Source organism: Rickettsia endosymbiont of Urophora cardui (assembly GCF_964030725.1).
GTDB lineage: Bacteria > Pseudomonadota > Alphaproteobacteria > Rickettsiales > Rickettsiaceae > Rickettsia.
In genome coordinates this window covers 287,624-402,966 of record NZ_CAXIPY010000006.1, presented here as the reverse complement: position 1 = coordinate 402,966, position 115,343 = coordinate 287,624, and the positions used below count along the sequence as shown (strand labels likewise).

The window sequence follows — 115,343 nt, the reverse complement described above, 5'->3', positions numbered from 1 at the left end:
AAACATACGCTAGAACCTATAAACGCGATATAGTAAAGCTATGGAAATATAAAGAACATAGTAAAGCCAAGAAGCGTTGGAAAATAATGAAGCATTTAAAAATATTACTGGGTCGTTTGATTAGAGTATGTGAGCGTGAGATCAAAAATAAGCAATTAAACTTGTCTCTCAAAAATCAAGAAGTATTGCAAAAAATAAAACAAATACATAACCAATCTGTTTTAAAAAGAGAAGCTAAAAAGCAATATAAAGAAGATAACAAAGTATTATATAGTTTTCATGCCCCTGAAGTAGAGTGTATAGGAAAGGGAAAACGCAACAAGCCATATGAGTTTGGCAATAAAGTAGCGGTAGTAGTAAGTGGTCGTAGAAATTTTGTTTTATCCGCAAAATCGTTTCATAATAATCCTTATGATGGTCATACATTGCATCAGAGCTTTGAAGCAGTAGAGAGTGTCACTGGAATCAAGATAAAGAAATCATTTGTTGATCTTGGGTATAGTGGTAGCAATGTAAAGGAGAAGAGTAAGGTATATACCCCAAAAACGCGGAAGAAGTTGTTACAAGAGGACAAGTCTATGATCAAGAGACGCAGTGCCATAGAACCAATAATAGGTCACTTAAAGCAATATGGTCGGATGGGTAGAAACTTCTTGAAAGGTATGATAGGAGATATTATCAATCCAATAATCTCTGCTATTGGTTTGAATTTACGATGCATTGCAAATCATTTACAAATCGTGTCTAACTCCACATAAATCAAAAATATCATCATGCAAAAACTAGATGAACGATAAAAAATCGTTAACAATAGCTCCATATCAAAATTAGACCAACACAGAAATGTATCAGTAAAAATTAACATAACTTATTAATTTTTATTGAAAATCTTAGCAATTTGTTGTCAAAACTCTATCCCATTACAAATGATCAGGATTTGAAGTGTTTTTGGCGGATAGACTAGATACCTCGTAGCTCTGCTGCGAGGAGCATCATTGGCTCACGAAATTTACACAATTGATGAAACAGAGCCGAAAAAACTACTCTATAGCTTTTTCGATATTAACTATTATCGCAGGGGATTTATTAATTTCTTGTTTGAGAGTTTTTCGTATCGTAGATTTTATTTTTTCTTCTATCTGTTCTTTAGATAAAGTTTTTTTAGCTTGGCTCTGCTGTGTTTTAATAAGCCCTGCGATGTCATTTTTAATTATATTAATCAATTGCATATCTTCATTTGCATCAAGTAAACCTGGCATAGATAATATCGGCTTTGCGGCAAGCAAGCCTTTTTGATCAATTACAATCGAGGCTATTACTGTACCAGACTCACGCATACGTCTTCTAGCTTTAAAAATAGGTGATTCTACAGGGAGTAAATAGTTACCATCGACAGCTAAATAACCACTTTCAACTTTTGCAATCACTTTCGCATTGTTAGGTTCAAGTAGCACCACGCTACCATTCTCAACTTCCACTGCTTGTTTTATGCCGTTTTTCTTAGCAAGTTTAACATGCTCATGAATATGTACTGGCTCACCATGTACAGGTATACAAATATTTGGTCTAATTAAAGAATACATTTTTTGTAGCTCATCAACAGAAGGGTGACCTGATACATGCACGAAATGGTCTCGTTCGGTAATTACTTCTACACCGCTTTTTACGAATATATTAAATAGCCTGAATATTTTCTTTTCATTACCAGGTATAATTTTTGAAGAAAAGATCATGGTGTCTTTAGGAGCAAGCTTTATTGACTGGTGAGAGTTAGAGGCTAGTTTTGCAGTAGCAGCTAACGGCTCACCTTGACAGCCGGTAGCAATTATTAATAGCTCTTCTCTTCTGAATCTACTAACATCACGTTCACTAATTAAAGGTGCAATATCTTTAAAATAACCGCTTTCTTCGGCTGCAAGCTTAATGCGGTGCAAGCTTCTGCCAGTTAGGGCTACTTTTCTACCTGCAAGTTGAGCAGCATGAATTATGGTATCAAGACGAGCTAGATTAGAAGCAAAAGTTGAAACTACTACCATTTGCGGGCAGCCAGCTATAATATCTATTAAGCTTTTTCTAACATATCCCTCAGAACCGGAGCTTCCTTTATTAAAGACGTTGGTAGAATCGCAAACTAACGCAAGTACTCCCTCGTCCCCATAAGATTTTAAAAGCTCTTCATCGGCTTTTTTGCCTAGCACTGGATCGTTATCAAATTTCCAGTCGCCAGTATGTAAGATATTACCGGCTTCCGTGCGGATCATAATTGCTTGCATCTCAGGTGCTGAGTGGGTTAATGGTACCATTTCCAGCGAAAAAGGAGCTAAATCTATTTTACCTCCTGGTGTTACTTCATGAATTTTAATATTTTTAGCAAAATCATATTCGCTTAAACGAATTTTTAAAAAATGTGCTGTGAAAGTAGTAGTATAAATAGGACATTTAAGACTATTCCATAAATATTGTACTCCGCCCAAATGATCTTCATGAGCATGAGTTATGATCATTCCGACTATATCTTTTTTATATTTTTCAATGAAACTGCTATCTGCAATCATCATATCAACGCCCGGTAAATAATCATCAGCAAAACCGCTACCACAATCAATAATTAGCCATTTACCTTTATAATGATACAGATTAAAATTCATACCTATTTCGTTAGAACCACCAAGAGGTATAAATAGTAAATCATTTTTATGATTTTTGATATTGAATGACGACATATTAATTTCTATAATTATTATATTTATTATTGCATACCGCGAATACTTCAAAAGTTGGTAAGTCAATAAGCGGTGAGTCTGCGGAACGTAGAGAAACTACGTGAGCAAAGACGAATCCCGAAATTTGGCTTGCCAAATCTTGAAGTATTAAAGGTATATATCTTATAACTTATTATTGCTTAAGCGTCTATCTTTAAAAAAGAAATTCACAATGAATATGAATAAAATAGCATTAGTTTATAATGAAAATTCTAAATCTTCAAGTAGTATAGAGGAAATAAAAAAACTTTATACTTATTGTGACGTAGAAGATGCGGACGTAATCATGGTAGCCGGCGGGGACGGGGAGTTATTGCATAATATACATCGTTATATGCATTTAAACATACCTTTTTATGGTGTTAATTTAGGCAGTCTCGGCTTTCTGATGAATCCTTTGGATATTAAAAATATACTACAAAATATTCAAGAAAGTACTGCTTCTACTCTTAATCCTCTTTTAATGCAGGCTGAAGACGTAGATGGTCAAATACATAAAGCTCTTGCGATTAATGAAGTATCGATATTCCGCAAAACTAATCAAGCAGCTAAATTGAGAATTGAAGTAAACGGCGTAGAGCGAATGAGTGCACTAGTAGCAGATGGAGCTTTAGTTGCAACACCAGCAGGTAGCAGTGCCTATAATTTATCTGCCGGTGGTCATATTCTCCCTCTAGAGTCGAATATGCTATGCCTAACCCCTATATGTTCATTTAGACCACGTAGATGGCATGGGGCATTATTGCCGTCTTCAGCTTCCATTAAATTTGAAATACTTAATACAAATAAAAGACCAGTAAATGCCACTGCTGATTTTCAAGAATTTAGTAATATAAAATCAGTTACTATTAAATCAACTAACGATAAATCTATCAAACTGCTCTTTAATAAGAATCATACTTTAGAAGATCGTATTATTAAAGAACAGTTTGGTGGGTTGTAGAAGTCAAGATTTGATCTTACAGACACTATAAATTTCGCACCTGATTGTCAGTTAAATTTTGACTGTCAGATACACATTCAAGATACAAGATTTCATTATTCTTTTCAACAGCTAATTTCTTACTATCCTGAAAAGTTTGCATAGGAGTTTTACCATAACAATATTTACCAGAATGAGGTCTTTCATTATTGAAATGCTCTAACCAAATATCAAGATCTAATTGTAAATCATCAAGCTCTGTATAAATCTTTTTTCGCATAGCCGTATCAAAGAATTCTTGTTTCATGGTTTTATTGTCCCAATTTTGGGAGAAAAACCCCGCACTTGCAGTGCGTCGTTTTAACCGCATAGCGAAAATCTAGGGAGCTTGCTCCCTAGATGGATAGCGTTATAATATAAGCGTTGGCATATTATAATTTAGTAGAATGGAATTGAGGCGTAATAGTCATCATGTTTTTAGAATAATGTATCACTTTGTGTGGATACCAAAATCAACTAAACGCAATGGATAAAATTGAAAAAGAAACAAAGCAGTTTAACCTGTTTTGAAACTCGGTCGCTTGCGGCCGAGTTCTTCATAGGAGATTAATCTCTCAGGGTTTAATCTCTCAGGGTTTAATTCCCCGAAGCTCTGCTTCGTGATATCATAAGAAACAACTAAAACTTTTTTAGATACCTCGTAGCTCTGCTGCGAGGAGCATCATTAAAAATTTTTTGTCAAAACTTCAGTTTTCAGGATAGTAAGAAATTAGCTGTTGAAAAGAATAATGAAATCTTGTATCTTGAATATATATCTGACAGTCAAAATTTAACTGACAATCAGGTGCGAAATTTATAGTGTCTGTAAGATCAAATCTTGACTTCTACATTTGCGAAATATGTGGATATAAGAAATATGTCAACATTATCGAGGTAATAAAACCGAGTATTCTTGTCGAAAAACCTATTATCCCTTGGTATAATCCAAAAAACGAAAAAAGTGTGATAATAGAAAAAATAGTAATATCAAAAAATGTGATCATTATTGTTAACTTCTATTGAATAATTGAATTTAAATCTTATATACTTAATAAATATATAATACTAGTTTTATTATGAATGATAAGATCTTTTATAACCTATCCGGTAAAACACTAGTTTCAACACCGTATGTAATTACAAAAGGTATCTACCATAAATCCTTGATTTATATGTTATCACATACAGAAGAAGGTGCAATAGGATTAATGTTTAATCGTTTAGTAAATCATATAGATTTAAAGTCATTTTTTAAAATAAAAAATGATGAAATAGTAAATCCTGTTATGGTACCTATATATCTTGGCGGACCTGTAGAGCATGAAAAGGGATTCTTTTTGCATTCCACAGATTATAATAAAAACTTATTATTAGATTTTCATAATGATTTAGTAGTAAGCTCTAATTTAGAAATTTCAGCAGATATAGCTTTTGGTAAAGGACCTAAAAACAGCTTATTAATTGTAGGATATACTGGGTGGAAAGCAGGGCAGCTTGAAAAAGAGCTAGAAGAAAATCTATGGCTAGTTATGGATTGTGATAAAGAATTTATTTTTGCTGATAATCCTGCAAATAAATGGCATAATGCATTAAAGCATTTAGGTATTGATGAGGCACATTTCTCTTCCCAAGTAGGAAGTGCTTAAGTCAGCGTTATTGCATGGATAACGAATCGTTATTGCGAGCGATTGAAAAATACTTTTCGATCCATATAAAAAAAGTTAAAGAATCACAGATCATAAGTATAACAACGCATTTTAGAATAAATATAAACAAAAAATGATTTCGATATTTAGCAAATTAAAGCAAGGTTTATCTAAGACCTCAGGTAAAATATCAGCAGGTATTGATAAGATATTTTATAAGAAAAAACTGGATGCAGAAACATTAGAGGAATTGGAAGAGCTATTAATTTCGACTGACATGGGAAGTTTGGTAGCAGCTAAAATTATCGAAGATTTTAAATCGCTCAAATTCGATAAAGAAGTTGAAACTACCGAAATAAAAGAAACTTTAGCAAATCTTATTGAACAGCAATTATTAGAATCAGAAATTCCTTTCACTTTAAATGAAAATAAACTAAACGTGGTTTTAGTATGCGGTGTTAATGGTGCAGGTAAAACAACCACTATCGGTAAGCTTGCTGCAATGTATGGAATGCAGGGTAAAAAAGTAGCAGTTGCCGCATGTGATACGTTCAGAGCCGCCGCCGTAAATCAGTTAGATAGCTGGGTAACAAGAGCAAAAGCTTTGCTTATTACCGGCGAAGAGGCAGCAGATCCTGCAAGCGTTGCTTACAGAGCAGTAGAAGAGTCAATTAAGCAAAATATCGATATACTTTTTATCGACACGGCAGGCAGACTTCACAATAAAAAGAACTTAATGGATGAGCTTACTAAGATTGTGAAAGTTATCAAGAAAGTAGACGAGGACCTCCCTACTCATAGCGTTTTAGTGATAGATGCTATTACTGGACAAAATACCTATAACCAAGTGGAGCATTTTAACGAGGCTACTAATTTAACCGGTCTTATTGTAACCAAGCTTGACGGCAGTGCTAAAGCTGGTGTGATTGTCGGGGTGGTGCAGAGATTTAATTTACCGATATATTTTATTGGTATAGGTGAACAGCTAGAAGATTTGACAATATTTAATCGACACGATTTTGCAAAAAGCTTAATGGGGTTATGATTTTACTGCTGTCATTGCGGGGAGCGTAGCGACTGTAGAAGTCAAGATTTCATCTTACAGACACTATACATTTCGCACCTGATTGTCAGTTAAATTTTGACTGTCAGATACATATTCAAGATACAAGATTTCATTATTCTTTTCAACAGAATTTCTTACTATCCTGAAAAGTTTGCATAGGAGTTTTACCATAACAATATTTACCAGAATGAGGTCTTTCATTATTGAAATGCTCTAACCAAATATCAAGATCTAATTGTAAATCATCAAGATCTGTATAAATCTTTTTTCGCATAGCCGTATCAAAGAATTCTGGTTTCATGGTTTTATTCTGAAGTTTTGACAAAAATTCTAATTTTTCTGACTAAAGTAAAAATTTATATTTAAAGTTAAATATTTAGTGCTTTTATCAGCTTAAAAGCGATATTTCTACAATTTAAAGTAAATTATTTGATATATAATATAAATTATAGATTGATACACTCGCCACTTTTTTTAATCTCTCAGGGTTTAATTCCCCGAAGCTCTGCTTCGTGATATCATAAGAAACAACTAAAACTTTTTTAGATACCTCGTAGCTCTGCTGCGAGGAGCATCATTGAATCAGTATTTAATTTCTTGGTGCATATTCTAGCTTGTGTTACTTCTTATGCTATCACTAAATCTCGTATAAAACTTGATGCTTTAGCTCCAGAACAACTTCTCTTATCCTAAATTGGCGTTTATAGGAGTATAACTATGCAAGTAATAAAAGCTTTAGAACAGGTTTTAGCAGATAGCTACGCCTTATATTTCAAAACACAAAATTGTCATTGGAATGTTGAAGGGGCTGAATTTAGAAGCCTACATTTATTATTTGAAGGACAATATGAAGATTTAGCTGAAAGTCTAGATGAGCTAGCTGAACGAATAAGAACTTTAGATGCTAAAGTTCCGGCATTATCAAATTTGATAAAACTAGCATCTATAAGTGAGCCGAACCCTAATGCTTCTGCAAATGAAATGCTAAAAAGCCTTGTAAAAGATCAAGATATTATAATAGATACTTTATATAAAGGTTTAAAAATCGCACAAGCAGAAGGTGATGAGGGAACCGCCGATATGATTATTGGACGGATTAAAGTACACGAGAAAAATAGGTGGTTCTTAAAAAGTAGTATAGCCTAATGTCATCCCTATTTCCGTCATTGCGAGCCACTGAAAGTGGCGTGGCAATCTCAGAAATATAGTACTGTTTTATGAGATTGCCACGTCAAGGCTTTGCCTCTCCTCGCAATGACGTTAATGCCTGTGACACCAAGTAACCAAAATAACCCAACCAATAAAATAAAAATAAAATGGAACAGTATGATATAGCCGTGATAGGTGGTGGACCTGGCGGATATGTTGCTGCAATTAGAGCAGCACAATTAAAGAAAAAAGTTGTATTAATAGAGAAAGAACATTTAGGCGGAGTGTGTCTTAATTGGGGATGTATTCCGACGAAATCTTTGCTTAAATCTGCTGAAGTGTTTGAGTATATAAAACACGCTAAAGATTATGGCGTTGATGCTGGTTCTGCTAAAATCGATATTAAGAAGATAGTTGAGCGTTCTAGAGAAATTTCAAATAAGCTAGCTGGCGGCGTTAAGATGCTACTTAAGAAAAATAAAGTTACTGTTATAGATGGAGTAGCAAAGCTTGAAGCAAATAAGGTAATAAATATTAATGATAACCTTAAAATAAAAGCAGATAATATTATTATCGCTACCGGAGCAAGAGCTAGAGTTTTAAAAGGATTTGAGCCAGATGGTAAACAAATTTGGACTTCAAAGGAAGCTATGATACCGCAGCATGTGCCGAAATCTATGATTATAGTAGGTTCAGGTGCAATTGGTATAGAATTCGCCTCATTTTATAATGCTATTGGGGTGGATGTTACAGTAATTGAAGCTCATAGCAAAATATTACCGGTGGAAGATATAGAGATTTCAAACCTTGCCCATAAAATTTTTGAGAAGAAAGGCATAAAAATTATTGCAAATGCTAAGCTAATTAAGCAAACAAAATCAAAAGATGGTTTAGAAATCGAACTAGAGCTAGCTGGTAAAACACAAAAATTACAAGCTGAAATTCTGCTTATGGCAGTAGGTATTGTAGCAAATACTGAAAATTTAGGGTTAGAGAAAACAAAAGTTAAAGTAGAAAACGGCTATATAGTTACTAACGGCTTGATGCAAACAGCAGAATCAGGGATTTACGCAATAGGTGACGTAGCAGGTGCACCTTGTTTAGCACATAAAGCAAGCCATGAGGGCATTATTGCAGCGGAAAACATTGCAGGCTTAAAGCCTCATGCTATCAATAAGCACAATATCCCTGGCTGCACTTATTCTTTACCGCAAATAGCAAGTGTTGGTTTGACGGAAGAAGCTGCAAAAGCCTTAGGTCATGAACTAAAAATCGGTAGGTTTCCTTTTATGGCGAATGGTAAAGCTCTAGTTGGCGGTGACGCTGAAGGATTGGTCAAAACTATATTTGATGCTAAAACCGGTGAGTTACTTGGGGCACATATGATAGGTTCGGAAGTTACCGAATTAATACAAGGATATGTAGTTTCAAAGAATTTAGAGGGAACAGAGCTAGATTTAATTAATACCATATTCCCGCATCCGACTTTATCGGAAATGATGCACGAGTCGGTCCTAGCTGCTTACGATAGGGCAATACATATTTAATCTCTCAGGGTTGGAAAGTTCTATAACTAAACAACCCTCAGCTATAAGCTGAGGGGTTATAAAGTGGAATCGATTAGAAATCGATCATCATTTACTGGCTCACCTTCTTGTTCATCAATATACTGCTGTATCATTTCGTCAGTAATATTACCTGAACTCACTGCCATATATCCTCTAGCCCAAAAATGATTACCCCAAAATTGTTTCCTTAAATGAGCAAATTCTTGCAATAATATTCTTGAGCTACTCCCTTTTAGATATTGTACAAGCTTACTTAAAGCCACTTGAGGACGGTATGAAATAAATATATGAACATGATCACAAGATACTTTACCTGAAATTATATATGCTTCATGTTCCATGCAAATTTGCCTTAATAAATCCCTGACTCTCTCAGCTACTTTTCCTACCAATGCTCTTTTTCTATACTTTGGTATCCATATAATATGTACTTTTAAATCATACTGGCTATGACTATTTTTTCTATAACTTCTCATATCTTTTTATAAATTCGTTGCTAAAGCAACTTCATTATATCTTCCCTTCGCCTGAAGGCGAGGGATTTTTTATCCCCGTAGGGGGACATTAATTAAGCCAGATATAATCAATTTTTAATCTCTCAGGGTTTAATTCCCCGAAGCTCTGCTTCGTGATATACTACTTGAATGGAAGAAAGCAGTTATATACATAAGATGACTAACGAATATTAGAATTACCCTCAACGAACATTAAAATTACCTATAAAAAAGAAGTAACTATGGACAGTAAAATCGAATAAAAATTTATTTTTAAATATTTAAATATTATTCGAGAATTACTGATGACATGTACAAATAACCAAGTAGGTATTTTAATGCAAAAGATCAAAAAATATAATCAGATAATTTCTGCTGCAAAAGCAGGTATGAGTGTAAAAACGGCACGTAAGTATTTACGTATTAATAAGTATCCAAGCGAATTACGCACAATACGTAAATATAGGACACGTAAGGATCCATTTGTGAAGCACTGGGATGAAATAGAATCAATGCTAGAATCAGCACCGGAGTTGCAAGCAACTACCATATTAGCATATTTGACAGAAAAGTATCATGGGAATTATACAGGAGTTTCGCACTTAGCAAAAAGTATGTTAATCTAGAGAAAAATAGTTTTAGATAAAAATGACAAGAACAAAATGTAGCAAGGACTTATATAAATCATTTTTACAAGCAAGTAGTGTCAGATATACTAGCAAGGCATTATCTGAAGTGAGTCCAGTAGATCTATCTCACGATAGTGCAAGTCGATGGTTAAAGAGTAAGGATTTTCGTCCTAGCGAAATCTATAAGGAAGTGTCAAAATATATAGATTGGGAAGCACCGTGTTTATTAGTGGGGGATGACACCTTATTATCAAAGCAATACAGCAATACAGTCAGAAGATTGAGCTTGTACGTTATCAAGTCCGTCCGCCAAAACTCTACAAGCCTTATAGATAATATGGTTTTAAGACAAGAAGTAATACAACAATCCGTAAGAAAATGATAAAATATGGTCATAAACCTTATGGATTTCAGTCAATGCCAATAGACAACATTATCAAATCGCAAGAACAAGGGAAACTGTTTGGTTATAAATTAAAAGAAGAATTAAACCCAAATAATAAGCTATATAAATTAAGAGAATTAATAAATTGGTCTAGGCTCGAAGAGCGGTTATCAAAAAATGTTTGTATTAAGAAATTTGGTAGAAATAGAAAATGTCATAGAGTGATGCTTGGCATAACGATGCTACAAGCAATGTATAATTTTTCAGATTCATTATCAGAGGAAGAGCTAAAAGAGAATATGTATTGGCAGTATTTCTGCGGGTGGGAATATATAGAAAAAGACATAGCTATCTCGGAAACTAGTATACGACGGTTTCGTAGTGTATTAGGTGAAGCTGGATATAATGAGATATTATCGGAGTTGATCAGGGTTGGGATAAAAACTAACACAATTAAAAAAAAAGATTTGGAATTAATCATCGCTGATACGACTGTACAAATTAAGAATATCAAACACCCACACGATGTTTATTTAATGGATAAAGCTAGGCTTAGCATAGTAAAGCTTTGCAACAGTTTGGGTATACATTTGAATGAAACATACGCTAGAACCTATAAACGCGATATAGTAAAGCTATGGAAATATAAAGAACATAGTAAAGCCAAGAAGCGTTGGAAAATAATGAAGCATTTAAAAATATTACTGGGTCGTTTGATTAGAGTATGTGAGCGTGAGATCAAAAATAAGCAATTAAACTTGTCTCTCAAAAATCAAGAAGTATTGCAAAAAATAAAACAAATACATAACCAATCTGTTTTAAAAAGAGAAGCTAAAAAGCAATATAAAGAAGATAACAAAGTATTATATAGTTTTCATGCCCCTGAAGTAGAGTGTATAGGAAAGGGAAAACGCAACAAGCCATATGAGTTTGGCAATAAAGTAGCGGTAGTAGTAAGTGGTCGTAGAAATTTTGTTTTATCCGCAAAATCGTTTCATAATAATCCTTATGATGGTCATACATTGCATCAGAGCTTTGAAGCAGTAGAGAGTGTCACTGGAATCAAGATAAAGAAATCATTTGTTGATCTTGGGTATAGTGGTAGCAATGTAAAGGAGAAGAGTAAGGTATATACCCCAAAAACGCGGAAGAAGTTGTTACAAGAGGACAAGTCTATGATCAAGAGACGCAGTGCCATAGAACCAATAATAGGTCACTTAAAGCAATATGGTCGGATGGGTAGAAACTTCTTGAAAGGTATGATAGGAGATATTATCAATCCAATAATCTCTGCTATTGGTTTGAATTTACGATGCATTGCAAATCATTTACAAATCGTGTCTAACTCCACATAAATCAAAAATATCATCATGCAAAAACTAGATGAACGATAAAAAATCGTTAACAATAGCTCCATATCAAAATTAGACCAACACAGAAATGTATCAGTAAAAATTAACATAACTTATTAATTTTTATTGAAAATCTTAGCAATTTGTTGTCAAAACTCTATCCCATTACAAATGATCAGGATTTGAAGTGTTTTTGGCGGATAGACTATTTAGTCCGTCCGCCAAAACTCTACAAGCCTTATAGATAATATGGTTTTAAGACAAGAAGTAATACAACAATCCGTAAGAAAATGATAAAATATGGTCATAAACCTTATGGATTTCAGTCAATGCCAATAGACAACATTATCAAATCGCAAGAACAAGGGAAACTGTTTGGTTATAAATTAAAAGAAGAATTAAACCCAAATAATAAGCTATATAAATTAAGAGAATTAATAAATTGGTCTAGGCTCGAAGAGTGGTTATCAAAAAATGTTTGTATTAAGAAATTTGGTAGAAATAGAAAATGTCATAGAGTGATGCTTGGCATAACGATGCTACAAGCAATGTATAATTTTTCAGATTCATTATCAGAGGAAGAGCTAAAAGAGAATATGTATTGGCAGTATTTCTGCGGGTGGGAATATATAGAAAAAGACATAGCTATCTCGGAAACTAGTATACGACGGTTTCGTAGTGTATTAGGTGAAGCTGGATATAATGAGATATTATCGGAGTTGATCAGGGTTGGGATAAAAACTAACACAATTAAAAAAAAAGATTTGGAATTAATCATCGCTGATACGACTGTACAAATTAAGAATATCAAACACCCACACGATGTTTATTTAATGGATAAAGCTAGGCTTAGCATAGTAAAGCTTTGCAACAGTTTGGGTATACATTTGAATGAAACATACGCTAGAACCTATAAACGCGATATAGTAAAGCTATGGAAATATAAAGAACATAGTAAAGCCAAGAAGCGTTGGAAAATAATGAAGCATTTAAAAATATTACTGGGTCGTTTGATTAGAGTATGTGAGCGTGAGATCAAAAATAAGCAATTAAACTTGTCTCTCAAAAATCAAGAAGTATTGCAAAAAATAAAACAAATACATAACCAATCTGTTTTAAAAAGAGAAGCTAAAAAGCAATATAAAGAAGATAACAAAGTATTATATAGTTTTCATGCCCCTGAAGTAGAGTGTATAGGAAAGGGAAAACGCAACAAGCCATATGAGTTTGGCAATAAAGTAGCGGTAGTAGTAAGTGGTCGTAGAAATTTTGTTTTATCCGCAAAATCGTTTCATAATAATCCTTATGATGGTCATACATTGCATCAGAGCTTTGAAGCAGTAGAGAGTGTCACTGGAATCAAGATAAAGAAATCATTTGTTGATCTTGGGTATAGTGGTAGCAATGTAAAGGAGAAGAGTAAGGTATATACCCCAAAAACGCGGAAGAAGTTGTTACAAGAGGACAAGTCTATGATCAAGAGACGCAGTGCCATAGAACCAATAATAGGTCACTTAAAGCAATATGGTCGGATGGGTAGAAACTTCTTGAAAGGTATGATAGGAGATATTATCAATCCAATAATCTCTGCTATTGGTTTGAATTTACGATGCATTGCAAATCATTTACAAATCGTGTCTAACTCCACATAAATCAAAAATATCATCATGCAAAAACTAGATGAACGATAAAAAATCGTTAACAATAGCTCCATATCAAAATTAGACCAACACAGAAATGTATCAGTAAAAATTAACATAACTTATTAATTTTTATTGAAAATCTTAGCAATTTGTTGTCAAAACTCTATCCCATTACAAATGATCAGGATTTGAAGTGTTTTTGGCGGATAGACTATCAATATTCTGGAGCTGTACATGATGTTATACCTGGTATAGGAATGGTAAACTTACTACATTACAATACTAAAATTGCTCAATCTACTCCCGTAGATTATAGAATATAGCTAACACGGGAAGGTTTTTACCATTGCTGCCGTTATTGCATCACGAAAATCTTTAAAGTTTTTAATAATTTTTCTCAAGTAATTTTTAAAATTAGCCCAACAGTGTTCAATAGAATTTAAATCTGGAGAATAGACCGGTAGATAAATAAGAGTACAACCCGCTTTTTCTATTAATTCCTTTACCAACGGTGACTTATGAATACTCGCATTATCCATTATTACACATTGTCCAGGTTTTAGTGATGGGCATAATAGCTCACCTACCCACTGATTAAATAATTGCTTATCAATATAACCGGAATGCTCTAACGGAGCAATTAATGCTTTGGTGCCCTTATTATAACCAGCCACTATATTTACTCGCTCAGTAGCAAAACCTGCTTGCTCTGAGTAAGCTCTTGTTCCTCTTTTTGACCATCCGTACAACATGGTTATATTATTACTTACCCCCATTTCGTCACAATACACAAGTTTATCAGATGCTATTTAATCAATATATTCCACAAATTGTTTTCTAGCTTCTTCATCCCTGCCTTTGTATTTTGGCTCTTTTTTTATATGTAATTTTCATTCTATGAAGCGTGTCATAAAATGTGCTCATTGGCAGCTCGGGCGCTACTGCATCTCTTATATCTATAGCTCGGCTATCAGGATTATTTGCTAAAAATTCAATTATATTCTCCTTATTAGTAAACCTAGCATCACGTCCACTTTGCAGATGTTGTCTTGAGCTGTAGTCTCCATTTTCTTTATAACGTCTAATCCAATTTGATATCGTATGACGCTCTATACCTAATAAGTCTGATATTGCTTTTATTCTATATTTAGAGGTTTTGTGAAGACTGATTACCTTATCTCTTAAATCCTGACTGTATGCTTTCATCTCTACCGTAGTTAAAATCATTATCTTACATTATTCTAAGGAATAATTCTAGTCGCGTTAGCTATAGAAGTGCGCTTAGCATGACAAATAGATAGTGTTGTTGAATCAATAAAATATATTCCTGTATCTTCACCTCGTAGTAATTGCAACATTATTGACAATGGCAATATTAACCTTGGCCATAATTGTACTATTCTACTATAACATGGTAAATTAAAGTAACCCTTATATTTATGCGGTAAGTAGTATAAATAATAGTTTTTAAAGTCCTTGCAAGGCGATAGATAAAAATATATGACTATTGTCATCAATTCTGCAAGACTTAATTTTCCTATTCTATGCCTTTGCTGATTTGTTGATAATAGACGGTGTTCTATCCATTCTTCATATATTTTACAAAAATTATCTACTAAATAATATACAGTTATGATACATCTTTTCATGTTGAGTTACTGATCTTTTATTAAAAAAATCTATCATAACTCAACATTAATCTCCTTTAAACCCTTTATCTATAAGCTTTCTATCTATCCCTTATCCTAAATTAGCGTTGACAGGCTCTTCCCGATGCGTCTTGCATATGAGCGATTTAGCTGAATTAAAGATATTTCTATTACTCTATTATGAGATTGCAAATCTTGATGGATATTATCAATAACATAACCATGATCTAAAAAGATTTGGCTAACTTGATCTGCTTGTTTATATCCTATTTCTAATATAATTTTACCATTTTGCTTTAGAAATTTTTTAGCATTCTCTGCTATGATTTTATAGCTCAGCAAGCCGTCTTCTTCGGCAAATAAAGCAATAGATGGCTCATAATTTATTGTCTCAATTGCCATTTCAGGCTTTTCGTTTATAGATATATATGGTGGGTTGCTAACTATAAGATCAAATTTTTGTTTTCCAATATTCTCAAACCAATCGCTATGAATAATTTGCAAACGATCCGTTACATCATGCTTTATGGCATTACTTTTTGTAACCTCTAGTGCATCAAAGCTTATATCAGTTGCGGTTATTTGACTATTCGGTAGTTCGAGTAATAGACTGATAGAGATGCAACCGCTACCCGTGCCGAGTTCAAGTATTTTTGTATGTGCGTCATTGCGAGAAGACGCTATAGGTGTCTGTGAAGCAACCTCAGGAATTTTGCCTGAGATTGCCACGCTCCTTTTAGTCGCTCGCAATGACAATTTGAATAAACCTAATACAACATCTATCAAAATTTCCGTATCGTTTCTTGGAATTAATACATGCTTATTAACGATAAACTCACGCGAGTAAAACTCTTTAACACCTATAATATAAGCTATCGATTCGTGCTTTAGTCTTCTTTCTAATACTTTTTCAACAGCTTCTATTTCTAGCTGGTTTAGTTGCTTTTCAGGATTAGCAAGCAGATATTCATGAGGTTTATTTATAGCATGCTGCAATAAAATGCGTGCTTCTAATTTTGGATTATTAATCCCAATTTGTTGTAATTTATAAGCTGCTTCGTTAAGAAATCCTTGTACAGAATATTGCATAGAAATTATAATATTATTATGTTTTTATGGGTGGATCATCTACCGGTGTCATTCCGTGGCTTGGGAACTAGATCCAGTAATTAAAAATACAGTTATGAAAAGCTCGATTTATCTCGCTTTATACTGGATTCCCGCTTTTGCGGGAATGACATCTGATAAAGTAAACCCCTCCATGTCCTTTGGTATTTCACAAGAAAATTCCATCACTTCATTACTGGTTGGATGGGTAAAGCTTAAATACCAAGAATGCAGGGCTTGGCATTTAAAATCTAATAATTTTGCCTTTAGTTCAGGCGAAGCATGGTTAATTTTTCGGTCGTTATTACCATATGTTTGATCGCCAACCACCGAGTGCTTTAAATGGCTTAGCTGCACTCTAATCTGATGAGTTCTACCGGTAGCAAGCTTGCACTCTACCATACTAATGCTGCCACCATAAAATATCTCTAGAGTTTTGTAGTAAGTCACGGCTTCTTTCCCACCATATTTCAATATCGTCATTTTTTGCCGATCGCTTCGACTGCGACCTATATTATTCTTAATCGTTCCCTCTAGTGGATTAATTACGCCCCAAACTAAAGCTTGATATTTCCGTATGACCTGCCTTTGCTCAATCTGATTGGCAAGCAACATATGTGCCTTATTATTTTTAGCAACCACCATTAAGCCCGTCGTGTCCTTATCTAAACGATGCACTATGCCAGGTCTTTCTGATGAACCGATATCGGATAGGTTTTTTGTATGGTGGAGTAGGGCATTAACAAGCGTATCATCATGATGTCCTGCCCCTGGGTGGACAGTCATACCGGCAGCTTTGTTGATAACTATTAAATCTTCATCTTCATAAACTATATCAAGTTTTATATCAGCTGCCTCGATTGTTAGCTCTTCTGGTTCTTTGAAAGAAAATAATATAATATCATTCTCCTTGACCAAAATATCAGAATCGAGAATAATCACATTATTAATTTGTACACAAGAACTTTTAATTGCCTTTTGAATCTGATTGCGTGAAACATTTTCAAGAAGTTGAGATAAAGCTTTATCAAGCCTTAAGCCGCTTAGTTCAGTAGGTACAGAGTATTCTAACATATTTTATTTATTTAATGAATAATACATTTAAATGGCTAAATGCAATCGGGGTTGAATATTATTGCTCAGAGCATCCGCCAAAATTAAAAATAAGCGATAATACCAAATTGGCTGAAAAGCCACAAGCAAAACCTACGCCTCAAAAAGAAAACGGGTTTAATATGAACGATAAAACACATGATAATATAAGCCTTGCAAGATCACTTGCCGATAAAGCCAATAATATAGCAGAACTAAAAGAATCTCTACTAAATTTTAATGGCTGTGACCTTAAGAAGCTTGCTACTAACACTGTATTTGGTGACGGTAATCCGGCAGCTAAAATTATGTTAATAGGTGAAGCTCCTGGCAGTAATGAGGATTTAAAAGGTATACCCTTTTGCGGTGAAAGTGGTAATTTACTTGATAATATGCTGCGTGCAATTGGGATTTCACGAAAAGATAATGCTTATATTACCAATACAGTGTTTTGGCGTCCACCTGCCAATAGGCAGCCAACTTTAGAGGAAGTAGATATTTGTAGACCTTTTGTTGAGAAACATATTGCTTTAGTTAACCCAAAACTCATTATTTTAGTTGGTAGCACTGCTGCAACTAGTCTACTTGGGAAAAATGCCGGTATTACTAAAATTAGAAAAGAATATTATTTTTACACCAATAAATATCTAGCCGCTCCTATCCAGACTACGGCAATGTTCCACCCTGCCTATTTACTCCGCCAACCTAGCCAAAAACGCACCTCTTGGTATGATTTGCTGAAGATCAAAGATTATCTTGAAAGTAAGAATTTGGTAACTGGTTAATTTTAGTTGCTTTATACTAATTGGTGTGTATATTCAACTTTTGATTACAGATATGTTATCTAGTTGCTTTACCACGGGAGGCATTGCCCGCGTGGATGCCAAGTCGTCATTGCGAGGAGCGAAGCGACGTGGCAATCTCAGGAAATAATGATGAGATTGCTTCGTCAAAACTTACAGTTTTTCCTCGCAATGACGAGAAAATGATCCACGCAGGCAATACCACCACGGGGTGACAATAATAACAATAATAGTTAATAGTAATCTAGAATAGACAATATCGGCTTTGGGATAATCATTATTTGATAGTGAGTAAAGATCACTAACTATAAATGTAACATTTCTGAGTCCTGCATTCTTAATTCTTTGCTGGGCTATTTGGATTTGTTGCTCGCTAATATCAACTGCATATACTTGCCCGTTATCACCTACTCTAGATGCCATGATCTCAGTCATTGTACCATTTCCACAACCAATATCCCAGATAATGGTGCTTTCTTTTAGACCAGCTTTTTCAAGTTGCTCTACAGAATGCCGCTTTAACATCTGGTGCTGAAAATCTAAATGTTTAGCTCCTGCTTTTCCTACACCTAATATGTAAGAATTCTTGTGTTTTAAATTATTATCATGAGTCATAGTTCGATACGTTCGTACAAGTAGCAAAAAATGAAGAGTGGCGCGCCCTAAAGGATTCGAACCTCTGACCTACGGATTAGAAATCCGTTGCTCTATCCAGCTGAGCTAAGGGCGCTGAAATGGGTGGATATGGTTTATGTGTTTCAGTACAGTGTTTTTATAGCTCTGAAACCGTTATTATTAGTGTCATCCTGCGGTGGCATGCCCGCGTGGATGCAAAATCGTCATTGCGAGGAGCGAAGCGACGTGGCAATCTCAGAAAATAATGATGAGATTGCTTCGTCAAAACCTACAGTTTTTCCTCGCAATGACAAGAAAATTACGAAGTAATTGTACGTACGCAATCCAGTAAAAAATACTAACTTATAACATTTCTTATTATTTTTCCTGGATTGCCACGCTCATTTCATTCGCTCGCAATGACGACTTTCGATCCACACAAAGAGGCCTTAAGCAGAAATGACATCGGAGTCATGTAACAACGCCGGAAATCCTCAACGCTGCAATCTAATATTTTTACAATTTCTCACCTATAAAGGTGGTGCCGGATATCGGATTTGAACTGATGACCTACCGCTTACAAGGCGGTTGCTCTACCACTGAGCTAATCCGGCTTATTCCTTATTTATTACTTGAACTGAAAACGTCATTGCGAGGAGCAAAGCGACGAAGCAATCTCAGGAATTTTACACTATTTCATGAGATTGCCACGCTCCTTAATAGTCGCTCGCAATGACGATTTGGTATTTACGCAACGAAAAAGCAGAAATCTAGTCACTTAAAAGTCTAAGTCACTAGATTTACTAAAATAAAATACGCAGAACTAATTAAAAGCTTAGGTTATCTCGCTTTTTTCTGAATCCCGTGGTCAAGCCACAGGATGACATTACGCTTCTTTAGCTTCTTTTTTACTTGGTTTAGCTTTACGGTTTTTTAGCTTAACTTCCATCTCTTTTTTAACTTTCTCAGGAAGAGCTATACCGGCTTGCTCGATAAATTTTGCAACTCTATCTGTTGGTTTAGCACCAGATTTAAGCCAATATTCTACACGATCCGCCTTTAGAACTACACGCTCACTACTATCTTTAGCAAGCATCGGATTATAAGTTCCAACTTTTTCTAAAAAATCACCATCCCGTGGTGCGGTTGCGTTAGCTACTACTACACGGTAAAAAGGACACTTTTTAGCACCGCCTCTAGCTAAACGAATTTTTACTGCCATATATTACTTCGATTATTTTATTTTTTCTTCTTTAAAAAGAACATGTTTTCTTACTTTTGGATCGTATTTACGAAAAGAAAGCTTTTCGGTTTGCGTTTTTGGATTACGCTTTTTTACTAAAAAAAAGCCTGTACCTGCGGTACTTACTAACCTTACCAAAATGTTTTTATTTTTCTTTGCCATTAGCTTATCGCCTAATCAAGATATTATAATATTCTAAGTAGAGCAGAATAAAACTAAATTAAGAAATAGTCAAGAAAAAACTCGGTTAACGCGTTTTTTTATTAGACTCCTTGCATAACGCAGTTAATAAAGAGGAATTTGCAGGAAACACGCAGTACAGCACCGCAGCGTACAAAAAAGTACGTGAGGATGCGAGCAGCGGGTTGACGCACAAATTACCTTTAGAAACAAGTTATGCCCACTTTACCTCCGGTGGTAGCGACATCAATATTGCCTCAACGTTGCCGTCAGTCATTAAGCCGAACTTTGTACCTCTATCATATAGCAAATTAAATTCTACGTACCTACCTCGTCTTATAAGCTGGTATTCTTTTTGTTCATCCGTCCAAGGTAAAAATAGCTTATTTCTAACGATTTCAGGGTATACTGATAATAACGCTTTGCCTACATCTTGCGTAAAAGAAAAATCTTGCTCAAAATTACCGCTATTTAGATAATCGTAAAATATTCCGCCGACTCCTCTCGGTTCTTTTCTATGCTTCAAATAAAAATATTCGTCACATTGATTTTTAAATTTAGGATAATAGCCAGAATCATATTTGTCGCATGCTTCTTTGAAAGCTGCATGAAATTTTGCTGTCTCGTCTTCTTCTGGATAAAAAGGTGTTAAATCACCACCGCCGCCAAACCAATTTTTTGAGGTTTCAATATAACGGGTATTGAAATGCATTGTAGGAATTAACGGAGATTTAAGGTGAGCAACTAATGAAATACCAGTAGCAAAAAACTTGCCGTCTAACTCCGCTCCTGGGATTTCGGCACGAAACGCCTTTGAGAATGCACCAAATACAGTGGATATATTAACGCCGACTTTTTCAAACACTTCCCCTTTCATGACGGACATAACACCACCACCACCACCATCACGTTCCCAGCTCGAGCGGACAAACTTACCCGGCTTTAAACCTTTTGCCTTTGCGTATTCTTCTTCGATTTTCTCAAATTCCGTGCATAATAAATCACGTAAATTAGTAAACCAGCTACTTGTTACTTCTCTATTTTTTTTGTTCATAACTATTTAACAACTGTTTGATTACTCTTCTCATCATATACATAATAATTAAAAATATAGCGGCAATAATCATGATATAGAAAGCTGGAGCATAAAATAATTTAGTATGCTCAACAAGCCAACGTGAAATAATCGGGGACGTACCGCCAAATATTGCTATCGCAAAGTTATAGCTGAAAGCAACGCCGGTAAATTTTTGTTCTGCAGTAAATAGAGAAATAACGAATATATATGCCGTACCTGCTATACTTCCTGCAAGCATGCCAAGAACAGTAAGTACTAGAATTTGCTGCCAAGTTTCTTCTGCCGACATAAGTAACATAGTCGGTAAGATCAATAGCAAAATTGCAGTACCAACTAACATACTCATCTTAAACTTTCCGATAATATCGGCAGCACCGCCAGCAAGCGGCATCGCAACCATTGCAATAAACAAGCTATAAGCTGAATAGGATAAAGCAATAGCATTATCAAAATGCATAACATTGTAATAAAACACATTTATATATGTTTTTACTAAATACATAATACTGCTAGCTATGGCACCTATACATATGGTCAAAAACATAGATTTCCAAGCTGTTTTTATTATGTTGGAAAAAGGAGCTTTAAGAACTTTTTTCTTTTTCTCAAGCATTTCAAAAATCGGCGTTTCTGAAACACGCAGTCGCAAGTAAAATCCGGCAAGTCCTATAAAACCGCCGAGAAGAAAAGCAAACCGCCACGCAAAATCAACATGGGAAAAATAACGCTCTATTATAATACCGATAAAAATTGCTACTAATGTGCCCACAATATTGGAACCATGTACTAAACCTGCTGTAAAACCAGGTCTTAAATTTTGACGATGTTCTAAAATGAAAATAGCAGCTCCTGTTCCCTCACCGCTAATACAAAGTCCCTGAATAAGCCGCATTATGATTAGAGTAACGGGTGCATAAACCCCAATATCTGCATATGAGGGGATCAGACCCATGATAAAGGTCGGGATAGTCATACCCAGCATAGATATTATCAAGGCAATACGCCTACCATATCTATCACCGATATAACCAAATAATATGCCTCCAATAGGTCTCGTTAAAAAACCAACGGCAAATACTGCAAGGCTTAAAAGAATCTGGATAAATTCTGACTCCCCAGGAAAGAAAATTCGCCCTATAATCGGCGAGAAAACTGAATATACAGTAAAGTCATAATATTCAAGTATATTCCCTGAAATGGCAGATAGAAAAATGAATTTAGATTTATTCATCGAACTCTAAATAACTTAATTACTAATTAGTTATTATAAACAAGTTCTATCATTTATAAAGTATAAATTTTTATCTAATAAAATTTGCCCTTTTTGCACGTCGTGCATCTGTAGCTAAATCTCCAGTAGCCTTTTCATTATCTTGCTTTCTTTTTAACTGAAGTTTTGACAAAAATTCTAATTTTTCTGACTAAAGTAAAAATTTATATTTAAAGTTAAATATTTAGTGCTTTTATCAGCTTAAAAGCGATATTTCTACAATTTAAAGTAAATTATTTGATATATAATACAAATTATAGATTGATACACTCGCCACTTTTTTTAATCTCTCAGGGTTTAATTCCCCGAAGCTCTGCTTCGTGATATACTACTTGAATGGAAGAAAGCAGTTATATACATAAGAGTCATAATGTCACAGTACTAATATATCATTTAGTAATGCCGGCAAAGTATAGAAGAGTAATATTCAATCAAGAACTAGATGATTATTTGTGTAAAATTTGTGAGCACATAGAAGATCGTTATGAAATTAGATTTTTAGAAATAGGAGTAGATAAACTGAAGTTTTGACAAAAAATTTTTATTAAAAAAAGTGGCGAGTGTATCAATCTATAATTTGTATTATATATCAAATAATTTACTTTAAATTGTAGAAATATCGCTTTTAAGCTGATAAAAGCACTAAATATTTAACTTTAAATATAAATTTTTACTTTAGTCAGAAAAATTAGAATTTTTGTCAAAACTTCAGGATAAAGATCACGTACATTTTTTATTACAGTCAATACCAATGTATAGCCCAACAAAAATAACTCAAATCATAAAAAGTATTACTTCTAAGAAAATGTTTGAGAAATATCCAAATCTTAAAGAAAAATTATGGGGAAGTGAGTTTTGGATTAAAGGATATTTTATGAGCACAGTAGGTAAACATGGTGATGAGCAGAAATTACCAGGAGTTTCGCACTTAGCAAAATTGTGTATTAGTTAGAAGCCATTTAATGTTGTTCTGAATTGATGTTTTTATAACTTCCCAAGTTTGTTGATATAAAGTAATGTTTTCATTTATCCTCCTTTTGTTCATATCAAGCCAGGCCAATACAGCAAGGCAAATATGATTTCTTTGAGCTCGACCCGTGCGTGCCTGACAGCATTCAATACCACAAGTTTGTTTCAATTCTCGATGATAAACTTCTATAGACCAACGCGCCTTAACAATTTTCTCTATTTGCTCACGTGTAGGATTCTCTAAATTAGTTGTTATGTAATCAATGCGACCATTTTTTGCCACAAACTTAAATACCGTAACCCAACCGTATCCACGTAGGTGAATTTTTAGCCCTTCATCGGGAATCTCTAAAGTTTCCAAGCTAACATTACGATTAACTTTTCTATTTTTTCTTAGGTTGGTAACCCATATCCAACCTAAATTACGTATATGTTTTAAATTATCCAAACCACTATACCAAGCATCCATAACTATAGCATCAGGCTTGATACCTCTTTCTTTAGCTAAAGTAAGCATATCACAAAAATGCTCGTTCTTTGTTTTACCATCAGTTTCTTTATCATATATTCTATAATCTACAGGAGTAGATTGATCAATTTGAGTATTGTAATGCAGTAAGTTTACCATTCCTATACCAGGTATAACATCATGTACAGCCCCAGAATATTGATAATTTACAAGCTCGATCCTCTTACTGTATTGCTTTGACAATAAGGTGTCATCTCCCACTAATAAACAAGGATCTTCCAGATCAATATATTTTGACACTTTGCTATAGATTTCGCTAGGGCGAAAATCCTTACTCTTTAACCATCGACTTGCACTATCGTGCGATAGATCTAATGGACTTACTTCAGATAATGCTTTGCTAGTATATCTTACACTACTTGCTTGTAAGAATGATTTATATAAATCTTTGCTACATTTTGATCTTGTCATTTTTATCTAAAACTATTTTTCTCTAGATTAGCATATTATTTGCTAAGTGCGAAACTCCTGATTACGTAATTATGTACAGAATCAAGGTTCAGGCAAACCTTCTTATAAAGTCCCTCCGCCAAAACTCTAAAAAATATCACTTGTGTCACTAATTTCCAAAAATAGTGCGATTTTAGAGCAAATTACTCTAATTTTGAGGGCTGATTTTAAATTTTTGTATTAAAAACCACACTATTTCCCAAAATGCATTCATTTTTTTATTGTCATTTTTTTGTATTTCCATAAGCTTTTGATATAAAACCTTTCATTTTCTTATGGATTTTACTATGCATTTTTGCCTTAAAACCCTATTGCCTATAAGGCTTTTAGAGTTTTGGCGGACGGACTATAAAGCATTTCAACAAAAACAGTTAAAGCTTTTTGGATAGATACCTCGTAGCTCTGCTGCGAGGAGCATCATTCAGTTTACTTATTAAGTATTTTTCTATATCTTCTCGAGTCTTAAAACGTTGCTTATCTCTTATATTTAATGATTCATCACGAGCACAGTAAAAATTCTCTATAGCTCTGTATACACTTGACCAACTACGCTGAAAATATTTATTAGTTGTTAATTCAACAACAGATCTTGCTTTAACGCTATCATTAGTTACTAGTGATAGTATTAATTCTAAAACCACATCTTGATTATAGGGAAAAATTTTTTATTTCTTGCAACATTTCTTGTATAATCATACACACTAAAACCCCTTTTGTATTTGAGCGTATTTATATCATCACTTATAAGTTTGGCTATCTTTTTGTCAAAACTTCAGTATAAACATAAAATTATTAAAATAATAGTAAAAATGCCGGAACTTCCTGAAGTAGAAACTTTAAAAAACTCCCTAGAAAGTAAATTAATAGGGCTTGTTATAAAGAAAGTGGATTTTAAAAGAGATAATCTACGTTATAAATTATCTGCTGATTTAGCTGACCAAATCGTAAATACGAATATAATAAATGTTAGGCGTCGTGCTAAATATTTAATAATCGACTTTAATAATCATCATTCTTTAATAGTTCATTTAGGTATGAGCGGCAGGTTTACTTTGCAACCGAATAATTATGAAGTCAAAAAACATGACCATGTAGTTTTTAACTTAAGTAATAATGAAAAGCTGATTTTTAACGATACTCGAAGATTCGGGATGATTTACAGCTTTCGTACCGAGCTTTTGGAGAAAGATTTTTTTGCTAATCTAGCGTTAGAACCTCTATCTGATTTATTTGAGCTTCAATATTTAAAAAGTAAGCTGATGAATAAAAAAGTGCCGATAAAAAATTTACTCATGGATAATAGAATTGTCGTTGGAGTCGGCAATATTTATGCTTCTGAAAGTCTTCATTTAGCTAAAATTCATCCTGATAAATTCGGAAAAGATTTAAACGATGATGAGATAAAGAATTTAATTACAGCAGTTAAGAATGTTCTATCTAAAGCTATAATTGCTGGCGGCACTACCCTTAAAGATTTTGTTAATGGCGATAATAAACCAGGTTATTTTACACAGCAACTTATGGTTTATGCAAGAGACGGGCAAGAGTGCCTAAGCTGCTCTAGTAGCATTATTAAGACTAAACACTCAGGAAGAAGCACTTTTTATTGTAAAATCTGTCAAAAAGCTTGACTTATTTTTTAAAGCCATCTATAAAGCCTGTCATTATTTACTCAATCAATAGTTGAAATCATATGAAAGTAAAGCCGGTTATTATGGCAGGTGGCAGGGCTTTGTTGCATAAATAAGATTTGTAGAGCAAGAGTGGTGATAATCTGGTAAGATGTCCTGAATTAAAAATAATCCAGATTATATGAGATCTCGGAAGAAAGCCCCTTTTAGTAAATCACGCAAGTATTCTAAATATAAAATAACGAATTGGTCAGAATATAATAATTTTTTACGCAATAGGGGTCGCATAGATTTTATGATTGCCAGTGATTTGGCGATTGGCTGGTATGCTGATTACAGAGAGGAAATGAAACGAGGAAGACCTAGACGCTATAGTGATCACGCTATATTACAGTGTTTGAAGATCAGATGCTTATTCGGTCTTAAGTTACGCCAAACCCAAGGCTTTATAAACTGGCTCTTTGAAATATCGGGTTTATCTATTAGATGTCCAGACTATACAACATTAAGTAAGCGTATGAAGTCATTAGATCTTAGGTATTTACATGGAAATCAAGATAAAGAATTTAGTTGTATTTCAATGGATAGTACAGGGATACAAGCCTACACAGGGAACGAATGGCTAGAAAATAAGCATGGTAAGCAATATAAGCGTCGCATATGGAAAAAGCTACATATCGTTATAGAAGATCAAGGTATGATACTTGCCGATAGTACCACAGAGCATACTATAGATGATAGATCACAGATTGGACTACTAATAGCTAATGTCAGAGCCAAGGATTTTCTGGGAGATCGAGGGTATGACGGTGAATCTACATATCAATTGTTGAGAAAGAAGAAGATAAAACCAGTTATTAGACCCCCAAACTCTTCAGTAAAAGTTCAATCGCTTAGGGATAAAACTGAGAGAGATGCAGCTGTTATATATCAACAAAACAAAGGATACCAAGCATGGAGGGTAAAGAATAATTATGGTAGAAGGGAGCGTGTAGAGAACACGTTCTTTCGATTTAAAACTTCTTTTGGTAGTAAGTTTCTATCAAGACATGATCAAAATATGACAAAAGAAATGTCTATTAAATGCCACTTATTAAACAAAATGTTTGAAATTGGTAAACCTATCTCTGTGCCTGTTGGCTAGGCTAGCATTGCGGGGTTAGGGGCAGTATATTCAAAAGCTTATTTATGCAACAAAGCCCTCTTGCTTCGTATCTGAGGCAATAACTCATTGAGCATATTGGTTTTACCAGTACCAGTAGTACCAGTAATTAGTATATGCTGTCTTTCACTATCCTTAACAATAGGAAGTCCTGCAAACTTAATGTTAGATGCTGCTTTTTCTTTTGCAAGGATTTTGGTAAGCTCAGAAGCTTCAACATAATCCATGCCTCTTAATTTCTGATTACCTATTGGAGTCTTTTGCAATGATTGTGTAAATTTTTGTTGAGCCTATATTAGAAGTAACTAAACAACCCTCAGCTATAAGCTGAGGGGTTATAAAGTGGAATCGATTAGAAATCGATCATCATTTACTGGCTCACCTTCTTGTTCATCAATATACTGCTGTATCATTTCGTCAGTAATATTACCTGAACTCACCGCCATATATCCTCTAGCCCAAAAATGATTACCCCAAAATTGTTTCCTTAAATGAGCAAATTCTTGCAATAATACAGGAGTTTCGCACTTAGCAAAAAGTATGTTAATCTAGAGAAAAATAGTTTTAGATAAAAATGACAAGAACAAAATGTAGCAAGGACTTATATAAATCATTTTTACAAGCAAGTAGTGTCAGATATACTAGCAAGGCATTATCTGAAGTGAGTCCAGTAGATCTATCTCACGATAGTGCAAGTCGATGGTTAAAGAGTAAGGATTTTCGTCCTAGCGAAATCTATAAGGAAGTGTCAAAATATATAGATTGGGAAGCACCGTGTTTATTAGTGGGGGATGACACCTTATTATCAAAGCAATACAGTCAGAAGATTGAGCTTGTACGTTATCAATATTCTGGAGCTGTACATGATGTTATACCTGGTATAGGAATGGTAAACTTACTACATTACAATACTAAAATTGCTCAATCTACTCCCGTAGATTATAGAATATATGATAAAGACACTGATGGTAAAACAAAGAATGAGCATTTTTGTGATATGCTTACTTTAGCTAAAGAAAGAGGTCTCAATCCTGATGCCATAGTCATGGATGCTTGGTATAGCGGGTTGAAGAATTTAAAACATATACGTAATTTAGGCTGGCTATGGGTTACCACCCTAAGGAAAAATAGAAAAGTTAATCATAATGTTAGCTTGGAAAGTTTAGAGATACCCGATGAGGGGCTAAAAATTCACCTACGTGGATACGGTTGGGTTACGGTATTTAAGTTTGTGGCAAAGAATGGTCGCATTGATTACATAACAACGAACTTGGACAATCCCACACGTGAGCAAATAGAGAAAATTGTTAAGGCACGTTGGTCTATAGAGGTTTATCATCGAGAATTAAAACAAACTTGTGGTATTGAACGCTGTCAGGCACGCACGGGCCGAGCTCAAAGAAATCATATTTGCCTTGCAGTATTTGCCTGGCTTGATATGAATAAAAGGAGGATAAATGAAAACATTACTTTATATCAACAAACTTGGGAAGTTATAAAAACATCAATTCAAAACAATATCAGATGGCTTTTAACTGATTCGCAACTTTGCTAAGTGCGAAACTCCTGTAATATTCTTGAGCTACTCCCTTTTAGATATTGTACAAGCTTACTTAAAGCCACTTGAGGACGGTATGAAATAAATATATGAACATGATCACAAGATACTTTACCTGAAATTATATATGCTTCATGTTCCATGCAAATTTGCCTTAATAAATCCCTGACTCTCTCAGTTACTTTTCCTACCAATGCTCTTTTTCTATACTTTGGTATCCATATAATATGTACTTTTAAATCATACTGGCTATGACTATTTTTTCTATAACTTCTCATATCTTTTTATCAATTCGTTGCTAAAGCAACTTCATTATATCTTCCCTTCGCCTGAAGGCGAGGGATTTTTTATCCCCGTAGGGGGACATTAAAAATATAGGTAACAGAAATGCAAATAGAGAAGAATAAAAAAATAAATGAAGCAATAGATTTGCTGATAGAAGGCGGAGTAGATTTAAAAACAGTACTAAGTCAGAATGGATTAATTAAGGAATTAACCAAGGGTATTTTAGAGCGAGCACTGCATGCTGAGATGTCAGAACATTTAGGTTATAGCAAGTATGATAGAGCTGAAACTGAGAATGCGAGGAATGGTAGTTTTAGTAAGAATCTGATTAGTGAGAATGGTACTATAGAGATAAATGTTCCAAGAGACAGACAAGGTAAATTTGAACCTATAATAGTCTCAAAGAAACAAACAAGAATAGATGGCTTAGACCAAAAGATAATATCCTTATATGCGAAGGGTATGAGTGTGTCTGATATTAAAACACAATTGCAAGAATTATATGGAGCTGAGATCAGTGAGAGCCTAATCAGCAGGATTACAGATGAAGTAATAGATGAGGTCAAGATTTGGCAGAGTAGACCTCTTGAGTCAGTATACCCTATAGTATATTTTGACTGTTTAGTAGTGAAAGTAAGACAAGATAAACTTATTATTAATAAATCAGTATATGTAGCTTTAGGAATAGATTTATCTGGCAGAAAGGATATTTTAGGCTTATGGATAAGTGAGAATGAAGGAGCTAAATTTTGGCTTGGTAATTTTACTGAAATGAAGAATCGAGGAGTAAAAGATATCTTAATTGCTTGTAGTGATAATCTAACTGGTATGTCTGATGCTATTGCATCAGTATATCCGAAAACTGAACATCAAATTTGTATTGTCCATCAGATCAGGAATAGCCTCAAATATGTATCATATAAAGATAGAAAGCAATTAGCAGCGGATTTGAAACTAATCTATACTTCTGCTACTGAAAAAGAAGCAGAATTAGCTCTTGAGTCATTTGATCAAAAATGGAGTAAGCAATATCCGCATATAGCTAAATCTTGGTATAATAATTGGGATAATTTGATAATTTTCTTGCAATATCCAAAGGAGATTCGTAAGATTATTTACACTACAAATGCGATAGAATCGCTGAATAGCCAATTGAGAAAAGTTACTAAGAATAAACGCATCTTTCCAAATGATGACGCAGTATTTAAAGTTTTATATCTGACAATTGATTATATTACCAAAAAATGGTCTATGCCTATCCCCAATTGGAATGAAGCTATGGCTCATTTTATGATCAAATTTGATGGTAGAATTTAATGGTTCACGAAATTTACACAATTGATGAGACAGAGCCACCTATTGTTTTGATGCCTCTATACCAAAAAAAGATGGTAATACCAGACATGGTTAAACCAAAAACACCAAGTACTTCAAATGCCGCAGAACGTGCTAGCCAAGAGCCGAATCTTGTAATCTGAGTGCCATGCTTTGTGACATACCAAAACTTATGAACAAAATCCTCTGCAGATCGGGATATCCATTCCTGCCCTTTCACATCATAGAATGTTATACCGATCTGTGATATATCATAGAAATACTGCCCTATAGCAAGCTTTAGCTGTACGTAGCATTCTATGAAATAATAATATAGGCTTAATATATTGATTTTCTGAAGAACTCTAAATATAAGCCACAGACATGATGCAGTAAGACTTACTGTTAGTGCATTAGTAATGCCTTGCGTAAGCATCCTAATCTGGTGTGCGAAGATTTGTGCACCTCTTGTGAATCTACCTTGCTCTTGTATGTTCATTTTGTAGTGCTCTTAGTACTTAAGTATAAGTGCTTTATGAGTATTAGAAAGAGGAATATACTTACTGGTGTTAAAATGAACATTACAATATTAGTTAAAAATACTCCAAGATATAGCGTTTTTGCTAATAATAAGGTCATTAGGGAGAAAAGGAAGCTACATACAGAATACTCAGCTACCATATCTTGTTTGTTATGCCCCTGTACATATTTTGCAACAAGACAAGCACCGCTAAATAATATGACCATATCAAACCAACTCGTCAAACGATCATACCCATAATTAGTAGAATAGGGCATGGTGAAAAGTAGGAATATTAGTCCTGACATTATGATCAAGCTCCAGTTATAAGGAGTTTGGAATATTTTAGTTAATATTTTGTTTATATGTGTGCAGCATTCTTTGTTATTCATTACTAGGTATCCTATTTATCATGATCATAATATATGTTATACGGAAGATAAAAATATGATGGGCTAGTAGAGCGTTCATCATCTCTTCTATGGTTACTCGTTTCTGGACTAAAACCAGTTAAATGATTTGGGTACAGTATTTTATTCGTCTTATGTTTCTGATGTTCTAACCAAAATAGTCGTATCATCCTTTGACTAACGAATATTAGAATTACCCTCAACGAACATTAAAATTACCTATAAAAAAGAAGTAACTATGGACAGTAAAATCGAATAAAAATTTATTTTTAAATATTTAAATATTATTCGAGAATTACTGATGACATGTACAAATAACCAAGTAGGTATTTTAATGCAAAAGATCAAAAAATATAATCAGATAATTTCTGCTGCAAAAGCAGGTATGAGTGTAAAAACGGCACGTAAGTATTTACGTATTAATAAGTATCCAAGCGAATTACGCACAATACGTAAATATAGGACACGTAAGGATCCATTTGTGAAGCACTGGGATGAAATAGAATCAATGCTAGAATCAGCACCGGAGTTGCAAGCAACTACCATATTAGCATATTTGACAGAAAAGTATCATGGGAATTATAATGGGAAGCAATTACGCTGTTTGCAGAAAAGGTTGAAACAATGGAGAGCTGCACATGGTAAGGATATAATGGACTAAAAAAATTGGACAAAAAAATGAAGGAGTGTGTTTCCGCAATAAGTTAGAATAAATAGCAATAAACTTAAGAGGAAAGATGAAGAAAAATAAAGTAAAAATTTTCAGTGCTTCAGAAAAAACGGGGATAGTATTAGAATTAATAAAAGAGGAGTCGACACTTGGTCAGTTAGCTTCAAAATATGCAATAAGTGTTAAAACAATTCAAAATTGGAAAAAACAGTTTTTAGGTAATGCGGCATTAGCTTTTGAACCAGCTAAAGTTTTGAGTGAATATCAAGAACAAATAAATCATTTACAAGAGCAAAATGATGAGCTTGCTAAAGCTCTTGGTAGAATCACAGTTGAGAGGGACTGGGCCGTGGGAAAGCTCAAAAGCTTGGATTTATCAAATAAAAAGAGTCTTGTACACTCCAAGCTAAATCAACTCTCAAAATCAAGACAGTGTGAACTATTAAAGATTAGTCGATCTACAGCCTACTATAAATCCAAGGAGATGAGTATAAATAAATTAAGTATTTTAAATAGAATAGATGAAATATATACAGATAATCCTGAATTTGGTTATCGCTATATTCATCAACAGTTACTAGAAGATGGTTTTATTGTCGGTAAAGATCGAGTACTGAAATATATGAGGATGATGGGTATAGAAGCTATTTACCCACATAAGAAAAAATCTACTTCTCGAAACGATAGTGAGCATAAGATCTATAGCTACTTACTTGATCAATATTGGACTAAATCTGGCTCAACAAAGCAAGTGTATGTGCCTAATGTGAATGAGGTTTGGAGTGGTGACATTACTTACATTAGAACTAATGGTGGCTTTATGTATATGGCAGCTATTATAGATTGGCATAGCAAGGCCATATTGAGCTATAAACTGTCAAATTCTATGGATGCATCTCTTGTAACTGATGTCTTGAAACAAGCTCTCAGTAAGTATAACGCTCCACAGATATTTAATAGTGATCAAGGTAGCCAATATACCAGTTATGACCACATAAATATTCTCAAGGAGCATGATATCCAAATTTCAATGAATGGCCAAGGTAGAAGTATTGATAATATAGTAATAGAAAGGTTTTTTAGAACTTTAAAATATAATTGTATCTTTATTAATGATTTTAACAATGTTAAAGAGTTAAAAGAGGGGATTGATCATTATCTGAATAAATATAATTATCACAGATTTCATTCAAGTATTGGTTATAAAAAGCCTATGAATGTATATCTGAATTATATGCAAAATTATCAGCAAATTGCTGCCTGATAATCGAAAAATTAGGAAAACATACTACTCATTTTTTTGTCTTGATTTTTCAGTCCACTATCGGATAAGACAGTAATCTTTTTACAAAATATTCTTCCTGGCAAACAGAGTCAGTCTGATTGGACCAATATGAATCAATTGGGTATTTGTATTGGTGGGCAACCATATCCTCACTTACTATTTCATTTTATGTTGCCTTATTCATGTTGGGAAACTTTTAGCATATGCCATAGTGAAAGTTTTGATACATTAGCATCAGGGTTTGAAAAAGCTGTATGGGAGTTAGGTGGAGTTTTACCAGAGCATCGTACAGATAATTTAAGTGCAGCTACCAAGCAATGTGGTAATAGTAGACAATTTACAGAAAGATGGCAAGAATTGCTTGGTTATTACAATGTTGCACCATCGCGAAATAATCCAGGCGTCAGTCATGAAAATGGTTCTGTTGAAAAAAGTCATGATACATTTAAGCAAGCAGTGAATCAACATCTGCTATTACGTGGATCACGTAATTTTGTTGATTTAAAAGCTTATGAATTATTCCTTACACAAATTAAAGAAAAGCGAAATAGCTGTAGAAAAGAAAAATTAGCTGAAGAATTAGTTCATTTACAAGAGTTACCAATCAGGAAATGGAATGCACCTACAATATTATCAGTACGTGTTAATCCAAGCAGTACAGTTAGTATTTTATCTGTAGCTTATTCTGTGCCTAGTCGCTTAATAGGTTATACTTTAAAAGCTTATATTTATTCTGAAGAAATAGAGCTTTACTATGGTAACAAATGTTTACAAAAAATGTCTAGAATCAGCAATGGCTATGTTATTGATTATAGACATATTATTGATAGTTTAGTACGTAAACCTGGAGCATTTGTTCAATATCAATATTATGAAGCTTTATTCCCACGTGCTATATTTCGTCAGGTATATGACCAGCTTATCTCTATATATCCATATAAAGGGCATAAAATATATCTTAAAATATTACAATTAGCAAAAATGTATGGAGAATTGAATGTAGTTACTGCATTAGAAGTGCTATTAGAAAAGAAAATTGAGCCAATAATTGATCATATTACAGATTTACTAAATAGCCAGACTCAAACTGTTTGTTCAGTAAAAATTAATCAACCAATACTGTCTGAATATGATCAATTACATTGCTTTAAAACAATGGAGGTTGCATGAGTAAACAGATAATAACTCCGCAACCGCTAAATAATTTACTCAAGAACCTTTGCTTACCTACTTTTGCATCGTGCTATAAATCAGTTGCAGAAAGCTTTGAGCAAGAAAAGAAAACATATATAGATTATCTACAGGAGTTAGCCATACGTGAGTTAGAACATAGACAACAACAACGTATTGCCAGATTGCTGAAGCAAGCAAAACTCTCTCGAGATAAGTTATTAAGCAACTTTGATATTAAGCGTATCCCAGGATTATCGCCAACTAAGATCCAATATCTTGCACAAGGAGAATTTATGGATCGCTATGAAAATATACTTATTTTTGGTAATCCTGGCACTGGCAAAAGTCATCTTAGTATAGGTTTAGCACGTGAGTGGTGTCTTGCTGGTAGACGTGTATTATATACAACAGCAGCTAATTTGGTTCAACAATTACTAGAAGCAAAGCTTAGTTTAAAACTTAAGCAAATTATTAAAAAATTCGATTATTTTGAAATATTGATAATTGATGATATATCATATGTACCATATAATCGTGAAGAAACTGATGTTTTATTTACCTTATTAGCTGAACGTTATGAAATGCGTAGTGTATTAATTACTAGCAATTTAGTTTTTGCAAAATGGAATACTATTTTTAAAGATGAAATGACTACGTCAGCAGTTATTGACAGATTGGTTCACCATTCTTCAATTCTTGAACTCAATACTGAAAGTTATAGAATCGCTACAGCTAAAGGCAAAAAATTAACTAGTCCCTCCGCCAAAACTCTAAAAAATATCACTTGTGTCACTAATTTCCAAAAATAGTGCGATTTTAGAGCAAATTACTCTAATTTTGAGGGCTGATTTTAAATTTTTGTATTAAAAACCACACTATTTCCCAAAATGCATTCATTTTTTTATTGTCATTTTTTTGTATTTCCATAAGCTTTTGATATAAAACCTTTCATTTTCTTATGGATTTTACTATGCATTTTTGCCTTAAAACCCTATTGCCTATAAGGCTTTTAGAGTTTTGGCGGACGGACTATCTAATGCTATATTATCAATTGGCATTACTGAGTTTGCTATGGAAGCTGCTTCATGTATATGAGTTCTTGCCCATCTTGCAGCTTGCTCCTTACTTGAAACCCCAGGAATATGGCTATCTATTATAGCGTTGAGTACTGGCTCATTCATATTACGATCAATAGTGGCTGCATTTTGTGCTACATATTGACGGCTTCTACTTAATTGGTCTTGAGCTGATATCGCATCAGATATTTCTCTACCAATAGATTCTTGTTCCTGATAGTTCTGACTTAATGTTCTTGCGAGTGATTGAGTGTCACTGTTAGAACGGAAAGTTCTATAATTAATTAAGCCAGATATAATCAATTTTTAATCTCTCAGGGTTTAATTCCCCGAAGCTCTGCTTCGTGATATCATAAGAAACAACTAAAACTTTTTTAGATACCTCGTAGCTCTGCTGCGAGGAGCATCATTTAAATATAGATATATCATGGCTCATTTAACGATAGATGAAAGATTTAAAATATACGAAATGAATAAGAGTGGTTATAGCTCGCGATATATAGGGACAAAGATTGGCCGTGATAAAAGCACTATATGTTATGAACTCAAGAGAATGAGGCATAATTATAGACCAGATAGGGCTAACACACTTGCTTGCAGTTTAAGGCAAGGTAAGAGAAAAAGAAAATTAGATATTGATAATAATTTACGAGCAGAAATAATAAAGCAGTTAACACAGGGTATTTCACCAGATATAATTTCAGGTAGACGTAAACTATCACGAGATACTGTCAATATTTCTACAGAGAGTATATACCAGTTTATTTATACATCTCCTATAGCACAAAGGCAAAAATTATATTTATCTTTAGCAAGAAAAAGGAAAAATAGGTTGCATCATGGTACAAGAATCAGAAACAAAAGAATTACAATACCAAATCGAGTTTCCATTACTGAAAGACCAGAGATAAATAGAAAGATAGCAGCAATAGGTCATTTAGAAGGTGATTTAACTTTTAACAAAGGTAATCAAAGTCGTAATATAGGCGCTCTTGTGGATATCAGAACACAAAAAGTGTTTCTCACTTTAAACCGTTCAAAAAGAACACAAGATGTGATTGGTAACATGAATAAAAAACTTAAACAATTGTCGCATATAATCAAAAGCATAACGTTAGATAATGGCAAAGAATTTACCAATCATGAACAACTATTGCCAAAATCTGAACGAAAAGTATATTTTTGCAATCCTTATTCTCCAACCTGAATTCTGGATTAGCTAATTTTGAGATATAGCAGGTTTGTTAGGTTTCATACAGTATGCAATTAGGGCGGATAAGATATGTACAAAGGCATTCCAAATTGATCTATGTCTTGTATGTTCGATCTCGAAAGCACCCTTCAGCACACTAAATACTGTTTCGATAATTGAGCGTTTGCGTAATAATATTTTTTCAAATAATGGCATAAGTTTATTCTTCATTTTCTTCTTTATGCCAGTTACTAACTTGATTCCTTTGCTGTATAGATCATCAAAGAGCTCCTGTTTGATATAACCCTTATCGCCAAACAATAATCCCGTGATATGTTTGGTGATTATCGAAACCGGCGCTCTATCATCTACATTACCAGGCGTTAGTTTTAGACCTTGAATCTCACCTTTTTCGTTAATAACCAAATGTAATTTTAGACCAAAAAACCAACTTTTTGTTGTTTTACCCAAAGCAGCAATACCGGCAAAGACTTTATTACGAGAGATTCTTTTTCGATGACAAACCTCTAAAGATGTGGCGTCAATATAAGAAACTCCCGTAGATTGAGCTGCCTGCATATACCATTCAAGTAATAAAACTAAATAACTCAGAACTCTTGGTTTTAGAGCTATAAAACGAGTATATGATGGAAGAGTTACAAAGTCTGATTTATATAATTGTAGATAGGACATATAAAAATATTTAAAGTTTTTACAAGGTGATTGATGGTATAAAAGCACTATTGTTAACAGCTCAGAATAGCTTATTTCAGGCTTTCTTGTAGGGTTTTTATTAAATGATGCTCCTCGCAGCAGAGCTACGAGGTATCTAAAAAAGTTTTAGTTGTTTCTTATGATATCACGAAGCAGAGCTTCGGGGAATTAAACCCTGCGAGATTAATGGTAGAAATGATTTATTAATCCACTGCTCGCTAATTTTACAAAAATCATCGACAAAACAAAATAATGCATTAATATCTTTCTTCATGGGGATACTCTTGTTTTTTTGCTAAAAATTATATAGAGTATCTTCTATCCCTTGTAAATACTTACTTCCAAACCTAGATTAATCCAGAATTCAGGTCTCCATGGCAAAAACCATTGATAGAGAAGATTAACTCAATGGTGCACAGAGTATACTCTAAATCTTTAGATATAAAAAAATTAACAATAAAGCAATTACAAGAAATTGAGGATTTTTTAAATAATTTACCAAGAAAAGTGCTCGGTTATAAAACACCCAATGAGGTATGGGAAGAAAATATAAATCTGGCTTAATTAATACTGGAATTTACCTTTTGTTTTGTCGATGATTTTTGTAAAATTAGCGAGCAGTGGATTAATAAATCATTTCTAACATTAATTAATACAAACCCTACAAGAAAGCCTGAAATAAGCTATTCTGAGCTGTTAACAATAGTGCTTTTATACCATCAATCACCTTGTAAAAACTTTAAATATTTTTATATGTCCTATCTACAATTATATAAATCAGACTTTGTAACTCTTCCATCATATACTCGTTTTATAGCTCTAAAACCAAGAGTTCTGTGTTATTTAGTTTTATTACTTGAATGGTATATGCAGGCAGCTCAATCTACGGGAGTTTCTTATATTGACGCCACATCTTTAGAGGTTTGTCACCGAAAAAGAATCTCTCGTAATAAAGTCTTTGCCGGTATTGCTGCTTTGGGTAAAACAACAAAAAGTTGGTTTTTTGGTCTAAAATTACATTTGGTTATTAACGAAAAAGGTGAGATTCAAGGTCTAAAACTAACGCCTGGTAATGTAGATGATAGAGCGCCGGTTTCGATAATCACCAAACATATCACGGGATTATTGTTTGGCGATAAGGGTTATATCAAACAGGAGCTCTTTGATGATCTATACAGCAAAGGAATCAAGTTAGTAACTGGCATAAAGAAGAAAATGAAGAATAAACTTATGCCATTATTTGAAAAAATATTATTACGCAAACGCTCAATTATCGAAACAGTATTTAGTGTGCTGAAGGGTGCTTTCGAGATCGAACATACAAGACATAGATCAATTTGGAATGCCTTTGTACATATCTTATCCGCCCTAATTGCATACTGTATGAAACCTAACAAACCTGCTATATCTCAAAATTAGCTAATCCAGAATTCAGGTTTGTAATACTGCATCTCTTCATTCTATATGTTAAAACGACGCACTGCAAGTGCGGGGTTTTTCTCCCAATTTTGGGACAATAAATACTAATTTTATTAGTATTTTTAACTGGATCCCGTGAATAAATCACGGGATGATAGGGGAAACTGATCCATGTGAGCAAAGCCGCCACGGGGTGACATCGAATATACTAATGGAAAGTTCTATAAATGATGCTCCTCGTAGCTCTGCTGCGAGGAGCATCATTTAAATATAGATATATCATGGCTCATTTAACGATAGATGAAAGATTTAAAATATACGAAATGAATAAGAGTGGTTATAGCTCGCGATATATGGCTTTGTTGCATAAATAAGCTTTTGAATATACTGCCCCTAACCCCGCAATGCTAGCCTAGCCAACAGGCACAGAGATAGGTTTACCAATTTCAAACATTTTGTTTAATAAGTGGCATTTAATAGACATTTCTTTTGTCATATTTTGATCATGTCTTGATAGAAACTTACTACCAAAAGAAGTTTTAAATCGAAAGAACGTGTTCTCTACACGCTCCCTTCTACCATAATTATTCTTTACCCTCCATGCTTGGTATCCTTTGTTTTGTTGATATATAACAGCTGCATCTCTCTCAGTTTTATCCCTAAGCGATTGAACTTTTACTGAAGAGTTTGGGGGTCTAATAACTGGTTTTATCTTCTTCTTTCTCAACAATTGATATGTAGATTCACCGTCATACCCTCGATCTCCCAGAAAATCCTTGGCTCTGACATTAGCTATTAGTAGTCCAATCTGTGATCTATCATCTATAGTACGCTCTGTGGTACTATCGGCAAGTATCATACCTTGATCTTCTATAACGATATGTAGCTTTTTCCATATGCGACGCTTATATTGCTTACCATGCTTATTTTCTAGCCATTCGTTCCCTGTGTAGGCTTGTATCCCTGTACTATCCATTGAAATACAACTAAATTCTTTATCTTGATTTCCATGTAAATACCTAAGATCTAATGACTTCATACGCTTACTTAATGTTGTATAGTCTGGACATCTAATAGATAAACCCGATATTTCAAAGAGCCAGTTTATAAAGCCTTGGGTTTGGCGTAACTTAAGACCGAATAAGCATCTGATCTTCAAACACTGTAATATAGCGTGATCACTATAGCGTCTAGGTCTTCCTCGTTTCATTTCCTCTCTGTAATCAGCATACCAGCCAATCGCCAAATCACTGGCAATCATAAAATCTATGCGACCCCTATTGCGTAAAAAATTATTATATTCTGACCAATTCGTTATTTTATATTTAGAATACTTGCGTGATTTACTAAAAGGGGCTTTCTTCCGAGATCTCATATAATCTGGATTATTTTTAATTCAGGACATCTTATAGCTAACGCGGAAAGGTTTTTACCATAGTTTTTGTATTTACTCACATATTCACCAGATCTAAATCCTATTAAACATTGCTGGACTAACTTTAAAAACTGTTTACATAAAATTATTGATCAATGCCTAAGTTTTTCCTAATCTGTGGTAGAAACATTTCCGTGTTAGCTATACCAGATTATCACCACTCTTGCTCTACAAATCTTATTTATGCAACAAAGCCATGAGACAGAGCCTAATTTCTTGGTGCATATTCTAGCTTGTGTTACTTCTTATGCTATCACTAAATCTCGTATAAAACTTGATGCTTTAGCTCCAGAACAACTTCTCTTATCCTAAATTGGCGTTACTATAGTCACCTTGTGGCTTGTCCACAGGGTCCAGAAATACAACTAAAAATATCAATATTATTGATCTTTTTAACTGGATCCCGCAATCAAGTCGCGGGATGACAACTGGAAAACTGATCGACGCAACAAAGCCTTTACGAGATGACAAGATTGAGTTGATCCACACTGGCAAAAAAAGTAAGGTGATGTTTATTTATAACTTATAAATCCCAGAGAATTCAGGGAGTTTACTGTTTCAAATAATGGCAGTCCCATAACATTTGAATAAGAGCCGGAAATAAAGGAAATGAAAGCTTCGGCATAACCAGAGATTTTACATCCACCAGCTTTATCAATCCCCTCATCTAGCGAGCAATAAAAATTTAGCTCTTCTTCGCTTAATCTTTTAAACTTAAGGACTGTTTGGACTATTTTCTGCCTAGTGACCAATTGATCTTTATCTTTTTTGATAATACATAAACCGGTATAAACACGATGACGACGTCCGGATAATATATTCAGACAATACCTTACTTCTTCAGCACTACTTGCTTTTGGCAATATTCTTCTTCCAAGTGCCGTTACAGTATCTGCTGCTATGATAATAGCAGAATCTTCTATTTGAGAAGCAACTTTTGTAGCTTTTTCGTAAGCAAGCCTTGTCGCTAAGTGATTTGGTGATTCACGTAGATTAGGCGTTTCGTCTATATCTGCTGGAATAATTTGTGCAGGTGTAATTTTAATCCTTTTAAGAAGCTCAACCCTTGCAGGTGACTGTGATGCTAGTATTATAGGTAGGTTTTTTGATCGATATTGCATGCTTAAGATTGGTGACGAAGAATTACACGTCCCTTAGTTAAATCGTAAGGGGTCATCTCTACTGTAACTTTATCACCCAATAATATTCTAATACGATTTTTACGCATTCTACCAGCGGTGTGAGCAATAATTACATGACCATTTTCCAACTTCACTCTAAAAGTAGCGTTAGGTGCAAGCTCAATTACTGTACCCGTAAACTGAATGAGATCGTCTTTTGACATTAATTTATATTTATAATGGTCGGGGCGGAGAGATTCGAACTCCCGACCCTCTGGTCCCAAACCAGATGCGCTACCAGGCTGCGCTACGCCCCGAGAGTTAATTTCCTATATTATATACTCCATTATTTGCAACAAATCAATTTGTTTATTTAAAAATATGTAAATATTAGCTTATTTAACAATAAAAGCAGTAATTACTCACTTATCCACTTGATACCATACAGAGTATATATTAACCCATCTTAATAAAATTTTATTTAGGTTTTACAACGCCAGTTTAGGATAAGAGGAGTTGTTCTGGAGCTAAAGCATCAAGTTTTGTATGAGATTTAGTGATAGCATAAGAAGTAACACAAGCCAAAATATGCACCAAGAAATTAACAGGAGATCTATGCCTTGTATGCTCTAGGTTCATTCTATTTTTCAGTATATTAAATACTGATTCAATCAATGATCGTTTCCGTAACATAGTTTTATCTTCTAATTCTAGTAAATCATTCTTCATATCCTGGCGAATATTAGTTATCATTCTTAAATTTCTAGAATAAAGTTTAAACCATAACTCTTTGCAAATATATGCTTTATCACCAAATACTTTACCTGTTATCTTCTGAGTTATAGATTCAAGAACAGATAAATCAGCTCTATTTGCTTTTGTTATTTTAACAGCTATAATCTCTGCTTTATGATTAAATGATGCTCCTCGCAGCAGAGCTACGAGGTATCTAAAAAAGTTTTAGTTGTTTCTTATGATATCACGAAGCAGAGCTTCGGGGAATTAAACCCTGAGAGATTAAATGTAATTTAAATCCCATAAACCAACCATAACTACTCATCCCAACTTTGGCAATTTTACCAAAAACTCTATTACTAGAAGTACGCTTAGCATGACAAATAGATAGTTTTGTTGAATCAATAAAATATATTCCTGTATCTTCACCTCGTAGTAATTGCAACATTATTGACAATGGCAATATTAACCTTGGCCATAATTGTACTATTCTACTATAACATGGTAAATTAAAGTAACCCTTATATTTATGCGGTAAGTAATATAAATAATAGTTTTTAAAGTCCTTGCAAGGCGATAGATAAAAATATATGACTATTGTCATCAATGCTGCAAGACTTAATTTTCCTATTCTATGCCTTTGTTGATTTGTTGATAATAGACGGTGTTCTATCCATTCTTCATATATTTTACAAAAATTATTTACTAAATAATAGAGTCTTTTGCAATGATTGTGTAAATTTTTGTTGAGCCTATATTAGAAGTAATTAAAAATATAGGTAACAGAAATGCAAATAGAGAAGAATAAAAAAATAAATGAAGCAATAGATTTGCTGATAGAAGGCGGAGTAGATTTAAAAACAGTACTAAGTCAGAATGGATTAATTAAGGAATTAACCAAGGGTATTTTAGAGCGAGCACTGCATGCTGAGATGTCAGAACATTTAGGTTATAGCAAGTATGATATAGCTAACACGGAAATGTTTCTACCACAGATTAGGAAAAACTTAGGCATTGATCAATAATTTTACGTAAACAGTTTTTAAAGTTAGTCCAGCAATGTTTAATAGGATTGAGATCTGGTGAATATGTGAGTAAATACAAAAACTATGGTAAAAACCTTTCCGCGTTAGCTATAGAGCTGAAACTGAGAATGCGAGGAATGGTAGTTTTAGTAAGAATCTGATTAGTGAGAATGGTACTATAGAGATAAATGTTCCAAGAGACAGACAAGGTAAATTTGAACCTATAATAGTCTCAAAGAAACAAACAAGAATAGATGGCTTAGACCAAAAGATAATATCCTTATATGCGAAGGGTATGAGTGTGTCTGATATTAAAACACAATTGCAAGAATTATATGGAGCTGAGATCAGTGAGAGCCTAATCAGCAGGATTACAGATGAAGTAATAGATGAGGTCAAGATTTGGCAGAGTAGACCTCTTGAATCAGTATACCCTATAGTATATTTTGACTGTTTAGTACCTGAATTCTGGATTAATCTAGGTTTGGAAGTAAGTATTTACAAGGGATAGAAGATACTCTATATAATTTTTAGCAAAAAAACAAGAGTATCCCCATGAAGAAAGATATTACTGCGAGTCTTTTGCAATGATTGTGTAAATTTTTGTTGAGCCTATATTAGCAGTAATTAAAAATATAGGTAACAGAAATGCAAATAGAGAAGAATAAAAAAATAAATGAAGCAATAGATTTGCTGATAGGAAAGTTCTATAATTAATTAAGCCAGATATAATCAATTTTTAATCTCTCAGGGTTTAATTCCCCGAAGCTCTGCTTCGTGATATACTACTTGAATGGAAGAAAGCAGTTATATACATAAGAGTCATAATGTCACAGTACTAATATATCATTTAGTAACGCCGGCAAAGTATAGAAGAGTAATATTCAATCAAGAACTAGATGATTATTTGTGTAAAATTTGTGAGCACATAGAAGATCGTTATGAAATTAGATTTTTAGAAATAGGAGTAGATAAAGATCACGTACATTTTTTATTACAGTCAATACCAATGTATAGCCCAACAAAAATAACTCAAATCATAAAAAGTATTACTTCTAAGAAAATGTTTGAGAAATATCCAAATCTTAAAGAAAAATTATGGGGAAGTGAGTTTTGGAGTAAAGGATATTTTATGAGCACAGTAGGTAAACATGGTGATGAGCAGAAATTACGTAATTATGTACAGAATCAAGGTTCAGGCAAACCTTCTTATAAAGCATTTCAACAAAAACAGTTAAAGCTTTTTGGATAGATACCTCGTAGCTCTGCTGCGAGGAGCATCATTTAAGGAATTAACCAAGGGTATTTTAGAGCGAGCACTGCATGCTGAGATGTCAGAACATTTAGGTTATAGCAAGTATGATAGAGCTGAAACTGAGAATGCGAGGAATGGTAGTTTTAGTAAGAATCTGATTAGTGAGAATGGTACTATAGAGATAAATGTTCCAAGAGACAGACAAGGTAAATTTGAACCTATAATAGTCTCAAAGAAACAAACAAGAATAGATGGCTTAGACCAAAAGATAATATCCTTATATGCGAAGGGTATGAGTGTGTCTGATATTAAAACACAATTGCAAGAATTATATGGAGCTGAGATCAGTGAGAGCCTAATCAGCAGGATTACAGATGAAGTAATAGATGAGGTCAAGATTTGGCAGAGTAGACCTCTTGAATCAGTATACCCTATAGTATATTTTGACTGTTTAGTAGTGAAAGTGAGACAAGATAAACTTATTATTAATAAATCAGTATATGTAGCTTTAGGAATAGATTTATCTGGCAGAAAGGATATTTTAGGCTTATGGATAAGTGAGAATGAAGGAGCTAAATTTTGGCTTGGTAATTTTACTGAAATGAAGAATCGAGGAGTAAAAGATATCTTAATTGCTTGTAGTGATAATCTAACTGGTATGTCTGATGCTATTGCATCAGTATATCCGAAAACTGAACATCAAATTTGTATTGTCCACCAGATCAGGAATAGCCTCAAATATGTATCATATAAAGATAGAAAGCAATTAGCAGCGGATTTGAAACTAATCTATACTTCTGCTACTGAAAAAGAAGCAGAATTAGCTCTTGAGTCATTTGATCAAAAATGGAGTAAGCAATATCCGCATATAGCTAAATCTTGGTATAATAATTGGCTCTGTCTCATCAATTGTGTAAATTTCGTGAACCATTAAATTCTACCATCAAATTTGATCATAAAATGAGCCATAGCTTCATTCCAATTGGGGATAGGCATAGACCATTTTTTGGTAATATAATCAATTGTCAGATATAAAACCTTAAATACTGCGTCATCATTTGGAAAGATGCGTTTATTCTTAGTAACTTTTCTCAATTGGCTATTCAGCGATTCTATCGCATTTGTAGTGTAAATAATCTTACGAATCTCCTTTGGATATTGCAAGAAAATTATCAAATTATCCCAATTATTATACCAAGATTTAGCTATATGCGGATATTGCTTACTCCATTTTTGATCAAATGACTCAAGAGCTAATTCTGCTTCTTTTTCAGTAGCAGAAGTATAGATTAGTTTCAAATCCGCTGCTAATTGCTTTCTATCTTTATATGATACATATTTGAGGCTATTCCTGATCTGATGGACAATACAAATTTGATGTTCAGTTTTCGGATATACTGATGCAATAGCATCAGACATACCAGTTAGATTATCACTACAAGCAATTAAGATATCTTTTACTCCTCGATTCTTCATTTCAGTAAAATTACCGAGCCAAAATTTAGCTCCTTCATTCTCACTTATCCATAAGCCTAAAATATCCTTTCTGCCAGATAAATCTATTCCTAAAGCTACATATACTGATTTATTAATAATAAGTTTATCTTGTCTTACTTTCACTACTAAACAGTCAAAATATACTATAGGGTATACTGATTCAAGAGGTCTACTCTGCCAAATCTTGACCTCATCTATTACTTCATCTGTAATCCTGCTGATTAGGCTCTCACTGATCTCAGCTCCATATAATTCTTGCAATTGTGTTTTAATATCAGACACACTCATACCCTTCGCATATAAGGATATTATCTTTTGGTCTAAGCCATCTATTCTTGTTTGTTTCTTTGAGACTATTATAGGTTCAAATTTACCTTGTCTGTCTCTTGGAACATTTAGCTCTATAGTACCATTCTCACTAATCAGATTCTTACTAAAACTACCATTCCTCGCATTCTCAGTTTCAGCTCTATCATACTTGCTATAACCTAAATGTTCTGACATCTCAGCATGCAGTGCTCGCTCTAAAATACCCTTGGTTAATTCCTTAATTAATCCATTCTGACTTAGTACTGTTTTTAAATCTACTCCACCTTCTATCAGCAAATCTATTGCTTCATTTATTTTTTTATTCTTCTCTATTTGCATTTCTGTTACCTATATTTTTAATTACTTCTAATATAGGCTCAACAAAAATTTACACAATCATTGCACAAGACTCTACCAAAACCTCATTTAATACAAAGCTAGAATTACCAAATAATATTAGTAAGTATAAACCAGCAATATTAGACAAAATTGCTACAGTTTTTGACACATTCAGGAGTTTCGCACTTAGCAAAATTGTGTATTAGTTAGAAGCCATTTAATGTTGTTCTGAATTGATGTTTTTATAACTTCCCAAGTTTGTTGATATAAAGTAATGTTTTCATTTATCCTCCTTTTGTTCATATCAAGCCAGGCCAATACAGCAAGGCAAATATGATTTCTTTGAGCTCGACCCGTGCGTGCCTGACAGCATTCAATACCACAAGTTTGTTTCAATTCTCGATGATAAACTTCTATAGACCAACGCGCCTTAACAATTTTCTCTATTTGCTCACGTGTAGGATTCTCTAAATTAGTTGTTATGTAATCAATGCGACCATTTTTTGCCACAAACTTAAATACCGTAACCCAACCGTATCCACGTAGGTGAATTTTTAGCCCTTCATCGGGAATCTCTAAAGTTTCCAAGCTAACATTACGATTAACTTTTCTATTTTTTCTTAGGTTGGTAACCCATATCCAACCTAAATTACGTATATGTTTTAAATTATCCAAACCACTATACCAAGCATCCATAACTATAGCATCAGGCTTGATACCTCTTTCTTTAGCTAAAGTAAGCATATCACAAAAATGCTCGTTCTTTGTTTTACCATCAGTTTCTTTATCATATATTCTATAATCTACAGGAGTAGATTGATCAATTTGAGTATTGTAATGCAGTAAGTTTACCATTCCTATACCAGGTATAACATCATGTACAGCCCCAGAATATTGATAATTTACAAGCTCGATCCTCTTACTGTATTGCTTTGACAATAAGGTGTCATCTCCCACTAATAAACAAGGATCTTCCAGATCAATATATTTTGACACTTTGCTATAGATTTCGCTAGGGCGAAAATCCTTACTCTTTAACCATCGACTTGCACTATCGTGCGATAGATCTAATGGACTTACTTCAGATAATGCTTTGCTAGTATATCTTACACTACTTGCTTGTAAGAATGATTTATATAAATCTTTGCTACATTTTGATCTTGTCATTTTTATCTAAAACTATTTTTCTCTAGATTAGCATATTATTTGCTAAGTGCGAAACTCCTGACATTATGTACCCAAATAGAATAAATAAATTTTGTTATTACTAAAAAAGTATAAAAAAATTGGAATACATTTCTCCTTATGGAAAGGATTTTGTCAAAACTTCAGTAATCAGCAGGATTACAGATGAAGTAATAGATGAGGTCAAGATTTGGCAGAGTAGACCTCTTGAATCAGTATACCCTATAGTATATTTTGACTGTTTAGTCCGTCCGCCAAAACTCTACAAGCCTTATAGATAATATGGTTTTAAGACAAGAAGTAATACAACAATCCGTAAGAAAATGATAAAATATGGTCATAAACCTTATGGATTTCAGTCAATGCCAATAGACAACATTATCAAATCGCAAGAACAAGGGAAACTGTTTGGTTATAAATTAAAAGAAGAATTAAACCCAAATAATAAGCTATATAAATTAAGAGAATTAATAAATTGGTCTAGGCTCGAAGAGTGGTTATCAAAAAATGTTTGTATTAAGAAATTTGGTAGAAATAGAAAATGTCATAGAGTGATGCTTGGCATAACGATGCTACAAGCAATGTATAATTTTTCAGATTCATTATCAGAGGAAGAGCTAAAAGAGAATATGTATTGGCAGTATTTCTGCGGGTGGGAATATATAGAAAAAGACATAGCTATCTCGGAAACTAGTATACGACGGTTTCGTAGTGTATTAGGTGAAGCTGGATATAATGAGATATTATCGGAGTTGATCAGGGTTGGGATAAAAACTAACACAATTAAAAAAAAAGATTTGGAATTAATCATCGCTGATACGACTGTACAAATTAAGAATATCAAACACCCACACGATGTTTATTTAATGGATAAAGCTAGGCTTAGCATAGTAAAGCTTTGCAACAGTTTGGGTATACATTTGAATGAAACATACGCTAGAACCTATAAACGCGATATAGTAAAGCTATGGAAATATAAAGAACATAGTAAAGCCAAGAAGCGTTGGAAAATAATGAAGCATTTAAAAATATTACTGGGTCGTTTGATTAGAGTATGTGAGCGTGAGATCAAAAATAAGCAATTAAACTTGTCTCTCAAAAATCAAGAAGTATTGCAAAAAATAAAACAAATACATAACCAATCTGTTTTAAAAAGAGAAGCTAAAAAGCAATATAAAGAAGATAACAAAGTATTATATAGTTTTCATGCCCCTGAAGTAGAGTGTATAGGAAAGGGAAAACGCAACAAGCCATATGAGTTTGGCAATAAAGTAGCGGTAGTAGTAAGTGGTCGTAGAAATTTTGTTTTATCCGCAAAATCGTTTCATAATAATCCTTATGATGGTCATACATTGCATCAGAGCTTTGAAGCAGTAGAGAGTGTCACTGGAATCAAGATAAAGAAATCATTTGTTGATCTTGGGTATAGTGGTAGCAATGTAAAGGAGAAGAGTAAGGTATATACCCCAAAAACGCGGAAGAAGTTGTTACAAGAGGACAAGTCTATGATCAAGAGACGCAGTGCCATAGAACCAATAATAGGTCACTTAAAGCAATATGGTCGGATGGGTAGAAACTTCTTGAAAGGTATGATAGGAGATATTATCAATCCAATAATCTCTGCTATTGGTTTGAATTTACGATGCATTGCAAATCATTTACAAATCGTGTCTAACTCCACATAAATCAAAAATATCATCATGCAAAAACTAGATGAACGATAAAAAATCGTTAACAATAGCTCCATATCAAAATTAGACCAACACAGAAATGTATCAGTAAAAATTAACATAACTTATTAATTTTTATTGAAAATCTTAGCAATTTGTTGTCAAAACTCTATCCCATTACAAATGATCAGGATTTGAAGTGTTTTTGGCGGATAGACTGTTTAGTAGTGAAAGTAAGACAAGATAAACTTATTAATGATGCTCCTCGCAGCAGAGCTACGAGGTATCTAAAAAAGTTTTAGTTGTTTCTTATGATATCACGAAGCAGAGCTTCGGGGAATTAAACCCTGAGAGATTAAAAAATTTGCATTGCAAGCTTGGCAGCGACTTACTCTCCCATGCCTTATGACACAGTACCATTAGTGCTATGAGGTTTCACGTTCGAGTTCGGGATGGGATCGTGTGTTTCACTCATGCTATAACCACCAAGCTAGCAATACAAACTTTTTAAATAGTAGATTTGTATTGGTTTGCTGTTAGTGTTGTTGCGTGACTTAAAGAAATTTTTATATCACAATTTATATCCGGAAATCCTACGGACAAACCACAGGACAACATTATATTTTACTAGATTCCTGCTTTCGCAGGAATGACATATAAATAAAGCCACGGGATGACAATCATGCAACAACACTTTATTAATTGATAAAGCTATTTTAACCTGATAACTTTGTGAGTTGATACTGACATATTATAGAATAAACACCATATACATGTGTAATCTCACAGCAAAGTAAATCAATCGAGCTATTAGTATCAGTTAGCTACACACATTACTGTGCTTCCACACCTGACCTATCAACGTGGTGGTCTTCCACGGCTCTAATGGGGAAGTCTAGTTTTGAGGTGGGTTTCCTTCTTAGATGCATTCAGCGGTTATCCCTTCCGTACTTAGCTATCCAGCTGTGCCGTTGGCACGACAACTGGTCCACCAGGGGTACGTCCACCTCGGTCCTCTCGTACTAAAGGCAGATCCTCTCAAACTTCCTACACCCACGGCAGATAGGGACCGAACTGTCTCACGACGTTCTAAACCCAGCTCACGTACCACTTTAATCGGCGAACAGCCGAACCCTTGGGACCTTCTCCAGCCCCAGGATGTGATGAGCCGACATCGAGGTGCCAAACGATTTCGTCGCTATGGACGCTTGGAAATCATCAGCCTGTTATCCCCGGAGTACCTTTTATTCGTTGAGCGATGGCCCTTCCACTCGGGACCACCGGATCACTATGACCGACTTTCGTCTCTGCTCGTCTTGTCAGACTCGCAGTCAGGCTAGCTTATGCCATTGCACTCTAAAAGTTGATTTCCGACCAACCTGAGCTAACCATCGTGCACCTCCGTTACTCTTTGGGAGGCGACCGCCCCAGTCAAACTACCCACCATGCATTGTCTCGGATCCTGATTCAAGGATCTCGGTTAGATGCCAAGAACCACAAGGGTGGTATCTCAAGGGTGACTCCACAAAGGCTGACGCCTCTGCTTCATAGTCTCCCACCTATCCTGCACATTTGATTCCTAACACCAGTGCAAAGCTATAGTAAAGGTTCACGGGGTCTTTCCGTCTGACCGCGGGAACTCCGCATCTTCACGGAGAATTCAATTTCGCTGAGTCGATACTGGAGACAGCGGGGAAATCGTTACGCCATTCGTGCGGGTCGGAACTTACCCGACAAGGAATTTCGCTACCTTAGGACCGTCATAGTTACGGCCGCCGTTCACTGGGACTTCAATTCAGAGCTTGCACCCCTCCTCTTAATCTTCCAGCACTGGGCAGGCGTCAGACCCTATACTTCGTCTATTGACTTTGCAGAGCCCTGTGTTTTTAATAAACAGTCGCTACCCCCTAGCTTGTGCCACCCACAAATGGTTGCCCATATGTGGGTCATCTTTCTTCCGAAGTTACAGATGCAATTTGCCTAGTTCCTTCAGCATCGTTCTCTCAAGCGCCTTGGTATACTCTACCTGTCCACCTGTGTCGGTTTCGGGTACGGTCTATAATGAAGGTGTTATTTCCTGGAAAATATTCGCTGCACAATCAATCCAATAAGACTGTACAACTTACTACTTTCGTCACATCCTTCAGGTTCAGGAATATTAACCTGATTCCCATCGATTACGCCTTTCAGCCTCACCTTAGGGGCCGACTAACCTTGCGCAGATTAACTTTACACAAGAACCCTTGGACTTTTGGCGAGAATGTTTCTCGCATTCTTTATCGCTACTTATGTCAGCATTCTCACTTCCGATACCTCCAGCAAACCTTACGGTTCACCTTCACAGGCTTACGGAACGCTCCGCTACCACTCACACCAAATGTGTGAATCCGCATCTTCGGTACATGACTTGAGCCCCGTTACATTGTTGGCGCAAGAAAACTTATTTAGACTAGTGAGCTATTACGCTTTCTTTAAATGATGGCTGCTTCTAAGCCAACATCCTAGTTGTTTTGGTCTTCTCACATCCTTTAACACTTAGTCATGATTTAGGGACCTTAGATGGCGGTCTGGGCTTTTTCCCTCTCGACTATGGACCTTAGCACCCATAGTCTGTCTGCTATGCTATACTCATCGGCATTCGGAGTTTGATTGAGTTTGGTAAGTCTGTGGGACCCCCTAGCTCATTCAGTGCTCTACCTCCGATGGTAACCGCTATAACGCTCTACCTAAATAGATTTCGCGGAGAACCAGCTATATCCGAGTTTGATTGGCCTTTCACCCCTAACCACAGCTCATCCCCTACTTTTTCAACAGTAGTGGGTTCGGTCCTTCAGCGGATTTTACTCCGCTTTCAACCTGGCCATGGCTAGATCACTCGGTTTCGGGTCTAATTCATCTAACTACAGTCGCCCTATTCAGACTCGCTTTCGCTACGCCTACACCTAACGGCTTAAGCTTGCTAGATAAACTAAGTCGCTGACCCATTATACAAAAGGTACGCCGTCACAAGACATAAATGCTTGCTCCGACTGCTTGTAAGCATTTGGTTTCAGATACTATTTCACTCCCCTTGTCGGGGTACTTTTCACCTTTCCCTCACGGTACTTGTTCACTATCGGTCACTAGAGAGTACTTAGGCTTAGAGGGTGGTCCCCCTATGTTCAGACAGGATTTCACGTGTCCCGCCTTACTCAAGGACTTCAAACTTTTTACCTATACGGGACTATCACCCTCTACGGTCAACCTTTCCATGTTGTTTTAGTTATTTTTTTGAAGCCACTGGCCTGGTCCGCGTTCGCTCGTCACTACTAACGAAGTCTCGGTTGATGTCCTTTCCTCCAGCTACTTAGATATTTCAGTTCGCTGGGTTTGCCTCATATAGCTATGTATTCACTATACAATACCTAATAAATTAGGTGGGTTTCCCCATTCGGAAATCTTCGGATCAAAGCTTATTCGCAGCTCCCCGAAGCTTATCGCAGCGTATTACGTCCTTCATCGCCTTCTAATGCCAAGGCATCCACCAAATGCTCTTATTATATTTACTTACGCTTTATTACTTGAGATTACACGATGCATACAGAATTAATTTTACAATTTCTTCAGTATCTAACTCACGATATAAATTTTTATTATCGCGGTGTATTTAGTTTTTAGCTTTATCAACTTTTTAAACAGCTACAAAGTTTTTTGTTTCAAACCTTGTGTGATTGATTTTATATCCATAATTTCGAATGTTGTCAAACACTATTTTAAATAATTTTTAAATTTCTTTTTTACGATAAGAATAAAATATTATTTTAACTTCTTTTAAGAATCGACTTTTTTGGCTTTCCATTAGGACTTATTGCACTTTTTGGAACTTTTACATCTCTACCTGAATCTTCAAAAAAGAATCCATCTTGTTGTAAAATTTTATTCACTTTCTTCAATTCTCCTTGCCTATTTACTAACTGAAGTTTTGACAAAAAATTTTTAATGATGCTCCTCGCAGCAGAGCTACGAGGTATCTAAAAAAGTTTTAGTTGTTTCTTATGATATCACGAAGCAGAGCTTCGGGGAATTAAACCCTGAGAGATTAAATGTAAGATCAAATGTCAACTAATACATATTATACAGATATATTCGGCGATAATACCAAGATATTTTTTTTCATGTATACTCGTTTATTTTGAAAAATTGGCTTCGTTACTTCTCGCTTTTGGTCCTCACGTAGACTAAACTACGCTGCGGTCAAAAGCTCCGAGATGCCTTGCTCTTTTCCAAACTAAACTTCGTCTACTTTTTTTATTCTTTAGGCAATAATACTTGCACAAACTCAGTTTTAGATAGATCGGCAGCGATGTTAACTATAACATCATTTTCTGTAACTTTAGAGACATAACCAACTAAGATACCCGCTGGGTAAGTACTGCCATGACCAGAAGTTATTATCTCTTCATCTTTCTGCACTAAATGATTATTTGGTAGATATAAAATTTTACTATTGTTATTGTTACCGGCTAAAATGCCTTGTTCTCTTGAGGAGCTTGTTTTAATGGGTATTCTAGAGTTAACATCACTAATTAGCATCACTTTAGCATAATTATTACTTACTTCTATTACTTTGCCGACTAATCCTTGTGAATTGGTCGTAACAATTTGATCAGGTTCAACTCCGTGTTTTCTACCAGCAGAAATTAATGCCGTTTTAGAAAAAGGACTAAAAGACACGCTTAATAACTTAGCGGTAACATATTTAAATTCTTCTTCTTCAGTAACTGTTAAGAGATCTTTTAGAGCAATATTTTCAGCCCTCACTGATTCTACTTCACTCTGAAGATGCTTGAGCCTTGCTACTTCAAGCTCAAGTTCTATATTTCGTTTTTCTAGATCTTGAAAGTAAACGAATGTTTGTTTTATAGAATTTACACTTTCAAATATATTTTCATACAATACTAATCCAGCTGATAATACGCTGCCTGTTATTTCAATAGATATATTGGATATTTTTTTAGGTGAAACAAGAAATAAATATAAAGATAATCCAAGAAAAAATATGAAAAAAAAGCGTTTAAGAGTAACTAGTATAGTTCTTACTAGCTCCAAGGAACTTGAAGAATTTTTTACTCTATTCGCAAGTATCGCCATCTTTAATCCTGTTTAAATAGTACATGTTTTAGCTTTGTAAAATCTTCAAGTGCTTTTCCTGTGCCGAGTGCTACACATGATAGTGCATCATCTGCAATTATCACAGGTAATTTTGTTGCCTCACTAAGAACAAAATCAAGATTTCGAAGTAATGAACCACCACCTGTTAGCACTATTCCTTTATCAACTATATCAGAAGATAATTCGGGAGGCGTCGCCTCTAATGCTACTTTTACTGCCTCAACGATTTGACTTACCGGTTCTATTAGACTATCAGCAATTTGCCTTTCATTCAATACCATTTCTTTTGGAATACCATAAATTAAATCACGACCTTTTATTTCCATAACCCTTGGTTCTGCATTTTGATCTACATAAGCAGTACCTATTTCTTGCTTTATCTTTTCGGCTGTAGCCTCACCAATTAGCAGGTTATAATGCCTTCTTATATATGAAATAATCGCTTCATCCATCTTGTCACCACCGACTCTTACGGACCTTGCATATACTATGCCACCTAGTGACAAAACTGCAACTTCTGTAGTACCGCCGCCGATATCAACAATCATTGAACCCGTTGCTTCTGTTACAGGAAGCCCCGCACCAATTGCTGCCGCCATAGGCTCTTCAATTAAATATACATCCTTACCACCTGCACTTTCTGCTGCTTCTTGAATAGCACGGCGTTCAACAGGGGTAGAGCCTGACGGTACACAAACAACAATCGTTGGACCAAAAAAAGAACGACGATTATGTACCATTTTAATAAAGTACTTAATCATTTCTTCTGCACCTTTGAAATCAGCAATTACGCCGTCTTTTAAAGGTCTCTTAGCTTCAATATCAGTTGGTGTACGACCAAGCATCATTTTTGCTTCATGACCAAAAGCGTAAGGCACAAAAGAGCCATCTTTTTTTATTAATGCAACTACTGAAGGTTCACGAAGAACAATACCGCGTCCTTTTTGATATACGATAGTATTTGCCGTACCAAGATCAATAGCCATACCGGAAGAAAACCCTTCCAAAAATTTCATTATCATTTTTCTTTTTCTCTCTAAATGCTAAAAATTCTTCTATGCTAAGTTAATTATAGACAAAGTTTTACTTGAAAAAGGCAAGGCGTCTTAAAGCTTAAACCTTTGTGTATACTTATGTAGTAGCAGATTATCAGCAAAAAACAATTTTCAGCGTATTTTAGAAAGTTCGAGACAAGATGAATTTCAAGGTGAGCCTGCGGAGCGCACAATAGTACGTGAGCACAGGCGAATCCTGCAAAATTTGCTTGTATATAGCTTTCTAAAATAGCTGAAGCCAATTTTTCAAATAAAACGAGTATAATTTAAATTTCTTTATAATGTAAAATAATAAAGTTACTAATAAAAAATATTAACATACTTGGTAACAAAATAGCAGCAATTAAAGATAGATTATTATAGGTCAGTACTTTAAGCAATATTTCTGATAATGAATATACTATAAAACCTGAAAATAATCCCAATATTAATATTTTTTCTTGCGAGTTATCACGTTGTTTTAGGCTAATAAAACAGCTTGCTAAAATTATAGTTGCTATCATCATTGCAGGTTTAAATAGTTGCTTATAATAATAAACTTGGTAATTAGTAATAGGTAGACCTGAATTTAATAATTCATCGATTAATTTAGGTAGCTTCCAAATGGAAACCATTTCAGGATGAGTGAACTTATTTACCAAGCTATTAACAGATAAATTAGTTGGTATAGTTAAGTTGTTATGTGCTTCGGTACTATCTTTTGTAAAAACTTTGACCCTGTTTAAATGTAGTGATTTATTTTCAATGATGCCATATAATGCATCAATTCTTTTTAGAAAATTATTGTTATTATCAATAAATAAAACAGTAATATTGTTTAATTTTTTTTCAGAAATATTAATAAATTGTGTTTGAATTATTTGATTTTTCCCATTTAAAGCTTCAAAAAATAGTAAACCTGATTTAGATATTACTGCTTCATTATGTATTTTTTTAGTAAGTTTTGCTTCCAGTAAATCATATTTTTGTAAGCCTAAAGCCCCGATAGGATTTAATATAGTCGTAAAGGCTATACCTAAAATGAAAGTCACGATACACGGAATTATCAATACCTGCCAAATATGAATACCACTAGATAATATAGCAGTCAATTCATTATCTTTTGTTAAGTTTCTAAGGAAAAAAAGCATAGAAGTAAAGGTGATTAAAGCAGAAACTTGATTCAAAAGATACGGAACTTTATATAATATAAATCGCCAAAAAAAATCAAAAGGCACATACATGTTTTTGAATTTTTGTAAGAGATCAAAGAGATTGGATATGATTAATAATCCAATTAAAATAGATAATATAATACAAAAACACTTGAAATATAATTTAGCAAGATACCAAGAAAGTGTTTTTAAATTAATCATTTAAATTCAATTTAATAATGATTTTTTATATAACTCGTCATTGCGAGCGAATGAAATGAGCGTGGCAATCCAGAAAATGCTATAAGTTAGCATTTTTTATATTTCCTTGCTTCGTCAATTACTTCGTAATTTCCTTGCAATGACAAGAAAATTGACATACGCAACAAAGCCGTTCTGCGATTAAGCCACTATGATGACACATATAAATTTGTGTGGTGGGGCTGGTAGGACTTGAACCTACGACCACACCGTTATGAGCGGCGTGCTCTAACCAACTGAGCTACAGCCCCATGTTCATCTGAATTTTATATAATTATTATGGCTATAAGTCCAGCAAAATTTTTATATTTTTTTAATATATACTTTAAATTTAGCTATTTTTTGCTACGAGTAAAACTAGCCTTCATTTATCTATAGATCTGAAGTTTTGACAAAAATTCTAATTTTTCTGACTAAAGTAAAAATTTATATTTAAAGTTAAATATTTAGTGCTTTTATCAGCTTAAAAGCGATATTTATACAATTTAAAGTAAATTATTTGATATATAATACAAATTATAGATTGATACACTCGCCACTTTTTTTAATAAAAATTTTTTGTCAAAACTTCAGTATAGATATATACTCGTTTTATTTGAAAAATTGGCTACGTCGTCCTATAAACCTGAATTCTGGATTAGCTAATTTTGAGGTATAGCAGGTTTGTTACTGAAGTTTTGACAAAATCCTTTCCATAAGGAGAAATGTATTCCAATTTTTTTATACTTTTTTAGTAATAACGCTAATTTAGGATAAGGGATGGCTTTGTTGCATAAATAAGATTTGTAGAGAAAGAGCGGTGATAATCTGGTAAGATGTCCTGATTAATGATCGTTTACGTAACATAGCTTTATCTTCTAATTCTAGTAAATAATTCTTCATATCCTTGCGAATATTAGTTATCATTCTTAAATTTCTAGAATAGAGTTTAAACCATAACTCTTTACAAATATATGCTTTATCACCAAATACCTTACCTGTTATCTTCTGAGTTATAGATTCAAGAACAGATAAATCAGCTCTATTTGCTTTTGTTATTTTAACAGCTATAATCTCTGGCTTTGTTGCATAAATAAGATTTGTAGAGCAAGAGTGGTGATAATCTGGTAAGATGTCCTGAATTAAAAATAATCCAGATTATATGAGATCTCGGAAGAAAGCCCCTTTTAGTAAATCACGCAAGTATTCTAAATATAAAATAACGAATTGGTCAGAATATAATAATTTTTTACGCAATAGGGGTCGCATAGATTTTATGATTGCCAGTGATTTGGCGATTGGCTGGTATGCTGATTACAGAGAGGAAATGAAACGAGGAAGACCTAGACGCTATAGTGATCACGCTATATTACAGTGTTTGAAGATCAGATGCTTATTCGGTCTTAAGTTACGCCAAACCCAAGGCTTTATAAACTGGCTCTTTGAAATATCGGGTTTATCTATTAGATGTCCAGACTATACAACATTAAGTAAGCGTATGAAGTCATTAGATCTTAGGTATTTACATGGAAATCAAGATAAAGAATTTAGTTGTATTTCAATGGATAGTACAGGGATACAAGCCTACACAGGGAACGAATGGCTAGAAAATAAGCATGGTAAGCAATATAAGCGTCGCATATGGAAAAAGCTACATATCGTTATAGAAGATCAAGGTATGATACTTGCCGATAGTACCACAGAGCATACTATAGATGATAGATCACAGATTGGACTACTAATAGCTAATGTCAGAGCCAAGGATTTTCTGGGAGATCGAGGGTATGACGGTGAATCTACATATCAATTGTTGAGAAAGAAGAAGATAAAACCAGTTATTAGACCCCCAAACTCTTCAGTAAAAGTTCAATCGCTTAGGGATAAAACTGAGAGAGATGCAGCTGTTATATATCAACAAAACAAAGGATACCAAGCATGGAGGGTAAAGAATAATTATGGTAGAAGGGAGCGTGTAGAGAACACGTTCTTTCGATTTAAAACTTCTTTTGGTAGTAAGTTTCTATCAAGACATGATCAAAATATGACAAAAGAAATGTCTATTAAATGCCACTTATTAAACAAAATGTTTGAAATTGGTAAACCTATCTCTGTGCCTGTTGGCTAGGCTAGCATTGCGGGGTTAGGGGCAGTATATTCAAAAGCTTATTTATGCAACAAAGCCATGAGGTATGGGAAGAAAATATAAATCTGGCTTAATTAATACTGGAATTTACCATCTACTTCTCGAAACGATAGTGAGCATAAGATCTATAGCTACTTACTTGATCAATATTGGACTAAATCTGGCTCAACAAAGCAAGTGTATGTGCCTAATGTGAATGAGGTTTGGAGTGGTGACATTACTTACATTAGAACTAATGGTGGCTTTATGTATATGGCAGCTATTATAGATTGGCATAGCAAGGCCATATTGAGCTATAAACTGTCAAATTCTATGGATGCATCTCTTGTAACTGATGTCTTGAAACAAGCTCTCAGTAAGTATAACGCTCCACAGATATTTAATAGTGATCAAGGTAGCCAATATACCAGTTATGACCACATAAATATTCTCAAGGAGCATGATATCCAAATTTCAATGAATGGCAAAGGTAGAAGTATTGATAATATAGTAATAGAAAGGTTTTTTAGAACTTTAAAATATAATTGTATCTTTATTAATGATTTTAACAATGTTAAAGAGTTAAAAGAGGGGATTGATCATTATCTGAATAAATATAATTATCACAGATTTCATTCAAGTATTGGTTATAAAAAGCCTATGAATGTATATCTGAATTATATGCAAAATTATCAGCAAATTGCTGCCTGATAATCGAAAAATTAGGAAAACATACTACTCATTTTTTTGTCTTGATTTTTCATGTATGGACCTCCTGTAGAATGCAAGAAAAAAATAACATCAATAATAAAAACAAACAAATGCAGTCATGTATCCGGCTTATAGCTGATAAATCAACCTAATTTATTCTACAGCCCTGATGGAATTCGCTGGCTTACAAACTATATACTTATCAGTCCATCGGCTTCTAAAAGAGCCACTGAAAAACGCAGTTTTTTTGTAAGCTAAGGTTTGTCTTATTTACCATCAATATTAATTATCTCAAGCATATTTCGGGTTGGAATCTCTTACATATTGTTTTGCTTTTACCTATTCATTATATAAATCACCATTTATTTTACTTATAAGTGCTATGCTACACACTCTTTAGCTACAAACTTTACTCTCTACATAATCATCTCCTGATCTTAGTACAGCAAACACCACTCTTGCCAACTTATTAGCTATGGCAACTGTCGTTTTATTATGGCTACTTCGCTCAGATAAATTAAACATCCATTTCGTAAATTGGCTAAAATCTTTTTTAGATTTCTGTTCTTCCGATGTAAATCTTATCTTGGCATTTAGTACAGCTCTAGCCCCTTGAATTAATAAAGTGCGTAAGTATACATCACCTCGCTTGCTAATTCCCAGCAGCTTATCCTTCCCACCACTTGAATGTTGTCTTGGCACTAATCCTAGCCATGCCGATAATTGCCTGCCATTCTCAAAACTTGTAGCATTACCTATTGATGCTATTAAAGCAGTAGCAGTAATTAAACCAAGACCAGGTATAGCTCTTAATCGTTGATATTGAGTTAGGTTACTTGCTATCATTGTTAATCGTTTTTCTATCTCTTTTATTTTTCTGTTATTATCTAAGAATTCTTCTTTTAGTTCACTAAATGTTTGATAACTTAACTGGCTTAATTTCCCTGCATCTAAAATCTCAATTAATTTTGTGATAACCTTATTAATGCCTTGAGGAACAATAAAACCAAACTCATGTAGTAGCCCCCTAATTTCATTAGCAAGTGCTGTACGATTTTTTACCAATCTCTCTCTTACCCTATGTATTGATAAAATTTCTTGTTGCTCTATAGTTTTAATTGCAACAAATCTCATATTAGGTCTTGTCACGGCTTCACATATCGCTTCAGCATCTGCTTGATCATTTTTATTAGTTTTAACATATGGTTTGACAAATTGCGGTGCCATTAGTTTTACTTCATGCCCTAATTTAGTTATTTCTCTTGCCCAATAACTAGAACCACCACAAGCTTCCATCCCTACTAAACATTGTGGTAAATTAGCCATAAATGTCAAAACCTGATCTCTCATCAATTTTTTCTTTAATACTGTCTGGCTTTGTTGCATAAATAAGATTTGTAGAGCAAGAGTGGTGATAATCTGGTAAGATGTCCTGAATTAAAAATAATCCAGATTATATGAGATCTCGGAAGAAAGCCCCTTTTAGTAAATCACGCAAGTATTCTAAATATAAAATAACGAATTGGTCAGAATATAATAATTTTTTACGCAATAGGGGTCGCATAGATTTTATGATTGCCAGTGATTTGGCGATTGGCTGGTATGCTGATTACAGAGAGGAAATGAAACGAGGAAGACCTAGACGCTATAGTGATCACGCTATATTACAGTGTTTGAAGATCAGATGCTTATTCGGTCTTAAGTTACGCCAAACCCAAGGCTTTATAAACTGGCTCTTTGAAATATCGGGTTTATCTATTAGATGTCCAGACTATACAACATTAAGTAAGCGTATGAAGTCATTAGATCTTAGGTATTTACATGGAAATCAAGATAAAGAATTTAGTTGTATTTCAATGGATAGTACAGGGATACAAGCCTACACAGGGAACGAATGGCTAGAAAATAAGCATGGTAAGCAATATAAGCGTCGCATATGGAAAAAGCTACATATCGTTATAGAAGATCAAGGTATGATACTTGCCGATAGTACCACAGAGCATACTATAGATGATAGATCACAGATTGGACTACTAATAGCTAATGTCAGAGCCAAGGATTTTCTGGGAGATCGAGGGTATGACGGTGAATCTACATATCAATTGTTGAGAAAGAAGAAGATAAAACCAGTTATTAGACCCCCAAACTCTTCAGTAAAAGTTCAATCGCTTAGGGATAAAACTGAGAGAGATGCAGCTGTTATATATCAACAAAACAAAGGATACCAAGCATGGAGGGTAAAGAATAATTATGGTAGAAGGGAGCGTGTAGAGAACACGTTCTTTCGATTTAAAACTTCTTTTGGTAGTAAGTTTCTATCAAGACATGATCAAAATATGACAAAAGAAATGTCTATTAAATGCCACTTATTAAACAAAATGTTTGAAATTGGTAAACCTATCTCTGTGCCTGTTGGCTAGGCTAGCATTGCGGGGTTAGGGGCAGTATATTCAAAAGCTTATTTATGCAACAAAGCCGCTCAGAATAGCTTATTTCAGGCTTTCTTGTAGGGTTTTTATTAATTAATGGTAGAAATGATTTATTAATCCACTGCTCGCTAATTTTACAAAAATCATCGACAAAACAAAATAATGCAGTAATATCTTTCTTCATGGGGATACTCTTGTTTTTTTGCTAAAAATTATATAGAGTATCTTCTATCCCTTGTAAATACTTACTTCCAAACCTAGATTAATCCAGAATTCAGGTTTGCAGCAGAAATTATCTGATTATATTTTTTGATCTTTTGCATTAAAATACCTACTTGGTTATTTGTACATGTCATCAGTAATTCTCGAATAATATTTAAATATTTAAAAATAAATTTTTATTCGATTTTACTGTCCATAGTTACTTCTTTTTTATAGGTAATTTTAATGTTCGTTGAGGGTAATTCTAATATTCGTTAGTCAGATTTTGTCAAAACTTCAGTTAATCCCTGTTGGGTTCAATTCCCCGTGGCTTGCCACGATTATTTACCTGGACATATTCCTTTAGCATCAAATCCATTTTCTGAATTAGAACAATTAGAGCAAGTATTAAAAAACCTTAGGGGAAGTAGAAAGCAACACAGGCGTCAATAATCTAGAATAATTATTTAGTCTTTTGTAATATACTGAAGTTTTGACAAAAAATTTTTATTAAAAAAAGTGGCGAGTGTATCAATCTATAATTTGTATTATATATCCAATAATTTACTTTAAATTGTAGAAATATCGCTTTTAAGCTGATAAAAGCACTAAATATTTAACTTTCAATATAAATTTTTACTTTAGTCAGAAAAATTAGAATTTTTGTCAAAACTTCAGAATATAACTTTTCTTGCTTAATTAGAAAAGTTATGTTACGTTAACTTATCCAAAAATAATAAACTGAAGTTTTGACAAAAAATTTTTAATGATGCTCCTCGCAGCAGAGCTACGAGGTATCTAAAAAAGTTTTAGTTGTTTCTTATGATATCACGAAGCAGAGCTTCGGGGAATTAAACCCTGAGAGATTAAAAAAAGTGGCGAGTGTATCAATCTATAATTTGTATTATATATCCAATAATTTACTTTAAATTGTAGAAATATCGCTTTTAAGCTGATAAAAGCACTAAATATTTAACTTTCAATATAAATTTTTACTTTAGTCAGAAAAATTAGAATTTTTGTCAAAACTTCAGAATAAAATAATTTAGGGTAAATGTTTGTTAAGCTATTGATCTTCACAATTCCTTATATCTTCTTTTCATCCATAGCTATTGCTGATCCTGAAATAGCTGAGTCTTTAAAATGTTCCAAACTGTTCCCTTATTTTGAAAAAAAATTTAATATCCCGTCTAACACGCTTCATTCAATTGCTTTAAAAGAGTCAGGTAAAAAACATAAAACTCGTAACCTTAGAGTAGTATGGCCTTGGACTGTTAATGTTGAGGGTAAAGGTTATTACTTTAATACTAAAAGAGAAGCAGTAAATTTTGTAAGAAAAGAAATTATAAGAGGACGTGAAAGTATTGATGTTGGATGTATGCAGATTAACTTAAGGCATCATTTAGGGGCTTTTAACTCTCTTGACCAAGCGTTTGAGCCAAATAATAATATTCGTTATGGTGCAGAATTTCTACGTTCAAAGTATGATCAGCTTAAGAACTGGCATAAAGCTATAGCCCATTACCATTCAGCTACTCATTCTTTGGGTTTTAAATATAAACAGGATGTAGTAAAAATAGCCAGTAATATGGCACTTTATAAAGCATCATTGCATGGTTACTTAAATAATAGTGAGGACGTTTTAGTAAATAAGGATGTAGTCAGTAATAATAAAGTTCAGAAAAAGCCATTTTTTACTAGTAATAAAAGATATAAAAGTAGTATTATGGTCCCGATCCCAGTTAAAATTAACTAAATTTATGAATATTAAATCAATAATATATTTTGTAATATTAGTAAGTGCAGTAAAAATTAATGCCGATTTTAACGATATTCAAGTTACAGAAACTACTCAAGATATAGTAATAGAGCAAGAAACTATAAAATTGCCCTGGAGTGATTGCACCGAAATACATAAATTATTTGAAAGAAAATTTTCTTTTTCAGAAAAACAGGTTAAAAAAGAAAATAAAATTTATGAAGAATATAGAAAATTTTATTTAGATCATAATAACCCTAGCAATTTTTCTATGCAATTTAGTGAAAGAAAAACCGACGCTCATAGAGTAGAAACATTAATATCAGGTTTTTTAAAATTTTGTGAAGACAATTTTCAAACTAGTAATATTAAGCCTAATTCCTTAAGCTATCAAATTAAAAAACAACAAGAAGAATTGTTTAATAATATAAGAAGTGAAAATTATAAAATATATTATAAACAAAGATATTATAATAATGTTGTGTTACCCTCACATAATAAATAATTAATTACTCATTAATACTTCTGAAGTTTTGACAAAAAGATAGCCAAACTTATAAGTTATGATATCAATACGCTCAAATACAAAAGGGGTTTTAGTGTGTATGATTATACAACTGAAGTTTTGACAAAAAATTTTTATTAAACAAAGTGGCGAGTGTATCAATCTATAATTTGTATTATATATCAAATAATTTACTTTAAATTGTAGAAATATCGCTTTTAAGCTGATAAAAGCACTAAATATTTAACTTTAAATATAAATTTTTACTTTAGTCAGAAAAATTAGAATTTTTGTCAAAACTTCAGTTAATAAGTAAACTGAATGATGCTCCTCGCAGCAGAGCTACGAGGTATCTAAAAAAGTTTTAGTGGTTTCTTATGATATCACGAAGCAGAGCTTCGGGGAATTAAACCCTGAGAGATTAATGAGAGTAAAAACTGACTACAAATAGATACTACAGTGAGTAGCAAGAAAGATTCCAAGACAGCAATTGATCGTACATATATTAGACAGAATACTAATAACCGACCAGTTGCGGGTTATGAATATAGTGTAGTTTGCATCGGTGCTCAGCCTAAATGGGCTGTACCAATATCTATAAATAGAGTAAAATCAGATGAGAATAAGTATAGCAAAGGTAGCAAACAAATAATAAAAATTGTTAAGCAAATACCACAAAAGGCTCTCAATATAACAGTAGGTGATGCAGGTTATAGCGCTCTATCTTTCATTCACCCGCTGCACAATGAAGCAAATACGGTGACAATAACCCGCCAAAGAATTAATCGCAGTATTGACAAAATATATACAGAGGAGCAAAAAACAAGAGGGCGTAAAAGATTTTATGGAGCTAAGATTTCTTGTAGTAGTTCTGATAATTTACTGATTCCAGATACAGAAGAAACTGTAGTAAAAGCTACAAAAAATGGTAACATATCAATTAGTATTTCACTATTTAAGAATTATCTAATCAAGGGTAAGAAACAGCATATCATGTCTGATAAACCGCTAAATTTTATTCAGGTTAAGGTGTTAGATGCATCAGGAAATAGGACATATAACAGAGATTTATGGTTATGTGTTTCTGGTCAACAAAAAGATACAATGAGTGGTAAAGAAGTATATGAATACTATACAGGAGTTTCGCACTTAGCAAAGAATATGCTAATCTAGAGAAAAATAGTTTTAGATAAAAATGACAAGATCAAAATGTAGTAAAGATTTATATAAATCATTTTTACAAGCAAGTAGTGTAAGATATACTGGCAAAGCATTATCTGAAGTAAGCCCAGTAGATCTATCGCACGATAGTGCAAGTCGATGGTTAAAGAGTAAGGATTTTCGCCCTAGCGAAATCTATAGCAAAGTGTCAAAATATCTTGATCTAGAGGCCCCTTGTTTATTAGTAGGAGATGACACCTTATTGTCAAAGCAATACAGTAAGAGGATCGAGATTGTAAATTATCAATATTCTGGGGCTGTACATGATGTTATACCTGGTATAGGAATGGTAAACTTACTGCATTACAATACTCAAATTGATCAATCTACTCCTGTAGATTATAGAATATATGATAAAGAAACTGATGGCAAAACAAAGAACGAGCATTTTTGTGATATGCTTACTTTAGCTAAAGAAAGAGGTATCAATCCTGATGCCATAGTCATGGATGCTAGGTATAGTGGTTTGGATAATTTAAAACATATACGTAATTTAGGTTGGATATGGGTTACTAACCTAAGAAAAAATAGAAAAGTTAATCGTAATGTTAGCTTGGACACTTTGGAGATTCCCGATGAAGGGCTAAAAATTCACCTACGTGGATACGGTTGGGTTACGGTATTTAAGTTTGTGGCAAAAAATGGTCGCATTGATTACATAACAACTAATTTAGAGAATCCTACACGTGAGCAAATAGAGAAAATTGTTAAGGCACGTTGGTCTATAGAAGTTTATCATCGAGAATTAAAACAAACTTGTGGTATTGAATGCTGTCAGGCACGCACGGGTCGAGCTCAAAGAAATCATATTTGCCTTGCTGTATTGGCATGGCTTGATATGAACAAAAGGAGGATAAATGAAAAAATTACTTTATATCAACAAACTTGGGAAGTTATAAAAACATCAATTCAGAACAACATTAAATGGCTTCTAACTAATACACAATTTTGCTAAGTGCGAAACTCCTGCTATAGACAAAGGTTTGATATTGAGCATTTTTTTTAAATTTGGTAAGTCAAAATTATTGATGGATAAATTTCAAACAAATGATCCAAATAAAGATGAGGATTATATGTTATTCGTAATGCTAGCGTACAACATATTGTATCATGCACAATCTTCAGTTAAGGCAAGGAAAGTAAGGGCATGGGATAAAAAAATCAATAGCAATATGTCGTCTCCAAGTGAAGTTTATAGATCTATGCCACAAATTTCCCTTGAAGAAATATTAGAAAAGTCTATATCCAGAGGGATACCAGATCATCGAAATATTAGAAATAATCATTAGGTCAAACCATTTGCACCAGTAATACGCAAAAGTAATAAACATGGTAAGTTGGAAATTACAATAAAATCAAGTTTTGATGGAAGTAATCAAATTACCAAAACCTCATTTAATAAAAAGCTAGAATTATCCAATAATATTAGTGAGTATAAACCAGCAATATTAGACAAAATTGCTAAAGTTTTTGATACATTATGTACCCAAATAGAATAAATAAATTTTGTTATTACTAAAAAAGTATAAAAAAATTGGAATACATTTCTCCTTATGGAAAGGATTTTGTCAAAACTTCAGATACTTGCATTTTGTACTTATTAATCTCTCAGGGTTTAATTCCCCGAAGCTCTGCTTCGTGATATCATAAGAAACAACTAAAACTTTTTTAGATACCTCGTAGCTCTGCTGCGAGGAGCATCATTAAGTATCCAGGCGAATTACGCACAATACGTAAATATAGGACACGTAAGGATCCATTTGTGAAGCACTGGGATGAAATAGAATCAATGCTAGAATCAGCACCGGAGTTGCAAGCAACTACCATATTAGCATATTTGACAGAAAAGTATCATGGGAATTATAATGGGAAGCAATTACGCTGTTTGCAGAAAAGGTTGAAACAATTGAGAGCTGCACATGGTAAGGATAAGACAGTAATCTTTTTACAAAATATTCTTCCTGGCAAACAGAGTCAGTCTGATTGGACCAATATGAATCAATTGGGTATTTGTATTGGTGGGCAACCATATCCTCACTTACTATTTCATTTTATGTTGCCTTATTCATGTTGGGAAACTTTTAGCATATGCCATAGTGAAAGTTTTGATACATTAGCATCAGGGTTTGAAAAAGCTGTATGGGAGTTAGGTGGAGTTTTACCAGAGCATCGTACAGATAATTTAAGTGCAGCTACCAAGCAATGTGGTAATAGTAGACAATTTACAGAAAGATGGCAAGAATTGCTTGGTTATTACAATGTTGCACCATCGCGAAATAATCCAGGCGTCAGTCATGAAAATGGTTCTGTTGCAAAAAGTCATGATACATTTAAGCAAGCAGTGAATCAACATCTGCTATTACGTGGATCACGTCATTTTGTTGATTTAAAAGCTTATGAATTATTCCTTACACAAATTAAAGAAAAGCGAAATAGCTGTAGAAAAGAAAAATTAGCTGAAGAATTAGTTCATTTAAAAGAGTTACCAATCAGGAAATGGAATGCACCTACAATATTATCAGTACGTGTTAATCCAAGCAGTACAGTTAGTATTTTATCTGTAGCTTATTCTGTGCCTAGTCGCTTAATAGGTTATACTTTAAAAGCTTATATTTATTCTGAAGAAATAGAGCTTTACTATGGTAACAAATGTTTACAAAAAATGTCTAGAATCAGCAATGGCTATGTTATTGATTATAGACAGGAGTTTCGCACTTAGCAAATAATATGCTAATCTAGAGAAAAATAGTTTTAGATAAAAATGACAAGATCAAAATGTAGCAAAGATTTATATAAATCATTCTTACAAGCAAGTAGTGTAAGATATACTAGCAAAGCATTATCTGAAGTAAGTCCATTAGATCTATCGCACGATAGTGCAAGTCGATGGTTAAAGAGTAAGGATTTTCGCCCTAGCGAAATCTATAGCAAAGTGTCAAAATATATTGATCTGGAAGATCCTTGTTTATTAGTGGGAGATGACACCTTATTGTCAAAGCAATACAGTAAGAGGATCGAGCTTGTAAATTATCAATATTCTGGGGCTGTACATGATGTTATACCTGGTATAGGAATGGTAAACTTACTGCATTACAATACTCAAATTGATCAATCTACTCCTGTAGATTATAGAATATATGATAAAGAAACTGATGGTAAAACAAAGAACGAGCATTTTTGTGATATGCTTACTTTAGCTAAAGAAAGAGGTATCAAGCCTGATGCTATAGTTATGGATGCTTGGTATAGTGGTTTGGATAATTTAAAACATATACGTAATTTAGGTTGGATATGGGTTACCAACCTAAGAAAAAATAGAAAAGTTAATCGTAATGTTAGCTTGGAAACTTTAGAGATTCCCGATGAAGGGCTAAAAATTCACCTACGTGGATACGGTTGGGTTACGGTATTTAAGTTTGTGGCAAAAAATGGTCGCATTGATTACATAACAACTAATTTAGAGAATCCTACACGTGAGCAAATAGAGAAAATTGTTAAGGCGCGTTGGTCTATAGAAGTTTATCATCGAGAATTGAAACAAACTTGTGGTATTGAATGCTGTCAGGCACGCACGGGTCGAGCTCAAAGAAATCATATTTGCCTTGCTGTATTGGCCTGGCTTGATATGAACAAAAGGAGGATAAATGAAAACATTACTTTATATCAACAAACTTGGGAAGTTATAAAAACATCAATTCAGAACAACATTAAATGGCTTCTAACTAATACACAATTTTGCTAAGTGCGAAACTCCTGATAGACATATTATTGATAGTTTAGTACGTAAACCTGGAGCATTTGTTCAATATCAATATTATGAAGCTTTATTCCCACGTGCTATATTTCGTCAGGTATATGACCAGCTTATCTCTATATATCCATATAAAGGGCATAAAATATATCTTAAAATATTACAATTAGCAAAAATGTATGGAGAATTGAATGTAGTTACTGCATTAGAAGTGCTATTAGAAAAGAAGATTGAGCCAATAATTGATCATATTACAGATTTACTAAATAGCCAGACTCAAACTGTTTGTTCAGTAAAAATTAATCAACCAATACTGTCTGAATATGATCAATTACATTGCTTTAAAACAATGGAGGTTGCATGAGTAAACAGATAATAACTCCGCAACCGCTAAATAATTTACTCAAGAACCTTTGCTTACCTACTTTTGCGAGTCTTTTGCAATGATTGTGTAAATTTTTGTTGAGCCTATATTAGAAGTAATTAAAAATATAGGTAACAGAAATGCAAATAGAGAAGAATAAAAAAATAAATGAAGCAATAGATTTGCTGATAGAAGGTGGAGTAGATTTAAAAACAGTACTAAGTCAGAATGGAATGATGCTCCTCGCAGCAGAGCTACGAGGTATCTAAAAAAGTTTTAGTTGTTTCTTATGATATCACGAAGCAGAGCTTCGGGGAATTAAACCCTGAGAGATTAATTAAGGAATTAACCAAGGGTATTTTAGAGCGAGCACTGCATGCTGAGATGTCAGAACATTTAGGTTATAGCAAGTATGATAGAGCTGAAACTGAGAATGCGAGGAATGGTAGTTTTAGTAAGAATCTGATTAGTGAGAATGGTACTATAGAGCTAAATGTTCCAAGAGACAGACAAGGTAAATTTGAACCTATAATAGTCTCAAAGAAACAAACAAGAATAGATGGCTTAGACCAAAAGATAATATCCTTATATGCGAAGGGTATGAGTGTGTCTGATATTAAAACACAATTGCAAGAATTATATGGAGCTGAGATCAGTGAGAGCCTAATCAGCAGGATTACAGATGAAGTAATAGATGAGGTCAAGATTTGGCAGAGTAGACCTCTTGAATCAGTATACCCTATAGTATATTTTGACTGTTTAGTAGTGAAAGTAAGACAAGATAAACTTATTATTAATAAATCAGTATATGTAGCTTTAGGAATAGATTTATCTGGCAGAAAGGATATTTTAGGCTTATGGATAAGTGAGAATGAAGGAGCTAAATTTTGGCTTGGTAATTTTACTGAAATGAAGAATCGAGGAGTAAAAGATATCTTAATTGCTTGTAGTGATAATCTAACTGGTATGTCTGATGCTATTGCATCAGTATATCCGAAAACTGAACATCAAATTTGTATTGTCCATCAGATCAGGAATAGCCTCAAATATGTATCATATAAAGATAGAAAGCAATTAGCAGCGGATTTGAAACTAATCTATACTTCTGCTACTGAAAAAGAAGCAGAATTAGCTCTTGAGTCATTTGATCAAAAATGGAGTAAGCAATATCCGCATATAGCTAAATCTTGGTATAATAATTGGGATAATTTGATAATTTTCTTGCAATATCCAAAGGAGATTCGTAAGATTATTTACACTACAAATGCGATAGAATCGCTGAATAGCCAATTGAGAAAAGTTACTAAGAATAAACGCATCTTTCCAAATGATGACGCAGTATTTAAGGTTTTATATCTGACAATTGATTATATTACCAAAAAATGGTCTATGCCTATCCCCAATTGGAATGAAGCTATGGCTCATTTTATGATCAAATTTGATGGTAGAATTTAATGGTTCACGAAATTTACACAATTGATGAGACAGAGCCACTTTTGCATCGTGCTATAAATCAGTTGCAGAAAGCTTTGAGCAAGAAAAGAAAACATATATAGATTATCTACAGGAGTTAGCCATACGTGAGTTAGAACATAGACAACAACAACGTATTGCCAGATTGCTGAAGCAAGCAAAACTCTCTCGAGATAAGTTATTAAGCAACTTTGATATTAAGCGTATCCCAGGATTATCGCCAACTAAGATCCAATATCTTGCACAAGGAGAATTTATGGATCGCTATGAAAATATACTTATTTTTGGTAATCCTGGCACTGGCAAAAGTCATCTTAGTATAGGTTTAGCACGTGAGTGGTGTCTTGCTGGTAGACGTGTATTATATACAACAGCAGCTAATTTGGTTCAACAATTACTAGAAGCAAAGCTTAGTTTAAAACTTAAGCAAATTATTAAAAAATTCGATTATTTTGAAATATTGATAATTGATGATATATCATATGTACCATATAATCGTGAAGAAACTGATGTTTTATTGTCCCAAATTTGGGAGAAAAACCCCGCACTTGCAGTGCGTCGTTTTAACATATAGAATGAAGAGATGAAGTATTACAAGAAGCTAAGCCGCACAGTTTACGATTGCACTTATCATATAGTATGGGTGACTAAATATCGCTATAATATATTGGTAGGAGAGTCAAGGACCTAATCCAAGAGATATGTAAGAATAATGGTGTAGAGATATTAAGAGGGAAGATAGCTTCAAATCACGTACATATCTATGTATCTGTGCCACCTTATCAAAGTATTAGTAAGGTGGTACAGTATCTAAAAGGAAAGAGTGCAAGGAAGATTCAGCAGGAATTTCCAGAATTACGGCAACAGTATTGGGGTAAACACTTATGGGCTGTTGGATATTTTGTCAGAACCACAGGCAATGTGACTGACAAAATGATTAAGGATTATATTGATAAACATGAATCGAGAGATGATAAGTTTGGAAACTTTCAAGTTGAAAACTAGCTATAGCTAAGGCATTTATGCCGTAATCTTAAGCCCTGCATTTACAATGCAGGGTGATTAACTTTAATAAGCTCAATATAATAGGTAGGTATTATGTTTAGAAAATTTATATTAGTAGCATTATTATGTGTAAATAGTTATAAAACTTTAGCAGAAGATAAGAAATTAGAGGACATACCAAATAAAAATTTGATAAATATTTCTAAAAATTATAGTTATAGTGAATCGTCAGTAAAAAAGAAAAAACAATCTACAGAAAAGAAAAAATTAAAAGGTGCATTACCTAGTGATCAGATTCAAATTAAAGGTATTAAGGATAACTTTGAAATAATAGATAAAACTAGTGATGATGATATTCACACTGCAAAAGAAAGAAAACTTGTTCAGAATAATTTTGAAATAATAGAGAGAATTAGTGGTGATGATATTCACACTGCAAGAAGAAGAAAGCTTGTTCAGGGTTACACAAATAGTATTACATATCATCAATGGGTGTTAAAGAGAAAGCAATTTTAGAAAAGAAAAATGAAAGAAAAATTGAGAGAATTATATATTCAATAGAGTAAATATAAAAAATAACCGCAATAATGCAGTAGTTGGAATTAGTAACAGCTTATTTATAAAGCAGGCAGCAGATGATATAATTGATCGTTTGAAAATGATCGATAAAAAATTTTCTGATATTTTAGAAATTTCTGCTAAGTGCGGTCATCTAACTAAGTTATTAAAGACTGTTTATAGGGGTACTAAAATTACTGCCGTCGATATATCGCCTTTATTGCTTGATTTATTTGAGCATGATAATAAGTTATGTATTGATGAGGAGCATTTAGAACTTCCAGAAAATTCATTTGATTTAATAGTTTATTCCTTAGGCTTACACTCCATAAATGACGTACAGCGTTTTTTGTTTAATATAAAAAAGTTCCTAAAAAATGATGGGGTTTTTATCGGTAATTTTATTGGAGGTAGCAGCCTTCAAAATTTGCGTAAATCTTTAATAGAACTCGAGATAGAAAGCAGCTCTCAACATTCTCCTCATATCTCGCCTTTTATTCATTTCGATCATGTTCCAATTTTATTATCACAAGCAGGCTTCAATGAAGTAATTGTTGATTACGAAAATATAGAGCTGAAATTTGATAATCCGTTAGAGTTAATGAGGGAGATAAAAAATATAGGCGAGTCAAATTCTTTAATTCTGCGTCAAAATTATGCTATTTCTAAAGGAATGTATTCTTTGCTACAAAACCATAAAAATGGCTTCGAAGATAACATTACTTTAATTAGTTTTATTGCTTCACCTAGTAAAAATAGTATAAACCTGAATTCTGGATTAATCTAGGTTTGGAAGTAAGTATTTACAAGGGATAGAAGATACTCTATATAATTTTTAGCAAAAAAACAAGAGTATCCCCATGAAGAAAGATATTACTGCATTATTTGAGTCTTTTGCAATGATTGTGTAAATTTTTGTTGAGCCTATATTAGAAGTAATTAAAAATATAGGTAACAGAAATGCAAATAGAGAAGAATAAAAAAATAAATGAAGCAATAGATTTGCTGATAGAAGGCGGAGTAGATTTAAAAACAGTACTAACCTGAATTCTGGATTAGCTAATTTTGAGATATAGCAGGTTTGTTAGGTTTCATACAGTATGCAATTAGGGCGGATAAGATATGTACAAAGGCATTCCAAATTGATCTATGTCTTGTATGTTCGATCTCGAAAGCACCCTTCAGCACACTAAATAGTCCGTCCGCCAAAACTCTATAAGCCTTATAGATAATATGGTTTTAAGACAAGAAGTAATACAACAATCCGTAAGAAAATGATAAAATATGGTCATAAACCTTATGGATTTCAGTCAATGCCAATAGACAACATTATCAAATCGCAAGAACAAGGGAAACTGTTTGGTTATAAATTAAAAGAAGAATTAAACCCAAATAATAAGCTATATAAATTAAGAGAATTAATAAATTGGTCTAGGCTCGAAGAGTGGTTATCAAAAAATGTTTGTATTAAGAAATTTGGTAGAAATAGAAAATGTCATAGAGTGATGCTTGGCATAACGATGCTACAAGCAATGTATAATTTTTCAGATTCATTATCAGAGGAAGAGCTAAAAGAGAATATGTATTGGCAGTATTTCTGCGGGTGGGAATATATAGAAAAAGACATAGCTATCTCGGAAACTAGTATACGACGGTTTCGTAGTGTATTAGGTGAAGCTGGATATAATGAGATATTATCGGAGTTGATCAGGGTTGGGATAAAAACTAACACAATTAAAAAAAAAGATTTGGAATTAATCATCGCTGATACGACTGTACAAATTAAGAATATCAAACACCCACACGATGTTTATTTAATGGATAAAGCTAGGCTTAGCATAGTAAAGCTTTGCAACAGTTTGGGTATACATTTGAATGAAACATACGCTAGAACCTATAAACGCGATATAGTAAAGCTATGGAAATATAAAGAACATAGTAAAGCCAAGAAGCGTTGGAAAATAATGAAGCATTTAAAAATATTACTGGGTCGTTTGATTAGAGTATGTGAGCGTGAGATCAAAAATAAGCAATTAAACTTGTCTCTCAAAAATCAAGAAGTATTGCAAAAAATAAAACAAATACATAACCAATCTGTTTTAAAAAGAGAAGCTAAAAAGCAATATAAAGAAGATAACAAAGTATTATATAGTTTTCATGCCCCTGAAGTAGAGTGTATAGGAAAGGGAAAACGCAACAAGCCATATGAGTTTGGCAATAAAGTAGCGGTAGTAGTAAGTGGTCGTAGAAATTTTGTTTTATCCGCAAAATCGTTTCATAATAATCCTTATGATGGTCATACATTGCATCAGAGCTTTGAAGCAGTAGAGAGTGTCACTGGAATCAAGATAAAGAAATCATTTGTTGATCTTGGGTATAGTGGTAGCAATGTAAAGGAGAAGAGTAAGGTATATACCCCAAAAACGCGGAAGAAGTTGTTACAAGAGGACAAGTCTATGATCAAGAGACGCAGTGCCATAGAACCAATAATAGGTCACTTAAAGCAATATGGTCGGATGGGTAGAAACTTCTTGAAAGGTATGATAGGAGATATTATCAATCCAATAATCTCTGCTATTGGTTTGAATTTACGATGCATTGCAAATCATTTACAAATCGTGTCTAACTCCACATAAATCAAAAATATCATCATGCAAAAACTAGATGAACGATAAAAAATCGTTAACAATAGCTCCATATCAAAATTAGACCAACACAGAAATGTATCAGTAAAAATTAACATAACTTATTAATTTTTATTGAAAATCTTAGCAATTTGTTGTCAAAACTCTATCCCATTACAAATGATCAGGATTTGAAGTGTTTTTGGCGGATAGACTAAATACTGTTTCGATAATTGAGCGTTTGCGTAATAATATTTTTTCAAATAATGGCATAAGTTTATTCTTCATTTTCTTCTTTATGCCAGTTACTAACTTGATTCCTTTGCTGTATAGATCATCAAAGAGCTCCTGTTTGATATAACCCTTATCGCCAAACAATAATCCCGTGATATGTTTGGTGATTATCGAAACCGGCGCTCTATCATCTACATTACCAGGCGTTAGTTTTAGACCTTGAATCTCACCTTTTTCGTTAATAACCAAATGTAATTTTAGACCAAAAAACCAACTTTTTGTTGTTTTACCCAAAGCAGCAATACCGGCAAAGACTTTATTACGAGAGATTCTTTTTCGATGACAAACCTCTAAAGATGTGGCGTCAATATAAGAAACTCCCGTAGATTGAGCTGCCTGCATATACCATTCAAGTAATAAAACTAAATAACTCAGAACTCTTGGTTTTAGAGCTATAAAACGAGTATATGATGGAAGAGTTACAAAGTCTGATTTATATAATTGTAGATAGGACATATAAAAATATTTAAAGTTTTTACAAGGTGATTGATGGTATAAAAGCACTATTGTTAACAGCTCAGAATAGCTTATTTCAGGCTTTCTTGTAGGGTTTTTATTAATTAATGGTAGAAATGATTTATTAATCCACTGCTCGCTAATTTTACAAAAATCATCGACAAAACAAAATAATGCAGTAATATCTTTCTTCATGGGGATACTCTTGTTTTTTTGCTAAAAATTATATAGAGTATCTTCTATCCCTTGTAAATACTTACTTCCAAACCTAGATTAATCCAGAATTCAGGTTACTAAGTCAGAATGGATTAATTAAGGAAATGATGCTCCTCGCAGCAGAGCTACGAGGTATCTAAAAAAGTTTTAGTTGTTTCTTATGATATCACGAAGCAGAGCTTCGGGGAATTAAACCCTGAGAGATTAACCAAGGGTATTTTAGAGCGAGCACTGCATGCTGAGATGTCAGAACATTTAGGTGTAGAAGTTAAGATTTGATCTTACAGACACTATAAATTTTGCCCCTGATTGTCAGTTAAATTTTGACTGTCAGATACATATTCAAGATACAAGATTTCATTATTCTTTTCAACAGCTAATTTCTTACTATCCTTAAAAGTTTGCATAGGAGTTTTTCCATAACAATATTTACCAGAATGAGGTCTTTCATTATTGAAATACTCTAGCCAGATATCAAGATCTAATTGTAGGTCATCAAGAGCTGTATAAATCTTTTTCCGCATAGCTGTATCAAAGAATTCTTGTTTCATGGTTTTATTAAAACGCTCACACATACCGTTTGTTTGAGGAGAATATGCTTTAGTAGTAGTATGCTCTATACCTTCGATACTTAGAAATAATTCAAAAGCATGATGCTCTATATTCCCCTTATATTCTGACCCACGATCTGTCAGAATACGAAGTATTGGTATCCCTTGAGTCTCATACCATGGTAACACTCGGTCATTAAGCATATCAGCAGCAGTTAAAGCTGTTTTATCAGTATATAGTTTAACATCAGCTACTCTGCTGTAGCTATCAATAAATACCTGAGAATAAACCTTACCTATACCCTTAAAGTTGCCGGTAAATTCCAGTATTAATTAAGCCAGATTTATATTTTCTTCCCATACCTCATTGGGTGTTTTATAACCGAGCACTTTTCTTGGTAAATTATTTAAAAAATCCTCAATTTCTTGTAATGGCTTTATTGTTAATTTTTTTATATCTAAAGATTTAGAGTATACTCTGTGCACCATTGAGTTAATCTTCTCTATCAATGGTTTTTGCCATGGAGAATAAGGATTGCAAAAATATACTTTTCGTTCAGATTTTGGCAATAGTTGTTCATGATTGGTAAATTCTTTGCCATTATCTAACGTTATGCTTTTGATTATATGCGACAATTGTTTAAGTTTTTTATTCATGTTACCAATCACATCTTGTGTTCTTTTTGAACGGTTTAAAGTGAGAAACACTTTTTGTGTTCTGATATCCACAAGAGCGCCTATATTACGACTTTGATTACCTTTGTTAAAAGTTAAATCACCTTCTAAATGACCTATTGCTGCTATCTTTCTATTTATCTCTGGTCTTTCAGTAATGGAAACTCGATTTGGTATTGTAATTCTTTTGTTTCTGATTCTTGTACCATGATGCAACCTATTTTTCCTTTTTCTTGCTAAAGATAAATATAATTTTTGCCTTTGTGCTATAGGAGATGTATAAATAAACTGGTATATACTCTCTGTAGAAATATTGACAGTATCTCGTGATAGTTTACGTCTACCTGAAATTATATCTGGTGAAATACCCTGTGTTAACTGCTTTATTATTTCTGCTCGTAAATTATTATCAATATCTAATTTTCTTTTTCTCTTACCTTGCCTTAAACTGCAAGCAAGTGTGTTAGCCCTATCTGGTCTATAATTATGCCTCATTCTCTTGAGTTCATAACATATAGTGCTTTTATCACGGCCAATCTTTGTCCCTATATATCGCGAGCTATAACCACTCTTATTCATTTCGTATATTTTAAATCTTTCATCTATCGTTAAATGAGCCATGATATATCTATATTTAAATGATGCTCCTCGCAGCAGAGCTACGAGGAGCATCATTAAATCAGTATATGTAGCTTTAGGAATAGATTTATCTGGCAGAAAGGATATTTTAGACCTGAATTCTGGATTAATCTAGGTTTGGAAGTAAGTATTTACAAGGGATAGAAGATACTCTATATAATTTTTAGCAAAAAAACAAGAGTATCCCCATGAAGAAAGATATTACTGCATTATTTTGTTTTGTCGATGATTTTTGTAAAATTAGCGAGCAGTGGATTAATAAATCATTTCTACCATTAATTAATAAAAACCCTACAAGAAAGCCTGAAATAAGCTATTCTGAGCTGTTAACAATAGTGCTTTTATACCATCAATCACCTTGTAAAAACTTTAAATATTTTTATATGTCCTATCTACAATTATATAAATCAGACTTTGTAACTCTTCCATCATATACTCGTTTTATAGCTCTAAAACCAAGAGTTCTGAGTTATTTAGTTTTATTACTTGAATGGTATATGCAGGCAGCTCAATCTACGGGAGTTTCTTATATTGACGCCACATCTTTAGAGGTTTGTCATCGAAAAAGAATCTCTCGTAATAAAGTCTTTGCCGGTATTGCTGCTTTGGGTAAAACAACAAAAAGTTGGTTTTTTGGTCTAAAATTACATTTGGTTATTAACGAAAAAGGTGAGATTCAAGGTCTAAAACTAACGCCTGGTAATGTAGATGATAGAGCGCCGGTTTCGATAATCACCAAACATATCACGGGATTATTGTTTGGCGATAAGGGTTATATCAAACAGGAGCTCTTTGATGATCTATACAGCAAAGGAATCAAGTTAGTAACTGGCATAAAGAAGAAAATGAAGAATAAACTTATGCCATTATTTGAAAAAATATTATTACGCAAACGCTCAATTATCGAAACAGTATTTAGTGTGCTGAAGGGTGCTTTCGAGATCGAACATACAAGACATAGACAGGAGTTTCGCACTTAGCAAAATTGTGTATTAGTTAGAAGCCATTTAATGTTGTTCTGAATTGATGTTTTTATAACTTCCCAAGTTTGTTGATATAAAGTAATGTTTTCATTTATCCTCCTTTTGTTCATATCAAGCCAGGCCAATACAGCAAGGCAAATATGATTTCTTTGAGCTCGACCCGTGCGTGCCTGACAGCATTCAATACCACAAGTTTGTTTCAATTCTCGATGATAAACTTCTATAGACCAACGCGCCTTAACAATTTTCTCTATTTGCTCACGTGTAGGATTCTCTAAATTAGTTGTTATGTAATCAATGCGACCATTTTTTGCCACAAACTTAAATACCGTAACCCAACCGTATCCACGTAGGTGAATTTTTAGCCCTTCATCGGGAATCTCTAAAGTTTCCAAGCTAACATTACGATTAACTTTTCTATTTTTTCTTAGGTTGGTAACCCATATCCAACCTAAATTACGTATATGTTTTAAATTATCCAAACCACTATACCAAGCATCCATAACTATAGCATCAGGCTTGATACCTCTTTCTTTAGCTAAAGTAAGCATATCACAAAAATGCTCGTTCTTTGTTTTACCATCAGTTTCTTTATCATATATTCTATAATCTACAGGAGTAGATTGATCAATTTGAGTATTGTAATGCAGTAAGTTTACCATTCCTATACCAGGTATAACATCATGTACAGCCCCAGAATATTGATAATTTACAAGCTCGATCCTCTTACTGTATTGCTTTGACAATAAGGTGTCATCTCCCACTAATAAACAAGGATCTTCCAGATCAATATATTTTGACACTTTGCTATAGATTTCGCTAGGGCGAAAATCCTTACTCTTTAACCATCGACTTGCACTATCGTGCGATAGATCTAATGGACTTACTTCAGATAATGCTTTGCTAGTATATCTTACACTACTTGCTTGTAAGAATGATTTATATAAATCTTTGCTACATTTTGATCTTGTCATTTTTATCTAAAACTATTTTTCTCTAGATTAGCATATTATTTGCTAAGTGCGAAACTCCTGATAGATCAATTTGGAATGCCTTTGTACATATCTTATCCGCCCTAATTGCATACTGTATGAAACCTAACAAACCTGCTATATCTCAAAATTAGCTAATCCAGAATTCAGGTTTTAGGCTTATGGATAAGTGAGAATGAAGGAGCTAAATTTTGGCTTGGTAATTTTACTGAAATGAAGAATCGAGGAGTAAAAGATATCTTAATTGCTTGTAGTGATAATCTAACTGGTATGTCTGATGCTATTGCATCAGTATATCCGAAAACTGAACCAGGAGTTTCGCACTTAGCAAAATTGTGTATTAGTTAGAAGCCATTTAATGTTGTTCTGAATTGATGTTTTTATAACTTCCCAAGTTTGTTGATATAAAGTAATGTTTTCATTTATCCTCCTTTTGTTCATATCAAGCCAGGCCAATACAGCAAGGCAAATATGATTTCTTTGAGCTCGACCCGTGCGTGCCTGACAGCATTCAATACCACAAGTTTGTTTCAATTCTCGATGATAAACTTCTATAGACCAACGCGCCTTAACAATTTTCTCTATTTGCTCACGTGTAGGATTCTCTAAATTAGTTGTTATGTAATCAATGCGACCATTTTTTGCCACAAACTTAAATACCGTAACCCAACCGTATCCACGTAGGTGAATTTTTAGCCCTTCATCGGGAATCTCTAAAGTTTCCAAGCTAACATTACGATTAACTTTTCTATTTTTTCTTAGGTTGGTAACCCATATCCAACCTAAATTACGTATATGTTTTAAATTATCCAAACCACTATACCAAGCATCCATAACTATAGCATCAGGCTTGATACCTCTTTCTTTAGCTAAAGTAAGCATATCACAAAAATGCTCGTTCTTTGTTTTACCATCAGTTTCTTTATCATATATTCTATAATCTACAGGAGTAGATTGATCAATTTGAGTATTGTAATGCAGTAAGTTTACCATTCCTATACCAGGTATAACATCATGTACAGCCCCAGAATATTGATAATTTACAAGCTCGATCCTCTTACTGTATTGCTTTGACAATAAGGTGTCATCTCCCACTAATAAACAAGGATCTTCCAGATCAATATATTTTGACACTTTGCTATAGATTTCGCTAGGGCGAAAATCCTTACTCTTTAACCATCGACTTGCACTATCGTGCGATAGATCTAATGGACTTACTTCAGATAATGCTTTGCTAGTATATCTTACACTACTTGCTTGTAAGAATGATTTATATAAATCTTTGCTACATTTTGATCTTGTCATTTTTATCTAAAACTATTTTTCTCTAGATTAGCATATTATTTGCTAAGTGCGAAACTCCTGATTTTGTTTAATAAGTGGCATTTAATAGACATTTCTTTTGTCATATCTTGATCATGTCTTGATAGAAACTTACTACCAAAAGAAGTTTTAAATCGAAAGAACGTGTTCTCTACACGCTCCCTTCTACCATAATTATTCTTTACCCTCCATGCTTGGTATCCTTTGTTTTGTTGATATATAACAGCTGCATCTCTCTCAGTTTTATCCCTAAGCGATTGAACTTTTACTGAAGAGTTTGGGGGTCTAATAACTGGTTTTATCTTCTTCTTTCTCAACAATTGATATGTAGATTCACCGTCATACCCTCGATCTCCCAGAAAATCCTTGGCTCTGACATTAGCTATTAGTAGTCCAATCTGTGATCTATCATCTATAGTATGCTCTGTGGTACTATCGGCAAGTATCATACCTTGATCTTCTATAACGATATGTAGCTTTTTCCATATGCGACGCTTATATTGCTTACCATGCTTATTTTCTAGCCATTCGTTCCATGTGTAGGCTTGTATCCCTGTACTATCCATTGAAATACAACTAAATTCTTTATCTTGATTTCCATGTAAATACCTAAGATCTAATGACTTCATACGCTTACTTAATGTTGTATAGTCTGGACATCTAATAGATAAACCCGATATTTCAAAGAGCCAGTTTATAAAGCCTTGGGTTTGGCGTAACTTAAGACCGAATAAGCATCTGATCTTCAAACACTGTAATATAGCGTGATCACTATAGCGTCTAGGTCTTCCTCGTTTCATTTCCTCTCTGTAATCAGCATACCAGCCAATCGCCAAATCACTGGCAATCATAAAATCTATGCGACCCCTATTGCGTAAAAAATTATTATATTCTGACCAATTCGTTATTTTATATTTAGAATACTTGCGTGATTTACTAAAAGGGGCTTTCTTCCGAGATCTCATATAATCTGGATTATTTTGAATTCAGGACATCTTACCAGATTATCACCACTCTTGCTCTACAAATCTTATTTATGCAACAAAGCCGTTATTAGACCCCCAAACTCTTCAGTAAAAGTTCAATCGCTTAGGGATAAAACTGAGAGAGATGCAGCTGTTATATATCAACAAAACAAAGGATACCAAGCATGGAGGGTAAAGAATAATTATGGTAGAAGGGAGCGTGTAGAGAACACGTTCTTTCGATTTAAAAGAGTCTTTTGCAATGATTGTGTAAATTTTTGTTGAGCCTATATTAGAAGTAATTAAAAATATAGGTAACAGAAATGCAAATAGAGAAGAATAAAAAAATAAATGAAGCAATAGATTTGCTGATAGAAGGTGGAGTAGATTTAAAAACAGTACTAAGTCAGAATGGATTAATTAAGGAATTAACCAAGGGTATTTTAGAGCGAGCACTGCATGCTGAGATGTCAGAACATTTAGGTTATAGCAAGTATGATAGAGCTGAAACTGAGAATGCGAGGAATGGTAGTTTTAGTAAGAATCTGATTAGTGAGAATGGTACTATAGAGCTAAATGTTCCAAGAGACAGACAAGGTAAATTTGAACCTATAATAGTCTCAAAGAAACAAACAAGAATAGATGGCTTAGACCAAAAGATAATATCCTTATATGCGAAGGGTATGAGTGTGTCTGATATTAAAACACAATTGCAAGAATTATATGGAGCTGAGATCAGTGAGAGCCTAATCAGCAGGATTACAGATGAAGTAATAGATGAGGTCAAGATTTGGCAGAGTAGACCTCTTGAATCAGTATACCCTATAGTATATTTTGACTGTTTAGTAGTGAAAGTAAGACAAGATAAACTTATTATTAATAAATCAGTATATGTAGCTTTAGGAATAGATTTATCTGGCAGAAAGGATATTTTAGGCTTATGGATAAGTGAGAATGAAGGAGCTAAATTTTGGCTTGGTAATTTTACTGAAATGAAGAATCGAGGAGTAAAAGATATCTTAATTGCTTGTAGTGATAATCTAACTGGTATGTCTGATGCTATTGCATCAGTATATCCGAAAACTGAACATCAAATTTGTATTGTCCATCAGATCAGGAATAGCCTCAAATATGTATCATATAAAGATAGAAAGCAATTAGCAGCGGATTTGAAACTAATCTATACTTCTACTACTGAAAAAGAAGCAGACAGGAGTTTCGCACTTAGCAAAATTGTGGGCTCTGTCTCATCAATTGTGTAAATTTCGTGAACCATTAAATTCTACCATCAAATTTGATCATAAAATGAGCCATAGCTTCATTCCAATTGGGGATAGGCATAGACCATTTTTTGGTAATATAATCAATTGTCAGATATAAAACTTTAAATACTGCGTCATCATTTGGAAAGATGCGTTTATTCTTAGTAACTTTTCTCAATTGGCTATTCAGCGATTCTATCGCATTTGTAGTGTAAATAATCTTACGAATCTCCTTTGGATATTGCAAGAAAATTATCAAATTATCCCAATTATTATACCAAGATTTAGCTATATGCGGATATTGCTTACTCCATTTTTGATCAAATGACTCAAGAGCTAATTCTGCTTCTTTTTCAGTAGCAGAAGTATAGATTAGTTTCAAATCCGCTGCTAATTGCTTTCTATCTTTATATGATACATATTTGAGGCTATTCCTGATCTGATGGACAATACAAATTTGATGTTCAGTTTTCGGATATACTGATGCAATAGCATCAGACATACCAGTTAGATTATCACTACAAGCAATTAAGATATCTTTTACTCCTCGATTCTTCATTTCAGTAAAATTACCAAGCCAAAATTTAGCTCCTTCATTCTCACTTATCCATAAGCCTAAAATATCCTTTCTGCCAGATAAATCTATTCCTAAAGCTACATATACTGATTTATTAATAATAAGTTTATCTTGTCTTACTTTCACTACTAAACAGTCAAAATATACTATAGGGTATACTGATTCAAGAGGTCTACTCTGCCAAATCTTGACCTCATCTATTACTTCATCTGTAATCCTGCTGATTAGGCTCTCACTGATCTCAGCTCCATATAATTCTTGCAATTGTGTTTTAATATCAGACACACTCATACCCTTCGCATATAAGGATATTATCTTTTGGTCTAAGCCATCTATTCTTGTTTGTTTCTTTGAGACTATTATAGGTTCAAATTTACCTTGTCTGTCTCTTGGAACATTTATCTCTATAGTACCATTCTCACTAATCAGATTCTTACTAAAACTACCATTCCTCGCATTCTCAGTTTCAGCTCTATCATACTTGCTATAACCTAAATGTTCTGACATCTCAGCATGCAGTGCTCGCTCTAAAATACCCTTGGTTAATTCCTTAATTAATCCATTCTGACTTAGTACTGTTTTTAAATCTACTCCGCCTTCTATCAGCAAATCTATTGCTTCATTTATTTTTTTATTCTTCTCTATTTGCATTTCTGTTACCTATATTTTTAATTACTTCTAATATAGGCTCAACAAAAATTTACACAATCATTGCAAAAGACTCTTATTCTCCATGGCTTTGTTGCATAAATAAGCTTTTGAATATACTGCCCCTAACCCCGCAATGCTAGCCTAGCCAACAGGCACAGAGATAGGTTTACCAATTTCAAACATTTTGTTTAATAAGTGGCATTTAATAGACATTTCTTTTGTCATATTTTGATCATGTCTTGATAGAAACTTACTACCAAAAGAAGTTTTAAATCGAAAGAACGTGTTCTCTACACGCTCCCTTCTACCATAATTATTCTTTACCCTCCATGCTTGGTATCCTTTGTTTTGTTGATATATAACAGCTGCATCTCTCTCAGTTTTATCCCTAAGCGATTGAACTTTTACTGAAGAGTTTGGGGGTCTAATAACTGGTTTTATCTTCTTCTTTCTCAACAATTGATATGTAGATTCACCGTCATACCCTCGATCTCCCAGAAAATCCTTGGCTCTGACATTAGCTATTAGTAGTCCAATCTGTGATCTATCATCTATAGTATGCTCTGTGGTACTATCGGCAAGTATCATACCTTGATCTTCTATAACGATATGTAGCTTTTTCCATATGCGACGCTTATATTGCTTACCATGCTTATTTTCTAGCCATTCGTTCCCTGTGTAGGCTTGTATCCCTGTACTATCCATTGAAATACAACTAAATTCTTTATCTTGATTTCCATGTAAATACCTAAGATCTAATGACTTCATACGCTTACTTAATGTTGTATAGTCTGGACATCTAATAGATAAACCCGATATTTCAAAGAGCCAGTTTATAAAGCCTTGGGTTTGGCGTAACTTAAGACCGAATAAGCATCTGATCTTCAAACACTGTAATATAGCGTGATCACTATAGCGTCTAGGTCTTCCTCGTTTCATTTCCTCTCTGTAATCAGCATACCAGCCAATCGCCAAATCACTGGCAATCATAAAATCTATGCGACCCCTATTGCGTAAAAAATTATTATATTCTGACCAATTCGTTATTTTATATTTAGAATACTTGCGTGATTTACTAAAAGGGGCTTTCTTCCGAGATCTCATATAATCTGGATTATTTTTAATTCAGGACATCTTACCAGATTATCACCACTCTTGCTCTACAAATCTTATTTATGCAACAAAGCCAATTGTAGTAACCTCCATATGGACCTCCTTAATTGTTGTTTTAATATGTTAAATATTAACCCTAGAAGATTAGCAACTGCTTTTCATTCTCTATATCAGGAGGTCCATACCATTAGTCCATTATAGGACAAAGATTGGCCGTGATAAAAGCACTATATGTTATGAACTCAAGAGAATTAGGCATAATTATAGACCAGATAGGGCTAACACACAGGAGTTTCGCACTTAGCAAATAATATGCTAATCTAGAGAAAAATAGTTTTAGATAAAAATGACAAGATCAAAATGTAGCAAAGATTTATATAAATCATTCTTACAAGCAAGTAGTGTAAGATATACTAGCAAAGCATTATCTGAAGTAAGTCCATTAGATCTATCGCACGATAGTGCAAGTCGATGGTTAAAGAGTAAGGATTTTCGCCCTAGCGAAATCTATAGCAAAGTGTCAAAATATATTGATCTGGAAGATCCTTGTTTATTAGTGGGAGATGACACCTTATTGTCAAAGCAATACAGTAAGAGGATCGAGCTTGTAAATTATCAATATTCTGGGGCTGTACATGATGTTATACCTGGTATAGGAATGGTAAACTTACTGCATTACAATACTCAAATTGATCAATCTACTCCTGTAGATTATAGAATATATGATAAAGAAACTGATGGTAAAACAAAGAACGAGCATTTTTGTGATATGCTTACTTTAGCTAAAGAAAGAGGTATCAAGCCTGATGCTATAGTTATGGATGCTTGGTATAGTGGTTTGGATAATTTAAAACATATACGTAATTTAGGTTGGATATGGGTTACCAACCTAAGAAAAAATAGAAAAGTTAATCGTAATGTTAGCTTGGAAACTTTAGAGATTCCCGATGAAGGGCTAAAAATTCACCTACGTGGATACGGTTGGGTTACGGTATTTAAGTTTGTGGCAAAAAATGGTCGCATTGATTACATAACAACTAATTTAGAGAATCCTACACGTGAGCAAATAGAGAAAATTGTTAAGGCGCGTTGGTCTATAGAAGTTTATCATCGAGAATTGAAACAAACTTGTGGTATTGAATGCTGTCAGGCACGCACGGGTCGAGCTCAAAGAAATCATATTTGCCTTGCTGTATTGGCCTGGCTTGATATGAACAAAAGGAGGATAAATGAAAACATTACTTTATATCAACAAACTTGGGAAGTTATAAAAACATCAATTCAGAACAACATTAAATGGCTTCTAACTAATACACAATTTTGCTAAGTGCGAAACTCCTGACACACTTGCTTGCAGTTTAAGGCAAGGTAAGAGAAAAAGAAAATTAGATATTGATAATAATTTACGAGCAGAAATAATAAAGCAGTTAACACAGGGTATTTCACCAGATATAATTTCAGGTAGACGTAAACTATCACGAGATACTGTCAATATTTCTACAGAGAGTATATACCAGTTTATTTATACATCTCCTATAGCACAAAGGCAAAAATTATATTTATCTTTAGCAAGAAAAAGGAAAAATAGGTTGCATCATGGTACAAGAATCAGAAACAAAAGAATTACAATACCAAATCGAGTTTCCATTACTGAAAGACCAGAGATAAATAGAAAGATAGCAGCAATAGGTCATTTAGAAGGTGATTTAACTTTTAACAAAGGTAATCAAAGTCGTAATATAGGCGCTCTTGTGGATATCAGAACACAAAAAGTGTTTCTCACTTTAAACCGTTCAAAAAGAACACAAGATGTGATTGGTAACATGAATAAAAAACTTAAACAATTGTCGCATATAATCAAAAGCATAACGTTAGATAATGGCAAAGAATTTACCAATCATGAACAACTATTGCCAAAATCTGAACGAAAAGTATATTTTTGCAATCCTTATTCTCCATGGCAAAAACCATTGATAGAGAAGATTAACTCAATGGTGCACAGAGTATACTCTAAATCTTTAGATATAAAAAAATTAACAATAAAGCAATTACAAGAAATTGAGGATTTTTTAAATAATTTACCAAGAAAAGTGCTCGGTTATAAAACACCCAATGAGGTATGGGAAGAAAATATAAATCTGGCTTAATTAATACTGGAATTTACCACTTCCCAAGTTTGTTGATATAAAGTAATGTTTTCATTTATCCTCCTTTTATTCATATCAAGCCAGGCAAATACTGCAAGGCAAATATGATTTCTCAGGAGTTTCGCACTTAGCAAATAATATGCTAATCTAGAGAAAAATAGTTTTAGATAAAAATGACAAGATCAAAATGTAGCAACGATTTATATAAATCATTCTTACAAGCAAGTAGTGTAAGATATACTAGCAAAGCATTATCTGAAGTAAGTCCATTAGATCTATCGCACGATAGTGCAAGTCGATGGTTAAAGAGTAAGGATTTTCGCCCTAGCGAAATCTATAGCAAAGTGTCAAAATATAGCTAACGCGAAAAGGTTTTTACCATAGTTTTTGTATTTACTCACATATTCACCAGATCTAAATCCTATTAAACATTGCTGGACTAACTTTAAAAACTGTTTACATAAAATTATTGATCAATGCCTAAGTTTTTCCTAATATGTGGTAGAAACATTTCCGTGTTAGCTATATCAGATGGCTTTTAACTGATTCGCAACTTTGCTAAGTGCGAAACTCCTGATTATGTCTTGATGTCGACGGAACAATATTTTTCAAGAGTTTGCATAATTCTGAAGTTTTGACAAAAAATTTTTAAATGATGCTCCTCGCAGCAGAGCTACGAGGTATCTAAAAAAGTTTTAGTTGTTTCTTATGATATAGCTAACGCGACTAGAATTATTCCTTAGAATAATGTAAGATAATGATTTTAACTACGGTAGAGATGAAAGCATACAGTCAGGATTTAAGAGATAGGGTAATCAGTCTTCACAAAACCTCTAAATATAGAATAAAAGCAATATCAGACTTATTAGGTATAGAGCGTCATACGATATCAAATTGGATTAGACGTTATAAAGAAAATGGAGACTACAGCTCAAGACAACATCTGCAAAGTGGACGTGATGCTAGGTTTACTAATAAGGAGAATATAATTGAATTTTTAGCAAATAATCCTGATAGCCGAGCTATAGATATAAGAGATGCAGTAGCGCCCGAGCTGCCAATGAGCACATTTTATGACACGCTTCATAGAATGAAAATTACATATAAAAAAAGAGCCAAAATACAAAGGCAGGGATGAAGAAGCTAGAAAACAATTTGTGGAATATATTGATCAAATAGCATCTGATAAACTTGTGTATTGTGACGAAATGGGGGTAAGTAATAATATAACCATGTTGTACGGATGGTCAGAAAGAGGAACAAGAGCTTACTCAGAGCAAGCAGGTTTTGCTACTGAGCGAGTAAATATAGTTGCTGGTTATAATAAGGGCACCAAAGAATTAATTGCTCCGTTAGAGCATTCCGGTTATATTGATAAGCAATTATTTAATCAGTGGGTAGGTGAGCTATTATGCCCATCACTAAAACCTGGACAATGTGTAATAATGGATAATGCGAGTATTCATAAGTCACCGTTGGTAAAGGAATTAATAGAAAAAGCGGGTTGTACTCTTATTTATCTACCGGTCTATTCTCCAGATTTAAATTCTATTGAACACTGTTGGGCTAATTTTAAAAATTACTTGAGAAAAATTATTAAAAACTTTAAAGATTTTCGTGATGCAATAACGGCAGCAATGGTAAAAACCTTCCCGTGTTAGCTATATATTGATCTGGAAGATCCTTGTTTATTAGTGGGAGATGACACCTTATTGTCAAAGCAATACAGTAAGAGGATCGAGCTTGTAAATTATCAATATTCTGGGGCTGTACATGATGTTATACCTGGTATAGGAATGGTAAACTTACTGCATTACAATACTCAAATTGATCAATCTACTCCTGTAGATTATAGAATATATGATAAAGAAACTGATGGTAAAACAAAGAACGAGCATTTTTGTGATATGCTTACTTTAGCTAAAGAAAGAGGTATCAAGCCTGATGCTATAGTTATGGATGCTTGGTATAGTGGTTTGGATAATTTAAAACATATACGTAATTTAGGTTGGATATGGGTTACCAACCTAAGAAAAAATAGAAAAGTTAATCGTAATGTTAGCTTGGAAACTTTAGAGATTCCCGATGAAGGGCTAAAAATTCACCTACGTGGATACGGTTGGGTTACGGTATTTAAGTTTGTGGCAAAAAATGGTCGCATTGATTACATAACAACTAATTTAGAGAATCCTACACGTGAGCAAATAGAGAAAATTGTTAAGGCGCGTTGGTCTATAGAAGTTTATCATCGAGAATTGAAACAAACTTGTGGTATTGAATGCTGTCAGGCACGCACGGGTCGAGCTCAAAGAAATCATATTTGCCTTGCTGTATTGGCCTGGCTTGATATGAACAAAAGGAGGATAAATGAAAACATTACTTTATATCAACAAACTTGGGAAGTTATAAAAACATCAATTCAGAACAACATTAAATGGCTTCTAACTAATACACAATTTTGCTAAGTGCGAAACTCCTGTTCTTTGAGCTCGGCCCGTGCGTGCCTGACAGCGTTCAATACCACAAGTTTGTTTTAATTCTCGATGATAAACCTCTATAGACCAACGTGCCTTAACAATTTTCTCTATTTGCTCACGTGTGGGATTTTCCAAGTTCGTTGTTATGTAATCAATGCGACCATTCTTTGCCACAAACTTAAATACCGTAACCCAACCGTATCCACGTAGGTGAATTTTTAGCCCCTCATCGGGTATCTCTAAACTTTCCAAGCTAACATTATGATTAACTTTTCTATTTTTCCTTAGGGTGGTAACCCATAGCCAGCCTAAATTACGTATATGTTTTAAATTCTCCAACCCGCTATACCAAGCATCCATGACTATGGCATCAGGATTGAGACCTCTTTCTTTAGCTAAAGTAAGCATATCACAAAAATGCTCATTCTTTGTTTTACCATCAGTGTCTTTATCATATATTCTATAATCTACGGGAGTAGATTGAGCAATTTTAGTATTGTAATGTAGTAAGTTTACCATTCCTATACCAGGTATAACATCATGTACAGCTCCAGAATATTGATAACGTACAAGCTCAATCTTCTGACTGTATTGCTTTGATAATAAGGTGTCATCCCCCACTAATAAACACGGTGCTTCCCAATCTATATATTTTGACACTTCCTTATAGATTTCGCTAGGACGAAAATCCTTACTCTTTAACCATCGACTTGCACTATCGTGAGATAGATCTACTGGACTCACTTCAGATAATGCCTTGCTAGTATATCTGACACTACTTGCTTGTAAAAATGATTTATATAAGTCCTTGCTACATTTTGTTCTTGTCATTTTTATCTAAAACTATTTTTCTCTAGATTAACATACTTTTTGCTAAGTGCGAAACTCCTGTCTTACTAAAACTACCATTCCTCGCATTCTCAGTTTCAGCTCTATCATACTTGCTATAACCTAAATGTTCTGACATCTCAGCATGCAGTGCTCGCTCTAAAATACCCTTGGTTAATTCCTTAATTAGTCCATTCTGACTTAGTACTGTTTTTAAATCTACTCCGCCTTCTATCAGCAAATCTATTGCTTCATTTATTTTTTTATTCTTCTCTATTTGCATTTCTGTTACCTATATTTTTAATTACTTCTATAGCTAACACGGAAATGTTTCTACCACAAATTAGGAAAAACTTAGGCATTGATCAATAATTTTATGTAAACAGTTTTTAAAGTTAGTCCAGCAATGTTTAATAGGATTTAGATCTGGTGAATATGTGAGTAAATAGTCTATCCGCCAAAAACACTTCAAATCCTGATCATTTGTAATGGGATAGAGTTTTGACAACAAATTGCTAAGATTTTCAATAAAAATTAATAAGTTATGTTAATTTTTACTGATACATTTCTGTGTTGGTCTAATTTTGATATGGAGCTATTGTTAACGATTTTTTATCGTTCATCTAGTTTTTGCATGATGATATTTTTGATTTATGTGGAGTTAGACACGATTTGTAAATGATTTGCAATGCATCGTAAATTCAAACCAATAGCAGAGATTATTGGATTGATAATATCTCCTATCATACCTTTCAAGAAGTTTCTACCCATCCGACCATATTGCTTTAAGTGACCTATTATTGGTTCTATGGCACTGCGTCTCTTGATCATAGACTTGTCCTCTTGTAACAACTTCTTCCGCGTTTTTGGGGTATATACCTTACTCTTCTCCTTTACATTGCTACCACTATACCCAAGATCAACAAATGATTTCTTTATCTTGATTCCAGTGACACTCTCTACTGCTTCAAAGCTCTGATGCAATGTATGACCATCATAAGGATTATTATGAAACGATTTTGCGGATAAAACAAAATTTCTACGACCACTTACTACTACCGCTACTTTATTGCCAAACTCATATGGCTTGTTGCGTTTTCCCTTTCCTATACACTCTACTTCAGGGGCATGAAAACTATATAATACTTTGTTATCTTCTTTATATTGCTTTTTAGCTTCTCTTTTTAAAACAGATTGGTTATGTATTTGTTTTATTTTTTGCAATACTTCTTGATTTTTGAGAGACAAGTTTAATTGCTTATTTTTGATCTCACGCTCACATACTCTAATCAAACGACCCAGTAATATTTTTAAATGCTTCATTATTTTCCAACGCTTCTTGGCTTTACTATGTTCTTTATATTTCCATAGCTTTACTATATCGCGTTTATAGGTTCTAGCGTATGTTTCATTCAAATGTATACCCAAACTGTTGCAAAGCTTTACTATGCTAAGCCTAGCTTTATCCATTAAATAAACATCGTGTGGGTGTTTGATATTCTTAATTTGTACAGTCGTATCAGCGATGATTAATTCCAAATCTTTTTTTTTAATTGTGTTAGTTTTTATCCCAACCCTGATCAACTCCGATAATATCTCATTATATCCAGCTTCACCTAATACACTACGAAACCGTCGTATACTAGTTTCCGAGATAGCTATGTCTTTTTCTATATATTCCCACCCGCAGAAATACTGCCAATACATATTCTCTTTTAGCTCTTCCTCTGATAATGAATCTGAAAAATTATACATTGCTTGTAGCATCGTTATGCCAAGCATCACTCTATGACATTTTCTATTTCTACCAAATTTCTTAATACAAACATTTTTTGATAACCACTCTTCGAGCCTAGACCAATTTATTAATTCTCTTAATTTATATAGCTTATTATTTGGGTTTAATTCTTCTTTTAATTTATAACCAAACAGTTTCCCTTGTTCTTGCGATTTGATAATGTTGTCTATTGGCATTGACTGAAATCCATAAGGTTTATGACCATATTTTATCATTTTCTTACGGATTGTTGTATTACTTCTTGTCTTAAAACCATATTATCTATAAGGCTTGTAGAGTTTTGGCGGACGGACTAAATACAAAAACTATGGTAAAAACCTTTTCGCGTTAGCTATATAAAGATAGAAAGCAATTAGCAGCGGATTTGAAACTAAGCTATACTTCTGCTACTGAAAAAGAAGCAGAATTAGCTCTTGAGTCATTTGATCAAAAATGGAGTAAGCAATATCCGCATATAGCTAAATCTTGGTATCATAATTGGGATAATTTGATAATTTTCTTGCAATATCCAAAGGAGATTCGTAAGATTATTTACACTACAAATGCGATAGAATCGCTGAATAGCCAATTGAGAAAAGTTACTAAGAATAAACGCATCTTTCCAAATGATGACGCAGTATTTAAGGTTTTATATCTGACAATTGATTATATTACCAAAAAATGGTCTATGCCTATCCCCAATTGGAATGAAGCTATGGCTCATTTTATGATCAAATTTGATGGTAGGATTTAATGGCTCACGAAATTTACACAATTGATGAAACAGAGCCTCGACGTGGCAATCTCAGGAGTATTATACTATTTTACGAGATTGCCGCACTCAGCTTTGCTCGCTTGCAATGACGTCATTAAGACAAACTTACTACAAAACTTGGCATAACCGATTGTTTTTCAGCTACTTTTCTTAAATTAGATAGCTTATCGTCAATATTATTAAACTCGAGGTGATAATCTCTAGAATTACCTGTCAATACTAAACCCGAATCTATACCAAGCCAATTAGCTGCAAGTATATCAGTATAAAAAGTATCGCCTATCATTAACATATGATTCTTAGGTATATTAGGACATTCTTGTAAAACTTTGCTATATATATCCTCGTAAGGTTTACCGCTATAGATTACTTTCCCGCCTAGCTGTATTATTTTCTGAGCATAATAACCACTACAATATCTATAAATTCCGTGTTGATTTATCCCAAGGTCAGGATTAGCACAAATATTGACTATCTTGCGTTCTACGACAATTTTAAATAGCTCATCAAATTCGTTTAAATCTAAATTTTCACTTTCATCTCTATAAATTGTCATTAGGAGAATATTAGCTTTTTGGATATCATCAGTGATAGGGCATTGTATGCCATTTATAATATCATTTTCTAGATGACCTAAATGATATATTATCGGCTTTTCAATACCAAAACGCTCTTTACTCTTTAAAATCATCTGCACAGCTACTTCACCGGAGCTAATAATCATTTCTGGTTTAGCGTTTAATCCCCAAGATTTAAGTGTCTGATGCAGAGAAAAAATATTTCTCGGAGCATTAGTAACAAAATATACTTTTTTTTGCTCAATAATTTTATTAATATTCTGTACAACATTAGGGTAGGTATGCCCGCCTTCAACTACTACACCCCAAAGATCAAACAAAAATACGTCATAATCATCCATCACATCAAAAATATTTTTTAGCTTCAATTTATCCATTGTTATCTTATCATATTTACATTTACTAATCTGATAAGTTCCGTTATAGTTATTTTTATTGTCTCTAGCAACAAATTAAAAGTATACTCGTTTTATTTGAAAAATTGGCTATGTTGTCTTTTGCTGATAATCCTCACGTATTAAGTATATGCTGCGGTTATCAGCTTCAAGACGCCTTGCTCTTTTCCAAATAAAACTTCGTCTACTAGCTTTTTATTTATCTTAATAATATAATATGTCGGAATTTGAAGAAAAGTTGAATGAATCATCATATGGTGCTGATTCTATTAAGGTTTTAAAGGGTCTTGAAGCTGTAAGAAAAAGACCAGGGATGTATATCGGTGACGTTGGTGACGGATCTGGTTTACATCACATGATTTATGAGGTAGTCGATAATGCTATCGATGAGGCATTAGCCGGTTATTGTGATTTAGTAAGAGTCGTTTTAAATCAAAATGGCTCGGTAACCGTATCTGATAACGGGCGAGGTATACCTGTTGAGATTCATGAGGAAGAAGGTATATCGGCAGCTGAAGTAATTATGACGCAGCTACATGCCGGTGGTAAGTTTGATCAGAATTCTTATAAGGTTTCTGGTGGTTTGCACGGCGTTGGTGTATCGGTCGTAAATGCTCTTTCTGATTGGCTTGAGCTACGTATTTGGCGTAATAATACGGAACATCTTATTAGATTTAATAACGGGATAACGGAAGCACCGCTTGCAGTTGTTAAAGAAAATGTAGATAAAAAAGGTACGGAAGTTACTTTCTTCCCATCAGTAGAGACCTTTACTAACATAGAATTTGATTTCAACATAATAGAACATCGTCTTCGTGAACTTGCTTTCCTAAATTCTGGAGTAAAAATTTTATTAACAGATAATAGATTTGAAGAAGTAAAAGAAGTAGAATTTTATTATACAGGCGGAATTGAAGCTTACGTAAAATACTTAGATCGTGCAAAACACGCTGTTCATTCATGTATCGTAGTTAATGCAGATAATACTGAATCTGGTATAAGCCTTGAGCTTGCTATGCACTGGAATGATTCTTATCATGAGAATATATTGTGCTTTACCAATAATATTAGACAACGTGATGGCGGAACTCACCTTAGTGCGTTTAAATCAGGGTTAACACGTGTTATTACCGCTTATCTTGAGAATATCGGTCTTAATAAAAAAGCGAAAAACGCTTTTAGTGGTGAAGATACTAGGGAGGGGCTATGTTGCGTACTTTCTGTTAAAGTGCCTGATCCTAAATTTTCCTCCCAAACTAAAGATAAGCTGGTCAGTTCTGAAGTAAGACCGATTGTTGAAAATGCTGTTTATACCAAAGTTCTTGAGTGGTTTGAAGAACATCCAGCCGATGCAAAGCTAATGATAAACAAGATTATGGAGGCAGCTAACGCACGTGAAGCTGCTAGAAAAGCAAGAGAATTAACTAGAAGAAAATCAGTATTAGAAGTATCGAACTTGCCAGGTAAGCTTGCAGATTGTCATGCCAAAGATCCGGCAGTTTCTGAATTATTTATAGTAGAGGGAGACTCAGCGGGTGGTACAGCAAAGCAGGGTAGGGATAGCAAAATTCAAGCTATATTGCCTCTGCGTGGTAAAATCCTAAATGTTGAACGTGCAAGGTTTGATAAAATGCTTGGCTCGGATCAAATTGGTACATTAATTACAGCTCTTGGAACAGGTGTTGATAACCAAGAATTCTCGCTTGAAAAACTAAGATATCATAAAGTTATTATTATGACCGATGCTGATGTTGACGGGTCACATATTAGAACTTTATTACTTACGTTCTTTTACCGCCATATGCCAGAGCTAATAAATAAGGGATATTTATACATAGCACAGCCACCTCTTTATAAGGTAAAGAAAGGAGCAAGTGAGCTTTACTTAAAAAATGAGCAAGCACTGCAAGATTATTTAGTAAAATCAGTAATTAGCGATGCTACTTTAACTTTAGATAATAAAGAGCAGCTGGCAAACGAAAATCTAGAAGAGCTAATGAGTAAAGTCATAAAGTTTAATAGCTTACTTGATCATGCTAGCAAAAAATTTAATCGCTCTATCACTGAAATTTTGGCAATTAATGATCTACTTAACAATAAAATATTTGAGAATGAAAGTGATTCAAGACTTAAAAAAGCTTTAAATGCATTAAATAGTTTAGAGCAATCACCCGATAAAACAGATTGGGAAGTTTTAAAACATGAAAATAAAATAGAATTTTTCCGTTTTAGTAGAGGCTTAAAAGAGCGTAAAATCTTGCTAAGAGAGCAGTTAGAATCATTCGAATTTATAAATATATCAAAACTTGCTCTAACAATTTTTGATGTATTTAATAAGCAATTAAAACTAGTAGTAAAAAACCAAGAATTTGATATTTTAACTCCTCGCATATTGCTAAATACTATTATAGATTGCGGAAAAAAAGGCATCAGTGTTCAACGTTTTAAAGGACTCGGTGAAATGAATTCAGATCAGTTATGGGATACTACCCTTGACCCTAAAAAAAGAACTTTAATGCAGGTAAGAGTAGCAGAAGTCGATGAAGCTGAAGGGATATTCTCCACGCTAATGGGTGATGTAGTCGAACCTCGTAGGCAGTTCATACAATCGAATGCTTTAAACGTTGTGAACTTGGATGTATAACATTGTCATCCCGTGGCTTGTCCACGGGATCCAGTAAAGAAAAAATACAAATATAAAAAGCTCAGGTTTCTCGCTTTATGCTGGATCCCGTGGACAAGCCACGGGATGACATCAAACGCTAAGTCCAAGCCACGCAATGACGCTAAAATTCATAACAAAAATCTATGCAAAAATTAATTATTCACGGCGGTAAACCTCTTAAAGGTATTATCAATATTAGCGGTGCTAAAAACGCCGTGCTTCCTATTATGGCAGCTTCTATATTGACCGATAAACTACATATTACTAATGTTCCAAAATTAACGGATGTTAGTACTATGAAAGAATTGCTGAAAAGTCATGGAGCAGGCATTGAAATAATAGAACATGAAAATGAGTTCGAATTAGTAATTAATGCGGCAAATATCAATAATTTAACGGCAGATTATGAGATAGTTCGTAAGATGAGAGCATCTATTTGGGTGCTTGGTCCTCTGCTTAGCCGTTATGGTAAAGCAAAAGTATCTCTACCTGGGGGGTGTGCAATTGGAGCAAGACAAGTAGATTTGCATATTGCAGTTTTAAAGGCTATGGGAGCTGAAATTACAATTGAAGATGGTTATATTAACGCTTCAACGGTAGGGCGTTTAAAAGGTACTCATTTCATTTTTGATAAAATTTCGGTTGGAGCTACTATCAATGCCGTACTTGCAGCAGTTCTCGCAGATGGTGAAACATTGCTATTTAACTGTGCTAGAGAGCCTGAAATAGTGGATTTATGTAACTGTCTTAATAAGATGGGTGCAGATATTTCCGGAATCGGTACTAGCGAAATAAGGATAAACGGCAAAGATTCTTTAAGCGAAGCAAGTTACAGAGTTCTACCTGATCGTATAGAGGCAGGGACTTATATGTTTGCCGCAGCTATTACTAAAGGTGATTTAAAACTTTACGGCATTGATTATCATATCATAGAAAATATCGCTTTAAAACTCATTGAAACAGGTATAAAAGTTATGCCTATAGATAATGGAGTGCAGGTAACTGATGCAGATAAGTTAAATGCTATAAATTTAGAAACTAATCCATATCCGGGCTTTGCTACCGATTTACAAGCACAATTTATGAGTCTTATGACTATTAGCCACGGTTCTTCAATAATTACCGAAAATATTTTTGAGAATCGTTTTATGCACGTGCCTGAATTATGTAGAATGGGTGCGGATATAACAGTGCGAGGTAATCAAGCAATAGTACAAGGTGTTAAAGGCTTAAAAGGTGCAGAAGTTATGGCAAGTGACCTTAGAGCTTCAGTATCGTTGATATTAGCAGGTTTGAGTACTAACAGCGAAACAGTATTGCACAGAATATATCATTTAGATCGTGGTTTTCAGAATTTAGAGAAGAAATTAAATAATTGCGGTGCAGATATAAAAAGAGTATAATACAAATTATTTATTGTTATAGGTTAATCTCTCAGGGTTTAATTCCCCGAAGCTCTGCTTCGTGATATCATAAGAAACAACTAAAACTTTTTTAGATACCTCGTAACTCTGCTGCGAGGAGCATCATTGTCATGCCGCAACTTTACCTAGGTTGTTGCATGGCTCGAAAAATTGTATTTTTTATTACTGGATACTGCAGGTACAAGCAACTAGATGACACAATAACTTAATAACATAAAAAATTTATTATTTTAACGGAGAGAATAATGGCAAGAATTACAACAGAAGATTGTAGTAAAGTTATACCTGATAGGTTTCAGCTAGTTATTTATGCAACTAGATATGCTAAGTTATTAAACTATAAAGTAGAAACTAATCAAAGCAAAAAAGAAACGCGTGATAAACCTACGGTTGTTGCATTACGCAGAATTGCTTCCGGAAAAGTATCAGTAGCTCAGTTAGAACAAGATTTGATTAATAGCCTACGTACAAGCAGTAGAATAGAGCCTATTGTTGAACAAGACGAGTCAGAAGATTTAGAAGAAAAATTTGAATATTTACCAGAAGTTTATATCGGAGAAGATTATTCTGATTTAGATGATCAAATTTTTACTGAAGAAACTGGTGCAGACTTTGAAGATAAATAAATGATTATAGGTGTTGGTACGGATATAGTACAGATTCCTAGAATTGAAAAGATAATAAAGTTATATCCAGAAATTTTTCCTAAAAGAATTTTAAATACCGAAGAATTAAAAAAATTTGCTTTGCTAAAGAAAGAAAGTCATGTTACTTTTTTGGCAAAGCGTTTTGCTGCTAAAGAAGCAATTAGTAAAGCTTTTGGCGTTGGTATAGGGCGTGGTATTAATTTTAAAGATATCACGCTGCTTAATGATGAGTTAGGCAAGCCAATAGTCAAGATAGATTCAGTCTATACTCAAAAACTTCCTCCTTTTAATATCCATCTTTCCCTTTCTGATGATTACCCCATTTGTGTAGCTTGTGTAGTTATTGAGTCTATCCGCCAAAAACACTTCAAATCCTGATCATTTGTAATGGGATAGAGTTTTGACAACAAATTGCTAAGATTTTCAATAAAAATTAATAAGTTATGTTAATTTTTACTGATACATTTCTGTGTTGGTCTAATTTTGATATGGAGCTATTGTTAACGATTTTTTATCGTTCATCTAGTTTTTGCATGATGATATTTTTGATTTATGTGGAGTTAGACACGATTTGTAAATGATTTGCAATGCATCGTAAATTCAAACCAATAGCAGAGATTATTGGATTGATAATATCTCCTATCATACCTTTCAAGAAGTTTCTACCCATCCGACCATATTGCTTTAAGTGACCTATTATTGGTTCTATGGCACTGCGTCTCTTGATCATAGACTTGTCCTCTTGTAACAACTTCTTCCGCGTTTTTGGGGTATATACCTTACTCTTCTCCTTTACATTGCTACCACTATACCCAAGATCAACAAATGATTTCTTTATCTTGATTCCAGTGACACTCTCTACTGCTTCAAAGCTCTGATGCAATGTATGACCATCATAAGGATTATTATGAAACGATTTTGCGGATAAAACAAAATTTCTACGACCACTTACTACTACCGCTACTTTATTGCCAAACTCATATGGCTTGTTGCGTTTTCCCTTTCCTATACACTCTACTTCAGGGGCATGAAAACTATATAATACTTTGTTATCTTCTTTATATTGCTTTTTAGCTTCTCTTTTTAAAACAGATTGGTTATGTATTTGTTTTATTTTTTGCAATACTTCTTGATTTTTGAGAGACAAGTTTAATTGCTTATTTTTGATCTCACGCTCACATACTCTAATCAAACGACCCAGTAATATTTTTAAATGCTTCATTATTTTCCAACGCTTCTTGGCTTTACTATGTTCTTTATATTTCCATAGCTTTACTATATCGCGTTTATAGGTTCTAGCGTATGTTTCATTCAAATGTATACCCAAACTGTTGCAAAGCTTTACTATGCTAAGCCTAGCTTTATCCATTAAATAAACATCGTGTGGGTGTTTGATATTCTTAATTTGTACAGTCGTATCAGCGATGATTAATTCCAAATCTTTTTTTTTAATTGTGTTAGTTTTTATCCCAACCCTGATCAACTCCGATAATATCTCATTATATCCAGCTTCACCTAATACACTACGAAACCGTCGTATACTAGTTTCCGAGATAGCTATGTCTTTTTCTATATATTCCCACCCGCAGAAATACTGCCAATACATATTCTCTTTTAGCTCTTCCTCTGATAATGAATCTGAAAAATTATACATTGCTTGTAGCATCGTTATGCCAAGCATCACTCTATGACATTTTCTATTTCTACCAAATTTCTTAATACAAACATTTTTTGATAACCACTCTTCGAGCCTAGACCAATTTATTAATTCTCTTAATTTATATAGCTTATTATTTGGGTTTAATTCTTCTTTTAATTTATAACCAAACAGTTTCCCTTGTTCTTGCGATTTGATAATGTTGTCTATTGGCATTGACTGAAATCCATAAGGTTTATGACCATATTTTATCATTTTCTTACGGATTGTTGTATTACTTCTTGTCTTAAAACCATATTATCTATAAGGCTTGTAGAGTTTTGGCGGACGGACTATTGAGAAAATTATTGTATAGCTTAATGCGATAAGGTAGTGACTTTTTTAAGAACATAGTAAACAGCATCATAGAATGTTTCAAAATCTCCTGCAACTTTCCTAATTTCATTCTTGATTTTAAACCAGTAATGCTCAATAGGATTTAAATCAGGAGAATAAGTTGGTAAAAATAAAATACTGCAACCAACAGATTCAATTAACGTTTTCACTTTTGTACTTTTATGAAAATTAATATTATCCATTACGACTATCTGACTAGGCTTTAATTCCTTGATCAATATCTCTTGTACATAAGTTTCAAAAATGTTCTTATTACATGTTCCATCAAATATTATCGGGGCAATCGGCTCTGTTTCATCAATTGTGTAAATTTCGTGAGCCATTAAATCCTACCATCAAATTTGATCATAAAATGAGCCATAGCTTCATTCCAATTGGGGATAGGCATAGACCATTTTTTGGTAATATAATCAATTGTCAGATATAAAACCTTAAATACTGCGTCATCATTTGGAAAGATGCGTTTATTCTTAGTAACTTTTCTCAATTGGCTATTCAGCGATTCTATCGCATTTGTAGTGTAAATAATCTTACGAATCTCCTTTGGATATTGCAAGAAAATTATCAAATTATCCCAATTATTATACCCAGATTTAGCTATATGCGGATATTGCTTACTCCATTTTTGATCAAATGACTCAAGAGCTAATTCTGCTTCTTTTTCAGTAGCAGAAGTATAGATTAGTTTCAAATCGAGTCTTTTGCAATGATTGTGTAAATTTTTGTTGAGCCTATATTAGAAGTAATTAAAAATATAGGTAACAGAAATGCAAATAGAGAAGAATAAAAAAATAAATGAAGCAATAGATTTGCTGATAGAAGGCGGAGTAGATTTAAAAACAGTACTAAGTCAGAATGGATTAATTAAGGAATTAACCAAGGGTATTTTAGAGCGAGCACTGCATGCTGAGATGTCAGAACATTTAGGTTATAGCAAGTATGATAGAGCTGAAACTGAGCATGCGAGGAATGGTAGTTGGAAAGTTCTATAATTAATTAAGCCAGATATAATCAATTTTTAATCTCTCAGGGTTTAATTCCCCGAAGCTCTGCTTCGTGATATCATAAGAAACAACTAAAACTTTTTTAGATACCTCGTAGCTCTGCTGCGAGGAGCATCATTTAAATATAGATATATCATGGCTCATTTAACGATAGATGAAAGATTTAAAATATACGAAATGAATAAGAGTGGTTATAGCTCGCGATATATAGGGACAAAGATTGGCCGTGATAAAAGCACTATATGTTATGAACTCAAGAGAATGAGGCATAATTATAGACCAGATAGGGCTAACACACTTGCTTGCAGTTTAAGGCAAGGTAAGAGAAAAAGAAAATTAGATATTGATAATAATTTACGAGCAGAAATAATAAAGCAGTTAACACAGGGTATTTCACCAGATATAATTTCAGGTAGACGTAAACTATCACGAGATACTGTCAATATTTCTACAGAGAGTATATACCAGTTTATTTATACATCTCCTATAGCACAAAGGCAAAAATTATATTTATCTTTAGCAAGAAAAAGGAAAAATAGGTTGCATCATGGTACAAGAATCAGAAACAAAAGAATTACAATACCAAATCGAGTTTCCATTACTGAAAGACCAGAGATAAATAGAAAGATAGCAGCAATAGGTCATTTAGAAGGTGATTTAACTTTTAACAAAGGTAATCAAAGTCGTAATATAGGCGCTCTTGTGGATATCAGAACACAAAAAGTGTTTCTCACTTTAAACCGTTCAAAAAGAACACAAGATGTGATTGGTAACATGAATAAAAAACTTAAACAATTGTCGCATATAATCAAAAGCATAACGTTAGATAATGGCAAAGAATTTACCAATCATGAACAACTATTGCCAAAATCTGAACGAAAAGTATATTTTTGCAATCCTTATTCTCCATGGCAAAAACCATTGATAGAGAAGATTAACTCAATGGTGCACAGAGTATACTCTAAATCTTTAGATATAAAAAAATTAACAATAAAGCAATTACAAGAAATTGAGGATTTTTTAAATAATTTACCAAGAAAAGTGCTCGGTTATAAAACACCCAATGAGGTATGGGAAGAAAATATAAATCTGGCTTAATTAATACTGGAATTTACCAAATCCAACTATAATGCCTATAGCAAGGCTCAGTGCCCCCACTTCCATTAAAGTATTTTGTGTCAGCGAGTCACTAAAAGCTTTTATAAGTTGAGAATTAATACTCATACCTAACCTAACTATTAGAGTCGCAAATATTAAAGCGGTAATGCAGGAAAAAATAGAACGTAACCATCCATTAAACATTTCTTTCAGGAATCCATAAGATAAGCAGCCTATAAAAATAGGTGCTGTTGTAAGCAATAATACAAGTAGTACTTCTGATGATATGAATACTATGGCCATAGTTACAATCGTAAAAATTGTTCCTCCCCATAGCATAAGTCCGGCAGCAAAACCTTTAAGTGGTATGTAATTAACATCTAAAGTATATAAATCTTCAGCTAGGGCTCTGTCTCATCAATTGTGTAAATTTCGTGAACCATTAAATTCTACCATCAAATTTGATCATAAAATGAGCCATAGCTTCATTCCAATTGGGGATAGGCATAGACCATTTTTTGGTAATATAATCAATTGTCAGATATAAAACTTTAAATACTGCGTCATCATTTGGAAAGATGCGTTTATTCTTAGTAACTTTTCTCAATTGGCTATTCAGCGATTCTATCGCATTTGTAGTGTAAATAATCTTACGAATCTCCTTTGGATATTGCAAGAAAATTATCAAATTATCCCAATTATTATACCAAGATTTAGCTATATGCGGATATTGCTTACTTGTAATAGTTGAGATACCGTCTTGAGTGTCAACAACTTTTTCATTATTTTACCTCAATTTTATTTTACAGGGTTTTTATATTTGCACTAAAAGATGTTTTGTTATTAAGAACACCATAAATTATGTGAAGCAACTTACGCATAGCAGCAATCACTATAACCATTTTAGATTTTCCAACATTGCTCAAACGTTGACTAAAATCCTTAATAATCGGATTATGTTTTATAGCAACTATGGCAGGCATATAAAAAGCTTTACGTAAATTAGCATCTCCTGTTTTTGATATTTTTCCTATTCCATGGACAGAAGTGCCTGATTGTTTTGGCTTTGGGTTAAGACCAACAAACGCAGCTAGTTGTTTTGCAGAATTAAAATTTTCTACAACAAGAAAAGCAAGTATCACTCCTATTGTTTTTTCTCCTATACCAGGGATTGAATCAAGAAGTTTACTTTTATCATGTAAGTCTTTGTGTCCTTTAATATGATTAGAGATAAGTTCTTCTACTTCCTTAATTTGCTTATCCAGAAATTCAATATGAATCATAATGTTAATGGCAACTGCTTTACTTGCTCCGCTCAATCTATTATTTTCTTGATTTTTATTAGCAATCAAACTATCCAAGCGTCTTACCCATTGTTGTAATTCTTTAATATGTATAGGGGTTGGTTGCCAAAGATCAGGTTGCATAGCCTTGCAAAAAGAAGCTATCAATTCACAATCAGATTTGTCAGTTTTAACTCTTGAAAGCTTGCTCATTGCAAAGCCCTTGATGCGAGCTGGATTTACGACACTAACTTTAAATGTATAGCTAACACGGAAATGTTTCTACCACAGATTAGGAAAAACTTAGGCATTGATCAATAATTTTACGTAAACAGTTTTTAAAGTTAGTCCAGCAATGTTTAATAGGATTGAGATCTGGTGAATATGTGAGTAAATACAAAAACTATGGTAAAAACCTTTCCGCGTTAGCTATATTATCATAAAGATATTGAGCTAACCTAACTTCGTAACCACCTGTTGATTCCATACAAGCGTGAGCAGTATCTATTCCCTTTTTTTCTAACCATTGTTTTAGTGCAGCAAAGCCTTTTGCAGTATTATTAAACTTTTTGGTTTTGATTTTATTATCATTTAATAAAGCTACGTCAAATGTTGCTTTAGAAATATCTATACCCAAAATAATGCTACTCATATTTGACCTTCTATGTTAATAATAAGTAGAATACCCAAAGATCAACCTTGTAAATACAGGTTCATTGATTAATTTCAAGACCTAAGAATACCGTCCGATCTTTAATGAGTATGTGAAGACTAATTGTTTGATCTCAACTACAGGGTTACATAGCCCTAAGATTTAATACGGCATATTAGTCTTCTTACTTAAGTGCCCTTAAGTATCTTATAGTTGTTTACTAAAGACAATACTAAGATACAAGATTATATCTTACATTTAGTAAAATAAATTAATTATTAAATGGAGATAAAGAATGAACTTAAATCAAAAAATAATAAAACCAAAATTAGGTTTACTTGAATTAGCTAAGAGCCTTGGTAGTATATCATCAGCATGTAAAGCGATGGGATATAGTAGAGATAGTTATTACAGATTTAAAGAACTGTATGAAACTGGTGGCGAAGAAGCGTTGTATGAAATTAGTCGAAGAAAGCCAATAATAGCGAATAGAGTTGATCCTGCTGTAGAGAAAGCAGTACTAGATATGGCAATAGAATATCCAGCATATGGTCAGCTAAGAGTATCAAATGAGCTTAAAAAGACAGGTGTACTTGTATCACCTGGGGGAGTAAGATCAATTTGGTTACGTAATGATTTAAACAACATCAGTAAAAGACTTAAAGCATTAGAAGCAAAAATGGCTCAAGATGGTATTGTGCTTACTGAGGCACAATTACAAGTGCTAGAGAAGCGTCGTAATGAAAAAGAAGCTCATGGAGAAATTGAGACACAGCATCCAGGGTATCTAGGATGCCAAGATACATATTATGTAGGCAACTTTAAGGGTATAGGTAAGGTTTATTCTCAGGTATTTATTGATAGCTACAGCAGAGTAGCTGATGTTAAACTATATACTGATAAAACAGCTTTAACTGCTGCTGATATGCTTAATGACCGAGTGTTACCATGGTATGAGACTCAAGGGATACCAATACTTCGTATTCTGACAGATCGTGGGTCAGAATATAAGGGGAATATAGAGCATCATGCTTTTGAATTATTTCTAAGTATCGAAGGTATAGAGCATACTACTACTAAAGCATATTCTCCTCAAACAAACGGTATGTGTGAGCGTTTTAATAAAACCATGAAACAAGAATTCTTTGATACAGCTATGCGGAAAAAGATTTATACAGCTCTTGATGACCTACAATTAGATCTTGATATCTGGCTAGAGTATTTCAATAATGAAAGACCTCATTCTGGTAAATATTGTTATGGAAAAACTCCTATGCAAACTTTTAAGGATAGTAAGAAATTAGCTGTTGAAAAGAATAATGAAATCTTGTATCTTGAATATGTATCTGACAGTCAAAATTTAACTGACAATCAGGGGCAAAATTTATAGTGTCTGTAAGATCAAATCTTAACTTCTACAACTATTATAGGTTCAAATTTACCTTGTCTGTCTCTTGGAACATTTATCTCTATAGTACCATTCTCACTAATCAGATTCTTACTAAAACTACCATTCCTCGCATTCTCAGTTTCAGCTCTATCATACTTGCTATAACCTAAATGTTCTGACATCTCAGCATGCAGTGCTCGCTCTAAAATACCCTTGGTTAATTCCTTAATTAATCCATTCTGACTTAGTACTGTTTTTAAATCTACTCCGCCTTCTATCAGCAAATCTATTGCTTCATTTATTTTTTTATTCTTCTCTATTTGCATTTCTGTTACCTATATTTTTAATTACTTCTAATATAGGCTCAACAAAAATTTACACAATCATTGCAAAAGACTCTCAGCTAGTTTTTTTGTAGACTCTACTTGTTGATCTAGGAGAGCAAAAATACTTTCTGCTCCAACAAAACCACTTTTTAATTCTTGGATAAAACCTATCGATAAATCTAGTAAATTTCCTGTATTCTGCATGAATGCAAATATCATACCTATCCGAGCCATATTCCACATCATTTCAGAAACGGTAGCATTACTACCCCTGCCAGACATGATAGAGTAACCGTAATACAGAATTAGTATAGGAGCTCCTACTTGAATTAAAAACACCATTTGATTGGCAAATAGTATGGTATACGAATTAAGGATCAAATTTAATTTACCTGTTAAAAACGTCTCTAAATTAGTGAAGGTATGCATTTGCCGCTCTCTTATTTAAATATTACATTTGGTGATGGGGCATTTCTCTGTTGTTCATTAAATGCCTTAATTCTTGCCTTTTCTATATCTTGACAATGTTTATCTTTCAGCATCTCTGCTAATGATTTTGTTTTACATTTTTCCACTTCTTTCTTTAGTTCTTCTGGGTGAGCAATGTACCATTCTTCAGTTTTAGTTTTTTCACCGCATGCTGTTAGGGCTAAAGCTAGAAAAATACAACAGGTAATTGAATTATGAATTTTCATCATTATACTCCTTATTTAAATATTACATTTGGTGATGGGGCATTTCTCTGTTGTTCATTAAATGCCTTGATTTTCTTCTGCTCAATCAGTTTTTCTCTTAAGTTTGCCTCATCAACAGAAAGTTTCCATTGATGCTCGAGTTGATTGATTTCAGATTGTTTTAAAGATATTGCGTTAGCTATATCTTGTGACTCTTTCAAGTCCCGAGTCTCGGATGCTTTCCTCGATAATGTTTGTACCTCCCTCATTTTACGTTTCATTTTCTTCTTAATCTTTTCGCCAGTTTCAATAGTGCCAGCTTTGTTTAATATTTCCTCTTTACAAATATTATCGAGTCTTGTGCTCCCTTTCTTCTGACACATATCAAACATCTGATATTTGTTTAAAATTTCATTCGCCTCACCGCTAATCTCAGGTTCACTTGAGCTAAGCATTTCAGTAAACATATTTCTATGACGCTCAATGCCGTCCATCTCGTATATTAGGCTATCAATCTGTCCTTCTAAGTCGCCTATATCTCTAATATCTGTTAGGCTTGCAAGTTGCGATTTAAGAGTATTTTGCTGAGTTGTGTAATGCTCTAAGGTCTGCTTCCAATGCATAGCCTGATCTTTCCACTGCCTTACTTGCTGTGTATGCCTCTTTGCTCCATCTGCTATCTGTCTTAGAGAATTAATATCGGCTTTTTGGTCATACGTCACCAGTCCCAAACTAGTATTAGGCATACTAGATATTAAGATAAAAATTGTAATAGCTAATTGTTGCTTCATACCGCTACCTTTAAAAAATCATCAATCCACATTTCAGGTCTTTCTTGCTGCTCAAAGCTTTTCTCAAAGATTTCAAGATTGTCTTTAGAAGAACTTAATATCTTGGTATTTGCACCAAGGCTTTTTAAGTCAAGCTTTACAATCGCTGAAAAAGGCTTAACTCCTCCATACAAACTAGATTTCTTCACTAAGAAACATCTAGACGCTGGATCTAAATTTGCAATGCTTAAATATTCTTCCTCTGTTAACTTAAAGCCGTCAATATAATCCTGCTTAGTTGCCTTTGGATTACTTAAGAAAATCTGCGTACTACTACTTTCAACCACAGTTCTTGCAAGCTTACTGCTTAATATGTCTGATGGTGATTGAGTAGCATATATCAACATACCATTTAGCTTTCTGATGGTTTTAAGCTTGTCTTTGGCAAATTTGGCAAAAACATCATCTGATATCCATTTCCAAAACTCATCCATGAATATTACTACGCGTCTTCCGTCTAATATTTCTGTAATGCGGTGCAATATGTAAAAAGATATTGGGCTACGTATTTTTTGGTGCTCTAGAAATTCAGTGCCATCAAATCCAAAATTAGTTGAGCTTGAGATATCAAACTCATCATTCTCATTATCGAAAATCCAGCCATATTCACCATCTTTAGACCATTTCTGTAATGAAATAGCTATACTTCTATCTTGCTCCTCTAACTCTGCTGACTGATTTAAAGCTTCAATCAATCTTGAAATACCATATCTTCGTTCTTGTATCTCTAGCTGCATTACTGAAGTTACGCTACGGCTTAACTCATTTTGTTGCCTAATGGTAAGTGGTTTGCCATTTAATGTGCAAAGTAGCTCCATCAAATCAGTAATAAAACTGATATTTGTACTTGTTGGCTCTAAACAAAATGGATTCCAGCCTGTAGGCTCGCCATGCTTAAAACGGCAGTATTGTCCGCCGAGTGCTCTGATATTTAATTCTGCTCCTCTATCCTTGTCTAAAAAGATGGAGGTAAGTTTCTTGCTTTTTGAATTTTGGTCAAAAGATTCTTCAGTGCCGTATTTTTGCAAGCATATTTGTAAGAATGACAGTAACATAGTCTTACCTGAACCAGTTGAGCCTATTACTGAAGTACTTGCGTTGTTCTTTTCACCAAACTCATCTTTGCCAAGTTTTGACTCGTGAAGATTTAAATAGTAAGCTTGCTTGTTAGGAGTCTTAAGGATTGCAACCGCCTCACCCCAGCAATTCTGGTCTCTCTTGCCACTTTCAAAATTGTGAAAACTTGCAAGATCTACAAAATGCCTCGATGCCATAGAAGAAAGACGCGGTCTTAAGTCAAATACAGCAGGTAGTTGAGAAAAAAAGTGACCGTATAATGAGAATTCAGCAAGTATTGCTACAAAACCTAAATCACTTAAGATACTCATCTGCTTATTGGCGCTTTGTTTTGCTTCTTCTAAGGAATTACCATATATAGCTAAGCTAAAATGATACTTGCCAAAGAAAATCTCATTGCCAGCGAGTTCGTCTTTAGCATCAATTAAATCATCTCTTTGTGTTAATGCGTCATCTTCTGAAGCTCTTAGCTTCTTAATGACATTGTTAATGAAGCTAAGTGATTTTCTTTTGCTTACGCATGAGAAAGATTGTGTTAATACAAAATCACAATCAGATATTAGTAAGCTACTCATACTTAAACTATTTGTGCTATCAGGAAACTCTGATATCTCAATAGCCTTAAAAAACTTCTTATCCATAGATGTATTAATTTGACCGTTTTGATTAGCGAAATATACGTCATTTGTTCCAAATGTCTCGTAGATAGGTTTTTTAAGTACTGGTACTTTTTGCCAAACATTTGATATTAGGAAATTAAAGAACTCTAACTGCTTTGAAAACACCACTCCTTGTGCGTTTTGATATGTTGTTAACTTCCTTCCTCCAAATCTTTCAAGAAAACCACTTATTCTTTCCGAAAACTCAGATACTTTCTTTAAAAGCTCATCTATTCTTTTCTTTTGCTCCTGCGGGCTTGTAGCCTTAAACGCAGCTCGCTCAAATATATTGTGCGGCGAGTATACCATTGTAAAGAATATACGGTTACGACGGAAAGCTTCTGATGCGAGTGACTGGTAGTACAAATCACTAATACGGTCAGCAAAGTAATTTTTGGTCTCTACTTCAAAGTGATCATGGTGTTTTGACCTTACAATATGCACATAAAATGTAATGTTTTCTGATGCAAAACTTCTCAAGAAATTGTGGGTAAGCATATTGTTAATATCTAAATTCTGTATGCTTTCACATTCAATAGGAAATCCATCTAATTGCCAAGTTAATACAAAATCTTGGTTTTTAGTCATTACGACTTCGCTACTTACGCACGAGGAGTAAGGCACTAAATCATTAAATGTGGCAACATGGTTTAATTTCACAGACTACCTCTTCTTCTTACTACTTTGCATATGCCTACTTGCGTGTCCGCAGTATACCTAGCACCAGAAACCGCTTGACATCCAAGTGTTTTGTTTACCTTTGCGACTTGCCTTTTTCGCTTGCTGTACCAAGGTAATGGAAATCTTGGATGGCATGTGATTGGCAAATTCAAATGCCAACTAGTTTTCCATTTTAGATATAGTATGTGAAAAAAGAATGCATCCTTTCTGGTTAGCAAGCCAAGACTTAATATAACTACTGGGATGAAAAACCAAACGATTGGACCAAAATATAGTCCAATACCAAATAGAAAGGCAGCAATGCAAAAAAATAACTCTAAAGGCACACCGAAAAATAATACCGGTCTAATGATCGCCTTGTATATTTTATGCTGCGTGATTTTATATTTTTCTTGCATGTTCTTTGCTATTTCTTGAAATTTTTAGTTTTAATTTTTCATTTTGTAAGTAGATTGCCTATTTCTGTTGCAGCTCCAAGTACTACCGCGCCAATTAAAATAGGTGCCATCTCTCGGAGTGTAGAACCACCAAATAGTATCTTGTAGCCACACCAAATAATCGCAAGAATTACTGTAACTGTTGACAATCCAACTAGACCTCCTTTTACTTTTTCCATCAAAGTTTTTGCTTTTTTAAACTCTGCATATGCTGGTGTGTTCATTAAAGATATGAGTATTAAAAATATTGGCGTTGTGTATTTATTTATCATTGATTTCTCCTTTTATTGTTGGTATATATTTTTTGCTCTCTGACCAAGATTCGGCTTCATGAGAGCATTTTTTGATTTTTTATTTTTTTCCTATTTTGTTGAAAATCAATAAAACCTAAAATTCTAATCACTTCCGCCTCTGTAACTTAAGTTAGATTATACGCGGAAGTTTCTAGTTACTTCTTGACTCTGCTTTTAAGGCTCCTCACGCATTACTTACTCATTTAAATATTAATCTTCAGCTTAATACTGCCTGCATGTGACATATATTTACGTGCCTTATTACCGTTATAAAACAAACCAATCTCTAGATTCTTTGCCGCAACATTTAATCCCGCTCCATAACTTAAAACTAATTTAGATCTATTAATAGGACCTGAAGACAATAAAGCTCCCTCATCCAAAAACTTAGCTGTGATATTTGGATTCTTCGACTTAATATTTTTATGTAGAAAACAATGCATCTCAGGAGTAATACTGATGCTAGAGGCATGCACAGAACTATTTGATAACTTCAAACCTGTTATAGTTTCAAGCTCTAGTGATTTTGTGCCTGACAGCGCTAAATTATAAGCACCTGCTCCATATTCGCGATATGATGCGTCCCGTATCTTACTATATTTGATACCAAATATTGGCTTAATGCTTAAAGAGCTTATAGGCTTATAATTATAACCAAACATTACCTGCATAATATTACTATATGCTTTGTGATTGCTGGTTGCTATTTGGCTATCTGGACGCTTAGCACTGCTCTTGATATCGCTTATTCCATATATGCCAATAGTGCTTATGAAAATATTCTGATCAGATGGGGTATATAATCCATATAAAGAATAGAAATTTCCTTTAAGACTTGCGGTGTCACCTAGTTTATTATGGCTTTGTTGCATAAATAAGCTTTTGAATATACTGCCCCTAACCCCGCAATGCTAGCCTAGCCAACAGGCACAGAGATAGGTTTACCAATTTCAAACATTTTGTTTAATAAGTGGCATTTAATAGACATTTCTTTTGTCATATTTTGATCATGTCTTGATAGAAACTTACTACCAAAAGAAGTTTTAAATCGAAAGAACGTGTTCTCTACACGCTCCCTTCTACCATAATTATTCTTTACCCTCCATGCTTGGTATCCTTTGTTTTGTTGATATATAACAGCTGCATCTCTCTCAGTTTTATCCCTAAGCGATTGAACTTTTACTGAAGAGTTTGGGGGTCTAATAACTGGTTTTATCTTCTTCTTTCTCAACAATTGATGTGTAGATTCACCGTCATACCCTCGATCTCCCAGAAAATCCTTGGCTCTGACATTAGCTATGGCTTTGTTGCATAAATAAGATTTGTAGAGCAAGAGTGGTGATAATCTGGTAAGATGTCCTGAATTAAAAATAATCCAGATTATATGAGATCTCGGAAGAAAGCCCCTTTTAGTAAATCACGCAAGTATTCTAAATATAAAATAACGAATTGGTCAGAATATAATAATTTTTTACGCAATAGGGGTCGCATAGATTTTATGATTGCCAGTGATTTGGCGATTGGCTGGTATGCTGATTACAGAGAGGAAATGAAACGAGGAAGACCTAGACGCTATAGTGATCACGCTATATTACAGTGTTTGAAGATCAGATGCTTATTCGGTCTTAAGTTACGCCAAACCCAAGGCTTTATAAACTGGCTCTTTGAAATATCGGGTTTATCTATTAGATGTCCAGACTATACAACATTAAGTAAGCGTATGAAGTCATTAGATCTTAGGTATTTACATGGAAATCAAGATAAAGAATTTAGTTGTATTTCAATGGATAGTACAGGGATACAAGCCTACACAGGGAACGAATGGCTAGAAAATAAGCATGGTAAGCAATATAAGCGTCGCATATGGAAAAAGCTACATATCGTTATAGAAGATCAAGGTATGATACTTGCCGATAGTACCACAGAGCATACTATAGATGATAGATCACAGATTGGACTACTAATAGCTAATGTCAGAGCCAAGGATTTTCTGGGAGATCGAGGGTATGACGGTGAATCTACATATCAATTGTTGAGAAAGAAGAAGATAAAACCAGTTATTAGACCCCCAAACTCTTCAGTAAAAGTTCAATCGCTTAGGGATAAAACTGAGAGAGATGCAGCTGTTATATATCAACAAAACAAAGGATACCAAGCATGGAGGGTAAAGAATAATTATGGTAGAAGGGAGCGTGTAGAGAACACGTTCTTTCGATTTAAAACTTCTTTTGGTAGTAAGTTTCTATCAAGACATGATCAAAATATGACAAAAGAAATGTCTATTAAATGCCACTTATTAAACAAAATGTTTGAAATTGGTAAACCTATCTCTGTGCCTGTTGGCTAGGCTAGCATTGCGGGGTTAGGGGCAGTATATTCAAAAGCTTATTTATGCAACAAAGCCTTGCTGTATTGGCCTGGCTTGATATGAACAAAAGGAGGATAAATGAAAACATTACTTTATATCAACAAACTTGGGAAGTTATAAAAACATCAATTCAGAACAACATTAAATGGCTTCTAACTAATACACAATTTTGCTAAGTGCGAAACT

The 115,343-nt window shown here is 33.8% G+C and carries 94 protein-coding genes, 4 tRNA genes, 2 rRNA genes and 46 pseudogenes (1 of these 146 cut by a window edge); 73 read left to right on the top strand and 73 right to left on the bottom strand.

Annotated features, from left to right (window positions below; all coding sequences use genetic code 11):
- A protein-coding gene (locus tag AAHI98_RS09920; RefSeq protein WP_342224717.1) for an IS5 family transposase crosses the window boundary here: on the top strand, nt 1-758 show its 3' portion. It extends 604 nt beyond the left edge of the window; only the last 758 of its 1,362 coding nucleotides appear in the window; its start codon lies beyond the left edge, outside the window; the stop codon is at nt 756-758.
- Nucleotides 759-1,040: 282 nt separating this feature from the next.
- Here the strand turns inward: AAHI98_RS09920 and AAHI98_RS09915 are convergent, their stop codons facing one another.
- The gene (locus tag AAHI98_RS09915) at nt 1,041-2,723 is read right to left on the bottom strand and encodes a ribonuclease J (RefSeq protein ID WP_342226170.1); all 1,683 of its coding nucleotides are present in this window, start codon (nt 2,721-2,723) and stop codon (nt 1,041-1,043) included.
- 26 nt (nt 2,724-2,749) lie between these two features.
- Between AAHI98_RS09915 and AAHI98_RS09910 the strand changes: the two are divergent.
- Both AAHI98_RS09910 and AAHI98_RS09905 read left to right on the top strand, forming a co-directional pair.
- Nucleotides 2,750-2,888, top strand: a pseudogene (locus AAHI98_RS09910) (palindromic element RPE5 domain-containing protein); the annotation flags it as partial.
- A 46-nt stretch (nt 2,889-2,934) separates the two neighbouring features.
- The gene (locus AAHI98_RS09905) at nt 2,935-3,705 is read left to right on the top strand and encodes an NAD kinase (RefSeq protein ID WP_342226169.1); all 771 of its coding nucleotides are present in this window, start codon (nt 2,935-2,937) and stop codon (nt 3,703-3,705) included.
- A 25-nt stretch (nt 3,706-3,730) separates the two neighbouring features.
- Here AAHI98_RS09905 and AAHI98_RS09900 read toward each other — a convergent pair.
- Nucleotides 3,731-4,000 (bottom strand): annotated as a pseudogene (locus AAHI98_RS09900) (integrase core domain-containing protein); the annotation flags it as partial.
- A 571-nt stretch (nt 4,001-4,571) separates the two neighbouring features.
- Nucleotides 4,572-4,727: pseudogene (locus AAHI98_RS09895) on the bottom strand (CvpA family protein); the annotation flags it as partial.
- Between the two features lie 72 nt (nt 4,728-4,799).
- Here AAHI98_RS09895 and AAHI98_RS09890 point away from each other — a divergent pair.
- On the top strand, nt 4,800-5,369 hold the full coding sequence (locus AAHI98_RS09890) for a YqgE/AlgH family protein (protein ID WP_342225772.1): 570 nt from the start codon (nt 4,800-4,802) through the stop codon (nt 5,367-5,369).
- A gap of 133 nt (nt 5,370-5,502) precedes the next feature.
- Nucleotides 5,503-6,414, top strand: a complete 912-nt coding sequence (ftsY, locus tag AAHI98_RS09885; RefSeq protein ID WP_342225771.1) for a signal recognition particle-docking protein FtsY — start codon at nt 5,503-5,505, stop codon at nt 6,412-6,414.
- A gap of 63 nt (nt 6,415-6,477) precedes the next feature.
- On the opposite strand, the pseudogene AAHI98_RS09880 reads toward ftsY, so the two are convergent.
- A pseudogene (locus AAHI98_RS09880) lies at nt 6,478-6,745 on the bottom strand (integrase core domain-containing protein); the annotation flags it as partial.
- A 407-nt stretch (nt 6,746-7,152) separates the two neighbouring features.
- Between AAHI98_RS09880 and AAHI98_RS09875 the strand changes: the two are divergent.
- Together AAHI98_RS09875 and lpdA are read left to right on the top strand one after the other, a co-directional pair.
- Complete coding sequence (locus tag AAHI98_RS09875; protein WP_342225770.1) at nt 7,153-7,581, top strand: Dps family protein; 429 nt, start codon at nt 7,153-7,155, stop codon at nt 7,579-7,581.
- Nucleotides 7,582-7,751: 170 nt separating this feature from the next.
- Entirely contained in the window at nt 7,752-9,131 is a 1,380-nt protein-coding gene (gene lpdA / locus AAHI98_RS09870) for a dihydrolipoyl dehydrogenase (RefSeq protein WP_342225769.1), read from the top strand.
- A gap of 56 nt (nt 9,132-9,187) precedes the next feature.
- Here lpdA and tnpA (AAHI98_RS09865) read toward each other — a convergent pair whose 3' ends face one another.
- The gene (gene tnpA, locus AAHI98_RS09865; protein ID WP_342225002.1) at nt 9,188-9,628 is read right to left on the bottom strand and encodes an IS200/IS605 family transposase; all 441 of its coding nucleotides are present in this window, start codon (nt 9,626-9,628) and stop codon (nt 9,188-9,190) included.
- A 323-nt stretch (nt 9,629-9,951) separates the two neighbouring features.
- On the opposite strand from tnpA (AAHI98_RS09865), the gene AAHI98_RS09860 reads away from it, so the two are divergent.
- The 5 genes and pseudogenes from AAHI98_RS09860 to AAHI98_RS09840 all read left to right on the top strand — a co-directional run.
- Nucleotides 9,952-10,272: a hypothetical protein gene (locus tag AAHI98_RS09860; protein WP_342225768.1), complete on the top strand. Its 321-nt coding sequence runs from the start codon at nt 9,952-9,954 to the stop codon at nt 10,270-10,272.
- A gap of 22 nt (nt 10,273-10,294) precedes the next feature.
- A pseudogene (locus AAHI98_RS09855) lies at nt 10,295-10,575 on the top strand (IS701 family transposase); the annotation flags it as partial.
- A gap of 78 nt (nt 10,576-10,653) precedes the next feature.
- Entirely contained in the window at nt 10,654-12,015 is a 1,362-nt protein-coding gene (locus tag AAHI98_RS09850; RefSeq protein WP_342225295.1) for an IS5 family transposase, read from the top strand.
- A gap of 287 nt (nt 12,016-12,302) precedes the next feature.
- Nucleotides 12,303-13,664 carry an IS5 family transposase gene (locus AAHI98_RS09845; RefSeq protein WP_342224717.1) on the top strand — a complete coding sequence of 454 codons (1,362 nt, stop codon included), beginning with the start codon at nt 12,303-12,305 and terminating at the stop codon, nt 13,662-13,664.
- 197 nt (nt 13,665-13,861) lie between these two features.
- Nucleotides 13,862-13,975: pseudogene (locus tag AAHI98_RS09840) on the top strand (IS701 family transposase); the annotation flags it as partial.
- A 3-nt stretch (nt 13,976-13,978) separates the two neighbouring features.
- Here the strand turns inward: AAHI98_RS09840 and AAHI98_RS09835 are convergent.
- From AAHI98_RS09835 to AAHI98_RS09820, 5 genes and pseudogenes are all read right to left on the bottom strand, one after another.
- Complete coding sequence (locus tag AAHI98_RS09835; RefSeq protein ID WP_342225765.1) at nt 13,979-14,446, bottom strand: IS630 family transposase; 468 nt, start codon at nt 14,444-14,446, stop codon at nt 13,979-13,981.
- 55 nt (nt 14,447-14,501) lie between these two features.
- Entirely contained in the window at nt 14,502-14,882 is a 381-nt protein-coding gene (locus tag AAHI98_RS09830; RefSeq protein WP_342225764.1) for an IS630 transposase-related protein, read from the bottom strand.
- Between the two features lie 44 nt (nt 14,883-14,926).
- Nucleotides 14,927-15,304 (bottom strand): annotated as a pseudogene (locus AAHI98_RS18175) (transposase family protein); the annotation flags it as partial.
- A gap of 102 nt (nt 15,305-15,406) precedes the next feature.
- Nucleotides 15,407-16,393 (bottom strand): annotated as a pseudogene (gene trmB, locus AAHI98_RS09825) (bifunctional peptide chain release factor N(5)-glutamine methyltransferase PrmC/tRNA (guanosine(46)-N7)-methyltransferase TrmB); the annotation flags it as partial.
- A gap of 108 nt (nt 16,394-16,501) precedes the next feature.
- Nucleotides 16,502-17,485, bottom strand: a complete 984-nt coding sequence (locus tag AAHI98_RS09820) for an RluA family pseudouridine synthase (RefSeq protein WP_342225763.1) — start codon at nt 17,483-17,485, stop codon at nt 16,502-16,504.
- A 14-nt stretch (nt 17,486-17,499) separates the two neighbouring features.
- On the opposite strand from AAHI98_RS09820, the gene AAHI98_RS09815 reads away from it, so the two are divergent.
- On the top strand, nt 17,500-18,288 hold the full coding sequence (locus AAHI98_RS09815) for a uracil-DNA glycosylase family protein (RefSeq protein ID WP_342225762.1): 789 nt from the start codon (nt 17,500-17,502) through the stop codon (nt 18,286-18,288).
- Between the two features lie 171 nt (nt 18,289-18,459).
- Here the strand turns inward: AAHI98_RS09815 and AAHI98_RS09810 are convergent, their stop codons facing one another.
- From AAHI98_RS09810 to rpmG, 5 genes are all read right to left on the bottom strand, one after another.
- Nucleotides 18,460-18,921, bottom strand: coding sequence for a class I SAM-dependent methyltransferase (locus AAHI98_RS09810; protein WP_342225761.1), 462 nt, complete (start codon nt 18,919-18,921; stop codon nt 18,460-18,462).
- 38 nt (nt 18,922-18,959) lie between these two features.
- Nucleotides 18,960-19,036: transfer RNA gene (locus AAHI98_RS09805), tRNA-Arg, on the bottom strand.
- Nucleotides 19,037-19,460: 424 nt separating this feature from the next.
- Nucleotides 19,461-19,535, bottom strand: a tRNA-Thr gene (locus AAHI98_RS09800).
- 272 nt (nt 19,536-19,807) lie between these two features.
- Nucleotides 19,808-20,143 carry a 30S ribosomal protein S16 gene (rpsP, locus tag AAHI98_RS09795; protein WP_342225760.1) on the bottom strand — a complete coding sequence of 112 codons (336 nt, stop codon included), beginning with the start codon at nt 20,141-20,143 and terminating at the stop codon, nt 19,808-19,810.
- A gap of 12 nt (nt 20,144-20,155) precedes the next feature.
- Complete coding sequence (rpmG, locus tag AAHI98_RS09790; RefSeq protein WP_011478029.1) at nt 20,156-20,326, bottom strand: 50S ribosomal protein L33; 171 nt, start codon at nt 20,324-20,326, stop codon at nt 20,156-20,158.
- A gap of 110 nt (nt 20,327-20,436) precedes the next feature.
- Here rpmG and AAHI98_RS09785 point away from each other — a divergent pair.
- Nucleotides 20,437-20,569: pseudogene (locus tag AAHI98_RS09785) on the top strand (palindromic element RPE1 domain-containing protein); the annotation flags it as partial.
- Here the strand turns inward: AAHI98_RS09785 and hemF are convergent.
- Nucleotides 20,559-21,398, bottom strand: a complete 840-nt coding sequence (gene hemF / locus AAHI98_RS09780) for an oxygen-dependent coproporphyrinogen oxidase (protein WP_342225759.1) — start codon at nt 21,396-21,398, stop codon at nt 20,559-20,561. The pseudogene AAHI98_RS09785 and the gene hemF sit on opposite strands and share 11 nt — an antisense overlap.
- Nucleotides 21,382-22,653, bottom strand: coding sequence for an MFS transporter (locus tag AAHI98_RS09775; RefSeq protein ID WP_342225758.1), 1,272 nt, complete (start codon nt 22,651-22,653; stop codon nt 21,382-21,384). The genes hemF and AAHI98_RS09775 overlap by 17 nt, the downstream gene beginning before the upstream one ends.
- 375 nt (nt 22,654-23,028) lie before the next feature.
- Between AAHI98_RS09775 and AAHI98_RS09770 the strand changes: the two are divergent.
- Nucleotides 23,029-23,211 (top strand): annotated as a pseudogene (locus tag AAHI98_RS09770) (transposase); the annotation flags it as partial.
- A gap of 178 nt (nt 23,212-23,389) precedes the next feature.
- Nucleotides 23,390-23,644 carry an IS200/IS605 family transposase gene (tnpA, locus tag AAHI98_RS09765; RefSeq protein WP_342225757.1) on the top strand — a complete coding sequence of 85 codons (255 nt, stop codon included), beginning with the start codon at nt 23,390-23,392 and terminating at the stop codon, nt 23,642-23,644.
- Here tnpA (AAHI98_RS09765) and AAHI98_RS09760 read toward each other — a convergent pair.
- Both AAHI98_RS09760 and AAHI98_RS09755 read right to left on the bottom strand, forming a co-directional pair.
- Complete coding sequence (locus AAHI98_RS09760) at nt 23,621-24,601, bottom strand: IS701 family transposase (RefSeq protein WP_342224656.1); 981 nt, start codon at nt 24,599-24,601, stop codon at nt 23,621-23,623. The genes tnpA (AAHI98_RS09765) and AAHI98_RS09760 overlap by 24 nt on opposite strands.
- Before the next feature lie 410 nt (nt 24,602-25,011).
- Nucleotides 25,012-25,281, bottom strand: a complete 270-nt coding sequence (locus AAHI98_RS09755; protein WP_342225756.1) for a hypothetical protein — start codon at nt 25,279-25,281, stop codon at nt 25,012-25,014.
- 168 nt (nt 25,282-25,449) lie between these two features.
- Between AAHI98_RS09755 and mutM the strand changes: the two genes are divergently transcribed.
- Nucleotides 25,450-26,271, top strand: coding sequence for a bifunctional DNA-formamidopyrimidine glycosylase/DNA-(apurinic or apyrimidinic site) lyase (gene mutM, locus AAHI98_RS09750; protein ID WP_342226168.1), 822 nt, complete (start codon nt 25,450-25,452; stop codon nt 26,269-26,271).
- A gap of 181 nt (nt 26,272-26,452) precedes the next feature.
- Entirely contained in the window at nt 26,453-27,415 is a 963-nt protein-coding gene (locus tag AAHI98_RS09745; protein ID WP_342224734.1) for an IS5 family transposase, read from the top strand.
- 56 nt (nt 27,416-27,471) lie between these two features.
- Here the strand turns inward: AAHI98_RS09745 and AAHI98_RS09740 are convergent.
- Together AAHI98_RS09740 and AAHI98_RS09735 are read right to left on the bottom strand one after the other, a co-directional pair.
- A pseudogene (locus tag AAHI98_RS09740) lies at nt 27,472-27,672 on the bottom strand (type IV secretion system DNA-binding domain-containing protein); the annotation flags it as partial.
- A gap of 96 nt (nt 27,673-27,768) precedes the next feature.
- Nucleotides 27,769-27,948 (bottom strand): annotated as a pseudogene (locus AAHI98_RS09735) (transposase); the annotation flags it as partial.
- Between the two features lie 59 nt (nt 27,949-28,007).
- Between AAHI98_RS09735 and AAHI98_RS09730 the strand changes: the two are divergent.
- Entirely contained in the window at nt 28,008-28,988 is a 981-nt protein-coding gene (locus AAHI98_RS09730; RefSeq protein ID WP_342224818.1) for an IS701 family transposase, read from the top strand.
- Between the two features lie 5 nt (nt 28,989-28,993).
- On the opposite strand, the pseudogene tnpA (AAHI98_RS09725) reads toward AAHI98_RS09730, so the two are convergent.
- A pseudogene (tnpA, locus tag AAHI98_RS09725) lies at nt 28,994-29,269 on the bottom strand (IS200/IS605 family transposase); the annotation flags it as partial.
- A gap of 109 nt (nt 29,270-29,378) precedes the next feature.
- On the opposite strand from tnpA (AAHI98_RS09725), the gene AAHI98_RS09720 reads away from it, so the two are divergent.
- Nucleotides 29,379-30,593 (top strand): IS256 family transposase, encoded by a 1,215-nt coding sequence (locus AAHI98_RS09720; protein ID WP_342224684.1) that lies wholly within the window; start codon nt 29,379-29,381, stop codon nt 30,591-30,593.
- 13 nt (nt 30,594-30,606) lie between these two features.
- Here the strand turns inward: AAHI98_RS09720 and AAHI98_RS09715 are convergent, their stop codons facing one another.
- Complete coding sequence (locus AAHI98_RS09715; protein ID WP_342225754.1) at nt 30,607-31,089, bottom strand: TraD N-terminal domain-containing protein; 483 nt, start codon at nt 31,087-31,089, stop codon at nt 30,607-30,609.
- Between the two features lie 732 nt (nt 31,090-31,821).
- Between AAHI98_RS09715 and AAHI98_RS09710 the strand changes: the two genes are divergently transcribed.
- The 4 genes from AAHI98_RS09710 to istB all read left to right on the top strand — a co-directional run bounded on the left by AAHI98_RS09710 (nt 31,822) and on the right by istB (nt 35,457).
- Nucleotides 31,822-32,181 carry a hypothetical protein gene (locus AAHI98_RS09710; protein WP_342225753.1) on the top strand — a complete coding sequence of 120 codons (360 nt, stop codon included), beginning with the start codon at nt 31,822-31,824 and terminating at the stop codon, nt 32,179-32,181.
- Between the two features lie 76 nt (nt 32,182-32,257).
- A complete protein-coding gene (locus AAHI98_RS09705) occupies nt 32,258-33,454 on the top strand; it encodes an IS3 family transposase (protein WP_342224752.1) in 1,197 nt (398 codons plus the stop codon).
- 129 nt (nt 33,455-33,583) lie between these two features.
- Entirely contained in the window at nt 33,584-34,645 is a 1,062-nt protein-coding gene (locus tag AAHI98_RS09700; RefSeq protein ID WP_342225752.1) for a Mu transposase domain-containing protein, read from the top strand.
- The gene (gene istB / locus AAHI98_RS09695; RefSeq protein WP_342225751.1) at nt 34,642-35,457 is read left to right on the top strand and encodes an IS21-like element helper ATPase IstB; all 816 of its coding nucleotides are present in this window, start codon (nt 34,642-34,644) and stop codon (nt 35,455-35,457) included. The genes AAHI98_RS09700 and istB overlap by 4 nt, the downstream gene beginning before the upstream one ends.
- Nucleotides 35,458-35,646: 189 nt before the next feature.
- Here istB and AAHI98_RS09690 read toward each other — a convergent pair whose 3' ends face one another.
- Nucleotides 35,647-36,027, bottom strand: coding sequence for a hypothetical protein (locus AAHI98_RS09690; RefSeq protein WP_342225750.1), 381 nt, complete (start codon nt 36,025-36,027; stop codon nt 35,647-35,649).
- Nucleotides 36,028-36,151: 124 nt separating this feature from the next.
- Between AAHI98_RS09690 and AAHI98_RS09685 the strand changes: the two are divergent.
- Nucleotides 36,152-36,925 (top strand): annotated as a pseudogene (locus tag AAHI98_RS09685) (IS30 family transposase); the annotation flags it as partial.
- 18 nt (nt 36,926-36,943) lie between these two features.
- Here the strand turns inward: AAHI98_RS09685 and AAHI98_RS09680 are convergent.
- A pseudogene (locus AAHI98_RS09680) lies at nt 36,944-37,904 on the bottom strand (IS982 family transposase).
- Nucleotides 37,905-37,999: 95 nt separating this feature from the next.
- On the opposite strand from AAHI98_RS09680, the pseudogene AAHI98_RS09675 reads away from it, so the two are divergent.
- Nucleotides 38,000-38,194: pseudogene (locus AAHI98_RS09675) on the top strand (IS30 family transposase); the annotation flags it as partial.
- A 3-nt stretch (nt 38,195-38,197) separates the two neighbouring features.
- Complete coding sequence (locus tag AAHI98_RS09670) at nt 38,198-39,049, top strand: IS982 family transposase (protein ID WP_410526246.1); 852 nt, start codon at nt 38,198-38,200, stop codon at nt 39,047-39,049.
- 412 nt (nt 39,050-39,461) lie between these two features.
- Here AAHI98_RS09670 and AAHI98_RS09665 read toward each other — a convergent pair whose 3' ends face one another.
- The 5 genes and pseudogenes from AAHI98_RS09665 to AAHI98_RS18665 all read right to left on the bottom strand — a co-directional run bounded on the left by AAHI98_RS09665 (nt 39,462) and on the right by AAHI98_RS18665 (nt 43,028).
- Nucleotides 39,462-40,424 carry an IS5 family transposase gene (locus AAHI98_RS09665; RefSeq protein WP_342225748.1) on the bottom strand — a complete coding sequence of 321 codons (963 nt, stop codon included), beginning with the start codon at nt 40,422-40,424 and terminating at the stop codon, nt 39,462-39,464.
- 572 nt (nt 40,425-40,996) lie between these two features.
- Complete coding sequence (locus AAHI98_RS09660; protein ID WP_342225747.1) at nt 40,997-41,605, bottom strand: Maf family protein; 609 nt, start codon at nt 41,603-41,605, stop codon at nt 40,997-40,999.
- A gap of 2 nt (nt 41,606-41,607) precedes the next feature.
- Nucleotides 41,608-41,829, bottom strand: coding sequence for a translation initiation factor IF-1 (gene infA, locus AAHI98_RS09655; RefSeq protein ID WP_011476840.1), 222 nt, complete (start codon nt 41,827-41,829; stop codon nt 41,608-41,610).
- Nucleotides 41,830-41,845: 16 nt separating this feature from the next.
- Nucleotides 41,846-41,922 (bottom strand) — tRNA-Pro (locus AAHI98_RS09650).
- Between the two features lie 184 nt (nt 41,923-42,106).
- Nucleotides 42,107-43,028: pseudogene (locus AAHI98_RS18665) on the bottom strand (transposase).
- 136 nt (nt 43,029-43,164) lie between these two features.
- Between AAHI98_RS18665 and AAHI98_RS18660 the strand changes: the two are divergent.
- From AAHI98_RS18660 to AAHI98_RS09620, 4 genes and pseudogenes are all read left to right on the top strand, one after another.
- Nucleotides 43,165-43,305 (top strand): annotated as a pseudogene (locus AAHI98_RS18660) (IS256 family transposase); the annotation flags it as partial.
- 181 nt (nt 43,306-43,486) lie between these two features.
- A pseudogene (locus AAHI98_RS09630) lies at nt 43,487-43,822 on the top strand (transposase); the annotation flags it as partial.
- A 336-nt stretch (nt 43,823-44,158) separates the two neighbouring features.
- Entirely contained in the window at nt 44,159-44,617 is a 459-nt protein-coding gene (tnpA, locus tag AAHI98_RS09625) for an IS200/IS605 family transposase (RefSeq protein WP_342224823.1), read from the top strand.
- Nucleotides 44,618-44,651: 34 nt separating this feature from the next.
- Nucleotides 44,652-45,554, top strand: a pseudogene (locus AAHI98_RS09620) (IS256 family transposase); the annotation flags it as partial.
- Here the strand turns inward: AAHI98_RS09620 and AAHI98_RS09615 are convergent.
- From AAHI98_RS09615 to AAHI98_RS09605, 3 genes are read right to left on the bottom strand one after another with little or no spacing between them, the layout of a single operon-like run.
- A complete protein-coding gene (locus AAHI98_RS09615; protein WP_342224662.1) occupies nt 45,551-46,765 on the bottom strand; it encodes an IS256 family transposase in 1,215 nt (404 codons plus the stop codon). The pseudogene AAHI98_RS09620 and the gene AAHI98_RS09615 sit on opposite strands and share 4 nt — an antisense overlap.
- 49 nt (nt 46,766-46,814) lie before the next feature.
- Nucleotides 46,815-46,958: a hypothetical protein gene (locus AAHI98_RS09610; protein WP_342225744.1), complete on the bottom strand. Its 144-nt coding sequence runs from the start codon at nt 46,956-46,958 to the stop codon at nt 46,815-46,817.
- Nucleotides 46,952-47,932, bottom strand: coding sequence for an IS701 family transposase (locus AAHI98_RS09605; RefSeq protein ID WP_342224656.1), 981 nt, complete (start codon nt 47,930-47,932; stop codon nt 46,952-46,954). The genes AAHI98_RS09610 and AAHI98_RS09605 overlap by 7 nt, the downstream gene beginning before the upstream one ends.
- A gap of 137 nt (nt 47,933-48,069) precedes the next feature.
- Here AAHI98_RS09605 and AAHI98_RS09600 point away from each other — a divergent pair.
- Together AAHI98_RS09600 and AAHI98_RS09595 are read left to right on the top strand one after the other, a co-directional pair.
- Nucleotides 48,070-48,195, top strand: a pseudogene (locus AAHI98_RS09600) (transposase); the annotation flags it as partial.
- 78 nt (nt 48,196-48,273) lie between these two features.
- Nucleotides 48,274-49,635 (top strand): IS5 family transposase, encoded by a 1,362-nt coding sequence (locus tag AAHI98_RS09595; protein WP_342224717.1) that lies wholly within the window; start codon nt 48,274-48,276, stop codon nt 49,633-49,635.
- Nucleotides 49,636-49,995: 360 nt separating this feature from the next.
- On the opposite strand, the gene rrf is transcribed toward AAHI98_RS09595, so the two are convergent.
- The 8 genes from rrf to AAHI98_RS18170 form a co-directional block, all read right to left on the bottom strand.
- A 5S ribosomal RNA gene (gene rrf / locus AAHI98_RS09590) occupies nt 49,996-50,110 on the bottom strand.
- A 299-nt stretch (nt 50,111-50,409) separates the two neighbouring features.
- Nucleotides 50,410-53,168 (bottom strand): 23S ribosomal RNA (locus tag AAHI98_RS09585).
- A gap of 252 nt (nt 53,169-53,420) precedes the next feature.
- Nucleotides 53,421-53,588 carry a hypothetical protein gene (locus AAHI98_RS09580; protein WP_342225743.1) on the bottom strand — a complete coding sequence of 56 codons (168 nt, stop codon included), beginning with the start codon at nt 53,586-53,588 and terminating at the stop codon, nt 53,421-53,423.
- Between the two features lie 319 nt (nt 53,589-53,907).
- On the bottom strand, nt 53,908-54,750 hold the full coding sequence (gene mreC, locus AAHI98_RS09575; RefSeq protein ID WP_342225742.1) for a rod shape-determining protein MreC: 843 nt from the start codon (nt 54,748-54,750) through the stop codon (nt 53,908-53,910).
- 2 nt (nt 54,751-54,752) lie between these two features.
- Complete coding sequence (locus tag AAHI98_RS09570) at nt 54,753-55,793, bottom strand: rod shape-determining protein (RefSeq protein ID WP_341788708.1); 1,041 nt, start codon at nt 55,791-55,793, stop codon at nt 54,753-54,755.
- A 299-nt stretch (nt 55,794-56,092) separates the two neighbouring features.
- On the bottom strand, nt 56,093-57,181 hold the full coding sequence (locus AAHI98_RS09560; protein WP_342225741.1) for an LptF/LptG family permease: 1,089 nt from the start codon (nt 57,179-57,181) through the stop codon (nt 56,093-56,095).
- 213 nt (nt 57,182-57,394) lie between these two features.
- Nucleotides 57,395-57,471: transfer RNA gene (locus tag AAHI98_RS09555), tRNA-Ile, on the bottom strand.
- 496 nt (nt 57,472-57,967) lie between these two features.
- Nucleotides 57,968-58,294 (bottom strand): transposase, encoded by a 327-nt coding sequence (locus tag AAHI98_RS18170; RefSeq protein ID WP_410526245.1) that lies wholly within the window; start codon nt 58,292-58,294, stop codon nt 57,968-57,970.
- Between the two features lie 67 nt (nt 58,295-58,361).
- Between AAHI98_RS18170 and AAHI98_RS09550 the strand changes: the two genes are divergently transcribed.
- Nucleotides 58,362-59,324: an IS5 family transposase gene (locus AAHI98_RS09550; protein ID WP_342224734.1), complete on the top strand. Its 963-nt coding sequence runs from the start codon at nt 58,362-58,364 to the stop codon at nt 59,322-59,324.
- A gap of 114 nt (nt 59,325-59,438) precedes the next feature.
- Nucleotides 59,439-60,032, top strand: a pseudogene (locus AAHI98_RS09545) (IS3 family transposase); the annotation flags it as partial.
- A gap of 396 nt (nt 60,033-60,428) precedes the next feature.
- On the opposite strand, the pseudogene AAHI98_RS09540 reads toward AAHI98_RS09545, so the two are convergent.
- Nucleotides 60,429-61,400 (bottom strand): annotated as a pseudogene (locus AAHI98_RS09540) (IS110 family RNA-guided transposase); the annotation flags it as partial.
- An 89-nt stretch (nt 61,401-61,489) separates the two neighbouring features.
- On the opposite strand from AAHI98_RS09540, the gene AAHI98_RS09535 reads away from it, so the two are divergent.
- Entirely contained in the window at nt 61,490-62,452 is a 963-nt protein-coding gene (locus AAHI98_RS09535; RefSeq protein ID WP_342224734.1) for an IS5 family transposase, read from the top strand.
- 43 nt (nt 62,453-62,495) lie between these two features.
- On the opposite strand, the pseudogene AAHI98_RS09530 reads toward AAHI98_RS09535, so the two are convergent.
- Nucleotides 62,496-62,645: pseudogene (locus AAHI98_RS09530) on the bottom strand (IS982 family transposase); the annotation flags it as partial.
- 1,071 nt (nt 62,646-63,716) lie between these two features.
- Here AAHI98_RS09530 and AAHI98_RS09525 point away from each other — a divergent pair.
- The 15 genes and pseudogenes from AAHI98_RS09525 (at nt 63,717) to AAHI98_RS09455 (ending at nt 74,085) form a co-directional block, all read left to right on the top strand.
- Nucleotides 63,717-64,418, top strand: coding sequence for a lytic transglycosylase domain-containing protein (locus AAHI98_RS09525; RefSeq protein ID WP_342225739.1), 702 nt, complete (start codon nt 63,717-63,719; stop codon nt 64,416-64,418).
- Nucleotides 64,419-64,422: 4 nt separating this feature from the next.
- Entirely contained in the window at nt 64,423-64,926 is a 504-nt protein-coding gene (locus tag AAHI98_RS09520) for a DUF2532 domain-containing protein (protein ID WP_342225738.1), read from the top strand.
- Between the two features lie 459 nt (nt 64,927-65,385).
- On the top strand, nt 65,386-66,099 hold the full coding sequence (locus AAHI98_RS09515) for a hypothetical protein (RefSeq protein ID WP_342225737.1): 714 nt from the start codon (nt 65,386-65,388) through the stop codon (nt 66,097-66,099).
- A 22-nt stretch (nt 66,100-66,121) separates the two neighbouring features.
- A complete protein-coding gene (locus AAHI98_RS09510; protein WP_342225736.1) occupies nt 66,122-67,102 on the top strand; it encodes an IS701 family transposase in 981 nt (326 codons plus the stop codon).
- A gap of 73 nt (nt 67,103-67,175) precedes the next feature.
- Nucleotides 67,176-67,436 (top strand): hypothetical protein, encoded by a 261-nt coding sequence (locus tag AAHI98_RS09505; protein ID WP_342225735.1) that lies wholly within the window; start codon nt 67,176-67,178, stop codon nt 67,434-67,436.
- Nucleotides 67,437-67,484: 48 nt separating this feature from the next.
- Entirely contained in the window at nt 67,485-67,646 is a 162-nt protein-coding gene (locus AAHI98_RS09500; protein WP_342225734.1) for a hypothetical protein, read from the top strand.
- Between the two features lie 290 nt (nt 67,647-67,936).
- Complete coding sequence (locus tag AAHI98_RS09495; RefSeq protein ID WP_342225733.1) at nt 67,937-68,866, top strand: Mu transposase domain-containing protein; 930 nt, start codon at nt 67,937-67,939, stop codon at nt 68,864-68,866.
- Nucleotides 68,867-68,908: 42 nt separating this feature from the next.
- Nucleotides 68,909-69,889 (top strand): IS701 family transposase, encoded by a 981-nt coding sequence (locus AAHI98_RS09490; RefSeq protein ID WP_342224656.1) that lies wholly within the window; start codon nt 68,909-68,911, stop codon nt 69,887-69,889.
- A gap of 196 nt (nt 69,890-70,085) precedes the next feature.
- Nucleotides 70,086-70,262 carry a hypothetical protein gene (locus AAHI98_RS09485; RefSeq protein WP_342224661.1) on the top strand — a complete coding sequence of 59 codons (177 nt, stop codon included), beginning with the start codon at nt 70,086-70,088 and terminating at the stop codon, nt 70,260-70,262.
- A gap of 140 nt (nt 70,263-70,402) precedes the next feature.
- Nucleotides 70,403-70,531 carry a hypothetical protein gene (locus tag AAHI98_RS09480; protein WP_342224793.1) on the top strand — a complete coding sequence of 43 codons (129 nt, stop codon included), beginning with the start codon at nt 70,403-70,405 and terminating at the stop codon, nt 70,529-70,531.
- Nucleotides 70,532-70,556: 25 nt separating this feature from the next.
- On the top strand, nt 70,557-71,717 hold the full coding sequence (locus AAHI98_RS09475) for an IS256 family transposase (protein ID WP_342226163.1): 1,161 nt from the start codon (nt 70,557-70,559) through the stop codon (nt 71,715-71,717).
- Between the two features lie 52 nt (nt 71,718-71,769).
- Nucleotides 71,770-72,309, top strand: a pseudogene (locus AAHI98_RS09470) (ATP-binding protein); the annotation flags it as partial.
- 9 nt (nt 72,310-72,318) lie between these two features.
- Nucleotides 72,319-72,740: pseudogene (gene tnpA, locus AAHI98_RS09465) on the top strand (IS200/IS605 family transposase).
- Between the two features lie 93 nt (nt 72,741-72,833).
- Nucleotides 72,834-73,256 (top strand): hypothetical protein, encoded by a 423-nt coding sequence (locus tag AAHI98_RS09460; protein WP_342225732.1) that lies wholly within the window; start codon nt 72,834-72,836, stop codon nt 73,254-73,256.
- Nucleotides 73,257-73,290: 34 nt separating this feature from the next.
- A complete protein-coding gene (locus AAHI98_RS09455) occupies nt 73,291-74,085 on the top strand; it encodes a methyltransferase domain-containing protein (RefSeq protein ID WP_342226162.1) in 795 nt (264 codons plus the stop codon).
- Between the two features lie 272 nt (nt 74,086-74,357).
- Here the strand turns inward: AAHI98_RS09455 and AAHI98_RS09450 are convergent.
- Nucleotides 74,358-74,492, bottom strand: a pseudogene (locus AAHI98_RS09450) (IS982 family transposase); the annotation flags it as partial.
- An 80-nt stretch (nt 74,493-74,572) separates the two neighbouring features.
- Here AAHI98_RS09450 and AAHI98_RS09445 point away from each other — a divergent pair.
- Nucleotides 74,573-75,934, top strand: a complete 1,362-nt coding sequence (locus tag AAHI98_RS09445; RefSeq protein WP_342224717.1) for an IS5 family transposase — start codon at nt 74,573-74,575, stop codon at nt 75,932-75,934.
- 168 nt (nt 75,935-76,102) lie between these two features.
- On the opposite strand, the pseudogene AAHI98_RS09440 reads toward AAHI98_RS09445, so the two are convergent.
- The 3 genes and pseudogenes from AAHI98_RS09440 to AAHI98_RS09430 all read right to left on the bottom strand — a co-directional run.
- Nucleotides 76,103-76,867: pseudogene (locus tag AAHI98_RS09440) on the bottom strand (IS982 family transposase); the annotation flags it as partial.
- Between the two features lie 311 nt (nt 76,868-77,178).
- Nucleotides 77,179-77,760: pseudogene (locus AAHI98_RS09435) on the bottom strand (integrase core domain-containing protein); the annotation flags it as partial.
- Nucleotides 77,761-77,772: 12 nt separating this feature from the next.
- Entirely contained in the window at nt 77,773-78,735 is a 963-nt protein-coding gene (locus AAHI98_RS09430; protein ID WP_342225258.1) for an IS30 family transposase, read from the bottom strand.
- Nucleotides 78,736-78,941: 206 nt separating this feature from the next.
- Between AAHI98_RS09430 and AAHI98_RS09425 the strand changes: the two are divergent.
- Nucleotides 78,942-79,715, top strand: a pseudogene (locus tag AAHI98_RS09425) (IS982 family transposase); the annotation flags it as partial.
- A 14-nt stretch (nt 79,716-79,729) separates the two neighbouring features.
- On the opposite strand, the gene AAHI98_RS09420 reads toward AAHI98_RS09425, so the two are convergent.
- Nucleotides 79,730-80,710: an IS701 family transposase gene (locus AAHI98_RS09420; RefSeq protein WP_342224656.1), complete on the bottom strand. Its 981-nt coding sequence runs from the start codon at nt 80,708-80,710 to the stop codon at nt 79,730-79,732.
- 53 nt (nt 80,711-80,763) lie between these two features.
- On the opposite strand from AAHI98_RS09420, the pseudogene AAHI98_RS18655 reads away from it, so the two are divergent.
- Nucleotides 80,764-80,862 (top strand): annotated as a pseudogene (locus AAHI98_RS18655) (IS982 family transposase); the annotation flags it as partial.
- A gap of 13 nt (nt 80,863-80,875) precedes the next feature.
- Nucleotides 80,876-81,031: pseudogene (locus AAHI98_RS09415) on the top strand (transposase); the annotation flags it as partial.
- A gap of 21 nt (nt 81,032-81,052) precedes the next feature.
- Here AAHI98_RS09415 and AAHI98_RS09410 read toward each other — a convergent pair.
- Both AAHI98_RS09410 and AAHI98_RS09405 read right to left on the bottom strand, forming a co-directional pair.
- Nucleotides 81,053-82,033: an IS701 family transposase gene (locus tag AAHI98_RS09410; protein ID WP_342224656.1), complete on the bottom strand. Its 981-nt coding sequence runs from the start codon at nt 82,031-82,033 to the stop codon at nt 81,053-81,055.
- 35 nt (nt 82,034-82,068) lie between these two features.
- Nucleotides 82,069-83,016 carry an IS5 family transposase gene (locus tag AAHI98_RS09405; protein ID WP_342225730.1) on the bottom strand — a complete coding sequence of 316 codons (948 nt, stop codon included), beginning with the start codon at nt 83,014-83,016 and terminating at the stop codon, nt 82,069-82,071.
- A gap of 51 nt (nt 83,017-83,067) precedes the next feature.
- Between AAHI98_RS09405 and AAHI98_RS09400 the strand changes: the two genes are divergently transcribed.
- Both AAHI98_RS09400 and AAHI98_RS09395 read left to right on the top strand, forming a co-directional pair.
- Nucleotides 83,068-83,301 carry a hypothetical protein gene (locus tag AAHI98_RS09400; RefSeq protein ID WP_342225729.1) on the top strand — a complete coding sequence of 78 codons (234 nt, stop codon included), beginning with the start codon at nt 83,068-83,070 and terminating at the stop codon, nt 83,299-83,301.
- A gap of 38 nt (nt 83,302-83,339) precedes the next feature.
- Nucleotides 83,340-84,227: pseudogene (locus tag AAHI98_RS09395) on the top strand (IS256 family transposase); the annotation flags it as partial.
- A gap of 64 nt (nt 84,228-84,291) precedes the next feature.
- Here AAHI98_RS09395 and AAHI98_RS09390 read toward each other — a convergent pair.
- Nucleotides 84,292-85,506 carry an IS256 family transposase gene (locus AAHI98_RS09390; RefSeq protein ID WP_342224684.1) on the bottom strand — a complete coding sequence of 405 codons (1,215 nt, stop codon included), beginning with the start codon at nt 85,504-85,506 and terminating at the stop codon, nt 84,292-84,294.
- Nucleotides 85,507-85,647: 141 nt separating this feature from the next.
- Complete coding sequence (locus AAHI98_RS09385; protein WP_342224734.1) at nt 85,648-86,610, bottom strand: IS5 family transposase; 963 nt, start codon at nt 86,608-86,610, stop codon at nt 85,648-85,650.
- Nucleotides 86,611-86,965: 355 nt separating this feature from the next.
- Here AAHI98_RS09385 and AAHI98_RS09380 point away from each other — a divergent pair, with 355 nt between their 5' ends.
- Both AAHI98_RS09380 and AAHI98_RS09375 read left to right on the top strand, forming a co-directional pair.
- Nucleotides 86,966-87,946, top strand: a complete 981-nt coding sequence (locus AAHI98_RS09380) for an IS701 family transposase (protein ID WP_342224656.1) — start codon at nt 86,966-86,968, stop codon at nt 87,944-87,946.
- A gap of 13 nt (nt 87,947-87,959) precedes the next feature.
- Nucleotides 87,960-88,766 (top strand): annotated as a pseudogene (locus tag AAHI98_RS09375) (IS30 family transposase); the annotation flags it as partial.
- On the opposite strand, the pseudogene AAHI98_RS09370 reads toward AAHI98_RS09375, so the two are convergent.
- Nucleotides 88,763-88,879, bottom strand: a pseudogene (locus AAHI98_RS09370) (IS701 family transposase); the annotation flags it as partial. The pseudogenes AAHI98_RS09375 and AAHI98_RS09370 sit on opposite strands and share 4 nt — an antisense overlap.
- Before the next feature lie 60 nt (nt 88,880-88,939).
- Between AAHI98_RS09370 and AAHI98_RS09365 the strand changes: the two are divergent.
- The 4 genes and pseudogenes from AAHI98_RS09365 to AAHI98_RS09350 all read left to right on the top strand — a co-directional run.
- Nucleotides 88,940-89,122 (top strand): annotated as a pseudogene (locus AAHI98_RS09365) (IS701 family transposase); the annotation flags it as partial.
- 401 nt (nt 89,123-89,523) lie between these two features.
- Nucleotides 89,524-89,904: an IS630 transposase-related protein gene (locus AAHI98_RS09360; RefSeq protein ID WP_342224696.1), complete on the top strand. Its 381-nt coding sequence runs from the start codon at nt 89,524-89,526 to the stop codon at nt 89,902-89,904.
- Nucleotides 89,905-89,923: 19 nt separating this feature from the next.
- Nucleotides 89,924-90,427: an IS630 family transposase gene (locus AAHI98_RS09355; protein WP_342224695.1), complete on the top strand. Its 504-nt coding sequence runs from the start codon at nt 89,924-89,926 to the stop codon at nt 90,425-90,427.
- Nucleotides 90,428-90,430: 3 nt separating this feature from the next.
- Nucleotides 90,431-91,231: pseudogene (locus AAHI98_RS09350) on the top strand (IS701 family transposase); the annotation flags it as partial.
- 6 nt (nt 91,232-91,237) lie between these two features.
- Here the strand turns inward: AAHI98_RS09350 and AAHI98_RS09345 are convergent.
- From AAHI98_RS09345 to AAHI98_RS09335, 3 genes and pseudogenes are all read right to left on the bottom strand, one after another.
- Nucleotides 91,238-92,074: pseudogene (locus AAHI98_RS09345) on the bottom strand (IS701 family transposase); the annotation flags it as partial.
- A gap of 49 nt (nt 92,075-92,123) precedes the next feature.
- Nucleotides 92,124-92,354, bottom strand: a pseudogene (locus AAHI98_RS09340) (transposase); the annotation flags it as partial.
- A gap of 368 nt (nt 92,355-92,722) precedes the next feature.
- A complete protein-coding gene (locus AAHI98_RS09335; protein ID WP_342224717.1) occupies nt 92,723-94,084 on the bottom strand; it encodes an IS5 family transposase in 1,362 nt (453 codons plus the stop codon).
- A gap of 119 nt (nt 94,085-94,203) precedes the next feature.
- Between AAHI98_RS09335 and AAHI98_RS09330 the strand changes: the two are divergent.
- Nucleotides 94,204-94,602, top strand: a pseudogene (locus tag AAHI98_RS09330) (transposase); the annotation flags it as partial.
- 115 nt (nt 94,603-94,717) lie between these two features.
- Here AAHI98_RS09330 and AAHI98_RS09325 read toward each other — a convergent pair.
- Nucleotides 94,718-95,578, bottom strand: coding sequence for a TIGR01459 family HAD-type hydrolase (locus AAHI98_RS09325; RefSeq protein WP_342225723.1), 861 nt, complete (start codon nt 95,576-95,578; stop codon nt 94,718-94,720).
- Nucleotides 95,579-95,813: 235 nt separating this feature from the next.
- Here AAHI98_RS09325 and gyrB point away from each other — a divergent pair, with 235 nt between their 5' ends.
- The 4 genes from gyrB to acpS all read left to right on the top strand — a co-directional run bounded on the left by gyrB (nt 95,814) and on the right by acpS (nt 100,710).
- The gene (gene gyrB / locus AAHI98_RS09320; protein WP_342225722.1) at nt 95,814-98,240 is read left to right on the top strand and encodes a DNA topoisomerase (ATP-hydrolyzing) subunit B; all 2,427 of its coding nucleotides are present in this window, start codon (nt 95,814-95,816) and stop codon (nt 98,238-98,240) included.
- A 164-nt stretch (nt 98,241-98,404) separates the two neighbouring features.
- Complete coding sequence (gene murA, locus AAHI98_RS09315; protein ID WP_342225721.1) at nt 98,405-99,664, top strand: UDP-N-acetylglucosamine 1-carboxyvinyltransferase; 1,260 nt, start codon at nt 98,405-98,407, stop codon at nt 99,662-99,664.
- A 266-nt stretch (nt 99,665-99,930) separates the two neighbouring features.
- Entirely contained in the window at nt 99,931-100,311 is a 381-nt protein-coding gene (gene rpoZ, locus AAHI98_RS09310) for a DNA-directed RNA polymerase subunit omega (RefSeq protein WP_342225720.1), read from the top strand.
- On the top strand, nt 100,312-100,710 hold the full coding sequence (gene acpS, locus AAHI98_RS09305) for a holo-ACP synthase (RefSeq protein ID WP_342225719.1): 399 nt from the start codon (nt 100,312-100,314) through the stop codon (nt 100,708-100,710).
- Between the two features lie 172 nt (nt 100,711-100,882).
- Here acpS and AAHI98_RS09300 read toward each other — a convergent pair whose 3' ends face one another.
- The 3 genes and pseudogenes from AAHI98_RS09300 to AAHI98_RS09290 all read right to left on the bottom strand — a co-directional run.
- A complete protein-coding gene (locus tag AAHI98_RS09300; protein WP_342224717.1) occupies nt 100,883-102,244 on the bottom strand; it encodes an IS5 family transposase in 1,362 nt (453 codons plus the stop codon).
- A 101-nt stretch (nt 102,245-102,345) separates the two neighbouring features.
- The gene (locus tag AAHI98_RS09295) at nt 102,346-102,708 is read right to left on the bottom strand and encodes a transposase (protein ID WP_342225718.1); all 363 of its coding nucleotides are present in this window, start codon (nt 102,706-102,708) and stop codon (nt 102,346-102,348) included.
- Nucleotides 102,708-103,079, bottom strand: a pseudogene (locus AAHI98_RS09290) (transposase); the annotation flags it as partial. The pseudogene AAHI98_RS09290 and the gene AAHI98_RS09295, both read right to left, overlap by 1 nt.
- A gap of 73 nt (nt 103,080-103,152) precedes the next feature.
- On the opposite strand from AAHI98_RS09290, the pseudogene AAHI98_RS09285 reads away from it, so the two are divergent.
- Together AAHI98_RS09285 and AAHI98_RS09280 are read left to right on the top strand one after the other, a co-directional pair.
- Nucleotides 103,153-103,365 (top strand): annotated as a pseudogene (locus tag AAHI98_RS09285) (transposase); the annotation flags it as partial.
- 159 nt (nt 103,366-103,524) lie between these two features.
- A complete protein-coding gene (locus AAHI98_RS09280) occupies nt 103,525-104,487 on the top strand; it encodes an IS30 family transposase (RefSeq protein WP_342224646.1) in 963 nt (320 codons plus the stop codon).
- Here the strand turns inward: AAHI98_RS09280 and AAHI98_RS09275 are convergent, their stop codons facing one another.
- From AAHI98_RS09275 to AAHI98_RS09260, 4 genes and pseudogenes are all read right to left on the bottom strand, one after another.
- Nucleotides 104,488-104,856 (bottom strand): type IV secretion system protein, encoded by a 369-nt coding sequence (locus AAHI98_RS09275; protein ID WP_342226159.1) that lies wholly within the window; start codon nt 104,854-104,856, stop codon nt 104,488-104,490.
- Nucleotides 104,857-104,929: 73 nt separating this feature from the next.
- A pseudogene (locus AAHI98_RS09270) lies at nt 104,930-105,256 on the bottom strand (transposase); the annotation flags it as partial.
- A 34-nt stretch (nt 105,257-105,290) separates the two neighbouring features.
- Nucleotides 105,291-106,034: pseudogene (locus AAHI98_RS09265) on the bottom strand (IS110 family RNA-guided transposase); the annotation flags it as partial.
- Nucleotides 106,035-106,173: 139 nt separating this feature from the next.
- Nucleotides 106,174-106,422, bottom strand: a complete 249-nt coding sequence (locus tag AAHI98_RS09260) for an IS110 family transposase (RefSeq protein ID WP_342225715.1) — start codon at nt 106,420-106,422, stop codon at nt 106,174-106,176.
- A 295-nt stretch (nt 106,423-106,717) separates the two neighbouring features.
- Between AAHI98_RS09260 and AAHI98_RS09255 the strand changes: the two genes are divergently transcribed.
- Nucleotides 106,718-107,812 (top strand): IS481 family transposase, encoded by a 1,095-nt coding sequence (locus AAHI98_RS09255; protein ID WP_342224693.1) that lies wholly within the window; start codon nt 106,718-106,720, stop codon nt 107,810-107,812.
- Between the two features lie 29 nt (nt 107,813-107,841).
- On the opposite strand, the pseudogene AAHI98_RS09250 reads toward AAHI98_RS09255, so the two are convergent.
- The 9 genes and pseudogenes from AAHI98_RS09250 to AAHI98_RS09210 form a co-directional block, all read right to left on the bottom strand.
- Nucleotides 107,842-108,132, bottom strand: a pseudogene (locus tag AAHI98_RS09250) (transposase); the annotation flags it as partial.
- A 63-nt stretch (nt 108,133-108,195) separates the two neighbouring features.
- Entirely contained in the window at nt 108,196-108,480 is a 285-nt protein-coding gene (locus AAHI98_RS09245; protein WP_342226158.1) for a type IV secretion system protein, read from the bottom strand.
- A 98-nt stretch (nt 108,481-108,578) separates the two neighbouring features.
- A complete protein-coding gene (locus AAHI98_RS09240) occupies nt 108,579-108,836 on the bottom strand; it encodes an EexN family lipoprotein (RefSeq protein ID WP_342225713.1) in 258 nt (85 codons plus the stop codon).
- An 8-nt stretch (nt 108,837-108,844) separates the two neighbouring features.
- Complete coding sequence (locus tag AAHI98_RS09235) at nt 108,845-109,603, bottom strand: type IV secretion system protein (RefSeq protein WP_342225712.1); 759 nt, start codon at nt 109,601-109,603, stop codon at nt 108,845-108,847.
- Complete coding sequence (locus AAHI98_RS09230) at nt 109,600-111,966, bottom strand: VirB4 family type IV secretion/conjugal transfer ATPase (RefSeq protein WP_342225711.1); 2,367 nt, start codon at nt 111,964-111,966, stop codon at nt 109,600-109,602. Before AAHI98_RS09230 ends, AAHI98_RS09235 begins: the two co-directional genes overlap by 4 nt.
- Before the next feature lie 68 nt (nt 111,967-112,034).
- A complete protein-coding gene (locus AAHI98_RS09225; protein ID WP_342225198.1) occupies nt 112,035-112,457 on the bottom strand; it encodes a VirB3 family type IV secretion system protein in 423 nt (140 codons plus the stop codon).
- Nucleotides 112,458-112,495: 38 nt separating this feature from the next.
- Entirely contained in the window at nt 112,496-112,768 is a 273-nt protein-coding gene (locus tag AAHI98_RS09220; protein ID WP_342225199.1) for a TrbC/VirB2 family protein, read from the bottom strand.
- 224 nt (nt 112,769-112,992) lie between these two features.
- Nucleotides 112,993-113,661 (bottom strand): autotransporter outer membrane beta-barrel domain-containing protein, encoded by a 669-nt coding sequence (locus AAHI98_RS09215; RefSeq protein WP_342225710.1) that lies wholly within the window; start codon nt 113,659-113,661, stop codon nt 112,993-112,995.
- 44 nt (nt 113,662-113,705) lie between these two features.
- A complete protein-coding gene (locus tag AAHI98_RS09210; protein ID WP_342225201.1) occupies nt 113,706-114,122 on the bottom strand; it encodes a transposase in 417 nt (138 codons plus the stop codon).
- Between the two features lie 51 nt (nt 114,123-114,173).
- Between AAHI98_RS09210 and AAHI98_RS09205 the strand changes: the two genes are divergently transcribed.
- Nucleotides 114,174-115,136 (top strand): IS5 family transposase, encoded by a 963-nt coding sequence (locus AAHI98_RS09205; RefSeq protein WP_342224734.1) that lies wholly within the window; start codon nt 114,174-114,176, stop codon nt 115,134-115,136.
- A 56-nt stretch (nt 115,137-115,192) separates the two neighbouring features.
- A pseudogene (locus tag AAHI98_RS09200) lies at nt 115,193-115,333 on the top strand (IS701 family transposase); the annotation flags it as partial.
- Nucleotides 115,334-115,343: the final 10 nt, after the last annotated feature.

Excerpts from the sequence above, each read along its gene's own strand:
- AAHI98_RS09390 (WP_342224684.1), bottom strand. The coding sequence starts at position 85,506 with ATGCAAATAGAGAAGAATAAAAAAATAAATGAAGCAATAGATTTGCTG.
- rpmG (WP_011478029.1), bottom strand. The coding sequence starts at position 20,326 with ATGGCAAAGAAAAATAAAAACATTTTGGTAAGGTTAGTAAGTACCGCA.
- AAHI98_RS09295 (WP_342225718.1), bottom strand. The coding sequence starts at position 102,708 with ATGGCTCACGAAATTTACACAATTGATGAAACAGAGCCGATTGCCCCG.
- AAHI98_RS09360 (WP_342224696.1), top strand. The coding sequence starts at position 89,524 with ATGATTTTAACTACGGTAGAGATGAAAGCATACAGTCAGGATTTAAGA.
- AAHI98_RS09890 (WP_342225772.1), top strand. The coding sequence starts at position 4,800 with ATGAATGATAAGATCTTTTATAACCTATCCGGTAAAACACTAGTTTCA.
- infA (WP_011476840.1), bottom strand. The coding sequence starts at position 41,829 with ATGTCAAAAGACGATCTCATTCAGTTTACGGGTACAGTAATTGAGCTT.
- tnpA (WP_342225002.1), bottom strand. The coding sequence starts at position 9,628 with ATGAGAAGTTATAGAAAAAATAGTCATAGCCAGTATGATTTAAAAGTA.
- AAHI98_RS09615 (WP_342224662.1), bottom strand. The coding sequence starts at position 46,765 with ATGCAAATAGAGAAGAATAAAAAAATAAATGAAGCAATAGATTTGCTG.
- AAHI98_RS09720 (WP_342224684.1), top strand. The coding sequence starts at position 29,379 with ATGCAAATAGAGAAGAATAAAAAAATAAATGAAGCAATAGATTTGCTG.
- AAHI98_RS09730 (WP_342224818.1), top strand. The coding sequence starts at position 28,008 with ATGACAAGAACAAAATGTAGCAAGGACTTATATAAATCATTTTTACAA.
- AAHI98_RS09700 (WP_342225752.1), top strand. The coding sequence starts at position 33,584 with ATGAATCAATTGGGTATTTGTATTGGTGGGCAACCATATCCTCACTTA.
- AAHI98_RS09810 (WP_342225761.1), bottom strand. The coding sequence starts at position 18,921 with ATGACTCATGATAATAATTTAAAACACAAGAATTCTTACATATTAGGT.
- lpdA (WP_342225769.1), top strand. The coding sequence starts at position 7,752 with ATGGAACAGTATGATATAGCCGTGATAGGTGGTGGACCTGGCGGATAT.
- AAHI98_RS09385 (WP_342224734.1), bottom strand. The coding sequence starts at position 86,610 with ATGAGATCTCGGAAGAAAGCCCCTTTTAGTAAATCACGCAAGTATTCT.
- AAHI98_RS09905 (WP_342226169.1), top strand. The coding sequence starts at position 2,935 with ATGAATATGAATAAAATAGCATTAGTTTATAATGAAAATTCTAAATCT.
- AAHI98_RS09535 (WP_342224734.1), top strand. The coding sequence starts at position 61,490 with ATGAGATCTCGGAAGAAAGCCCCTTTTAGTAAATCACGCAAGTATTCT.
- tnpA (WP_342224823.1), top strand. The coding sequence starts at position 44,159 with ATGGAAGAAAGCAGTTATATACATAAGAGTCATAATGTCACAGTACTA.
- AAHI98_RS09225 (WP_342225198.1), bottom strand. The coding sequence starts at position 112,457 with ATGCAAGAAAAATATAAAATCACGCAGCATAAAATATACAAGGCGATC.
- AAHI98_RS09230 (WP_342225711.1), bottom strand. The coding sequence starts at position 111,966 with ATGACTAAAAACCAAGATTTTGTATTAACTTGGCAATTAGATGGATTT.
- AAHI98_RS09875 (WP_342225770.1), top strand. The coding sequence starts at position 7,153 with ATGCAAGTAATAAAAGCTTTAGAACAGGTTTTAGCAGATAGCTACGCC.
- AAHI98_RS09460 (WP_342225732.1), top strand. The coding sequence starts at position 72,834 with ATGTTTAGAAAATTTATATTAGTAGCATTATTATGTGTAAATAGTTAT.
- AAHI98_RS09715 (WP_342225754.1), bottom strand. The coding sequence starts at position 31,089 with ATGAACATACAAGAGCAAGGTAGATTCACAAGAGGTGCACAAATCTTC.
- AAHI98_RS09300 (WP_342224717.1), bottom strand. The coding sequence starts at position 102,244 with ATGATAAAATATGGTCATAAACCTTATGGATTTCAGTCAATGCCAATA.
- AAHI98_RS09520 (WP_342225738.1), top strand. The coding sequence starts at position 64,423 with ATGAATATTAAATCAATAATATATTTTGTAATATTAGTAAGTGCAGTA.
- AAHI98_RS09560 (WP_342225741.1), bottom strand. The coding sequence starts at position 57,181 with ATGATTAATTTAAAAACACTTTCTTGGTATCTTGCTAAATTATATTTC.
- AAHI98_RS09915 (WP_342226170.1), bottom strand. The coding sequence starts at position 2,723 with ATGTCGTCATTCAATATCAAAAATCATAAAAATGATTTACTATTTATA.
- AAHI98_RS09245 (WP_342226158.1), bottom strand. The coding sequence starts at position 108,480 with ATGGTGTTTTTAATTCAAGTAGGAGCTCCTATACTAATTCTGTATTAC.
- AAHI98_RS09420 (WP_342224656.1), bottom strand. The coding sequence starts at position 80,710 with ATGACAAGATCAAAATGTAGCAAAGATTTATATAAATCATTCTTACAA.
- AAHI98_RS09405 (WP_342225730.1), bottom strand. The coding sequence starts at position 83,016 with ATGAGATCTCGGAAGAAAGCCCCTTTTAGTAAATCACGCAAGTATTCT.
- AAHI98_RS09235 (WP_342225712.1), bottom strand. The coding sequence starts at position 109,603 with ATGAAGCAACAATTAGCTATTACAATTTTTATCTTAATATCTAGTATG.
- AAHI98_RS09525 (WP_342225739.1), top strand. The coding sequence starts at position 63,717 with ATGTTTGTTAAGCTATTGATCTTCACAATTCCTTATATCTTCTTTTCA.
- AAHI98_RS09860 (WP_342225768.1), top strand. The coding sequence starts at position 9,952 with ATGACATGTACAAATAACCAAGTAGGTATTTTAATGCAAAAGATCAAA.
- AAHI98_RS09380 (WP_342224656.1), top strand. The coding sequence starts at position 86,966 with ATGACAAGATCAAAATGTAGCAAAGATTTATATAAATCATTCTTACAA.
- AAHI98_RS09845 (WP_342224717.1), top strand. The coding sequence starts at position 12,303 with ATGATAAAATATGGTCATAAACCTTATGGATTTCAGTCAATGCCAATA.
- AAHI98_RS09260 (WP_342225715.1), bottom strand. The coding sequence starts at position 106,422 with ATGAGTAGCATTATTTTGGGTATAGATATTTCTAAAGCAACATTTGAC.
- AAHI98_RS09660 (WP_342225747.1), bottom strand. The coding sequence starts at position 41,605 with ATGCAATATCGATCAAAAAACCTACCTATAATACTAGCATCACAGTCA.
- AAHI98_RS09830 (WP_342225764.1), bottom strand. The coding sequence starts at position 14,882 with ATGATTTTAACTACGGTAGAGATGAAAGCATACAGTCAGGATTTAAGA.
- AAHI98_RS09430 (WP_342225258.1), bottom strand. The coding sequence starts at position 78,735 with ATGGCTCATTTAACGATAGATGAAAGATTTAAAATATACGAAATGAAT.
- AAHI98_RS09595 (WP_342224717.1), top strand. The coding sequence starts at position 48,274 with ATGATAAAATATGGTCATAAACCTTATGGATTTCAGTCAATGCCAATA.
- AAHI98_RS09710 (WP_342225753.1), top strand. The coding sequence starts at position 31,822 with ATGACATGTACAAATAACCAAGTAGGTATTTTAATGCAAAAGATCAAA.
- AAHI98_RS09745 (WP_342224734.1), top strand. The coding sequence starts at position 26,453 with ATGAGATCTCGGAAGAAAGCCCCTTTTAGTAAATCACGCAAGTATTCT.
- AAHI98_RS09505 (WP_342225735.1), top strand. The coding sequence starts at position 67,176 with ATGGATAAATTTCAAACAAATGATCCAAATAAAGATGAGGATTATATG.
- AAHI98_RS09490 (WP_342224656.1), top strand. The coding sequence starts at position 68,909 with ATGACAAGATCAAAATGTAGCAAAGATTTATATAAATCATTCTTACAA.
- AAHI98_RS09335 (WP_342224717.1), bottom strand. The coding sequence starts at position 94,084 with ATGATAAAATATGGTCATAAACCTTATGGATTTCAGTCAATGCCAATA.
- istB (WP_342225751.1), top strand. The coding sequence starts at position 34,642 with ATGAGTAAACAGATAATAACTCCGCAACCGCTAAATAATTTACTCAAG.
- AAHI98_RS09255 (WP_342224693.1), top strand. The coding sequence starts at position 106,718 with ATGAACTTAAATCAAAAAATAATAAAACCAAAATTAGGTTTACTTGAA.
- AAHI98_RS09775 (WP_342225758.1), bottom strand. The coding sequence starts at position 22,653 with ATGAATAAATCTAAATTCATTTTTCTATCTGCCATTTCAGGGAATATA.
- AAHI98_RS09570 (WP_341788708.1), bottom strand. The coding sequence starts at position 55,793 with ATGATAATGAAATTTTTGGAAGGGTTTTCTTCCGGTATGGCTATTGAT.
- AAHI98_RS09205 (WP_342224734.1), top strand. The coding sequence starts at position 114,174 with ATGAGATCTCGGAAGAAAGCCCCTTTTAGTAAATCACGCAAGTATTCT.
- AAHI98_RS09325 (WP_342225723.1), bottom strand. The coding sequence starts at position 95,578 with ATGGATAAATTGAAGCTAAAAAATATTTTTGATGTGATGGATGATTAT.
- rpoZ (WP_342225720.1), top strand. The coding sequence starts at position 99,931 with ATGGCAAGAATTACAACAGAAGATTGTAGTAAAGTTATACCTGATAGG.
- hemF (WP_342225759.1), bottom strand. The coding sequence starts at position 21,398 with ATGAACAAAAAAAATAGAGAAGTAACAAGTAGCTGGTTTACTAATTTA.
- AAHI98_RS09510 (WP_342225736.1), top strand. The coding sequence starts at position 66,122 with ATGACAAGATCAAAATGTAGTAAAGATTTATATAAATCATTTTTACAA.
- acpS (WP_342225719.1), top strand. The coding sequence starts at position 100,312 with ATGATTATAGGTGTTGGTACGGATATAGTACAGATTCCTAGAATTGAA.
- mreC (WP_342225742.1), bottom strand. The coding sequence starts at position 54,750 with ATGGCGATACTTGCGAATAGAGTAAAAAATTCTTCAAGTTCCTTGGAG.
- ftsY (WP_342225771.1), top strand. The coding sequence starts at position 5,503 with ATGATTTCGATATTTAGCAAATTAAAGCAAGGTTTATCTAAGACCTCA.
- AAHI98_RS09665 (WP_342225748.1), bottom strand. The coding sequence starts at position 40,424 with ATGAGATCTCGGAAGAAAGCCCCTTTTAGTAAATCACGCAAGTATTCT.
- AAHI98_RS09705 (WP_342224752.1), top strand. The coding sequence starts at position 32,258 with ATGAAGAAAAATAAAGTAAAAATTTTCAGTGCTTCAGAAAAAACGGGG.
- gyrB (WP_342225722.1), top strand. The coding sequence starts at position 95,814 with ATGTCGGAATTTGAAGAAAAGTTGAATGAATCATCATATGGTGCTGAT.
- AAHI98_RS09220 (WP_342225199.1), bottom strand. The coding sequence starts at position 112,768 with ATGATAAATAAATACACAACGCCAATATTTTTAATACTCATATCTTTA.
- AAHI98_RS09815 (WP_342225762.1), top strand. The coding sequence starts at position 17,500 with ATGAATAATACATTTAAATGGCTAAATGCAATCGGGGTTGAATATTAT.
- mutM (WP_342226168.1), top strand. The coding sequence starts at position 25,450 with ATGCCGGAACTTCCTGAAGTAGAAACTTTAAAAAACTCCCTAGAAAGT.
- AAHI98_RS09215 (WP_342225710.1), bottom strand. The coding sequence starts at position 113,661 with ATGCAACAAAGCCATAATAAACTAGGTGACACCGCAAGTCTTAAAGGA.
- AAHI98_RS09240 (WP_342225713.1), bottom strand. The coding sequence starts at position 108,836 with ATGATGAAAATTCATAATTCAATTACCTGTTGTATTTTTCTAGCTTTA.
- AAHI98_RS09410 (WP_342224656.1), bottom strand. The coding sequence starts at position 82,033 with ATGACAAGATCAAAATGTAGCAAAGATTTATATAAATCATTCTTACAA.
- AAHI98_RS09820 (WP_342225763.1), bottom strand. The coding sequence starts at position 17,485 with ATGTTAGAATACTCTGTACCTACTGAACTAAGCGGCTTAAGGCTTGAT.
- AAHI98_RS09850 (WP_342225295.1), top strand. The coding sequence starts at position 10,654 with ATGATAAAATATGGTCATAAACCTTATGGATTTCAGTCAATGCCAATA.
- AAHI98_RS09445 (WP_342224717.1), top strand. The coding sequence starts at position 74,573 with ATGATAAAATATGGTCATAAACCTTATGGATTTCAGTCAATGCCAATA.
- rpsP (WP_342225760.1), bottom strand. The coding sequence starts at position 20,143 with ATGGCAGTAAAAATTCGTTTAGCTAGAGGCGGTGCTAAAAAGTGTCCT.
- murA (WP_342225721.1), top strand. The coding sequence starts at position 98,405 with ATGCAAAAATTAATTATTCACGGCGGTAAACCTCTTAAAGGTATTATC.
- AAHI98_RS09550 (WP_342224734.1), top strand. The coding sequence starts at position 58,362 with ATGAGATCTCGGAAGAAAGCCCCTTTTAGTAAATCACGCAAGTATTCT.
- AAHI98_RS09280 (WP_342224646.1), top strand. The coding sequence starts at position 103,525 with ATGGCTCATTTAACGATAGATGAAAGATTTAAAATATACGAAATGAAT.
- AAHI98_RS09760 (WP_342224656.1), bottom strand. The coding sequence starts at position 24,601 with ATGACAAGATCAAAATGTAGCAAAGATTTATATAAATCATTCTTACAA.
- AAHI98_RS09480 (WP_342224793.1), top strand. The coding sequence starts at position 70,403 with ATGCAAATAGAGAAGAATAAAAAAATAAATGAAGCAATAGATTTGCTG.
- AAHI98_RS09605 (WP_342224656.1), bottom strand. The coding sequence starts at position 47,932 with ATGACAAGATCAAAATGTAGCAAAGATTTATATAAATCATTCTTACAA.
- AAHI98_RS09495 (WP_342225733.1), top strand. The coding sequence starts at position 67,937 with ATGCTAGAATCAGCACCGGAGTTGCAAGCAACTACCATATTAGCATAT.